The sequence below is a fragment of the Halomonas rhizosphaerae genome, from assembly GCF_030010555.1.
Taxonomy (GTDB): Bacteria; Pseudomonadota; Gammaproteobacteria; order Pseudomonadales; family Halomonadaceae; genus Halomonas; species Halomonas rhizosphaerae.
The window spans coordinates 1-111,661 of the sequence record NZ_JASCQP010000015.1 but is presented as its reverse complement, the minus strand read 5'-3'; the positions used below and the strand labels follow the sequence as shown (position 1 = coordinate 111,661).

The window sequence follows — 111,661 nt, the reverse complement described above, 5'->3', positions numbered from 1 at the left end:
TTCCGCGGCCGCGACTTCAGCATCACCGAGCCCCAGGGCAACGAGATCCGCTCGCTGTTCGCCGTGCACTTCCTCTCGCGGCGCTTCTCGCGCCTGGCCCATGACGCTCGCCTGATGGGCCGTGCCCGCCAGATCCTCGGCGGGGAGGCCTACGTCCACCAGTCGCGCATCAACTACAAGCCCGGCTTCGAGGGCAAGGGCTTCAGCTGGCACTCGGACTTCGAGACCTGGCACGCCGAGGACGGGATGCCGGCCATGCATGCGGTGAGCGCCTCCCTCGTGCTCACCGACAACCACCCCTTCAACGGGCCGCTGATGCTGGTGCCGGGTTCCCACAAGGTCTTCGTGCCCTGCCTGGGGGAGACCCCGGACGACAACCACAAGCAGTCGCTCAAGCAGCAGGAAGTCGGGGTGCCGGGCCGCGAGGCGCTGCGCGCGCTGATCGACCGGCACGGCATCGATGCGCCGACCGGCGCGGCGGGCGGCCTGTTGCTGTTCGACTGCAACGTGCTGCATGGCTCCAACGCCAACATGTCGCCTGATCCGCGCAGCAACGCCTTCTTCGTCTACAATCGCCTCGACAATCGCTGCGTCGCCCCCTTCGGGGCAGGCCGTCGTCGTCCGCGTTTCCTGGCCCACGAGCCGGGCGAGCGCTGGTCGCCCGAGACGCCATCGTGAGTGGCCGGCCACCGCCGTACGCTGGACCCATGATGTCGCTGGGGTAGACTGAAGGGCTTGTCGCCTGACCGCGGCGGCGACCACCAGAAGGAGAAGAATCGCCATGCGCTTCGTGCCCCGTTTCACCGATGGCCAGCCATTCCCCGAGCCATTGGGCAAGATCGTCTGCGTCGGTCGCAACTACGCCGACCATGCTCGAGAGCTGGACAACCCGGTGCCCAGCGAGCCCCTGCTGTTCATCAAGCCGGCAACCGCTGCCGTGCCCCTGGAGCAGCCGGTCGACGCGCCCTTCGCGCGGGGTGAGGTGCACTACGAGACGGAGCTGGCGCTGCTGATCGGCGAGGAACTCTCCCATGTCACGGCCGACGAGGCCGAGCGGGGCATCGTCGGCATTGGGCTGGCCCTGGACCTGACCCTGCGTGACGTCCAGTCGCGCCTCAAGGAGAAGGGGCACCCCTGGGAGATCGCCAAGGCCTTCGACGGCGCCTGCCCGCTCTCGTCCTTCCTGCCGCTCTCGCAGGTGCCCAACTGGAGCGGGCTCTCCTTCACCCTGGAGGTCGACGGCGAGCCGCGCCAGCACGGTGAAGGGGCAGACATGCTCTTCCCGGTGGCGACCCTGGTGGCGGAGATGAGCCGCCACTTCACGCTGCAGCCGGGCGACGTGGTGCTCACCGGCACCCCGGCCGGCGTGGGGCCGCTGGAGCGTGGCGCGACGCTGCACTTCACCCTCACCGGCGGGCTGGAGGTCACGACCCGCGTCGTGGAATAGGGTGACACCGCACTGGATCCCAGACGAAGACGCCCCGCAGTTCAAGGCTGCGGGGCGTCTTCGCGTTCCGGGCGGCGTGCTGCGCTCACTCCAGGTAGGTGTAGCCCTCCAGGCCATCCGAGAGGTCGTCGAGGAAGGCCTGCTGTTCGGCTCGCTCCAGGCCGCTGCGCGCGAGCTGCTCGGCCAGCCGCTCGCGCAGGGCAGCGACGTCGAAGTTGACGTAGCCGAGCACGTCGGCGACCCGGTCGCCTTGCTGGATCTGGCTGATCGACCAGCGGCCGTTGCCGTCCAGGGCGGCATCCGCCGAGTCGGTGTCGCCGAACAGGTTGTGCAGGTCGCCGAGGATCTCCTGGTAGGCGCCGACCATGAAGAAGCCCAGCAGCTTCTCGTCGCCCTCCTGCCACTCGGGCAGCGGCAGGGTGGTCTCCACCCCCTGGCCATCCACGTAGCCGTCGATGCGTCCGTCCGAGTCGCAGGTGATGTCCTGGATCACGCCGCGGCGCACCGGCTCGTGGTCCAGGCCGGTCAGCGGCAGCACCGGGAAGATCTGCTGGATGCCCCAGACGTCGGGCACCGACTGGAACAGCGAGAAGTTAACGAACAGCTTGTCGGCGAGCTTCTCGGCCAGCTCGTCGTCGATCTCGCGATGGGCGCGGTTGCGGGTATCGAGCCGCGCACGCAGCCGAGCACAGGCGGCGAAGTAGACGCCCTCGCCCTCGGCCCGGGCGGTGATGTCGGTCAGCCCCATCACGAAGCGCTCGTGGAGCTCGCCCATGGCCTGCACCAGGTCGTGCCAGGCCTCCACCAGGCCGCGCGGCTCGGCCTGGTCGTGCAGCAGCTCGTGGACGCGCCACAGCTCGTCGACCTGGGGGTCGCCCTCGACGCGGCGCGGGGGTGCCTCGTCACCGATGCGCTCCTCGCCGATCACGTTGGTGATCAGCACCGCATGGTGGGCGGTGAGTGCCCGGCCCGACTCGCTGATCAGGTGGGGCTGGGGCAGCTCGAATTCCTGGCAGGCCAGGCGGAAGGCGTACACCACGTTGCGGGCGTACTCCAGCATGGAGTAGTTGGCGGAGCAGAAGCTGCGCGAGCGGGTGCCCTCGTAGTCGACACCGAGGCCGCCGCCCACGTCCACGGTGTCCACTGGTGCGCCCAGCGCCACCAGGCTCTGGTAGAAGCGCGCGCACTCGCGCAGGCCACGCTGGATGTCGCGGATGTTGGCGATCTGCGAGCCGAGGTGGAAGTGCACCAGCTGCAGGCTGGCCAGGGCATCGGCCTCGCGAAGCTGATCCACTACCGCCAGCACCTGGCTGGCGGTGAGGCCAAACTTGGACTTCTCGCCGCCGGTGTTCTGCCAGCGGCCGCGTCCCACGGTGGCCAGGCGGGCGCGCAGGCCGATGCGCGGCGTGACGCCGATGCGCTCTGCCTCCTCGAGGATCAGCGGCAGCTCGGAGAGCTTCTCCACCACCAGGTAGACCCGATGGCCGAGCTTCTCGCCCATCAGCGCCAGGCGCACGTACTCGCGGTCCTTGTAGCCGTTGCAGACGATCAGCGAAGGGCCGTCGCCGGAGAGCGCCAGTACGGCGAGCAGCTCCGGCTTGCTGCCGGCCTCGAGTCCCACCCGGCCATGGCCGCGCTCCTGGGTGCCGAGGATCTCTTCCACCACCCGGCGCTGCTGGTTGACCTTGATCGGGTAGACCGCGGTGTAGCCGCCGCCGAACTCCTCCTCCTGCATGGCGGTATCGAAGGCGGCGCAGAGCTGCTCGACACGGTCGTGGAGGATGTCGGTGAAGCGCACCAGCACCGGCAGGCGCAGCCCGGCCTGGCGGAGCTCGGTCACCAGGTCGTCCAGCGGCAGGGCCGGGCCCTCGGCCTCGCTGCCCAGCGGGCGCACCAGGGCGTGGCCGCTATCGTCGACGTCGAAGTAGCCGCTGCCCCACTGGTCGATGTTCCAGGTGCGCCGCGCGCGCTGTGCCGGGCTGCCGGCAATGCTCTTGGACAGGCTCATTCGCTCACCTCGGGCAGCGGCAGTGCGCCATCTTCCAGGCGCGCCTTGAGGATGGTACGGAACTGGTCGGGATCGTGGGGCGTGAGGTCGTGGGCCGGCGGGTCCACGTAGACCACCAGCAGCCGCGACAGCCAGTAGCGCAGAGCGGTAAGGCGCAGCATCATCGGCCAGGCGTCGCGCTCGGCGGCGGTCAGCGGCCGGCGCGCCAGGTAGGCGGCGAGGATGGCATCGTGGCGTGCGGCATCCAGGCGGCCGTCGGGGCCGGTGGCCCAGTCGTTGATGACGATGGCCAGGTCGAACAACAGGTCACCGGTGCAGCCGTTGTAGAAGTCGATCAGCCCGCCCAGGCGGTCGCCGTCGAAGAGGGTGTTGTCGCGGAACAGGTCGCCGTGCAGCGCCCCCTGGGGCAGTGCCGGAGCGTCGCCGAAGAACCCCTGGTAGATCTCCACCTCGTCCTTCATCAGTGTCTGGTCCTGCGGCGAGATGTAGACCAGCACCTTGTGGTGCATGGGCAGCAGCCAGTGCAGATCCCGCGGGTTGGGACGGTGGCCAGGGAAGTGCCGTGAGACCACGTGCATGCGCCCGAGGGTGTCGCCGAGCTCGCGGCACTGCGCCAGGTTCGGGTTCTTCGGGTGCCGACCGGGCAGTTTCGGGAACAGCAGGGCCGGCTTGCCGGCGAGGGTGTGCAGGGCGACGCCGTCGCGGTCATGCAGCGGGCCCGGCACCGGCAGGCGGTGCTCGTCCAGGTAGTCGAGCAGCTCGACGAAGAACGGCAGCTCCTCGTGTTCGCCCTGCTCGAACAGGGTCAGCACCAGCTCGCGCCGGTCGGTGGTGACGAAGAAGGTGGTGTTCTCGGTGCCGGCGGGCACGCCCTCGAGGGAGACCAGCGAGCCTGCATCGAAGCGGCTGAGGAACTCGACGACCTGCGGTTCGGTAAGCGGTGTGAATACAGCCATGTGTCTCTCGCCCGGGAAATGCCAAGCCGCCTATTGTAGCGACTTGGCACACCGATGCACGTGACCCGGCTGCGGCGGTTTGCCTGCCAGGGCCGGGAGTCGGAAGCGGGGTGGCAGCGGGCTCAGAAGGTCTTCAGCACCCACTGGGGAACGGCGATGCGGTCGCCCTCCCGGCGCTCGAAGTCGCCGTCACCATCATGGTCGACGAGATAGTAGGAGGGGCCGGAGGAGGGGCGGATCTCGATGGCATAGAGCTCACCGTTGACGCGGTACTCGCGTATGGTGCGCTCCTCCTCCTGGCGGACGGTGATGTCCGGCTCGAGGTCGGCGGAGGACTGCGCCAGGGCACTGCCACCGGTGGCCAGGGCGAGGGCGAGCAGCAGGGCGGTGCTCAAGCGTCTCGGGAACTTCTTCATGGTGACCTCCAGGGCCGCACGGGGCGGGGATGCAGGGATACCCCCAGTGTAGGGGCTTGCGGCCGCCCGGCCTACCACCCGCGGCAAAAGGCGTCGGCAATGCGTATCATGGATGATCAGGATCACCTCACGCCACGCTTCAATGGATGCCCTACATGGCCGATACGCCCATCGTTCTCGTCGACGGTTCCTCCTATCTGTACCGCGCCTTCCATGCCCTGCCGCCACTGACTACCTCCGACGGCCAGCCCACCGGGGCGATCAAGGGCGTGCTCAACATGCTCAAGCGGCTGATCAAGGACTATCCCGACAGCCCCATGGCGGTGGTCTTCGACGCCCCGGGCAAGACCTTCCGCGACGAGCTCTTCGAGCAGTACAAGTCCCACCGGCCGCCGATGCCCGACGACCTGCGCTCCCAGGTGGCGCCGCTGCACGATTGCGTGAAGGCGCTGGGGCTGCCGCTGCTGTGCATCGAGGGAGTGGAGGCCGACGACGTCATCGGCACCCTGGCCCACCAGGCCACCGAGGCGGGTCGAGATGCGGTGATTTCCACCGGCGACAAGGACATGGCCCAGCTGGTCAACGCGCACATCACGCTGGTCAACACCATGAAGGACGAGACGCTGGACGTGGAAGGCGTGAAGGAAAAGTTCGGCCTGCCGCCGGAGCGGATCATCGATTTCCTGGCCCTGATGGGCGACAAGGTCGACAACATTCCCGGCGTGCCGGGGGTCGGCGAGAAGACCGCGCTGGGCCTGCTGCGGGGCATGGACGGCGGGCTCGAGACCCTCTATGCGGACCTGGAGAAGGTCAAGGAACTGGGCTTTCGCGGCGCCAAGACGCTGCCGAAGAAGCTCGAGGAGCACCGCGACCAGGCCTTCCTCTCCTACCAGCTCGCCACCATCAAGACCGACTGCGAGCTGCCGGTGGGGCTCGATGACCTGGACATCGCCCATCCCGACCGCGAGGCGCTGCTCGAGCTCTATCGCCGGCTGGAGTTCCGGGCCTGGCTCTCCGAGCTGCTCGAGGGCAAGGATGAAGGAGTCGACGACGCGGCGAACGGCACGCCGGTGCCGGCCCAGGACGAGGGGGCGACCGGCTCGGGCAGCCGTGGCGCGCGCGAGGACCATGTCATCCTCGCGCAGGCCGACCTCGAGGCCTGGCTCGAGCGGCTGACGGCGAGCGACACCTTCTGCTTCGACCTGGAGACCACCAGCCTGAACTACATGGAGGCGCAGGTGGTCGGCGTGGGGCTGTCGCTGGAAGCGGGCGAGGCGGCCTATATCCCGCTGGCCCATGACTACCTCGACGCCCCCGAGCAGCTTGACCGGGACGCAGTGCTCGCCGCCCTCAAGCCACTGCTGACGGATGGGCAAAGGACCAAGGTCGGCCAGAACCTCAAGTACGACATCTCAGTGCTGGCCAACCAGGGCATCGAGGTGGCCGGGCCCCTGGAGGACACCATGCTGGAGTCCTATGTGCTCGACTCCACGGCGACCCGCCACGACATGGACTCCCTGGCGCTCAAGTATCTGGGGGAGAAGACCATCTCCTTCGAGGAGATCGCCGGCAAGGGCGCCAAGCAGCTCACCTTCAACCAGGTGGCCCTGGAGCAGGCCGCGCCCTACGCTTGCGAGGACGTCGACATCACGCTGCGCCTGCACCGGGAGCTGCGTCCCCGCGTCGAGGCCGAGGGTCGGCTGGCCGAGGTGCTCGAGGAGATCGAGCTGCCGCTGATCCCGGTGCTCTCGCGCATGGAGCGCACCGGGGTGGCACTGGACCCCGAGCAGTTGCATGCCCAGAGCCGTGAGCTCGAGACGCGCATCCGCGAGCTGGAGGCCAGGGCCTTCGCGCTCGCCGGTCGCGAGTTCAACCTCGGCTCGCCCAAGCAGCTCGGCCAGATCCTGTTCGAGGAGCAGAAGATCCCGGTGATCAAGAAGACCCCCAAGGGGGCGCCCTCCACCGCGGAGGCGGTGCTAGAGGAGCTGGCGCTGGACTACCCGCTACCCAAGGTGATCATGGAGCACCGCGGTCTCGCCAAGCTGAAGTCCACCTACACCGACAAGCTGCCGCGGCTGGTCAACAAGGCCACCGGACGGCTGCACACCAGCTACCACCAGGCGGTCACCGCCACCGGCCGGCTGTCGTCATCGGATCCCAACCTGCAGAACATCCCCATTCGTACCGAGGAGGGGCGCAAGATCCGGCAGGCCTTTATTGCCCGGCCCGGCTACCGCATCGTCGCCGCCGACTACTCGCAGATCGAGCTGCGCATCATGGCCCACCTCTCCGGCGACAAGGGACTCCTCGAGGCCTTCGCCGAGGGCCGCGACATCCACGCCGCCACCGCCGCCGAGGTGTTCGGGGTGGCGCTGTCCAAGGTCTCGCCCGACCAGCGTCGCAGTGCCAAGGCGATCAACTTCGGGCTGATCTACGGCATGAGCGCCTGGGGCCTCGGCCGGCAGCTGCACATCGAGCGCGGCCAGGCGCAGACCTACATCGACCGCTACTTCGACCGCTACCCCGGCGTGGCCCGCTACATGGAACGCATCCGTGCCCAGGCGGCCGATGATGGCTACGTGGAGACGGTCTTCGGTCGGCGCCTTCACCTGCCGGAGATCCGCTCGCAGAACCGCGCGCGTCGCCAGGGCGCCGAGCGCACCGCCATCAATGCCCCCATGCAGGGCACTGCGGCCGACATCATCAAGCGCGCCATGATCGACGTCGATGCCTGGCTCGCGGGGGAGGCGTTCGATGCGGTGATGGTGATGCAGGTCCACGACGAGCTGGTCTTCGAGGTGGCCGAGGGCCAGGTCGAGGCCTTCATCGAGGAGGTGAAGGGGCGCATGGAAGGCGCCGCCCGGCTAGACGTGGCGCTGACCGTCGAGGCCGAGAGTGGGGCCAACTGGGACGAGGCCCACTGACCATGAAAAACGCCACCGCGGCTGCGGTGGCGTTTTCGTCCGGGGCTGGCCTGACGGCTTACCGCCAGCCGACGCGATCGAAGATACGAATCGCCTCCGGGTTGTTCTCGCCCAGCACGCTGACGTTCAGGTCATCCTTCTTGAAGTCGCCCCAGGAGGCGATGACGCCATCGGTCTCCGCGGATTCCACGGCGGGGAACTCGTAGTTGCCGGTGGCAAAGAGTGCCTGGGCCTCGTCGGAGGCGAGGAACTCGAGGAAGCGCACGGCGTTCTCCTCGTTGGGCGCGCCCTTCACCATGCCGGCACCGCCCACGTTGACGTGCGCGCCGCGACCGTCCTGGTTGGGGAAGACGATCTCGACCTTCTCGGCCGCCTCGCGGTCGGCTTCCTGGTCGGAGTTGACCAGGCGGACGTAGTAGTAATGGTTAGCCAGGGCGATGTTGCACTCGCCGCTGGCGACGCCGCGGATCTGGTCGGTGTCGCCGCCCTCGGGGTCACGCGCGAAATTGTCGACCACGCCCTTGGCCCAGGCTTCCGCCTCTTCCTCGCCGTGGTGGGCGATCAGCGAGGCCAGCAGGGACTGGTTGTAGATGTTGTTCGAGGAGCGGATGCAGACCTGGCCCTCGAACTTCGGGTCCGCGAGGTCCTCGTAGCTGGTGATCTCGTCGGCATCGACCTCGGTGGGGTCGATGAAGATCGCCCGGACGCGCTGGCTGAAGCCGAACCACTTGCCTTCCGGATGACGCATGTAGTCGGGCAGCCGCTCGTCGAGCACCTCCGAGTCCACGCTGGCGAAGATGTCCTCCTGCTCGCCGCGCCACAGGCGTCCGGCATCCACGGTGATCATCACGTCCGCGGGACTGGCCTCGCCCTCCAGCTTGAGGCGCTGGATCAGCTGGTCGGAGTCGCCCTCCAGGACGTTGACCTCGACACCCGTCTGCTCGGTGAAGGCGGCATAGAGCGCCTCGTCGGAATCGTAGTGGCGAGCCGAGTAGACATTGAGCTCCTCGGCGGCAGCGGCCTGGGAGGCCATGGCGGAGCCGGCCACCAAAGCGGCGAGGGGCACGGTGAGACGACGATTCAGCGGCATGGAGACACCTCGTGTTGCGGGGTTGCGGTTTCGAATGATAATGCTTTGCATTACACTTACGCTATTGAAGCGCCTCCCGCCACCGTCGTCAAGCCCCGCCGGCGGGCAATCTGATCCAGGTCAGGGATCGCCGTGCCTTGACAGTCGGCGGAGCGAAATGCGAGCGATAGTACAACGCATTCAGGAGGCTTTCGCGTTACCATGCAGGACACACCTTTCTCAATGGCCGCTCAGATCCCATGACTAGCCAACCGATGCTCCCGATCGACGAGAATGCTGCCGTGGCACCCGTTCTCGCCATGCACCAGATCCGCCATGCCTACCAGCAGCACCTGGCCGTGGAAGATGTCTCCCTCGAGGTCAAGCCCGGCGAGATCGTCTGCCTGCTGGGGCCTTCCGGCTGCGGCAAGTCCACCCTGTTGCGGATCGCCGCGGGACTCGAGGTGGTGCAGCAGGGGCGTGTGGAACTAGGTGGCGAGTCGATGGGGCGCGCCGGGCGTTCCCATGTGCCGCCGGAGAAGCGCAACGTCGGCCTGGCCTTCCAGGACTCGGCGCTCTTCCCGCACCTCTCGGTGCTCGACAACGTGGCCTTCGGGCTCGAGTCGCAGCCCGCCCAGCAGCGACGTCGCCGGGCCTATGAGCTTCTCGAGCTGCTGGGCATGGAGCGCTATGCCCGGGTCTTCCCGCATATGCTCTCGGGAGGGCAGCAGCAACGCATCGCCCTGGCCCGGGCGCTGGCGCCGGCGCCGCAGCTGATGCTGCTCGACGAGCCCTTCTCCAGTCTCGATGCCCGCCTGCGCGACCGCATCCGCGACGATACCCTGCACGTGCTGAAGAAGGTGGGCGCAGGAGTGCTGCTGGTGACCCACGACCCGGAGGAGGCCATGTTCATGGCCGATCGCATCGTGCTGATGCGCGAAGGGCGGGTGGTGCAGGCCGGAACGCCGCTGGACCTCTACTGCGCCCCCACCGACCCCTTCGTGGTCACCTTCTTCGGCGAGGTGAACGAACTCGAGGGGCGCGTGGTGGACGGCAAGGTGGCGACGCCGGTGGGCGACGTCTCAGGCGGGGGGCTGCCCGAAGGCAGCCGGGTGCAGGTAATGATCCGGCCCGAGGCCCTGCGAGTGGTACCACTGGACGAGCCGCCGGAACATCACCATAGCCATGTCATCATGGCCAAGCTGCTGGGCCGCACCAGCCTGCTGCACATCTGCGCCCATTCCCCCGACGGCGGGGAGAGCCACCTGCATGCCCGGGCGCCGGGTGTGTTCCTGCCCCGGGAGGGCCAGCCGGTCATGATCGGCCTGGATGCCTCTCAGGTCTTCGTCTTCCCCCTTGCACCCTCAGCGGCTGCCGGGGCGGGAGCGGCGCATGGCGATGCTGAGCAGTATCACCGGCAGGATGCCTACTGCCACGATGGCCAGTGACGAGGTCGAGGCCTCGGCCAGGCGCTCGTCCGCGGCCAGGCTGTGGGCGCGGATCGCCAGGGTGTCGAAGTTGAAGGGACGCAGGATCACCGTGGCCGGCAGCTCCTTCATAACGTCCACGAAGACCAGGATGCCGGCGGCGATCAGGCTGCCGCGCATGATCGGAGTATGCACCTTGCGCAGGGTGCCGCCCGCCGTCTGACCCAGGGTCCGCGAGGCCGCATCCATGCTCGGCGTCACCTTGCCCAGGCTCGCCTCGATGGCATTGAAGGAGACGGCGAGGAAGCGCACCAGGTAGGCATACACCAGGATGAAGGCCGACCCGCTGAGCAGCAGCCCCACCACGACCCCGAACTGGCCCTTCATGAAGTCGTTGATCTGGTGGTCCATCCACACGAAGGGGATCAGGATGCCCACCGCCACCACCGAACCGGGCACCGCATAGCCCATGGCGGCCACGCGCGTCGCGACCCGCGTCACCTTGCCGGGGTGCAGGCGGGCGCCGTAGCTGAGCAGCAGCGCCAGGCTCACGGCGACCACCGCGGCGAGCGACGCCAGCAGCAGGCTGTTGCCGGCAAAGCCCAGGAAGGCCGAGCCGAACAGCGCGTCCCCGCCCTGGACCGAGAGGTAGCCCAGCAGGCCGCTGGGGATCAGGAAGCCGAGCAGCACCGGCGCCAGGCAGGCCAGGGTGGCGGCCCAGGCCCGCCAGCCATGAAGCGCGAACTCCGGCAGGTGCTGGTAGCGACCGGTGGTGTGGAAATAGCGGCGCTTGCCGCGCGAGGCGCGCTCGAGCAGCACCAGGGCGATGACGAAGGCCAGCAGGCAGGCGGCGAGCTGGGCCGCAGCCACCTGCTCGCCCATCCCGAACCAGGTGCGATAGATGCCGGTGGTGAAGGTGTCGACCCCGAAGTACTGCACGGCCCCGAACTCGTTGAGCGTCTCCATCAGCGCCAGCGACACGCCGCCGACGATGGCCGGCCGCGCCAGCGGCAGGGCCACGCTGGTGAACAGCCGCCAGGGACCCCGCCCCAGGGTCCGCCCCACGTCCAGCACGCACACCGACTGCTCCAGGAAGGCCGCCCGCGCCAGCATGTAGACATAGGGATAGAGCACCAGGGTGATCAGGGTGGCCGCCCCCCACAGGGAGCGGATGTCGGGGAAGACGTAATCGCCGGCCGACCAGCCAAGGCTCTCCCGCAGCCAGGTCTGTACGGGGCCGGCGAACTGCAGGAAATCCGTGTAGGCATAGGCGATCACGTAGGTCGGTACCGCCAGCGGCAGCAGCAGTCCCCACTCGAACAGTCGACGCCCGGGGAAGCGGCACATCACCACCAGCCAGGCGGTCCCGGTGCCGATCACGAAGGTGCCGAGCCCCACCGTCACCACCAGGAAGAGGGTGTTGACGAGATACCTGGGCAGCACCGTGCTGCCCAGGTGCTGCCAGATGCCCTCGGTGGGCATGAACAGGTGGGCCAACACCACGATGACCGGCAGTGCCACGATCAGGGCGATCCCGAGGGTCAGGGCGTTCCAGACATTGAAGGGCAACGACAGACGGGACGGGGCGCGGGAACTGGCCGGACTGGTCAACGAGGTCTCCTTCCAGCGAGCTCTGGAGGCGGTGTGGATGCGAGGCATTTGCGCGTGAGAATTGTATCAGCTGGCCCCCGTGGCTGCAGCCATTGCGGTTGCCCCGGATCAAGGCAAACGCCCGCCGCTCGATGAGCGGCGGGCGTCAGGGGGGTGCCGGCAGGGGAGGCTCAGTAGCCGATCAACAGGGAGGGCAGGCCGGTGACGAGTGCCGGGAAGAAGGCCATCAGCACGCAGGCCAGCACGATCAGCGCGCAGAAGGGGATCACCGCCTTGTAGAGGTCGACGATCTCGACCCCGGGCGGCGCCACCCCCTTCAGGTAGAAGAGCGCATAGCCGAAGGGCGGGGTGAGGAAGGAGGTCTGCAGCACCACGGCGACCATCACCACGAACCACAGCACGTCGATACCCATGTTCTCGACGATCGGCAGCATGATCGGGAAGCTCAGCAGCACGATGCCGGTCCAGTCCAGGAACATGCCCAGGATGAACACCAGGAAGAGCATCAGGATCAGCGCCCCGGTGGTGCCGCCCGGCATCGCCATCACCAGCTCGTGGATCACCTGCATGCCGCCGCCGCGGGAGAACACCCCGGTGAAGGCGGTGGCGCCGACCAGCACCAGCATCACCATGGTGGTGGTCTTGCTGGCATCGATCAGGGTGCGGTAGCAGGTCGAGGCCTTGCGGTCGCCGAAGATCAGGAACAGCACGAAGGCGATGGTCACGCCGATCGCCGAGGCCTCGGTGGCCGTGGCGATGCCCGTGAACAGGGCGCCCAGCACGCCGAGGATCAGCGACATGGGCGGCAGCACGTACTTGGCCAGCATGACCAGCAGCTCGCGGGTGCTGGTCTCGGCGCGCTCCGCCGCCGGCACCAGCGGGCCGTAGGAGGGCTTCACGTGGCAGATGATCAGCACATAGAGGGCATACATCACGCCGAGCAGCAGGCCCGGCACCAGGGCGCCGGCGAACAGCGCGCCCACCGAGACCGGCGAGTAGCTGGCCATCAGGATCAGCATGATGCTCGGCGGGATCAGGATGCCCAGGCAGCCGCTGGCCATGATCACCCCGGTGCTGAGCTCCTTGTTGTAGCCGTACTTGAGCATCGGCACCAGGGCGATCATGCCCATCACCGCGATCGAGGCCCCGACGATGCCGGTGGTGGCGGCCAGCAGCACCGACACGATGACCACGGTGAGTGCCAGGCCGCCGCGCAGGTTGGCGAGCAACAGGCGCATCGCCTCGAACATCTTCTCGGTGACTCCCGAATCGTTGAGGAAACGCGCCATCAGGATGAACAGCGGGATGGCCACCAGGACATAGTTGTCCATGGCGTTGCCGTAGATGTTGTTGATCAGGGTGCCGAGGATCTTGGCGCCGGGGCCGAGCCAGGCGCCGAGCACGGCGATGCCGCCGAGCACGAAGGCCAGCGGATGGCCCATGAACAGGCCGACCAGCAGGCCGCCGAACATGAACAGGGTGAGCATTTCGGGGCTCATGCGGGCTCCTCCTCACGCAGCTGCTGGATGGCGCGGATGACGATGGCCACGGCCTGCAGCAGGATCAGGAAGGCGGCGATGACGATCACCGCCTTCACCGGGTAGACGGGGATGGCGACCATGCCATAGGTGGTCTCGCCGCGGCTGAAGGAGCGCAGGAAGAAGTCCCAGCCCAGGGTGAGCAGCATCCAGATGAAGGGCACGAAGAAGATCAGGTAGCCGAGTATCTCCAGGGCGGCCTGCTTGCGGCGCGACAGCAGCCGCTTGAGGACGTCGACCTCCACGTGGGCATGGTGGCGCAGCCCATAGGCGGCCATCAGCATGAAATGGACGCCGAACAGCATCTTGGTGGTATCGAAGGCCCAGTCACTGGGGCGTCCGATGAAGAAGCGCATGGCGATGTCGTAGATCACGATCAGGGTGATCACGGCGATCAGCGGAGCGATCAGGCGACCGAATGCCTCGTTGAGGGCATCGATGGCCTTGGCAATGGCGTTCATGAGCGGGGATCTCGTGAATCAGTGGGAACACGACGTTCGGCCGGCCGGCGACGATCAGCCGCCGGCCGGCCAGCGGGCCCTCCCGGGGGAGGACCCCGGCGGGGCCTTACATGCAGGCCTCGATCTCCTCGAGCGAGGGCAGGTCGTCGGTGACGCGGCTCATGTTGTAGGGCACCGAGACGTCACGCCAGTTGGCGTAGTGCTCCAGGTAGCTGATCATGGAGTGGTAGACCTTGGCGTGCATCGGGTCCTCGCAGGCCCCCTGGACGATCACGTCGTTGGTGATGCGCTGGATCTCGGCGAGGTCCTCCTCGGAGAGCTGGTTGATCTCTGTGCCGTCCTCGAGGAACTTCACCGTGCCCTCGGTGGACTCGCGCTCGGACCAGGCCAGTGACCAGGCCATGGTGGCCTCGGCGGCGATCTTCAGCTTCTCCTGGGTCTCCTCGGAGAGGGCGTCCCAGGCATCCTGGTTGATCATCACGCCGAACACGCTGGCGGACTGGTGCCAGCCCGGCACGGACCAGTAGTCGGCCACCTCGGAGAAGCCGGCCTTGTAGTCCACGCCCGGGGTGGAGAACTCGGCACCGTCGACCACGCCACGCTCGATGGCCTGGTAGATCTCGCCGCCGGCCAGGGTCACCTGGGAGCCGCCCAGTTCCTCGAGCACGCGGCCCTGGTCTCGGCCGGAGAGGCGCAGGCGCTTCCCATCCAGGTCGGCAATGCTCTCGATGGGCGTGCCGCCGCGGAAGCCGGACTCGTTGTTGGTGATGCCGTAGGGCAGGTAGACCATGTTGTACTGGCCGTAGACCTCCTGGTAGAGCTCCCAGCCGCCCCACTCCATGATCCAGTTCAGGTAGTCGACGCCATTGAACAGGCTGGTGGTGGTGGCCAGCGGCGAGAAGGCCGGACTGCGACCGGCCCAGTAGCCCGGCCAGTCGCCGGCGGCCTCGATGCTGCCGGTCTCGGTGGCATCGAAGACCTCGGTGCCGGGCATCAGGGTGCCGCCGGCACGGAACTCGATCTGCACCTCGTCACCGGCGAGCTTGTTGACCAGCTCCGCCCAGTGGCGGTCGATCTGGATCAAGTCCAGGTTGTCCGGCCAGGTGGTGGTCATGGTCCACTGTTCCTGGGCCTGGGCGGTGGAGCTCATGGCGGCGAGGGCGACGCCCGCTGCCAGCCCGGTGAGGGCGAACTTGCGCATCTTCTTCATTGAGGTGCTCCCTTGTGGGTTGTTCTGCTTGTCCAGAAGTCGATGGAACGGCCGTCGGTGCCGGGAAGCGGCCGCCTGCGGAGCGGGCCTGACCGTCCGGGCAACTCGGCAACAGGAAACAAGCTAGCATGGGACGACGGAGATGTTCGACCGGGCCCTGGCTGCCTCCGGGCCTGGGACGTGCCCCGCAAGGCCACCGCATGGATGGGGATAATATCTTTTCAATCAAAGGGTTGAAACGCACGTATGACAATCATGTTGCAATGCCGAAATGCCCGGCAACGTTGAAAGGCCGCGCACCCTTAGACCAAAGTTGAGCCGCAGGTGGAGCCCCGTATGATCCGCGACCATCTCGCCCCCCTGCAGGAGACCCGACGCCGGCTGGACCGGCAGCGCTGGCGCGGCCTGGTCTGGCTGACCGGCGCCGCCGATGCCTGCCGCCGGGAGGCCCTGGCGTTGTGGCAGCAGGGCGACTGGTCGTCGCCGCTGTGGGTCGCCGCCGAGCCGGTGGACGGCATCGAGGCTTCGTGCTGGCTGCCGGCGGCCAAGGCCCGCACACGACTGGGGGGCGAGCAGGACCTGGTGGTGATGGACGCCGTCTCGGCCGAGAGCGGCTTCGACCCCGAGGCCTTCGGCGCGCTGGCCGGCACCCTGCGCGCCGGTGGCCTGCTGGTGCTGATGACCCCGCCCGACTGGGGGGCACGCCCCGATGCGGACTATCGCCGCCTGGCCGAGTACCCCTGGCGGGCCGAGCAGCTCAGCGCCCGTTACCTGGCCCGGCTTGCTCGGCTGCTGCGCGCCGACGCGCGAGTGATCCACTGGACGGCGGGGGAGGCGCCGCAGCGACCCTCTCTGCCCGAGGCACCGCCGGCAGCGGCGTCGTCGCCTGACGCGGACGCGGACTGCCTGACCCGCGACCAGGCGGAAGCGGTGGCACGGCTCACCCGGCTGCGTCGCCGTCGACCACTGGTACTGACCGCCGACCGCGGTCGCGGCAAGACGGCGGCCCTGGGCATCGCCTGCGCGCGGCTGCTGGCGGCGGGGGAGGAGGAGATCCTGGTCACGGCGCCGCGCCCGTCGGCCGTGGCCGGGCTCTTCGAGCGCCTGGTGGTCCTCTGTCCCGAGGGACAGCGGCACGGCAACGCCTTCGAGGCGGGCCACGGCCGGGTCGCTTTCCTGCCCCCCGACGCGCTGGACCGGCTGGCCGAGCAGGGCGAGGTCGGTGGCCCCGGCCGGCTGCTGCTGGTCGACGAGGCGGCGGCGATTCCCGCGCCGCTGTTGGGACGCTGGCTCGCCGCCTTCCCGCGCATCGCCTTCGCCACCACGGTGCACGGCTACGAGGGGTCGGGGCGTGGCTTCGCGCTGCGCTTCCGCGAACGGCTCGCGCGCCAGACGCCCGACTGGCGGGCGTGCCACCTGGCCGAACCGATCCGCTGGGCCGAGGGCGACCCCCTGGAGGCGCTGACCTCGCGCCTGTTGCTGCTGGATGCCGAGCCGGCAGCGTGCCCGGACGCCGGGGACATCGCGACTCTGCGGCGCCTGGACCGTGCTGCCCTGGCCCGCGACGAGCCGCGGCTGCGGGCGCTCTTCGGCCTGCTGGTACAGGCCCACTACCGCACCACGCCCGCCGACCTGCGTCGCCTGCTGGATGGCCCGGGGGTCGCCCTCACCGTCCTCGAGGCCGAATCAGCCCTGCAGGGGGTCGTAGTGAGCGGCGGCGAGGGGGGCTTTCCGGCCGGGCTCGCCGAGCAGGTGGCACGGGGCGAGCGACGACCGCGTGGCCACCTGCTGGCCCAGTCGCTGGCCGCCCATGCCGGGGAGCGCGAGGCGCTGACGGCCCGCCTGCGGCGAATACTGCGCATCGCCGTCCCGGCCGAGCGGCGCCGTCACGGGACGGGGCGCCAACTGGTCGAGGCCGAGGTCATGCGGGCCCGTGACGACGGGATCGACCTGCTGGGGGCGAGTTTCGGCGCCGAGGCGGGGCTGCAGGCCTTCTGGCGGGCGGCGGGCTTCCGGGCGGTGCGCCTGGGGCTGACCCGGGAGACGGCCACCGGCGAGCACGCGCTGATGGTGGTGCGCCCCACCGGCCCGACGGGGGTGCGGCTCGCCGAGCGCCTCCAGGCGCGCTTCCATCGCCAGCTGCCGGGGCTGCTGGCCTTCGAGCTGGCCGAGCTGGCGCCGGCGGTGGTGATGTCCCTGCTCGGCGAGGCGCCTGCCGCCCCCCTGGGCGACGAGGACCACCGCGACCTCGATGACGTCGCCTTCGGTCATCGCGAGCCCGCCCTGGCCCGTCCGGCGATCCAGGCCCTGGTAAGGTGCCATGCGACACGCCTGGCGGGCCGCCAGGACGAGACGCTGGCCCTGCTCGCCGCCTGGGCCTTCCAGGGACGCGAGGTGGCCTGGCTGGCAGCGCGGCTGGGGGTGTCGGGCAAGCGAGGCGTGCAGGCCCGGCTGCGCGAGGTCGTGGCACGGCTCCATGACGGCGACCGCGGGCTTTCCCCCGGCGAGGCCGGCCGGTAGAGTGCCCGGGTCAACCGCGAGACAGAACCGTCATGAACGCACATCTCGAGCAGCTCTCCCCCCGGCCCCTGTGGCATCACTTCCGCACCCTGTGCAACACGCCGCGTCCCTCCGGCCACGAGGCCGCGCTGGTGGTGATCCTGGAGCGCTGGGCCGACACGCTGGGCCTGGCCCATGACCGCGACGCCTTCGGCAACCTGCGCATCCGCAAGGCCGCCACGCCGGGCTTCGAGTCGGCCCCGGGGGTGATCCTGCAGGGTCACCTGGACATGGTGGCCCAGGCCAATGCCGACCATCCCCACGACTTCACCCGGGATCCCATCGAGACCCGGGTGGGCGAGGATGGCTGGCTGCGCGCGTGCGATACGACCCTGGGCGCGGACAACGGCCTGGGGGTGGCGGCGGCGCTGGCGATCCTCGAGGACGAGACCCTGGTACACGGCCCGCTGGAGGCGCTCTTCACCCTGGAGGAGGAGTCCTCCATGGGCGGGGCCCTCAACCTGGCCGAGGGTTGGCTCGAGGGACACCTGCTGCTCAACCTCGACTCCGAGGACCGTGGCCAGGTCTACATCGGTTGCGCCGGCGGCGCCGACGTCATCGTCGAGGCCCAGCTGCCCACCGCGCCGCTGGTCGACCACGAGGTGGCGCTGCGGCTGTCGCTGACCGGGCTCTCGGGGGGGCACTCCGGCATCGACATCCACAACGGGCGCGGCAACGCCAACCGGCTGCTGGTGCGGGTGCTGCGTGCCCTCGAGCCCTTCGGTGCGCGGCTGGTCGACTACCATGGCGGCACGCTGCGCAATGCCCTGCCGCGGGAGGCCTTCGCCACCCTGGTCCTGCCCGGCGACGAGCAGGCCTCTGCCAGTGAGCGAGTGGCCGTGCTGCAGGAGGAGCTGCGCGCCGAGCTGGCCGGGGTCGACGAGGGGCTTACTCTGACGCTGTCGCCACTGGAGGTCCGGCCTACCGAGGCGCTGACGGAGCACGCCAGCCAGCTGCTGGTCCGTGCCCTGCACGTGGCCCCCTGCGGCGTCGAACGCATGAGCGTCGCGGTGCCGGGGGTGGTGGAGACCTCCAACAACCTGGGCGTGGTCAGCCTGGAGGGCGGGCGCTTCCACCTCTGCGCCCTGGTGCGTTCGCTGCGCGACAGTGCCACCGAGGACCTCGCCGACCGCTTCCGGGCGCTGTTCGAGCTGATCGGCGCCCGCACCCGGGTCGAGAACGCCTACCCGGGCTGGACGCCGAACCCGGATAGCCCGCTGCTCGCGCGCTTCTGTCGCCTGCACCGTGAGCGGCTGGGCAGTGACCCCGAGGTCAAGGTGATCCACGCCGGCCTCGAGTGCGGCATCCTCGGCGGCAAGTATCCGCAGCTGGACATGATCTCCTTCGGCCCGCTGATCCGCGGTGCCCACTCCCCCGACGAGCGGGTGGAGCTTACTTCCGTGGCGGAGTTCTGGGAACTGCTGCGCGCCCTGATCGAGGACCTGGCCAGGGGCTAGGGGCTGCTCCTCGGCAATCGCGGTCGACACCATGGTGCAAGGCTCAGGAGTGACCGAGATGAATGAACTGCTGCAGGAGGTCGTACCGGCCTGGCTGGCCTTGGGGCTGGCCGGGCTGCTGGTGGCGATGGCCTGGGCGGGACTGTCCTGGCGCAAGCGGCTGGTCGCCGTCGAGGCACGCCTCCTCGTCCGGGAGCAGGCGCTTGCCGAGGGCGAGGCCACCGTGCGGCGGCTGGAGCAGGAGCTGGCCCAGAGCGATGCGCAGCTGGATGGCAGCCGCGAGCGCCTGGCCGCCCTGGAGGCCGAGCTGGCCGCGACGCGCGACCGGCTGGCCGAGCGGCGCGAGCATGCCGCCCGGCTGGAGGTCGAGCGCGAGCAGATGGCGCTGCGTCATCGCGAGCAGCTGGACCTGCTGGAGGAGGCCCGGGAGCGGCTCAAGGAGGAGTTCCGCCAGCTCGCCGGGCGCATCTTCGAGGAGCGCCAGCAGGCCTTCTCGGTGCAGAGTCGCGACAGCCTGGAGGCCCTGCTGCGGCCCTTCCGCGAGCAGGTCGACCAGTTCCGTCGTCGGGTCGAGGAACTGCATGGCCAGCAGAGCCGCGACAGCGGCTCCCTCAAGGCCCAGCTGGAACAGCTTGCCGGGCTCAATGCACGCCTCGGCGACGAGGCCGCGGGCCTCGCCCGGGCCCTCAAGGGCGACCAGAAGGCACAGGGCCATTGGGGCGAGCTGATGCTCGAGACCGTACTGGAGCGCAGCGGCCTGCGTCGGGACATCGAGTACCGCCGAGAGGTCTCGCTGCAGGGCGACCAGGGTCGCCAGCGCCCCGATGCGGTGATCTACCTGCCCGACGACCGCCATCTGATCGTCGACGCCAAGGTGTCGCTGGTGGCCTGGACCCGCGTGGTCAATGCAGAGGACGAGCCCGAGCGCGAGGCGGCCATGAAGGCCCACCTGCAGTCGCTGCGCGGCCATGTCGCCGGGCTATCGGGCAAGGACTACCCCGCGCTGCCGGGGCTCAACTCGCCGGACTTCGTGTTCCTCTTCGTGCCGGTGGAGCCGGCCTTCGCCGCCGCCTTCGAGCGCGATCCCACGCTCTTCCAGGAGGCCTTCGACCGCCAGGTGGTGGTGGTCACCCCGACCACCCTGCTGGCCAGCCTGCGCACCGTGGCCGGCCTGTGGAGCCTGGAGCGCCAGAACGAGAACGCGCGCCTGATCGGCGACCGGGCCGAGAAGCTGCTGGCCAAGTTCTCCGGTTTCGTCGAGAGCCTCGAGGAGGTCGGCCGTCACCTGGAACGGGCGGGCGACAGCCATCGCCGGGCCATGGGGCGGCTCTCCAGCGGGCAGGGCAGCCTGGTGGCCCAGGCCACCGAGCTGCAGCGCCTGGGGGTGCGCATGAAGAAGCCGTTGCCGACGGAGCTGGTGCGCGCCGCCGGGGGAGGGGGCGAGCCGGACGACGAGGTGACGGGGCCCTCCTGAGCCCCGGGTCGGACGACGAGGCCAGCAACGACGACGCCGCCCCGAGGGGCGGCGTCGTGTGCGGTGGTCCTGCGGAGCCGGTGATCAGTCGAGGTAGGCGCCCAGCATCCACACGGTCTTCTCCTGCTCGCGGATATAGTCGCCGGCCTGGGCGGCGGTGCCCTCGTCGTCGGCATCCGAGGCCAGGGAGAGCAGCTCGCGCTGGAGCTCGATCAGGGTCTGGTAGCCCTCTAGCACGCCGCGCACGCAGGCCTCGCCGTCATGGACGTTCTTGTCCTCCTGGATCCTGGCGAGCTTCACGTAGTCGCTGTAGGCGTGAACCGGCTGGTGGCCCAGGGTGAGGATACGCTCGGCGACCTCGTCGACCTTGGTCAGCAGGTCGGTGTAGAACTCCTCGAACTTCTCGTGGAGCTGGAAGAACTGGCGGCCCTTCACGTTCCAGTGGTAGCCGCGCACGTTCATGTAGAAAATCTGGTAGTTGGCCAGCAGCTCGTTGAGCTTCTCGGCCAGCTGGCTGGCGCTGGCCTCGTGCAGGCCGATGGTATTGGTGTCGCTCATGCAATGCCTCCTTGATCGCGATGCAGGTAGGGTAATACGTGCGCCGGCGGTGGATAAGTCGATTGTCGCCATGGCCACCATAGCCGATGCCCATGACATGCGGGTGTCGGCCGCGCTCTTCAAGGCCGACGGCCGGCCAGGGCGACCCAGAAACGCACCAGGCCCTCGGTGCGATCGGCCAGCAGCTCGGCGCTGCGCGCGAGGGCCTCGTCCAGCGCCATGGGGCCATCGGCCAGGGCGAAGGCGGCGGTGACGCCCTCGTCGAAGGCGGCCTGCCAGCCCGGGGCCAGGCGCCCGGCCAGCACCACCACCGGCACGTCGTGACGATAGGCCAGCCGCGCCACGCCCACCGGCGTCTTGCCGGCCAGGCTCTGGCCGTCGAGCTGGCCTTCGCCGGTGATCACCAGGTCGGCGTTCGCCAGCAGGGCCTCGATACCGGCCTGCGCCATCACCAGCTCGATGCCGGGGCGCAGCTCGGCGCCGAGGAAGGCCCGGGCGGCGAAGCCCATGCCCCCGGCGGCGCCGGCCCCGGGCAGGTCACGGTGCTCCTCGCCCAGGGTCGCGGCGGTGACGTCGGCGAGGCGGGTCAAGGCGGCATCGAGGCGCGCCACCTCCTCCGGCGTGGCGCCCTTCTGGGGGCCGAAGACCGCACTGGCGCCGCGCTCCCCCAGCAGCGGGTTGTCCACGTCCACCGCGGTCTCGACCCGCAGGCCGGCCAGGCGCGGGTCGAGGCCCTCGAGGTCGAGCTCGGCCAGGTCGGCCAGGGCGGCGCCGCCCGGTGCCAGGTCGCGGCCCTCGGCGTCACGCAGTCGCGCCCCCAGGGCGGCCAGCATCCCCGCCCCGCCGTCATTGGTGGCACTGCCGCCGAGCGTGAGCAGCAGGCGTTCGGCACCGGCATCCAGCGCCTCGCGGATCAGCTCGCCGACACCGAGGGTGGTGCTGTGCAGGGCGGTGCGCTCGTCGGGCGCCAGCGCCTGCAGGCCACTGGCCTCGGCCAGTTCCACGTAGGCGGTGCGGCTCCCGGCGTGCCAGCCCCAGTCGGCCCGGGCAGGGCGTCCCAGGGCGTCGTGGACGTCAGCCGAGTGCCGCTCGGCCCCGGTGGCAGCCAGCAGGGCATCCAGGCTGCCCTCTCCACCATCGGCCAGCGGGCATTCCAGGGCCTCGATGTCGCCACCGGCACGTCGCGCCCCGACGGCGATGGCGCGCGCGGCGTCGGCGGCGGGCAGGGCATCCTTGAAGCTGTCCGGGCAGATGAGGATCTTCATGTCCGCTCTCGTCGTGTGGAAGGGGTTTCCAGCTTAGCGCCAGCCGGCGCGGGACAGAACCCCGGGGCGCTTCATCCCTGTCGGCTTCCGGCGTAGACTGCTTTTTACCCTTCGCGGAGATCATCCGATGCGTGCATGGTTGTTAATGCTGCTGCCGGCGGTGCTGGCCGGCTGCCAGGTGACGCCGACGACCCTGCCCGTGGCCGAGCCTGCCCCGGCCGCCGAGTGCCGCTGGCCCGCCGGGCCCGGTGACAGCCTGGCCAGGGCCGTCACGGCCCTGGAGACGGAGGGCTTCCTGGTGCGGCACACCGATGCCTCGCTGGGACTGGTCAGTGCCGAACGCGCCCGGAACACCATCTATCACGACCATGGCGTCGAGCGCCTGCCCCGATTCGGCGGCTTCGTGCTGGGCGGCAGTGGTGGCCATGTCGCCTCCGGCGTGATGATCGGCATCGGTAGCGGCATCGGATCGGCGACCGACGAGGCGACTCGAATCGAGCGGGTCTCGGTGGTGGTGGGGGCGCAGCAGGTGCAGGTGTCCCGGGATATCCGCATCTTCGACTGGCGAGGTGAGCTGCGCGAGTCACGCAGCGCCAGCGATGCCGCCTTCTGCCGCGATCTGCGTGCTGCCATCGAGGCCGTACCGGCACAGGAGGCCCCATGATGCGTGCCCCCCTCGTCATCCTGCTGGTCGCCTGGCTGGCCGGCTGTGCCACGCCGGCCCCGCCTGAGCCCCGCGAGATTTACCTGGCGGCGACGCCCGAGACCACCCTGCGCGAGGCCATGGACCTGCTGATGGAACGCGGCTACGTGATCCATCATGCCGACGCCGACCTGGGTCGCCTGGAGGCGGTGCTGGGCCGGATGCCGGGATACGGCGTGTCGCTGCGCGTGGCCGGCCAGGGGGACGGCAGCCGCGTCAGCTTCATCGCTACCCGCGGTGGTCGGCCCCTGCCGCCCACCGTCCTGGACCCGCTGCTGACCGACCTGCAGTCGCGGCTGGGGCTGTTGCCCTGACCTGCTCGAATGATGACAAGGCCTACGATGATTCCTTACGTACTCTTCCCTCGCGTGATCGGCGTGCTCTGCCTCGCCGCCGGCCTTCTTCTGCCGCTTACGGCCACGGCGCACCCCCACGGCTGGATTGACCTGCGCATGCGCCTGGTGCTCGACGATGAAGGCCGGCTGGAAGCGCTGCAGCAGTCATGGCGCCTGGACCCCTTCTACAGCTTGGTGCTGCTCGAGGAGCTCGAACGTGAGCAGGGGGACGGTGGGGTCGAGGCCGCTCTGGATCAGTTGGGCGGCGAGATGCGGAATACCCTGTCGCCGCAGGACTATTTCACCGAGCTGCAATGGGGCGACGACAGGCCAGGTTTCGGCGAGGTCGAGGAGTACACGGTGCTCGCACGGGAGGGGCGCATCGAATTCGTCTTCCTGCTGCCGCTGGCTGAACCGCTGGACCTGACGGGAGGGCCACTGCGTTACCGGGTGTTCGACCCCTCCTACTATATCGAGGTGGTGCACGAAGCGGAGGGTGATACGCCGCTTGACGATGCCCTGGTGGTGAGCGGCAAGCTCGATTGCGAGACGCGCATCCTGGCGGCAGAGCCCGATCCCGAGCGAGTCATGGAGGCCGCCATGCTGGATGTCGATGACACCGCCGAGTCGGGGCTGGGGCGTCACTTCGCCGAGACCGGGGAGGTGGTATGCCATTGACGGTGAGGCACCTGACCGTGGTACTGGTGGCCCTGCTGGTGGTTGCGGCCCTCCTCCAGTTCGTCATGCAGGGCGGCCTGAATGCCATCACCCTGCAGCTGGTGACCTGGCAGCGCGACTTCCATCGCGCGCTGACCATGGCCATCACGGGGATTTCCGGCACACCCTCGCCGGCGACCTGGACGACCCTGCTCGGCATCAGCTTCGGCTATGGCGTCTTCCATGCCGCCGGCCCCGGCCATGGCAAGGCGGTGTTGACCACGTATCTGGTCTCCCAGGGCGGGGCACGGCGGCGAGCGCTGGCGCTCTCCTGTGCCGCCTCCCTGCTGCAGGGACTGGTGGCCATCGCCCTGGTGGTAGTGCTGGTGCATGGCCTGGACTGGTTGACCCGCCAGGCCATGGGCAGTGTGGCCTGGGTCGAGCAGGCGAGCTTCATCATGGTGGCGCTGCTCGGCGCCTGGCTCTGCCTGCGTGCCATCCGCCAACTGCGCCGCCCGGTGGTGGCATCCGGCGATGGCTATGTCCATGACGGGCATCAACATCACCCGGGTCACGACTGTTGCGGGGGGCACCACCATGTGGATCCGCAGCGGGCCGGGGATTGGCGCACGGCCCTGGCCACGGTGGTCGCCATCGGCATACGCCCCTGCAGCGGGGCCGTTCTACTGCTGGGGGCGGCGACCCTGCTCGGCAATTTCATGGTCGGGGTGACGGCGGTACTGGTGATGTCGCTGGGTACCGCCCTCACCGTCTCGTCCCTGGCGCTGGCAAGCGTGTTCGCTCGAGGCTGGGCAGAGCAGCGGCTGGCGGCCCGGAGCACGGACCACCGCATCGGCAGGCTGCTGGGCTGGGCCGCCCTGGCGGGCGGGCTGGCCATCATGGTCCTGGGGGTGTCGCTGACCGTGACCGGCGTCGGCCAGCCGGCCAGCGCGCTGCTGCTGGGCGAGCCCCCGTCGCGCGGTGCGACGGCGCAGCCGGATACTGCGCCCCATCCCTTCGGCGGTTAACCTTCGTGCGATGCCAGGTCCAGCCCTTCCACCTCGGCCAGGATGCGGGCACGCATGTCGGCCAGCCGGTCAAGGTCATAGCCCTCGGCCTGACCATGGCCCCAGACCGGCGCCGGCCAGGCGGCATCCTCGCGACGCCGCACGATGACGTGCACATGCAGCTGGGCGACGACATTGCCGAGGCTGGCGATGTTGAGCTTGTCGCCACCGAGGGCATCGAGCATGGCCCTGCCGACCGCGCTGGCTTCCCGCCATAGCTGCTGCTGAGCTGGGGCATCGAGCTGGAACACCTCGCTGACCTCGAGGCGGCGCGGTATCAGCACCAGCCAGGGGAAGCGGGCATCGTCCATCAGCCGCAGCTGGCACAGCGGCAGTTCGGTGACGGGATAGCTGTCATCCACCAGACGGGGATCGGGTTCGAAATCCGACATCACGGGGCTCCTTTCGCGTCGGCTGTCCCTGTCCGTCATCATGGCACAACTACCCGATATCGGGGCAGATTCCCCCTACAGGGCTGCCCCGGTATGCTGGACGGCCTTTCTCCGACCCGCAAAAAACGGACGCTGTCATGACGCTGCTCGAGGCGCTTGCCCTGCTGGCCATCGGGACCCTGGCCGGGTTCATCAACGTGCTCTCCGCCGGGGGCTCGATGCTGACCCTGCCACTGCTGATGTTCCTGGGGTTGCCGCCTCAGGCGGCCAACGGCACCAACCGGGTCTCGATCGCGCTGCAGAGCATCTCCGCGGTGACCAGCTTCTTCCGTGCCGGTGCACGCTACCTGGGCCTCTCGTTGCGGCTCTCGGTGCCGGCAGTGGTCGGCTCGGTGCTCGGTGCCTGGCTCGCCCTGCAGACCGGGGATGGGCTCTTCGAGGCGATCCTGATCACGGTGATGGCGTGCTCGGCGGTGTTGATGCTGCTGCCCCAGCCGCGCCTGGAGACCCGGACCCTGACACCGGAGCGCCTCACGCCGGCGGTCTATCTGGCCATGTTCGCCATCGGCCTCTATGGCGGCTTTATCCAGGTTGGTGTCGGCATCCTGTTTATCGTGGTGCTCTACCGTATGCTGAAGATCGACCTGGCCCAGGTGAACGTCTTCAAGGTGCTGATCATACTGGTCTACACCCTGCCGGCTCTGGCCATCTTCCTGGCCAACGATCAGGTGCGCTGGGGCTACGGCCTGGTGCTGGCGGCCGGCAGCATGCTGGGGGCCTGGTTGGCGGTGAAAGTCAACATGAGCCCGCGTGGCGCCTTCGTCGTCAAGTGGCTGACCATCGCGGTGATCATCGCGATCATCCTGCGGCTGCTGCTGGGGTGAGCCCACTGGGCACTTTCGCCGTATCTGCTAGATTTAAGGGGACACCCCTTGTGTTCCACATCGGGAACGGCAACGAGGACGCCATCATGAAACGAATGATATCGCTGATAGTGGTCTCACTTTTCACCCTTTCCCTGCTCAGCGGCTGCAATACCATGCGCGGGGCCGGCGAGGACATCGAGGAGGGCGGCGAGGCGATCCAGCGCTCCAGCTCCTGACGTTGCTGTCCCGGAGCAGGTTGGCGAGTGGGCTGCTAGGCTGAAATTGCCATTGCTTCACGGCAAGGAATGGATCCCTGAACCCGTTAAGGAGGACATGCCATGAAGAAAGTGATCGCCATGGGCTTCATGCTGCTGATGACCGCCGGCCTGCTCGCCGGGTGTAATACCATGGAAGGCGCCGGTCGGGACGTCGAGCAGGGTGGCGAGGCCGTGCAGGATGCCGCCAGCTGAGCTCCCGCTCATCCGGCATAGCAAGCCTGCCTAGGTTGACACGGGCACGCCCTTCGGCGTGCCCGACTTGATTCATTTTTCGACAAGATCCCCGTTCACTAGCTGGAACTCCCGCATGTTGCTCGCCTGGAAACCCTGGCTGGCCACCGCTGGCCTGTCGCTGATGACCGCCTGCAGTGCCACGAACGATCCCCCGGTTCCCCGCGCGCCGGCACCCGAGCCTCCTCGCGTCACCGAGGTCGAGGATGCCTGTGGTGCCGGCCGCGTCCAGGACCGGGTGGGGCGCCACTTCGATGAGGCGCTGGGTGCGTCCCTTCGTGAAGAGAGCGGTACCGACACGCTGCGCGTGATGCGCCCCGGCGAGGCCCATACCCTCGATTACCGGGCCGAGCGCCTCAATGTTCGCCTGGACGACCGGGACCGGATCACCGCCCTGAATTGCGGCTGACGCACGCTTCTTCTCAGGGGTCGCCGTGCTCGGCCTGGGTGCGACGCTCTTCCTCCTCGGCCTGCTTGCGCAACTTCTTGCGCAGGGCCGCCTTCTCGAAACGCAGCTTCTGGAGCCGGGTCGCCAGCTTCAAAGGCGGGACCCGTGCCGGCTTGCCGGTGTCGTCCACGGCCACCATGGTCAGGTAGCAGCTGTTGGTGTGGCGGATCACCTTCTTGCGGATGTCCTCCGCCACCACCTTGATGCCGATCTCCATGGAAGAACTGCCGACATGGTTGACGCAGGCCAGGAAGGTGACCAGCTCGCCGACATGGATCGGCTGCTTGAACAGCACCTGGTCGACGGACAGCGTCACCACGTAGTGGCCGGCATAGCGGCTGGCACAGGCATAGGCCACCTCGTCGAGCTTCTTGAGGATGGCGCCGCCATGCACCTTGCCACTGAAGTTGGCCATGTCCGGTGTCATCAGCACGGTCATCGAGAGCTCGTGCTGCCCGTTCAGCGGTTGGTCGTCCATCGTCATGCTCCCTTGAGGTTTCCTACAGCATAACGCCTTGCCCCCGCGAGGGGAGCAAGGCGTTTGATGCGGGGCAGTCAGGCCCGGTGATCAGAACCAGGTCAGGCCCACCGCGATGATGATACCGGTGATGAACAGCTGGATCAGGCAGAAGCCCATGATGTCCTTGGCCTTGAGGCCGGCGATGCCGAGCACCGGCAGGGCCCAGAAGGGCTGCAGCAGGTTGGTCCAGGCGTCCCCCCAGGCCACGGCCATGGCCACCCGGGGAATGTCCACGCCCAGGGCCTGGGCGGCGGGCAGCATCACCGGCGCCTGCACGGCCCACTGGCCGCCACCTGAGGGCACGAAGATATTGACGATACCGGCGCTGATGAAGGACCAGAAGGGCAGGGTGGTCTCGGTGGCAAAGGAGATGAGGGTCTCCGACATGCTCTCGGCCAGCCCCGACTGCACCATGATCGCCATGATGCCGGCATAGAAGGGGAACTGGATGACGATGCCGGCACCGCCCTTGATCGCCTCCTGGAGGCTCTCGAGCAGGCTACGGGGCGTGCGGTGCAGCACGATGGCCAGCGACAGGAACAGGAAGTTGACCACGTTGAGGTTCAGGCCGCCGTCGCGGAAGATGAAGTGGTCGAGCAGGAACAGCACCCCGGGGATGCCTACCAGCCAGGCCAGGGTCGTGCTGTTTTCCAGGCGCTCGGCGGGACGGGTGATGCGCACGCGCCTTTCCTCGTCGTCACCCAGCAGCTTGGGGTCGATATAGACGCTCTCCTTCTCGTCGGGGAGCATCAGCCGGTTGACCAGCGGTACGGCGATGAACAGGCAGGCCACGATGGCCAGGTTGAACAGCGAGAAGATGGTATCGCCGGTACCGATCACGCCGATCTGCTCGGCGGTGAAATGGTCGTCGGTGGCGATGGTCAACGGGATCGAGCCGGCCAGGCCGCCGTGCCAGACGATGAAGCCGGAGTAGGCGCTGGCCACCAGCAGGCGGTAGTCGACGCGCACCAGGCGGGCCAGTTCCTTGGCGAACAGCGCCCCTACCACCAGGCCGAAGCCCCAGTTGATCCAGCTGGCGACCAGCGACACCAGGGTGACCAGGATGATGGCGCTGCCGGCATTCTTCGCCAGGCCGGCGAGCTTCTGCAGCAGGCGCTTGACGGGCGGGGAGCTGGCCAGCATGTAGCCGGTGACGAGGACCAGCAGCATCTGCATCGAGAAGGTCAGCAGGCCCCAGAAGCCGTCGCCCCAGAAGCGCATCACCGCCAGCGGGGTCTGGCGTTCCACTGCGATGGCCGCGGCGGCGGCGATGATCGTCAGCAGCAGGACGAAGATGTAGGGGTCGGGCAGGTAGCGTTCGACCAGCTTGACGGCTGGTCTCGATAGGGCCTTGAGCATGAGGGTTCCCTTCTTCTGTGGTCGAGTTGTCGCGTGTCTGAAAGAAAGTAGCGCAACCTCAGAGGGTTGCGCTACCCGGCGCGGGAGACTCCTTCAACGCCGTCGGCCGCGGTGTGGTGGCGCCAGCGGGAGCGGCGGTGGTGCCGGTAGTAGGCCGCCAGCACGCCCGAGCGCACCACGGCAAAGGCCAGGAAGGCCAGCCACAGACCGTGGTTGCCCAGGGGCGTGGTCAGCCACCAGAGTGGCAGGTAGACGGCGAGTCCTGCATAGATGCTGTTGCGCATCTCGCGGATCGCCGTGGCCCCGATGAAGACGCCATCCAGCAGGTAGCTCCACACCGCCACCAGCGGCATGACGACCATCCAGGGCAGATAGTCGCCGGCGGTGGACCGCACCTCCGGCAGGCCCGTCAGGAGCGCGATCAGCCACTTGCCCCCCAGGGCGAAGGCCAGCGCTGCCAGCCCCGCTGTGACCAGCGAGAAGCGCGCGGCACTGCGGACGACCTGGCCGAACTCGTCGAAGCGTCGGCGGCCCACGGCACGGCCGGCCAGCGCCTCGGCGGCATGGGCGAAGCCGTCCAGCGCGTAGCTGGTCAGCATGATGAACTGCAGCAGTACGGCGTTGGCCGCCAGCACCGTGTCGCCCTGGGCGGCGCCGCGGGAGGTGAAGAAGGCCATGGCGAACAACAGCCCCAGGGTGCGCACGAAGAGGTTGGCGTTGACCCGGAAGAGCTCGCCATAGGCGGCCAGGCGCAGCAGTCGTTCGCGCAGGAAGCGCCCTTCCAGCAGCTTGAGCTGGCGCGAGACCAGCCAGAGGCCGAAGGCCAGTGCCGTGTAGTCGGCGAGCACCGTGGCCCAGGCCACGCCGTCGCTGGCCATCCCCAGCCCCACCACAAACAGCAGGTCGAGGGCGATGTTGACGCCGTTGGTCAGCACCAGGATGGCCAGCGTTACCCGTGAGTTCTGCTGGCCGAGGAACCAGCCGAGGATGGCGTAGTTGGCCAGCACCGCCGGGGCGGAGAGCAGGCGGATGCGGGCGTACTCCGCGGCCAGCGCCGTGGCCACCTCGCTGCCGTCGAGCAGCCACAGTCCGAGGGTCACCAATGGGCCACCGGCGAGGATCAGCCCCATACCGATCACCAGGGCGAGCAGCAGCGACTGGCCGAGCAGGTTGCGCACCTCACCGTCCGCCTCGCGGCCCACCGCCTGGGAGGTGAGGCCGGTGGTGCCCATGCGCAGGAAGCCGAAACCCCAGTAGAGGAAGCTGAACAGCGTCGCGCCCAGGGTCACCCCGGCGAGATAGCGCGAGTCGGGCAGGTGGCCGACCACGGCAGTATCCACCAGCCCGAGCAGCGGCACGGTGATGTTGGAGAGGATGATCGGCCAGGCCAGCGATAGGATGCGCTGTCGCGTGCCCGCGCGGGCAGTGGTCTTGGGCGACGTCACGGCGGGGTCCTTGGCGGTGAAACGGGGCAGGGTGGCGTGTCCCGGCCCGGAACGCAACGGCCCCGCCGGTTGGCGGGGCCGTCGAGGGCGTGTGTCAGGGGCTAGAAGCGGTAGCCCAGGCTGGCGGAGAAGAGGTCGACCTCGAAATCCTCGCCGCTGTCGCTGATGTCGTAGCGCTCGTACTCGGCACGCATCATGACCTGGTCGATCTCATATTCGGCGCCGATGCCATAGAAGGGATCGGTGCCGTCTTCGCCGGCAGTTTCACGATAGTAGGTGCCATCGACCGTCGCATTCCCATCGATGTCGGCATCCCAAGCGATCATCCCCAGCTTGCCATGGACACTGAAACCATTTTGGATCGGTAGCTTGCCGACCAGAGCTGCTGTGAAGCCATCGATACCTAGCTCCAGATTGACGCTATCGCCCCCCTCAGCGCCACTGGCTGAGAAATCTCCAAGGTCTACATAGCTAGCTTCTACAGCAAAGTTGGGGTTGAACTGGTAACCGGCAAATAGCTTGTAACCGGTATCGCTGTCATCGGTGTTGAATCCGTTGCGATCAAGCCAGCTCAGTCCCTCATTGTCCAATGAAGCATGACCGATCCCGGCACCCAGGTAGGGCCCCTCGGCGGGGTTGTACTGATAGCTCTGGGCGAAGGCGGGCGAGGCGACCAGGCCGGCCAGGGCGGCGGTGGCGATCAGGCGTTTCATCATGCGCTCCTTTGCATGGGGCGGGCGGGGCCCGCGGGGTTGGGCATGCGGCGAAAGCCGGCTACCCTGATGTAAGATCCTGTGAAAGGATGTAACTTTGAAGATTCTAGGTGCTAATTCGAATGAATGCCATGGTCCGGCGGCGGCCGGCAGGGCGACAATCCAGGCGACAGGGTAGGGAGCGAGGATGATGAAGCGACTGGGCAAGAGCACGATGTTTGCCATGCTGGCGCTGGTGATGCTGCTGGGCAGCCTGCCGGCCGTGGCACAGGGAGAGCGCATGGAGGCCCAGCCCAGCGGCGGGGCGATGATTGCCGATGCGGTCGTCGCCCGGCCGCTGCTGGCGGCGGCCACGGTGGGCGGTGCGGCGATCTTCCTGGTGTCGCTGCCGTTCACCGCCCTGGGGGGGAACGTGGACGGGGCGGCTGAGACCCTGATCAAGACCCCGGCCGAGGCGGCCTTCCGGCGCTGCCTGGGGTGCAAGGTGAGCAGGCGCGCCGACGAGATGTAGGCCGGCTGCAGGCGACGGCCAGTCCCTCTGCGTTCTTGACAGGATAACCGGGCAAAAGGGGCTGAGTTTTTGCTGCTCCAGACAACGGCGCCCCGCTCATCGAGCGGGGCGCCGTCGGTTGTGCTGGCGTCGAACGGGGTCAGGCCGCGGTGATGAGGTGGTACTTCTCCATCAGCGCCTCACGGCTCTCCTTGTGCTCCGGGTCCAGCGGAATGCAATCCACCGGGCAGACCTGTTGGCACTGGGGCTCGTCGTAGTGGCCGACGCACTCGGTGCACAGGCCGGGGTCGATGACATAGATCTCTTCCCCCGGCGAGATGGCGCCGTTGGGGCATTCGGGTTCGCAGACGTCGCAGTTGATGCACTCATCGGTGATCATCAGGGCCATGGGGTACCTCACGGATGTCGCTGGCCGGCAAGCGGTCCCGGGAAGGGGGTAATCCCGAGTTTCCTGGTCAGGTATTGTAATGGCTCTTCAGCGTCTCGGCGACCCTGGGATGCACGTGCTTGGAGACATCGCCGCCGAGCCGGGCGATCTCGCGCACCAGCGTCGAGGAGATGTAGGAGTTCTCCACCTCCGGGGTCAGGAAGACCGTCTCCAGCTCCGGCATCTGGGCGCGGTTCATGTTGGCCAGCTGCAGCTCGTACTCGAAGTCCGACACCGCCCTCAGGCCGCGCAGCAGCACGCGTGCCTTCTGCTGCTTCATGAATTCGGTCATCAGCCCCGAGAAGCCGACCACCTCGACGTTGTCGAGGCCGGCCACCACCTCCTGGGCCAGGGCGATGCGGGTATCGAGGTCCAGGGCAGGCCCCTTGCCGGGGCTGGTGGCGATGGCCACTACCACCTTGTCAAACAGCCGGGCGGCGCGTTCGATCAGGTCGAGGTGGCCGTTGGTGATGGGGTCGAAGGTGCCCGGATAGATGGCGGTGTTCATCACGCGTCTCCCTCGTCGAGTCGTCCGAAGGGGTTGTCCACGGCCAGCGATACCTCCTGGGCATAGCCGGGAATGCGGATGGCGTCCCGGCCGACGTCGAGCTCGGGGCCCTCCAGCACGCCCTCGCCGAAGCGATAGCGGACCTCGAAATGGCCTCGGTCGGCGGCCCGATGAAAGGCCGCGGCGACCTCCCGGGTGGCCTCGCGGCGCTTCTGCCAGGCGGCCACGGCGGTCTCGCCGTGGCGCTCGGCCATCAGTCGCTCGGTCACCGCAGGAGAGAGCACCACGCCGGTGGCATTGTTGCCACCGAAGCCCTTGGCGTTGATGAAGGCGGCATCCGCGACGAAGGGCAGTGGGTCGCGGAACAGCTTCAGGCGTTCGGCATGGACGTCGTCGGCTACCGCATCCAGGGTGAAGATGCCCGGCAGCAGCCCGTGGGCGAAGCTGCCCAGGGCGCTGGTCAGCTGGTCGCCGGCGGCACTGCCCTGGGAGTGGCCGACGAAGGCCTTCACCGCCACCACCGGCCACGCCGTGATGCCGTGGGCGCGGGCCACCTGGTCGAAGACATGGGACTCGGTGACGCGGTTCTTGGGCGTGCTGGTGCCATGAGCATGGAGGAAGGTGCGCTCGCGCAGGGCCTTCTCGCCGAGCATGTCGCGCACCAGCGCGGCCCCCTTGGCCAGGGAAATATAGTTGCCGATGCCGGGGGCGGAGATCGAGCGCTTCCAGCCGTCGGCATTGACGAACACGCCCGGCACGCTGCCGAGGACCTCGGCACCGGTCTCCAGGGCCAGGACGTCGTCCATCAGCATGATGAACTGGCTGGACTCGCCCATGGTGAAGCCGCAGTTGCGGGCGAAGGGACGGCAGGCACGCTGATAGTCGGCGTCGGTGAGCAGCTCCAGGGCATCCAGGGCCTTGAGGCCGTCATCATCGGCGAGCGCGCCCATGGTGCGGAAGCCCTCGATGACCTCGGGCGTGATCGGGGCATCGGCGGTGCCCACCAGCACGACCCGGCGCCGCCCGGCACGGATGTCGTCCACCCCGAGGCGCAGGTTGTAGAGGAAGCTGGCGCAGGCGCCCAGGGCCGCCCCGGTGCCGCCGACGCTGCCCAGTACATAGGCATTGATGAAGTCGGCGGGCATCTGGCCGTAGCCCAGCGGCATCTGCTTGGAGGTGGCGCGCTTGCCGGAGACGAAGCTCTTGAGCAGGCCGCCCCAGCCCTCGTCGTCGAGCTGGCCGATGGAGTTGCCGGCGTAGACGGCAACCTCGTCGGGGTCCAGGCGGTCGCGCAGCCCATCCCACTCGAGTCCGCTGTCGCCCAGACAGTCGCTGGCGGCGAAGACGGTCATGGAGAGCCCGCGCGGGTGGTGCACGCTGCGGTAGAGTCGGCTGGGCTCGAACCCCGAGGGCAGCTGACCGGCGGCGCGCACCTGGGCCGGGCGCGTCTCGGGCAACATCACCTCCATGGTGCCGGCCGGGACGGTGACCTCGAGGCTCTGACGGTCCAGTTCCTTGACCTGCCAGGTGGGGGGCAGGTCGTCGGGCAACTGCCGGCGACGGATGCGGAAGGTCAGCGGAGTGTCCAGCGCCAGGCTCGCCTTGCGGTTGGCCGGCAGGCCCTCCTCGTTGAAGCGGGGATCCTCGATGCGCCGGATCAGGGTGTGGTCGAGCACCTGCTGGCGGGTCTGCTCGACGATCCCGGCGGCGTCCAGCGGCCGGCCCTCGGCGTCATGCCAGGCGCCATCCGCCTGGCAGTCGGCCAGGCGCATCATCGCCGCCAGGCCCAGCAGGGTGCGGGCCTGGTCGTCGTCGGGCAGGGCGTCGAGCACGGTACGGCGAAACGCCTGGTGGCCCGAGGTTCGGCCGGCGGGATTCACGCCGCCCATGCCGACGATCACCGGTAAGTGTGGCAAGCCGGGTTCCTCGTTGTGCGGTTGATATCGTGGCTGCATTTAGTCGCTGTCAGGCCATGGATCATAGCACCCGGCCCGTGGCGGCGTCATGCCGGCGCCCCCTGCGCGGTGGGCTTTCGGCTGGTAGAATGCTTCCCCTTTCCGTTTACGCCGAGCCCGCTGACATATGACTGCCCGTTCGCGATCCATCGTCAGCCGCCAGACCGCCCCCCACGAGGGCCTGGCCCGCCGCGTGGCGCGGGCCCTGGCGCATCCCCTGCGCAAGCCATTCGCCGAGCACACCCACGAGGCCTTTGCCCGGGCCCGCAACTGGCTCGAGCGCCGCGACGGAGCGTCATTGATCCTGGATGCGGGATGCGGCGTGGGACTCTCGACGCGCCGGCTGGCCGAGCAGTATCCGGCCGCCGCGGTGATTGGCGTCGACCGCAGCGCCGACCGCCTGTCCCGGGACCATGGCCGGCTGCCGGACAATGCCCTGCTGGTGCGTGCCGACCTGGTGGATTTCTGGCGGCTGGCACTGGCCGAGGGCTGGCGGCCGGTGCGTCACTACCTGCTCTATCCCAACCCCTACCCCAAGGCCGCCCACCTGAAGATGCGCTGGCAAGGGCATCCGGTGCTGCCGGTGATCCTGGCCCTGGGCGGCCGGCTGGAGCTGCGCTCCAACTGGCGGCTCTACGTGGAGGAGTTCGCCCTGGCGGTGACCCAGGCCACCGGAGTGGCAGCCGAGGCGGCACCCTTCGTGCCGGGGGAGGCCTGCCTGACGCCCTTCGAGCAGAAGTACCATGGCAGCGGACAGGCGCTCTGGCGGCTGGTGGTCGAGTTGCCCCACGCTCCCGGGCTGGTCCCCGGGGGCGCGCTGCCGGCCGCCGGGGAAGAAGGATGATGGCGTTCCTGTTCCTGGCCCTGGCGATTGTCGCCGAGGTGATCGCCACCAGTGCGCTGAAGGCCTCGGAGGGCTTCACCCGGCTGTGGCCCAGCGTCACGGTGGTGGTCGGCTATGGGCTGGCCTTCTACCTGCTCGCCCTGGTGCTGCGCACCATGCCCGTGGGCATCGCCTACGCCTTCTGGGCGGGGCTCGGCATCGTGTTGGTGACCCTGGTGGGTATCCTGGTCTATGGGGAGAAGCCGGACCTGCCGGCAATGCTGGGCCTCGCCATGATCGTTGGTGGCGTGGTGGTGATCCAGGTGTTCTCTTCCGTCTCATCCCATTAAGCTGAGGCCTCTCATGCTGCCTGGAGGTCCCATGCTCCGTCGCCCGCTGCTCTGCGTCCTGCTGACGCTGCTGCCGCTCTTCGCCCAGGCGAGCGGCTTCACCCGCCTGGCCGAACTCGCCGACAAGGGCTTCCTGCTCGGTGCCGAGGCCCGCTTGCTGAACAGCGGCGAGGTCCTGGGCGCCATCGGGCCCGAGCGCCAGCTGTCACCGGCTTCGGTGTCCAAGGTCTACCTGGCGGCGGCGGCACTGGAGCGCTGGGGGCCGCAGCACCGCTTCTCCACCCGGCTGGTAAGCCTGGCCGAGCCCGGTGCGGAGGGGGTGCTGCACGGTGACCTGGTGCTCGACGGCGGGGGCGACCCTATGCTGACCAGCGAGGACCTGTGGCGGCTGACGCAGCGGCTGCACCAGGCAGGCGTGCGCCGGGTCGAGGGGCGCCTGGTGGTCAGCCAGTGGCGCTATGGGCCGGTAGAGTGCATCACCACCGACCGCTGCCAGGCCCATTCCCGGGTGGCCAACGCCTACAGTGCGCTGCTCTCCTCGGCCGGGGTGAACCATGGCAGCTGGTGCGTCAGCGTGGCCCCCGCCGCCGTGCCCGGCGAGTCCGCCCGCATCACCAGCTGCGACAGCCAGGCGCCGATCGTCGGGATCGACAACCGCGTCGAGACCAAGCCCGACGACAGCGGCACCCGGCTCAATGCCGAGCGGGTGCTTCGCGACAGCGGCGACGTGATGGTGGTGAGCGGACAGATCTCCACCAATGCCCGCCCCCGGTCCATCTACCGGGCCAGTTCCGACCCGGCGCGCCAGAGTGCGGCCACCCTGCTGGCGATGCTGGAACAGGCCGGAATCGGCGTGCGTGACGGTGCCGGGGTGGCGTCCACCGAGCCGCCGGCCGAGGCCCGCTCCCTGGCCGAGGTGGAGAGCGAGCCGCTGCAGGAGCTGCTGCTGCGCACCCTCAACCACTCCAACAACTTCATGGCCGACCAGCTGGCGCTGAACCTGGTGGAATCCCCCCGCGCCGGCCTGGTGCAGGCCGGCGGGGCGCTGGAGGCCTTCGTGACCGGTCTGCCCGACCATGGTCCCGTGACCCTGCGCAGCGGCAGCGGTCTCACCCCCGAGAACCGCACCTCGGCGGCGGGCATCACCGCCCTGCTGGAGAGCATGTACCGTCGGCCGGCACTCTTCCCCAGTTTCGTCGCTGCCCTGCAGTCGCCGGCCAACGGCGTGATGCGCTTCCTGCGCCGCGGATCAACGACCTTCCAGCAGCATGTGATGCTCAAGACCGGCACCCTCAACCAGCCGGTGGCGGTGCGCGCCGTGGGCGGCTACTTCCGCACCCGCAGCGGGCAGTGGGGCGTGTTCGCGGCGATCGTCAACGGTACCTCGAACACCCCCTGGCTCAACTGGCAGCAGGTACTCGACCCATTGGCCGCCGACCTCGAGGAGATGATCGATGCCCACTGATACCCCGGACCTCGCGACATGAAGCCAGGATACACCGGCTGGCAGCACCTGGTGCACTCCACTCGCTACTCCCTCAAGGGACTCAGGGCTGCCTTTCGCAACGAGGCAGCCTTCCGCCAGGAGCTCGGGGTCTGCCTGGTCCTGCTGCCGCTGGCCTGGTGGATCGGCCAGGGGCCGGTAGAGTGGATCCTGCTGGTGGGTAGCTGCCTGCTGGTGCTGATCGTGGAACTGCTCAACAGCGCCATCGAGAACGTGGTGGATCGCATCGGCACCGAGCACCATGAGCTCTCTGGGCGCGCCAAGGACATCAGTTCGGCGGCCGTGATGCTCTCGCTGTTGATCGTCGGCCTGACCTGGGGCTTCTTGGTCTGGCAGAAATTCCTCGCCTAGGTTATGGAGCAGGGCTGGCTTCGCTATGCTGGAGGCATTCGAGAACCGGATGCGAGATGCCCATGGCCCTGCCCGATGACTTCCTGCCGCTGGATGACATTCCCGAGCCCCTGAGGGCTCCCCTGGCGCACGCTCGCGACAGGCTGGCGAGCTCGCTGGAGCAGGCCGACAACCTGGCCGACATGAACGGCAGCGACTCCCCGCTGGAGGACTGGCTGGCGCTGTCGGATGAGCGGCGCCGTCAGTTGTCGCGGGTGCTGGCCGTCTCGACCTTCGCCGCCGAGACCCTGGTGCGCTATCCAGAGTGGCTGTTGCACCTGGATGCCAGCGGCGAACTGGACGCAACGCCCTCCGCGGAGGCCCAACGCGACTGGCTCGACGAGAGGCTGGAGGTCGCCGAGGACGAGGAGGCCCTGCATGGCGCCATCCGCCGTTTTCGTCGCGCACGCATGCTGGGCATCGTCTGGCGTGACCTGACCCGCCCCCCGGGCATCGACATGTGGGAGACCAGTGGCGCGGTGTCGCGACTCGCCGAGACCTGCGTGGAGGCGGCTCTGGCCTGGCTCGAGGCGCATTTCGCGCCGCGCTGGGGGTGGCCCGCCCCGCGTCGCGACGGCAGCGAGCAGCGGCTGGTGGTGCTGGGCATGGGCAAGCTCGGTGCCGGCGAGCTGAACCTCTCTTCCGATATCGACCTGATCTTCGCCTTCCCCGAGAAGGGCGAGACCGAGGGCGGTCGCAAGTCCCTGGAGCACCAGGAATATTTCACCAAGCTTGGCCAGCGGCTGATCACCGCCCTGGATGTGGTGACCGCCGACGGCTTCGCCTTTCGCGTCGACATGCGCCTGCGCCCGCTGGGCGATGGCGGTCCCCTGGTGGGGAGCTTCTCCTCGCTTGCCGGCTACTACCAGGATCAGGGGCGCGAGTGGGAACGTTACGCCATGCTCAAGGCACGGCCGGTGGCCGGCGACCTGGGGGCGGGCGCCGAGCTGTTGTCGAGCCTGCGCCCCTTCGTGTACCGCAAGTACCTCGACTTCGGCGCCATCGAGTCGCTGCGCGAGCTCAAGTCGATGATCAACCGTGAGGTCCGGCGCAAGGGGATGCAGGGCAACATCAAGCTCGGCCCCGGGGGCATTCGCGAGGTGGAGTTCGTGGTCCAGGCCTTCCAGCTGATCCGCGGCGGCCGCGACACCGAACTGCAGGTCACCTCGCTCAAGACCGCCCTGGAGCGCCTGCCCGAGCTCGGCCTTTTGCCCCGGGAGGTCGTCGACGAGCTGATGCCCGACTATGCCTTCCTGCGCGACCTGGAGCATGTGCTGCAGGCCCTGGAGGATCGCCAGACCCAGACCCTGCCCGACGACGATAACGACCGCGAGCGCGTGGCCCTGGCGCTCGACATGGAGGACTGGCCGGCGGTGATGGCACGCCTCGACGAGGTCCGGGAGCGGGTGCGCCGGCACTTCGATGAGGTGATCGCCGAGCCCGAGGAGGAGGTGGACGAGGCCGATGACGCCGACCAGGCCTCCGGTGCCGTCGGCCTGGAGGAGTGGCGCGCACTGTGGCGCGACGAGCTGGAGGAGGACGAGGCCCGGGAGCTGCTGGAGGAGGCCGGCCTGGCGGAACCGGATGCCGCCCTGCGCCGGCTACGGGCGATGCGCCAGTCCCGCCAGGTGCAGGCCATGCAGCGTATCGGCTTCGAACGGCTGGAGGCCCTGATGCCGCTGCTGCTCGATGCCGTGGCCGGCAGCGAGACCCCGGACATCGCCCTGGAGAGGGTGCTGCCGCTGGTCGAGGCGGTGTTGCGACGCACCGCCTACCTGGCGCTGCTGCGCGAGAACCCGGATGCCCTGGGGCACCTGATGAAGCTGTGCAGCGCCAGCCCCTGGATCGCCGCCCAGCTCGCCCGCCATCCCATCCTGCTCGATGAGCTGTTGACCCCGGAGACCCTCTACACTCCGGCCGACAAGGAGCGCCTGGCCGACGAGCTGCGCCAGGCCCTGGGGCGGCTGCCTGAGGATGACGAGGAGGCCCAGCTCGAGGCCCTGCGGGTCTTCAAGCATGCCCAGGTGCTGCACGTGGCGGCCTCCGACATCGCCGGCACCCGCCACCTGATGAAGGTCAGCGACTATCTCACCTACATCGCCGAGGTGGTCCTGGAGGCGGTACTGGCCATGGCCTGGAAGCACCTGACCCGCAAGCATGGCTTCCCGGAACGTCGCGAGGAGGGGCGCTGCGGCAGCGAGCCCGAGTTCCTGGTGGTCGGCTACGGCAAGCTCGGCGGCATCGAAATGGGCTACAGCTCCGACCTGGACCTGGTGTTCCTCCATGATGGTGCCACCCAGGGGACCACCGATGGCAAGCGTCCCATCGACAATGCGGTCTTCTTCACCCGGCTGGGCCAGCGGATCATCCACCTGCTCACCGCGGTGACGCCGGCGGGCAGCCTCTATGAGGTGGACATGCGCCTCCGCCCCTCGGGCAACTCCGGGCTGCTGGTCTCGACGCTCGCGGCCTTCGCCGACTACCAGCGCGAGCAGGCCTGGACCTGGGAGCACCAGGCCCTGGTGCGGGCCCGGGTGGTGGCCGGCCATCCGCGGTTGGCCGAGCGTTTCGACGAGATTCGCGGCGAGATCCTCGGCCGCCAGCGGGATCTCGAGGCGCTGCGCAAGGAGGTGGTGAAGATGCGCCACAAGATGCGCGACCACCTGGGCAGCAAGGGCGAGGGCGACGATTTCGATCTCAAGCACGACCCCGGCGGGATGGTCGACATCGAGTTTCTCTGCCAGTACGCGGTGCTGGCCATGGGCCATGAGACGCCGGACCTCCTGGCCTACAGCGACAACATGCGCATCCTCGAGACCCTGGAGGCCACCGAGCGCCTGCCGGCCGAGACGTGCCAGCGACTGCGCGAGGCCTACCTGGCCTTGCGCACTGCCGCCCACCGGACGGCCCTGACCGGTGGGGCCGGGCGCGGGAGCAACGAGGACTTCCGGGCGCATCGCGAGGCCGTCATCGAGCTCTGGCAGCGCCTGCTCGAACCGCAAGGCCACTGAGCGCGCGGGTTCGACGTGGTGCGCGACAGCAGGCCATCGTTGCCAGCAGGCTGGCGCCGGTAGCCTAGTGGCCAGCCGAGCTGGCTCGGGAGCGTGATCAGACGCCCCGCCTGTCGACGACAGGCGGGGCGTCTTGCGTCTGCGCCATCGCTTTGCCGTTATCACGGAATTCCTCAGTAACAGTTGCCATGGGGCTTCCCCCCCTGTCATTACAGCGGGTTAACAGGCCGTAGCGCCGCCTTTTCCCAGACATTGCCCCTTCCTCGGGCGAAGCGGGACGGAAAAGTATCCAGATTGGTCATTTCGACAGGATGGTCGCGTTGCGGTGAATCAAGCCTCGGCCCTAAGCTCCCCCTGACCCTGACAAGCCCCTCCGGCGAGTCGGTGAGACCAACTAAAACAAAGCAGGTGACAACATGTTCTACAAAACAGCGCTAGCGACCAGTGTCATGATGCTCTCCGCGGGCCTCGCTCAGGCCGAGGAGTCCTACCGGATCGGCATCACCCAGAACAATGTCGGTGTCGACAGCTACCAGACGACCTATGAAAGCGCCTTCGAGGAGGCGGCCGAGAAGCAAGGCAATGTCGATATCGTGGTGCTCGATGCCGGCGGCGATGTGGCACGTCAGATCGGCCAGATGCAGGATCTCATCCAGCAGAATGTGGATGCCATCATCATTTGGCCGACCAATGGTCAGGCGGTGATTCCGGCCATCCGTCAGGCTCATAAAGCCGGTATCCCCGTCGTGGTGACCAACTCCAAGATCGCCGAGGCCGGCATGGAGTATATCGCCTCCTTCTCCGGCCCCGACAACGTCCAGCAGGGGGCTTCTTCTGCCGAGATGATGTGCGAGGCACTCGACGGCGAGGGTCAGATCGTGCAGATCGCCGGCCAGCCGGGGTACACCACGGCCATGGAGCGTTCCCAGGGCTTCGAGGAGCGACTGGCCGAGGCATGCCCCGGGATCGAACTCGTGGAGACCCAGCCCGCGGACTGGAACCGCGAGAAGGCCCAGCGGGTCATGGAAAACTTCCTCACCAAATACGATGACATCGACGGCGTCTACGCCGGAGATGACAACATGGGTGTCGGTGCCCTGAATGCCGCCAAGAGCGCCGACCGCGCCGATGAGATCGTGTTCATCGGCGCCACCAATTTCGCCGTGGGCTACGAGGCCATCGAACGTGGCGAGTACTACGGCTCCATCTACCAGTCACCGGTCGATGACGCGGAAGCGGCCCTCCAGACTGCCCTCGACGTGCTGTCGGGAGAGGATGTGCCGAAGATGAACTTCTTCGAGACGCCCAAGATCACCGCCGACAACCTGGCCGAGTTCGAAAAGCCCGTGTTCTGAATATCGTAACTCTCGGGGCACGAAGGGAACTCGTGCCTTCCCGCGTCTCCCCAGGCCAATGGCTCCGCAGCGGTCGATGAAGGCTCTCGCGGAATACCGAAAACCACACTCCGTTGGCCGTGACGAATGGTCAGAAGGTCACACGATTCGGTGGCATGCCCCGGGCATGCCAGCGGGGCGTCGACTGCAACGGAAACACCCTGGCCTTCAGTCCGTAGCGCCAACATAGGTGAGTATCATGGCTTCTGTAGAACAAGGTAAACAAGCCATCATGCTGAGCAAGAAGCATAAAGCGGGTCTCCTGAACTTTCTTTCCGCTCAGGGCATCCTGGTCTTCTTTCTTCTCTGCATGTTTGCTTTCTCGCTGTTCTCCGAACAGTTCCTCTCCCAGTCAAACATCATGACGGTGGTCCGCCAGGCTTCGATCATCGGTATCATTGCCGTGGGCGTCACTGTGGTCATCATCGGCGGTAACCTGGATCTCTCCGTCGGGTCGATGCTCTCCTTCTCGACGGTGCTGGTCGTCGATCTGCATGACAAGATCGGGCCGGCCGGTGCCATCATCCTGATGTTCGTCCTCACCCTGCTGATCGGAGCCGTCAACGGCTTCCTGATCGGCTTCATGAGGCTGAACTCGCTGATCGTCACCCTGGCGATGCTGTCGGCGATCCAGGGGCTGGTGCTGATCTACAGCGGCGGACAGAACGTCGATATCGCCAACTCGAGCGACACCTGGTTCGCCTTCTTCGGTCGTGGCTATGTGCTGGGTATCGCGGTACCGGTGATCCTCTTTGCCTTGCTGGCGATCATCGTGCAGGTCGTCATGTCCTACACCAGCTACGGTCGGCGCATCTTCGCCGTCGGCGGCAACCCGGCCGCCGCCGTCTACTCCGGCATCCGCAAGAACTGGTGCGTGTTCAGTACCTATCTGATCTCGGCCTTCTGCGTGGCCTGTGCCGCCCTGGTGCTGGGCTCGCGGGTCATGGGGTCCCAGAACAACGTCGGGCAGGGCTACGAGCTGCTGGTGCTGGCCGGGATCATCCTGGGGGGAACCAGCCTGCTGGGCGGCGCCGGCAGCATCTGGAAGACGGTCATCGGGGTATTGATCCTGGGCTTCATCCAGAACGGTCTGCTGCTGGTGGGCTACCCCTATTACACCCAATGGCTCGTCACCTGGGTGATCATCATCCTGGCGGTGTGGCTGGACCTTGCCAACAAGCGCAAGCGTCTGTTCACGACTCACTCCTGAACCTGGTGATCAACATGATTAACGTGAAGGATTTTCTCAAGGGCAGTGGCGTCATCCAGCCGATCTGGGTATTCGTCATCGTCATTACCGTCTTCTTCAGCTTCATGTCGGAGTACTTCCTCTCGGTCGGGAACCTGACCAACATCCTGGTCCAGACCTCGACGATCGGGCTGATCGCCCTGGGCATGACCTACGTGATGATCAACGGCAACATCGACCTCTCGGTGGGCGCCGTCCTGGGGCTGGCGGCATCGCTGTCGGTCGGCCTTCAGGATTATGGCATCACCATCGCGGTCATCGCCGCCCTGGCATCGGGCCTTGTCCTGGGCGCCATCAATGGCCTGATCGTCTGGAAGACCGGCGTCAACGCCTTCATCGTGACCCTGGGGGCGATGATCGGTGTCCGCGGCCTCATCTTCATCTACACCGAAGAGCAGTCCTTCTACGCCACCAACTTCGCCTTCTCCGACTTCGGGACCGCCTCGATCGGGCCGATCCCCGTGCTCGCCATCATCTTTCTCATCTGCACCCTGGTGATGCACCTGGTGCTGAAGAAGACCGGTCATGGGCGCAATACCTTTGCCGTGGGTGGCAACCCCGAGGCCGCCCTGGATGCGGGCATCCGCATCGGCCGTCACATGATGATCAACTTCATCATCGTGGGCTTCTTCGCCGCCCTCGCCGGGGTGCTCCTGGCGACCCAGATGGGGGCTGCCACGCCGAACCTGGGCCGTGACTACGAGCTCTGGACCATCACGGCCGTGGTGCTCGGCGGCACCAAGCTGACAGGTGGATACGGCAGCATCACCGGCACCCTGGGCGGCGTGCTGGCCATCGGGATCCTGCGTAACGGCATGAACCTGATGCAGGTGCCGGCCTTCTACGTGCTGGTCATTCTCGGCGCCATCCTGATCTCGGTGCTGATCATCGACCAGCGGCTCAATGTCCATGCCAGCAAGGGAGTCAGCATATGAGCACTGCAGCCATGAGTCGGAATCCCCGCCACGCTGCGGATTCCCCGAGCCCCGTACTGTCGTTGATCGACATCACCAAGAAGTTTCCCGGTGTGGTGGCCCTGAACAAGGTCAGCTTCGACGTCAGGGCGGGCGAGGTCCATGCCCTGCTGGGCGAGAACGGCGCCGGCAAGTCCACCCTGATGAAGGTGCTGGCCGGCAAGCATCAGCCCAACGGGGGGCAGATCATCCTCGCGGGCGAGGAGAAGTCCTTCGAGAACCCCAAGCAGGCCAAGAAGAGCGGCATCGTGCTAATTCACCAGGAGCAGTCGCTGGTCCCCGAGATGTCGGTGGCGGAGAACATCTTCCTGGGCAGCCTGCCGCTGAAATGGGGCAACCGCGTCGACTGGAAGAAGCTGCACGCCGACAGCACCGAGATACTCAAGCGTCTCAAGTGCACCTTCAGCTCGCGCGACATGGTCAGCAACCTCTCCATCGCCAAGAAGCAGATGGTGGAAATCGCCCGGGCCCTGGTCTTCACCCCCCGGATCGTGGTCTTCGACGAGCCGACGGCATCACTGACCGATCACGAGAAGCCGGTGCTCTACGACATCATCCGCAACCTCCAGGAGCAGGGGGTCGGGATCGTCTACATCTCGCATCGCATGGACGAGATCTTCCACCTCTCCCAGCGCATCTCGGTCCTGCGTGACGGCGAGTACAACGGGACCCTGAATACGGCCGACACCAGCGAGGATGAGGTCACCAAGCTGATGATCGGCAGGACCCTCGAACTCGATCATGCCAGCAAGCCCAGCGAGTTCGGCGAGAAGATGCTGGAACTGCGTCACCTCACCGTGAAAGGGGTGTTCGAGGACGTCAGCTTCAGTGTCCGCAAGGGCGAGATCGTCGGCATGTACGGGCTGGTCGGGGCGGGCCGCTCCGAGGTCGCCGAGACGATCTTCGGCCTGCGTCAGCCATCCGCCGGCGAGATCCTGCTCGAAGGCAAGGCCCAGACGATCCACTCCAGCCACGATGCGGTCGTCAAGGGCATCGCCCTGGTCCCGGAGGATCGCAAGGATCAGGGCCTGATCCTCGGCATGAACTGTCGCGACAACATGACGCTCTCGGCGCTTGGCAGTGTCTCCTCCATGGGCTTCATGAAGACCGGGGAAGAGAAGGTCGTCTACGACAAGTACCAGCAGGCGATGAAGATCAAGACGCCCAGCTGGCGCCAGAAGGTCGGCAACCTAAGTGGCGGCAACCAGCAGAAGATCGTCATCGGCAAGTGGCTGCATACCCATCCCAAGCTGCTGATCCTGGACGAGCCGACCCGCGGCATCGACGTGGGCTCCAAGGCCGAGATCCATGCGCTGATCAAGGAGCTGGCCCGGTCGGGCTATGCGGTGCTGGTGATCTCGTCGGAAATGCCCGAGGTGCTGGGCGTCAGCACCCGCATCATCGCGATGTATGACGGCCGGGTGACGGCGGAATTCGACGGCGATGCCGTATCCGAGGACAAGCTGGTTCAGGCCATCACCGGACAGTACGTCACGGACGCCGGTGGGCCCGAACCCGCGGCCTCGGCCTGATGTGGCCACGCGAGCCGCGCTTGAGCTTCCCACGCAATCACGAGGACACCACCATGATGCCCTTCATCTACAACGGCCTGCCGTCACGCGTCATCTTCGGCCAGGGAACCCTGTCCCGACTCGCCGACGAGGTCCGTGAGCTGGGCTGCCACCGGGCCCTCGTCCTGGCAACGCCCGAGCAGGCCGGCCAGGCCCGCGAGGTGCTCGCCCAGCTGGGCGAGCTCGGGGCCGGCCTCTTCGCCGAGGCCAGGATGCACACCCCGGTCGAGGTCACCGACGCGGCGATGCGCCACCTGGAGGAACTCGAGGCGGACTGCACCGTGGCCATCGGCGGCGGCTCCACCATCGGGCTCGGCAAGGCCATCGCCCTGCGGACCGGCCTGCCCCAGGTGGCGATTCCCACGACCTATGCCGGCTCCGAGATGACGCCGATCCTCGGCGAAACCCGGGACGGCCTCAAGACGACCCAGCGTACCCTCGAGGTACTGCCCGAGGTGGTGATCTACGACGTCGACCTGACCCTGGGCCTGCCGGTCGGCATGTCCGGCACCAGCGGCATCAATGCCATCGCCCATGCGGTGGAGGCGCTCTACGCCCGCGACCGCAACCCGGTGGTCTCGCTGATGGCGGAGGAGGGCATTGCGGCCCTGGCGCGCAGCCTGCCGCTGATCGCCAAGGAGCCGACCAACCAGGAGGCGCGTTCGGATGCCCTCTATGGTGCCTGGCTGTGCGGTGCCTGCCTGGGCTCCGTGGGGATGTCGCTGCACCACAAGCTCTGCCACACCCTGGGCGGCTCCTTCGACCTGCCCCATGCCGAGACCCATACCATCGTGTTGCCCCACGCTGTCGCCTACAACGCCGGGGCCGCCCCGGAGGCGATGTCCCGCATCGCCCGGGCGCTGGGCAGCGACGATGCGGCCGGGGGGCTCCATGACCTGGCGCGCGCCGTGGGGGCACCACTGGCCCTGGCCGATATCGGCCTGCAGGAAAGCGATATCGACCGGGCGACGCAGATCGCCACGAGCAATCCCTACTGGAATCCACGCGAGATCGAGGCCGACGGCATCCACCGCCTCTTGAGCGATGCCTATGCCGGCCGTCGCCCGACGTCAAGGGAGGTTACCGACGCATGAAGACCCTGCTGACCAATGCCACCGTGGTGACCATGGACCCCGAGATCGGCGATCTGGCCGATGGCCAGGTGCTGGTGGAGGACGACCGGATCCTGGCCGTGGGCCAGGACCTTCCCGCCGAGGGCGCCGAGGTCATCGACTGCCGCGGCGGCATCCTGATCCCCGGCCTGGTCAATGCCCATATGCATACCTGGCAGACGGCACTGCGCGGCGTCGCCGCCAACTGGACGCTGCTCGAGTACTTCGGCCATGTGCATCGCGGCCTGGCGACCCTGTTCACCCCGGATGACATCCACATCGCCACCCGCATGGGGGCGCTCAACCAGCTCAACTGCGGTACCACCACCCTGGGTGACTGGTGCCACAACAACCCCACGCCCGAGCATACCGATGCGGCGATTCGCGGGCTCGAGGCGTCCGGTATCCGGGCACTGTTCTTCCATGGCTCGCCCAAGCCGGATCCCAAGCCGGGCCAGCCGCACTTCAGCGAGATTCCCCATCCGCGCAGCGAGGTCGAGCGGCTGCTCGCCGGCCCGTTGGGCGACCGCGAGGGGCGCGTGACCCTGGGCCTGGCCATCCTCGGCCCCCACTACTCCACCCTCGATGTCACCCTGCACGATTTCGAACTGGCCAAGGAGTTCGGCCTGGTGGCCTCGATGCACCAGGGCGGCGGCAAGGCCGTCAGCCCCGGTGGCTGGGACGTGATCGAGGAGCAGGGGCTGCTGGGGCCGGACATCAACATCGTGCACGGGCAGAGCCTGGACGACGGACAGCTGGCTCGCTTCTGCGAGCAGGGCGTGACCTTCTCCATCGCCCCGGAGAACGAGATGACCCAGGGGCACGGCTTCCCGATCACCGGCCACGTTCGCCGACACGGTGGCGTCGTCTCCCTGGGGGTGGATCTCGAGTCGGTGATCTCCGGAGACATGTTCACGGTGGCCCGGATGGCGCTGGGCATGCAGCGCTCGCTGGACAATGATGCCTCGCGGCGCGAGCAGGGCAGCATTCCCGACACCTCGACCATCCGCACCCGCGAGGCGCTGGCGTGGATCACCCTCGACGGTGCCCGCGCCCTCGGGCTCGAGGCGCGGATCGGCAGCCTGACCCCGGGCAAGCAGGCCGACATCGTGCTGCTCGACAGCGGCCGGCTGAACATGCAGCCGGTCAGCGACCCGGTCTCGACCGTGGTCATGCAGGCGAGTCTCGCCAATGTCGACAGCGTCATGGTAGCGGGAGAGTTCCACAAGCGACACGGCAAGCTGCTGGCGGACGTCGAGGAGGGGATCAGCCACCTGGCAGCCTCCGGTCACCGCATCTACGCCGAGCTTCAGTCACGCCAACAAGAGGGGGCGTCACAATGACCACGACCACCAAGACAGCCTGGATCGGCCTGGGCAAGCTGGGCTTGCCCATGGCGACGCGCATCGCCGCAGCCGGCTATACCGTCCAGGGATTCGATCTCAGCGCCGAGCGGATGGCGCTGGCCGAACAGGTCGGCATCACGGCACACGATGACCTGGCCTCCGCCGTCGAGGAGTGCCGCCTGGTCTTCGTCTCTATCCCCGATGACCAGGCGCTGCTTGGCCTGACACTGGGGTCGGGTGGGCTGATCGAGGCGATGGCCCCGGGCAGCGTGCTGGTCGAGACCAGCACCGTCAGCATCGAGGCCTCCGCTCGCGTGGCCACGGCCGCCGAGGAGCGGGGCATTGCCTATCTGCGCAGCCCGGTGTCGGGCAACCCGGTCGCCGCCGAGTCCGGCACCCTGTCTGCCATGGTCTCCGGGCCGCGCGAGGCGCTGGATGGGGCCGTGCCGGTGATGGCCACCTTCACCAAGGCCCAGTACTGGCTCGGTGACGAGGAACAGGCTCGCTACGCCAAGCTGGCCATCAACCTGATGATCGCGGTGAGCGCCGGAATGATGGGCGAGGCCCTGGCGATGGCCCGCAAGGGCAACATCGGCTGGGAGGCGATGCTGGACCTGATGGCCGACAGTGCCGTGGGCTCGCCGATGGTCAAGTACAAGACCCAGCCGCTGAAGGACCGTGACTTCACCTCCACCTTCTCGGCCGCCCAGATGGCCAAGGACCTGGACCTGATCCTCGGCTGTGCCCATGGGGACGGTGTCGCCGTGCCCCTGGCCGCCCAGATGCGCGAGGCCTACAGCTCCCTGATCGGCACGGGGCATGGTGAGGATGACTACATCGCCGCGATCCACCACACCGAGCGCCTCTCCGGGCTGCCGGCCATCGAGAGGAAATGACCCCATGCGAAACCTGAATGCAGAGAACATCACGGATGCCGTGATCGAGCAGTTCGCCGGCTGCAGTGACGAGCGCCTGAAGCGCGTGCTGAACAGCCTGGTCACCCACCTGCACGCCTTCATCCGCGAGGTGGAGCCCACCGAGCAGGAGTGGACCCAGGCCATCGACTTCCTGACCCGCACCGGCCAGATGTGCGACGACAAGCGTCAGGAGTTCATCCTGCTCTCCGACACCCTGGGCGTGACGATGCTCGTTGATGCCATCAACCATCAGACATCGGACCCGATGGTGTCGGAAAGCACGGTGCTGGGTCCCTTCTACGTGGCTGACCCGCCCCAGGTCGCCCAGGGCGAGTCGATCGACTGGAACGTCGAGGGAGAGCCCTTCTTCGTGGAGGGGCGGGTGCATGACGGTCGCGGCGAGCCGCTGGCCAATGTCGTGGTCGATGTCTGGCAATCGGACAGCGAAGGGTTCTACGACGTCCAGAAGGAGCTCGAGAGTGCCTCGCTGCGGGCCAGGTTCACCACCGACGACCAGGGGCGCTATGCCTTCTGGACGGTGACCCCCTCACCCTATCCGATCCCCACCGACGGCCCGGTCGGCAAGATGCTGGAAATCACCGGTCGACACCCTTACCGCCCCGCGCATGTGCACTTCATGCTGATGGCCGAGGGCTACGAGACCCTGGTGACCCAGGTCTTCGCCGAGGACGACCCCTATCTCGACTCCGACGCCGTCTTCGGCGTCAAGGATTCCCTGGTCAGGGAGTACGCGTTGCTGCCGCCGGGAAGAGCACCGGATGGACGGTCGATGGAAGTCCCCTTCCGCCATCTGACATACGACTTCGGCCTGAAGGCGAGCCGCTAGTCGCATCGCAAGAGAAACCATCCAGCAACCACCATCCAGCAAGAGGAAAGCGACATGACTGCTATCGACAACACCGCGATCGAGACCCTGTTCACCGAGGCCCGTACCCATAACGTGTGGAAGGACCAGGATGTCAGCGAGGAGAAGCTGCGCGAGCTGTATCACCTGATGCATTTCGGTCCGACCTCCATGAACTGCCAGCCCCTTCGCGTGCTCTTCCTGAAGAGCCAGGAAGCCAAGGAGCGCCTCAAGCCGGCACTGCTTCCCGGTAACCAGGAGAAGACCATGCAGGCGCCCGTGGTGGCCTTGCTGGGCTACGACACCGAGTTCTACCAGCACCTTCCGCGAATGTTCTCCCACAACAAGGATGCCAAGTCGCTGTTCGAGGGCAAGACGGACTTCATCAATACGACGGCGTTCCGCAACAGCTCCATCCAGGGGGGCTACTTCATTCTTGCCGCCCGCGCACTGGGGCTGAATGCCGGGCCGATGTCCGGCTTCAACAATGCGGCTGTGGATGAGGAGTTCTTCCCGGATGGCCAGGTGAAGAGCAACTTCCTCTGCAATCTGGGGTACGGTGATGCCTCGGCGCTCTTCCCGCGACAGGACCGCTTCAAGTTCGAGGAGGTTTGCGAAGTACTGTGATCCGACCTTCCGGGAGGCGACTCCCGGATACCTCATGAGGCATGCCACTCAAGGGAGGCAATGACCTCCTCCGATTGGGCCGTGATCGCCACGGCCCCTTTTTATATCCGGTCAGAGAGCAGGGGCCTGCATGGTGTACGACTGGCAGTTCATTGTATTGATTATCATCGCCGTGCTGATTACCGGCATTTCGAAATCGGGGTTCGCCGGAGGCGTCGGGGTGGTGGCAGTGCCGCTGATCTCGCTGAAGGCCAGCCCGGCCTTCGCCGTGGCCGTCATGCTGCCGCTGCTGATCGTGATGGACCTGTTCAGCCTCAAGGCCTGGTGGCGCCATCATGTGGGGTCCGTTCTGTGGCTGATGTTTCCCCCGGCGGTGCTGGGTGTGGCGGTCGGCTACCTGACCTATGGCCGCTTCGATCAGGAGCTGCTGAAGGTGATGCTGGGGGTGTTCTCGATCCTGTTTGGCCTGTGGGGACTGCTCAAGCCCCTCCGAGGCCGCGTCATGCCGGTCTGGGTCGGCGGGCTGAGCGGCGGCATCGCAGGCTTCACCAGCTTCATCGCCCATGCCGGGGGGCCGCCGCTCAACTTCTACCTGCTGCAGTGCCGGCTCTCCAAGGAGCAGTTCCTGGGAACCGCCGTGGTCTTCCTGGCCGCCACCAACCTGGTCAAGCTGGTGCCCTACGGCATGCTTGGCCTGCTGAATGTCGCGAACCTCACCATCGCGCTGCTGCTGATCCCGGTGGCCTGGCTGGGGGTGCGCCTGGGGCTGGTCATACAGAAGCGGCTGAGCGGCGAGCTCTTCTTCCGGATCATCCTGGGCCTGCTGATCCTGCTGGGCATGCGGCTGATCGTTGACGGCTGGGGATAGCCGCGTTGGCGTCGCGTTTGCCGCCAGGCGTGAGGCGGCGCTATCTTGTGGCACTCCCTTCTCCCTGCCTCGAGGCGACCATGAGCGACCTCCCCGACGAGAGCCATCCTGAGGGGCCCTACGACAGGCTTTCCCAGACGCCGAGGCCGAAGCTCTCCAATACGGAGCTCTCGCGCTTCATCGACTTCATCGAGAAGTTCGAGGAGGAGACCGAGCACTCGCTCTCCCTGAGCCACGGCTACCGGGAGATGCGCATGATGCTCCATCTGATGCGCAACCACCTCGCCGGCCGACTGACGACGCCCACCTCCCTCGCGGATGCGTCCGGGCTCTCCTACGGCACCGCCAAGCGCGGGATCGAGAGCATCATCCAGCGCGGGCTGATCCTGTCACGCCCCAGGACGAAATCGGGCAAGACCGTCTCGCTGCACCCCTCGGCCATGATGATCGACGAGTGGGAGGCCTATGCACACCGGATCAAGGACCTCCTGGGTCCCCTGTTCGGCGTGGACCCGGCGTCGGACACCGGTCGCCGGATGTTCCTCGATGCGGACGCGACGGGTCGCGTGATCTCACCGCCGGCGGTGCTGTCGGCACGGCTCGAACTGAAGGGCGGGCTGCGTGGGCTGATCCACGCCGACCCGACCTTCATGGCGATGCATAACCTCAAGCAGCAGCTGGAGTCCATCTTCGGCCTCGAGATCCACAACTCCGCCCGCTCGATCGACGACCTGCTCGACGCGATCCTGGCCAATGCCGGCCGCGCGAAGTCTCGCTACGACCTCGTCGCCTGCGACCTCCCCTGGTTCGGCGAACTGGCGTCGAAGGGAATCCTGCTGCCCCTCGACCGCTTCATGCGTCGCGATGCCTATGACCTGTCTGACTTTCATCCGGTCGCCGTCCAGAGCTCGCGCTACGCCGGGCGGCAATACGGTATTCCCCTGCAGACCACGCCGGAGCTGCTCTGTTACCGGAAGGACATATTCGAGCAGGCACAGCTCGAGCCCCCGTCGACGACCGAGGAACTGGTCAAGGCGGCCAGGCGCTTGCACGAACCCGCCCGGGGGAGATACGGCATCGCCTGGAACGCCGCGCGAGGAACGCCGCTGGGCCACACCTTCAGCTTCCTGATGGCCAAGTTCGGCCAGCCGATCATCAATCTCCGCCGCCGCGAGGGGGGCTATGACTTCCAGCAGGCGTCCGGGGAGGAATTGCGGCCGATGTTCCAGTCGGATGCGGCCTACCGCGCCTGCGAGTACATGCTCGATATCCTCAAGTACTCACCGCCCAACATCCTCAACATGGCCTGGTATGAGCGAGCCCAGTCCTATGCGAGCGGCGAAGCCTGCATGGCCTACTGTTATACGCTGCTGGCCCCGCTCATCGAGTTCGATCAAGCGTCACCGGCCTGGGGACAGACCGGCTATCTGCCGCACCCCGTTGGTAACCATGGCCGTCCGATCACCCCGATCGGAGGCTATGCCCTGGCCATTCCGGCCAACCTTTCGGAGGAGCGGATCGAGAATGTCTGGACGGCTCTTCGTCACCTCACCTCGGCCAACATGTCCAAGCTCTACATCCTCAACGGCAGCCTGGTGACCCCGCGCTTCAGCGTCAGCCAGGACCCGGAGGTCTCGGCGCTGTCGCCGCTGATCGAGATCGTGGATGACATGGCGAGGAAGGACATCCTGCAGGCCTGGCCGCGGCCCCCGGTGCCGGGTATCACTGACGTGATCAGTATTGCCGGGCACGAGATCTTCGAGGTGCTGGACGGGCGGCGCTCCATCAAGAAGGCCCTGTCCTTGGCGCAGGACAGGGCCGATCGGGTGATGCGTAACAGGGGATATTACTGAGCCACCCGCCGAGTTGCCGGTGGCATCACTGCATGATCATGCCGCCGTCGATCATCAGCAGCTGGCCGGTCATGTAGTCCGACTCGGGGCTGGCCAGGAAGGAAGCGGTTCCGACCACGTCTTCCGGGTAGGAGTAGCGCTTCATCAGGATCATCTTCTCGGCGAGCTCGTCCATGGACTGGCCCTGCTTGTCGAACTTGCCGATGCTGACCAGGTCCTTGTCGAGCTGCTCCCACAGCTCGGTGCGCACGACACCGGGGCCATAGCCGTTGACGGTGATGTTGTGGTCGACCAGCGCCTTGGCGCCACCGTTGATCATCGCCAGCACGGCATGCTTGCTGCAGGCGTAGGGCACCACGTCATCGAAGGCCTGGCGCGACAGGATGGAGCCGACATTGAGGATCTTGTAGGGGCCGTTCTCCTTGCCCTGCTCGATCATCTGCTTGGCGGCTTCCTGCATGCCGAGCAGGCAGCCCAGCGCATTGACGTCCATGATCTGTTGCCAGTTCTCCTCGGTGATATCGAGGAACATCAGCGGCTTGTTGATGCCGGCGTTGTTGACCATGACATTGAGGCTGCCGAAGGCCTCGACGGTGGCCTGGACGGCCGCTTTCATCTGCTCACGCTCGGTCACGTTGAGCTTCACCGCGATGGCCTTGCCGCCGTCCCTTTCGTTGATGCGCTGGGCGACTTCTTCGCAGCCTTCGATGTTCAGATCCGCCACGCACACATTGGCGCCCTGTGCGGCATAGTGTTCGGCAACGGCGGCACCCATGCCACGCGCGGCACCGGTAATCAGGCAGTTCTTTCCTTCAAGACGGGTCTTGTCCATGGTGTCACCTCGGGGTCTTGTTGTGGGTCTCTCCATGCCACCACCGACCTGATGGCCTGTTGTCTGGGCGCATGGAGCCTGGATCGACAAGGAATCCTGTCACGCGTGCTTTTGCGTCAACGATGCGTCGTGTTTCCTTGTTGATCCGTATTGTCTTCAGGCCAGCCTGGCAATGACAGTTGCCACCGGGGCCAATCTGACCAGACTGGATGTTTTGTCATGGAGTGAGGGGAGACGGGTGGCGTTACAGCTTTGACAGGGCCATCTCCAGACCTGTCAGGTCGACGGTGGTGACAACGTCATCGGGAAAGGGCGAGGCGGTGGGGTCGGCGGTCACGCCGATGAAGGCGGTACCGTTGGAGCGTGCGGCGCGGTAGTCATTGTAGGAGTCGCCGATCATCACGGTATCCGCGGGAACATGACTACGTCGCGCCAGCAGGTTGCGCAGGCCGGAGACCTTGTCGGGCGGTGCGCCGACCACCTCCACGAAGAAGCGATCCAATCCACGCCGCGCGGTGATGGTCCTGAGCTCCTGCTCCGGCGTGGCAGAGAGCAGGTAGAGGGGACGCACACCGTGCCAGCGTTCCAGGAATTCGAGCGCACCGGGAATGGTCGGTGCTTCGAGCAGGCGCTGTTCGACATGGTCCTTGAAGCGCCGGCAGAGTTCCTGGATCCGCTGGGTGCTCGCATCGCGGCCCAGGATCTGGCCCTCGATGTGGCGGAACTTGACCTCTCGCGGCTGTCCTCCGCGACGGTTGAGATAGGCGACCACGGCCCGGCGGTTCTCCTCCGGTTCTTCGTCGTAGAGGTCGGCGAAGGCCTGGCGCTTCAGAATTGCCGAATCGAGGATCACGCCATCGAAATCGAAGACCAGTGCACATCCGGGGGTGGGAGAAATGTCGTTCACCGGCTCGCTCCACATCCGTACCAACAGGAACGCGGCCCGTTGGGCCGCGTCGTTGCCGTGGGGTGAGGCATCAGTTTCGCTGGAACCGGCTCTTCAGCCAAGTCTTGGCCGGCGTCTGGCCCAGCAGGACCAGCGCGATCACGGCGGTCAGCACCAACGAGAGGGGATTGGTCACCAGCGCCAGCAGGAACTGGCCACCGCTGTCTCCTACCGAAGACATCGCCTGGCGGTATGTCTCGTCGAGCAGTGGCCCGAGGATCACGCCGAGGATGACTGGGCCCATCTGGAAGCCGAATACCTTCAGCCAGTAGCCCAGGATGCCGAAGCCCAGCATCCAGTAGACTTCCGTCATATTGCTGTTGATAGAGTAGGTGCCCACCACGCAGAGCACTAGGATCAGTGGGATCAGCAGCGCCTTGGGGACTTCGACCACCTTCGAGAACACCTTGATGCCGGTGAGGCCGAAGATCAGCAGGAAGATGTTAGCCAGTGCCAGATTGCCGACGGTGAACCAGAAGATGTGCGGCGTCTCGATCATCAGCATGGGGCCGGGGTTGAGGCCGTGGATGACCAGGGCACCGATGATCACCGCAGTCACGGCATCGCCGGGCATGCCCAGCGTCAGCATCGGGACATAGGCGCCGCCCACGGCCGCGTTGTTAGCGGTCTCCGGGGCCACCAGCCCCTCGTACGCACCCTCGCCGAAGGGGCTGGAGGGGGTCTTGACGGTGCGCTTGGCATGGTCATAGGCGAACAGCGAGGCGATGTCGCCGCCGGTGCCGGGCAGGGCACCGACGATGACCCCGATGATCGAGGTGCGAATCGATAGCGGCAGGTATTTCAGCACCATGCTGAGCGGTGGGATGATCTTGTCGACCTTCTGCTTGACCGGCACCTTGGTGAGGTTGTGCAGCTGGTAGAAGGCCTCGGCCACGCCGAACAGCCCGATCATCACCACCACATAGTGGATACCCCCCATCAGTTCCATGCTGCCCATGGTCAGGCGGGGCTGGGCGGTGACCATGTCCATGCCCACCAGGCCAATGGTGGACCCAAGTGCCACCGAGAAGATGCCCCGGGCCAGCGACTTGCCGGAGAGGGTGCTGACCAGCAGCAGGCCGAGCACGGCGATCAGGAAGTAGTCACGAGGGGCGAACTCGAGCGCCATGTCGGCGAGGAAGGGGGCACTGCCGGCCAGCACCAGGGTTCCCAGCAGACCGCCGATCACCGACATCACGGTGCTCAGCCCGATGGCACGACCCGCCTCGCCGCGCTGGGCCAGAGGATAACCATCGAAGGCGGTGACCACCGCCGAGGGGGCGCCAGGGATGTTGAGCAGGATGGCGGTACGCGAGCCGCCATAGACGCCGCCCACATAGATGCCCACCATCAGGGCCAGGGCATTGTTGATGTCCCAGGAAAAGGTAAAGGAGATCAGGATCGAGGCGGCCATGGTCACGGAGAGACCGGGAATTGCGCCGACGTAGATCCCGGCCAGGGTGCCCAGTGCCGTCAGCAGCAGCAGCTGAGGATCCAGCCAGGCCATCAAAAGATAGGAAAATGTATCACTCATCGTGGACCTCGGGGGTCAGGGGAGGTAGACGCGGAACACCAGGGTGAACAGGGCATAGATCACCGCGATGGCCGCGGCCGAGATGATCAGCGAGCTCACTACCTTGCCCTGTCGGAAGTAGATGAAGGTCACCGCCAGGAAGATGTAGGTGCTGATGTAGAAGCTCGCCCAGACGATGGCGGCCAGATATGCCACGGCGAGGAAGGTGAACACCACGATATGCGGCTGGAAGTGCTCGTAGAGGAAGACCTGGGCCTCGTGAAACGCATTGCGGATCCGAGGATCACGGCGCTTGCGGCGATGACTGATCAGGATCACCACCGACGAGGCCAGCATCACCAGCGCCAGGCCGACCGGAAAGGAACCGGGCGAGTTGAGGCCGGGAATCCCGTCGATGCGATAGGCCTCGAACAGCACGCCGATGCTGAACAGCAGCAGCAGCCAGTCGAAGACCTTCTCCCCTGCCTGGACGCGCTCGAATTTCTGGCTCATGTCATGACTCCGGGGGAGGCCGGCCCGTAACCGACCTCCCCGTCAGGTAGGCATTGTGGGTCAGGGGCGCGGGATACCGAGCTCCTCGGGGGTGGCCTCGAGGGTTTCGGCATCGGCCTCGTACATGGCCCAGGCGGTCACCGACTGCCAGTTGTCCAGGTACTGCTCGGCCTCCTCGCCGTTGAGGTTGAGCACCTCTGCGCCGAAGTTCTGCATGAAGTCGCCAAACTCCTCATTGGCCACCGCCTGCTCGTAGGTCTCTTCCAGGGTCGCCTTGATGTCGTCCGGGGTGTCCTGATTGACGAAAACACCCCAGAACGGGCCCCAGGGGAGGAAGGACTCGATGTCCGGCAGCGCCTCGGTGATCGGAGGCACGCCCGGCAGCGCGTCGATCTCCTCCTTGGTCAGCACGGCCAGTCCCTTCATCTTGCCACTTCGGATCTGCTCACCGACGGCGGCCAGGCTCAGCGGCATGAAGTCAATGTGACCGCCCAGCATGGCGGTGATGCCGGGGCCATCGCCACCGAAGGTGACATTGCGCACATCGAGCTCGTCCACGGCATTGACCATGGCCAGCACGGTGCTCGGCAGGCCACCGGCGCCGGTGCCACCCATGCGCAGCTCACCCGGGTTTTCCTGGGCATGCTCGAGCAACTCGGCCAAGCTGTCGAAGGGGCTGTCGGCCGGTGCGGCGATCACGACCAGGCCCTGACCGATGATGTTGACGGTGTGCATGTCGTCGTAGCTGAAGTCGGCCAGGCCCATCAGCGGATAGAGCTGGGGGTTTTCGGCGCCGTACAGCAGGTTGTAGCCATCGGCACGCTGGCGCATGACGTGGTTCATGCCGATCACCCCGGTACCGCCCGGGCGGTTGGTCAGCACCATTGTGGTATCGAGGATATCCTCGACATGCGGGGTCAGGCTGCGGGCCACGTTGTCGGTGGCACCGCCGGCCCCCCACTGGATGGTGGCCTGGATGTTGCGTTCGGGATACTCGGCCAGGACGCTGCCGGCCATGGCCATGGAGCCGACGGCAATGGCTAGGCTGGTGAGAAGCGGTTTGAACATGGGGAATCCTCCGGGACTGGTGTTGTTGGTCTGCCCGTGGGCAGCGGTCCTCGTGTGTAGGGACCAGGTTGCTCAGTTGCGTTCGGCTGTCGAACGATATGCCTTGGATGCGAACACTAGAACTCCCTTCCAATACTGTCAATGCAGGATGTGGTCGCCTACGACCATGGTCGTAGGTGGGCGGTGCCTGCCGTCGCGGGGGATGTGTTCGAAAGAGGTGTAGAGGTATCGCAGGCCCCATCCCCTTTACGCCCCCTATAGTAGTAGCAGTAATCTTCGGCCACGGCGGAGAGGCCCGTACAGGAGGGGCTTGCCGAGCCATCCTATTCTTCGTGCATATTGCGAACTAAAGAACGCAATGCGAACATTGGAACTATGTTCTAGACTTTCCGAGTAGGGCGTATGATGACCACTCACCATGATTCGGCGAATACCGTGCCGTAACGCTGCTACGCTCACTCCCTCGATATCGCTCCCCTTGGAGGACAAGATGCGCGCCATTGCCACCGTCTGCCTGAGCGGCGACCTGAGAACCAAACTCGAGGCCAGTGCCCGTGCTGGCTTCGATGGCGTCGAGATCTTCGAGAACGACCTGCTCTCCTTCGACGGCACGCCGGGCGAGGTGCGCGAACTTTGTGAACGGCTGGGACTGGCGATCGTCGCCTTCCAGCCCTTCCGGGACTTCGAGGCCATGCCCGAACCCCAACGCGGCCGCAACCTGCAACGGGCCGAGCGCAAGTTCGACTTGATGGAACAGCTGGGAACCGATTTCCTGCTGGTCTGCAGCAACGTCTCGCCCCAGGCCATCGACGACATGGACCGGGTCGTGGAGGACCTTCGTGAACTGGCGGAGCGGGCGCACCGGCGAGGCATTCGCGTCGGGTTCGAGGCGCTCGCCTGGGGGAGGCATATCTCGGACTATCGCGATGCCTGGGAGGTGGTGCGCCGTGCCGACCACCCCGCACTGGGCGTGGTGCTCGACAGCTTCCATATCCTTTCCCGCGGCCACGACCTCTCGACCATCGGCAAGATCCCCCGGGACAAGATCTTCTTCGTCCAGGTCGCCGACGCGCCGCTGCTGGACATGGACGTCCTGCAGTGGAGCCGCCATTTCCGTTGCTTCCCCGGCCAGGGGCGGTTGCCGCTCGAGGCCTTCATGGCGGCCCTGGCGAAGACCGGCTATGCCGGCCCCCTGTCGCTGGAGATCTTCAGCGATGCCTTCCGAGCCGCCCCGACGGAGGCCACCGCCCTGGATGGCCTGCGCTCGCTGATCTGGCTGGAGAACCTGCTGCCGGAGGGGCCCTGGGCGAGCCCCATCCCGCCGGCACCCCACTACAACGGCATCCACTTCATCGAGTTCACCCTCGACGAGGAGAGCGCGGCGCCGCTGGGCGAGTTCATCGGTGCCCTGGGGTTCCGCCATGTCGGTCGCCATCGCTCCAAGAACGTCGAGCTCTGGAAGCAGGGCGAGATCCACCTGGTGCTCAACTTCGAGACCGACAGCTTCGCGCACACCTTCCGCCTGTTGCACGGCACCGCGGTATGCGCGGTGGGCTTCCGGGTCGATGACGTGGAGAAGGCCCTGGCACGGGCGCGAGCCTTTAAGGCCCAGACCTATCGCGGCCAGGTGGGCGAGGGGGAGATGGAGATCCCCGCCCTGCGCGGCATCGAGGGCAGCCTGGTCTACCTGGTGGACGACGAGGCCGCCGGTGACCTGCAGTGGCGCACCGACTTCGAGCTGTTCGACCAGGCGAGCCGCGACGAGGCGGGCCTGACGCGGGTCGATCACCTCTCCTATGTGCTGCCGGCCACCCAGCTGCTGGGCTGGCAGCTGTTCCATCGTACCGTCTTCGGCTTCGAAGCCGAGCCGGAGCACGAGATCGTCGACCCTCGCGGCATGATGATCAGCCAGGCAGTGAACAGTCCCGACCGGACCATCCGCCTGCCGCTGACCGTCTCCCAGGCCCAGGAGACCCAGCCGGGCCGCTTCCTCAGCGAGTTCCGTGGTGGCGTGCAGCAGATCGCCTTCGAGAGTCACGATATCTTCGCCACCGTGGATGAGCTCCAGGCCCGGGGGCTGCCGCTGCTGCGCATACCGCAGAACTACTATGATGATCTCGAGGCGCGCTTCGGGCTCGATGAGGACCTGCTGGAGGCCATGCGCTCGCGCAATATCCTCTACGACCGCAAGGACGAAGGCGACTTCTTCCACGCCTACACCGAGACCTTCTCGGGGCGCTTCTTCTTCGAGATCGTCGAGCGGCGTGGTGGCTACAACCAGTTCGGCGAGGCCAACGCGGGCATCCGCCTGGCAGCCCAGGCCGCACAGCGCTGAGCGGATCGAACCCTAATGACCAGGGAGCTTGCCGAGGGCCGCTCCCGCCAACGGAGGAACTCCATGAAACTCGGCCTGATCGGCAAGGCAATCATGAACTCCAGCTCGCCGGACCTGCACGTGCGGCTCGGCGAGCTGACCGGCATTCCGGTGATCTACGACCTGTTCGATGCCAACGAGCAACCCATCGAGTCCCTGGAGAGCCAGGTGCGGCAGGTGATCGCCGACGGCTACCGAGGCGTCAACGTGACCTTTCCCTGGAAGGAAGCGGCAGTGAAGCTGGCCACTCGCCCCTCCGAGGGGGCTCGCATGGTCGGGTCCGCCAATACCCTGGTGTTCGAGGGGAGCGAGATCATCGCCGAGAATACTGACTTCACCGGTTTCATGAGCGGCTTCCGGGCGACACTCGGCGACCGCCAGCCAGGCCGGGTGCTGCTGCTCGGCACCGGCGGCGTGGGCAAGGCGGTGGCCTTCGGCCTGGGCAAGCTGGGGGCCGAGGAGGTGATCCTGATGGACCTCGACGAGGCCAAGTCCCGCCAGCTGGTCGAGGAGCTCCAGAACCAGGGGTTCCGTGCGTCCTTCATCACTCGAGAGCAGGTCGACGAGACGATGCCGTCCTGTGACGGCCTGGTCAACTGTACCCCCATCGGTCACGAGAAAAGCCCCGGCTGCCCGCTGCCCAAGGAGCTAATCGCCAGCCATCACTGGATCTTCGACGCGGTCTACGTGCCGGCGGTCACCGAGTTCGTCGCCGCCGCCAAGGCGGCCGGTGCCGGTGTGATGAGCGGGGTCAGCCTGTTCGTCTTCCAGGGCGTGGATGCCTTCAAGCTGTTCTGCGAGGATGCCGACCGGCGCGCCGCCGCCGACGAGCAGGCGATGACCCTGTTCGCCCATTACAAGCGGGAGCTGCTCAAGGAGGACGAGGCATGAGTCAGGGCAAGGTACTGGTATTGCACGGCCCCAACCTCAACCTGCTGGGTACCCGCCAGCCGGAGATCTATGGCCGCGAGACGCTTGACGACGTCAACCACGCCCTGCGTGAGAAGGCAGAACTCGAGGGCTGGGAGCTGAACAGCTTCCAGAGCAACCACGAGGGGGAGCTGATCGACGCCATCCATGCCGCGCGCCTCGACGATACCTTGGCGATCATCATCAATCCGGCGGCCTATACCCACACCTCGGTGGCGATCCTCGATGCATTGAACGCCTTCGAGGGCGTCGTCTACGAGGTGCATATCTCCAACGTGCACCAGCGCGAGAGCTTCCGTCACCACTCCTATGTCTCGCTGCGCGCCGATGGCGTCATCGCGGGGCTCGGTACCCGGGGCTATCATGCCGCCTTGGACGCCGTAATCAAGGCCGCCGACAAGGCCTGAGCCGTCGCAGGCCCCCTCTTCCTACCATGCGCTTCGGCCCGCCTCATCACGGCGGGTCTTTTACATCGGGATAGCGCTTTCAACACTGCCTGGCTTCTCACGGCGGATTCGGCGACTACCCTAGAGACAGGTGCAGTTGCCGCGACCGATGACAGGTGTGCCTTGCCCCAAGCGACGAGCAACATAACAACCACGACGGAGGACTCCCGATGTTCAAGCCATCAGACGCCGGCATGACGGTTCCACTCGGAGCCCTGGTACTCGCTATCAGCCCCCTGGCACAGGCCGAGACCATCCGCTTCGCCCATGTCGACCCCGACAACTGGCAGAGCTCCAAGAAGGGGGCGGCCGCGCACATGTTCAAGAACGTGGTCGAGAGCGAAACCGAGCATACCGTGGATATCTACCCCGCGGCCTCGCTGGGCGACGAAGACCAGCTGATCCAGCAGGCCATGGACGGCACCACCCAGGTGGTCATGGTCTCGGGGGCCATGTCGAAGATCTGCCCTGCCGCGGGGGTGCTGGACATTCCCTACATGTTCGAGACGCCGCTGGTGGCCTGGGAAGTACTCGACGGCGACTTCGGCGACGCCCTGGCCGAGCACTGTCTCGAGCAGACCGGACTGCGCACGCTGGGCTATGGCGAGACCGGGGTACGCCACTTCACCAACAGCGAGCTCGAAATTCGTACCCCCGAGGACATGAACGGGCTCAAGTTCCGGGTCCAGGACATTCCCCTCTACGTGGAGATGGTCGAGGGGCTCGGCGCCCAGCCGACGCCGATCGCCTGGTCGGAGTTGCCGACCGCCCTGTCGACGGGCGTGGTGGATGGCCAGGAGAATCCGGTCGGGACCATCTACAACAACAACCTGCATGAGTTGCAGGACTACCTGACCCTCGACGGCCATATCTACGCGGCCGACTTCCTGGTAATCAACGATGCCTACTTCAGCGGCCTCTCCGAGGCGGACCGCGAGGTGATCCAGCGGGCCGGGGTGATGGCCGGCATGATGGGGCGCTCCATCCAGCAGTTCACCACCGCCCAGGGCCTCAAGGCCGTGCAGGATGAGGGCATGCAGGTCTACAGCCCGACACCCGAGGAGCTCGCGCAGTTCCGCGAACAGGCCCAGCCGCCGGTCATCGCCTGGCTGGAGGGCGACCTGGGTAGCGACGCCGAATGGATCCAGCGCCTTCAGGACGCGGTCGCCGAGGCCACCGAGTGATCGCTGGCCACCCCGTGCCGCCGGCGGCACGGCGTGGCCCTCTCCCAAGAGGCTCGAGACACATGGCAGCTATCTTCCAATCATTTCAGCGGCTGGTGGCGGGAGTCTTCGCCGCCGGCGCCGGCCTCTCCATGGCCCTGATCTTCCTGATTGTCTTCCTCAATGCTCTGGGGCGCTACACCCTGGGGAGATCCCTGGCCTGGGGCGATCAGGTGCCGGTCTTCCTGGGCATCTACGGGGTCATGTTCGGCATGGCGCTAGCCTACCTGCAGGATCGCCACGTGCGCCTGGGGGTGATCGTGGACTTCCTGTCGGTACGTCTCCGCGAGGCCCTGTTCCTGATTGTCGACCTGGCCGTGGTCGTGATCGGGGCGGTGCTGGCCTGGTCGGGCTATCTGTTCATGTCCAGCCGCGGCGGCATGCGAATCTCGGGGCTCAACAGCACCATTCGCAGCCTGCGGGAGGCGACGGGGCTGGAGGTCTTCAACGTGTTCGGCACCATGGCGCCCTACCAGTTCGCCATCGTGCTGGGCGGTGGCATGCTGGCCGTGGCCGCGACACTCAAGTTCATCGAGCGGCTCGGCGCGCTACGTGCGATGACAGACGAGGTTTCGTAAATGGTCTATCTCATCTTGCTGGTCGGCCTGGCCATCGGCGTACCGGTGGCCTTCGCCATCGTGGCGGCCCTGCTCTACTTCATGGCCGTGGGCGAGTTCCCCTATCAGCTCGCCGCTGTCGCCACTCAGATGTTTTCGGGAATCAACTCCTTCGCCCTGTTGGCGATACCGCTGTTCATCCTGGCCGGGGAGCTGATGAACGAGAGTGGGATCACGATGCGGATCATCGCCTTCTCCAAGATCCTGGTCGGAAGGCTCAGGGGCGGACTGGCCCACGTGAACATCTGGGCCTCGGTGATCTTCGCCGGGCTTTCCGGTTCGGCGGTGGCCGACACCTCGGCGCTGGGACGGGTGTTCATCCCCGAGATGGAGAAGGAGGGCTATCCCCGCGATTTCGCGGCGGCGCTCACCGCGGCCTCGTCGGTGATCGGCCCGATCATCCCGCCGAGCATCCCGGTGATCATCTACGCGCTGATCGTCACCGGCGTCTCGGTGCCGGCGCTCTTCTTGGCGGGTATCGTGCCGGGCCTCCTGCTGGCCATCTTCCTGTCCGGTTACGTGATGATCTTCGCAGGAAAGTACCAGAAACAGCCGACGGCACTGCCCTCCGGGGAAAAGCGCAAGATCCTGCTCGAAGGCGTTATCCCGTTGTTCATGCCGGTGTTCGTGGTCGGCTCCATCCTGCTGGGCATCGTCACCCCCACCGAGGCGGCCGCCTTTGCCGTGGCCTATGCGCTGTTCGTGGGTATGGTGGTCTTCCGCAAGATCCATGTTCGCGATCTGCCGAGCATCTTCACGCGCACCATGGTCGACACGGCGGTTATCATGATCATCATCGCGGCGGTGGCAGCGGCCAACTGGCTGCTCACCTTCAACCGCGTGCCCAACATGCTCACCGATCTGACGATCACCTATATCACATCGCAGTGGACCTTCCTGCTGGCGGTGATCGTGCTGTTCCTGGTCGCGGGACTCTTCCTGGAAGGGATCGCCGCCATGCTGGTGCTGGTGCCGATCCTGCACCCCATCGCGGTGGGCATGGGGGTGGATCCGGTGCACTTCGGCATCATCGTCATCTTCAACCTGATGATCGGCCTGATCACCCCGCCCATGGGGCTGTGTCTGTTCGTGGCCGACTCCGTGGCCAATGTGGGGCTGTCCCGGCTGTCGCGGCGGATCCTGCCGCTGTTCCTGGTGGAGCTGCTGGTATTGCTGCTCATCACCTTCGTGCCGGTTATCGTGACCGGCCTGCCCAGGCTGCTGGGTTACTGATGGAGCGTGAAGTGGTCAAGGCGGTCGGCAAGGCGGCGGCCCGCGAGGTCAGGCTGTCGGCGGCGGCCAAGCCCGGCATTAGCCGCGCCGGGTTGCGAGGAAGAGGCCGGCGCCGATGATCAGGATGGCCCCCAGGTAGGTCTGCAGTAGCGGTACGTCCCCGAAGACCAGATATCCTGCGGCCGAAGCCCAGACGATCTGCAGGTAGAGGAAGGGCGAGACCAGGGAAGCAGGTGCACAGCGCATGGCCATGATCAACATCAGCTGGCTGACGGCGCCGAGGATGCCGACGGCCAGGAACAGCGGAAGGTCGCCGAGTGCGATGGGCGACCAGAACAGGGGAACGATGGCGCTGCTCACCAGAGCACCGGCCAGGCCGGCATAGAACAGCGAGGTCAGGGGGTGGTCATGGCGGCCAAAGCGTCGGGTGGTGAGCTGGTAGAGCGCAAAACAGAAGGCCATGCCGAAGGGCAACAGCGCCGCCGGCTGTGATTGCCAGTCCACCGGTCCCACGGCGATCACCACGCCGACAAACCCCACCGCGACGGCCAGGCCCCGTGCCGGGGTCACCCGCTCCCTCAGCAGCGGGATGGCCAGCAGGGTGACCAGCAGCGGGGAGCTGAAGTTGATGACATAAACTTGCAGGATGGGCAGCTCGCGCAGCGCCAGGTAGGCGAAGGTACTGGCGCCGAACAGCAACAGGCCACGCAGTATCTGGCCGAAGAGCGACTCGGTCCGCATCAGTTCACGGCAGCGCGGAAGCCCCAGCCAGCCGAGGTAGGCCGCCAGCACCAGCATATGGCCCGCATAACGCGCCCAGACCACTTGTACCGGCGAGTAGTCCTGGCCGAGCCACTTGACGCCCGTGTCCAACAACACGAACAGCAGGCCCGCAAGGAGAATGAAGCCGATGCCTAGCAGTGGGCGGTCGGCGGGCAGGGTAGGGACGAGAGGCGAATCGGTGGCCATGAAGTTCCCGAGGGGTGAAGGAAGGCTAATGCTAGCTGGCTAATGACGTGCCGCTAAGGTATCTGGGTCTCGACCAGCTGTCGTGACGTTTCCAGCGCCAGTCTGGCGCGCGCCAGGGCGCTTACGCCCTGACGTCGAAGCCTTTCGGTCGGGACCTCCAGGCTCAATGGCAGATCGCGGGGTAACGTCGCCAGCAGGGACGGCAGGTCGATATCACCGTCACCCGGGAAGCAGCGCTCCTGGCGTGCTTCGCGAAGGATCTCAGCCATGTCGTCTGGGATCGGGCCAGCCACGTCGCATAGCTGCGAATAGCGCATCCACTCCCGGGGAACCCGTGACAGTTCATCCAGGCGGCTGGCCGACCGGTTGAAGTGGAAGGCATCCACCAGCAGGCAGGCATTGTCAAGACCGGCCTTGCGCACGGTCCCGACGATATGATGTGCCTCGATGAGGTTCTTCACACCCGTCCAGGGCATGAACTCGAGGTGCGGATTTAGGCCCAGCGGACTGGCCAGTTCGCATAGCGCCGCGAAGTTGTCGATGGTCCTAGTCGTATCCTCATCGTTGCCGGCCACCAGCACTTCGCTGGCACCCAGCTGCGCCCCTATCTCCAGGATGCGGGCAAAGTCCTCGCGGACTCGGGTCTCAGGCTTGAGACGCAGGATCTCGATATCCAAGACTCTCAGGCCGGTATCGCGTAGACGCTCCCGAGTTTGGCGCTGCAGAGCCGCATCGTGGGCGAGCGGGAAATGGTGCTCCTCTGAGGTGGCGGGAATCAGGCGCAGGCCGACGCCATCGTAGCCTGCTCGTGCTGCCACTTCGACCATCGCGGGGGGAGACAGCTCCAGTACGGTCAGGGCGGCCAGGGAGAAGGGGCGCTCAGGCATCGGCGTGCTCGTTACGTATCTTGGGTGAGTCGTTCTCGCGCTGAACGGCGGCGTGCAGGCCGGCGATATGGCCGAAGGTCATGGCCGGGCCAAGGTTGATGCCACCGGCCGGGTAGTAGCCGCCCATGATGTTGGCCATGTCGCTGCCTGCCGCATAGAGGCCGTCGATCGGGAGGCCCCGGGCATCCAGGACCTGGGCGTGCTCGTTTGTCTTGAGGCCGGCGAAGGTGCCGAAACATCCCGGCATTACCTTCACTGCATAGAATGGACCCTGGTCCAGGGGCGCCACGCAGGGGTTGGGGCCGTGGGCGGGATCGCCATTCTTGCAATTGTAGAGGGTGGAGCCGCGGCCGAACTCCGGGTCCTCGCCCCGGGCGGCGTTGCGATTGTAATCGGCCATCGTGGCCGCGAGTCCATCCGGGTCGATACCGCAGTTCCGGGCCAGTTCCTCTAGAGTCCTGCCGGCCTTGAGATAGCCCTTGCGAATCCAGTGCTTGAAGGGTACCGGCGCCGGGCGAGTGATGCCGACCCCATAGCGGCGCTGGAAGCGGTGGGTGCAGATCAGCCAGGAGCAGAGCTCCTCGTCGGCCGGTACCGCCTTGACCATGGCATCCACGTAGTCGTAGTAGCCCGCAGCTTCGTTGACGAAGCGCTTGCCGTTCCTGAGCACGCCGATGATGCCCGGCTTGCCGCGGTCGATGATGTGCGGGAAGTGACCGACATGGCCGTCCTGGTAGGGGACCACCGAGACCGGCGCCCAGGCCACCGGCGAGTAGAGGCTGGTGTCGACCTCGCCACCCACTGACTCGCCGAGGCGCAGGCCATCGCCATTGGCGGAAGGCGGCGGCAGCGGCCAGTGCTCCTCGCCGGTCGGGGTGTGCGGAAAGAGTTCCTTGCGCCGCGCGATATCCCAAGGGAAGCCGCCGGCGGCCAGCACCACGCCGCGCCGGGCGGTCAGGGTCACCTGGCCGTCCGGTGTTTGCACCACCACGCCGGTGACGCGGGCGTCTTCCTTGATCAGGCGCTGGGCAGGCGACGACACCCAAGTCTCCACTCCGAGTTCATCGGCGGACTTGGCCAGCCGGCCGGTCAGGGCCACGCCGTTGACCAGCTGCATGGCCCGGCCGTAGCGGGCCAGGTCATGGAGATGACGACTGAGGCGCCGTGTGACGTGGATGAAGGATTTGATGGAGCGAGTGGCCGTCAGGAAGGCCGTCAGATCCGGCCCGGCCTGGATTGGCATGCCCAGGAAGGCGGTCTCCGGCATGGTCTTGCGCAGTTTCTTCAGCGTCTTCCTGTCGAGCTTGCGGCCATCGAAGGGCGCGGCGATCACCGAGCGGCCGCCGGTACCGGCGCCAGGCGTGTCGCCATGGATGTCAGCAATGGCGTTGCCGCTGGCGAACTGAAGCGCCGTCTTCTGGTGGAAGAACTCCACCATCTTCGGGGCGGCATCGAGGAAGGCATCGATCTTCGCCGGGTCGTAGCGATCGCCCAGCTCATGGCGCAGGTAGGTGCGCACCGTCTCCGGGTCTTCGTTGATCCCGGCGGCCTTGGCCAGGGGGGTGAGCGGGGTCCACAGCCAGCCGCCCGACCAGGCGGTGGCACCGCCCAGCCCCTCGGCCTTCTCGACCACCACCACCTTGAGGCCATGCCAGGCGGCGGTGACAGCGGCGGAGAGGCCGGCCGCGCCGGAGCCCACCACCACCAGATCGACGTCATGCTGTCTGTCGGCCATTGCCGGTCCTCTGGAATGCTGTTCTCGAATAATCTAGAACAATGTTCCATTTAATGCAATGGACAGAAAGCATCGACCCCGGGTGTGGCCCAGGTGAAGTAAGGAAGGGAACGGTGATTTAGGTGACAGGCAGCAGGCCGACGCGGGTCAACAGCCAGATCAGCAGGCTGATAGTGACGAAGGAGGCCAGGGTGCCGACCATCAGGGCGGCGGCACTAACACCGCCCAGACCATAGCGCTGGCCGAACAGTGGAAAGACGCTGATCATCGGGGCGCAGGCGAAGAGCAGGGCACCGGTCAGCAGCATGGGGTCCGACTCTGGAAGCAGCAGGAAGACCCCGAGCACGGCAAGCGGATGCAGCAGCAGCTTGCCAACGACGATCTGGCCCACGTCGGTGGCCATGCCGCGGACCTGGAGCCCATACAGGGAGCCGCCGATCACGAACAGCGCAGCGGGGCCGGCGGCATCGGCCAGCATGTCGATGGCTTTGGCCAGCGGGGCCGGCAGGGCGAGACCCGAGACGGCGAGCAGCACGCCCACCACCAGGCCGATCAGGATGGGATTACGAGCCAGGCGAAGGACCGTCTGGCGCAGGGTGGCACCGAGGCCGGCGCCGCTCTGGTTCGCCATCTCGGCCAGGATCAGTGCCGCAGGAATGATCAGCAGGTTCTCGATCAGCATGTTCAGTGCCAGGAACACTGCGGCGGGCGAGCCCAGTACCATGGCGGCCACCGGGTAACCGATGAAGCCGCTGTTGGAGGCGGCCATCCCCAAGGCATGCATGGCCCCGATGCCGAGCGGCTTGCACTGGAGCCTCAGCGTCAGCAGCAGGGCGAAGCCGAATACCGCCAGGGAGCCCAGACCATAGGCCAGCAGGTAGTGGGGATTGAAGACCTCGCCTAGCGGGTTCTGGTTGAGGGCGCGAATCACCAGTGAGGGCAGTGCGCAGTACATGACAAAGGTGCCCACGCCCTGGAGCTGCTCGCTGGTGATGATGCCGCTGGCCATGATCACGTAGCCGACCCCGATCAACAGGAAGATCGGGGTGGTGATGGCGAGGATCTCGAGCACTACGGCCTCCTTGCCGGAGTGGGTATCGGACGCACGGCGCCGGGCATCAGCTGAAGAGTCGTGACGAGCTGCTGGCCTGGGAGAGCTCCGCCGCCGCGGCCATCAGGCGCGGGCCAAGGGCCTCGACGCGATCGGCATCGAGCCGCACGCTCGGCCCGGCGATACTCAGTGCCCCGATGGGGTGACCGTCGAGCGGATGGCGTACCAGGGCCGCCATGGCCGTGGTGCCGGGGCCCATGCTGTCGCTGACCCAGCTGTAGCCACGTTCACGGGTCTGACGTAGGTGTTCGAATACGGCCTCACGGGTGCGGGGCGCCCCGGGGCCTACCGGGTGGTCGGTCTCCAGGCCATGGGCGTCGATCAGGGCCGTCGCCGCCTCATCGCTGAGGTCGGCCAGCCAGGCATGGCCACTGGCGGTGCAAAACAGCGGCGCCTCTCGGCCCATGTCCGGATCGTAGCGCAGCCCGGTGCGAGCGCCCTGGGCCTTGGCGATCCAGGTGAGGTGCTGCCCCTCAATGACCGAGAGGCGCACCAGTTCGCCGCTCTCCTCGGCCAGGCGGTCGAGGATCGGCTGGATGACGTCGCTGGCTCCCGTGCTCGCCAGGTAGCTCAGTCCCATGGCCATCAGTCGCGTGGTGAGCCGGTAGCGCTGGGAATTCGGATCCTGGCGAACATGGCCCAGCCGGATCAGCTCGTTGCAGATGCGGTGGGCCGCGCTCTTGGGAATGTGCAGCCGGTCGGCGATGACCAGCAATGGCATGCCCTCGGCGTCCTCCGAGAGGATTTCCAGCACCCCCAGGGTGCGTTCGATCAGGCTACCCGCCATGGTGGCTATCCATTCGTCGCGAAAACCTTGATTCTAGAATCGTGTTTTGGAAATTGCACCCGTCAGCTGACGCTGGCGCGGATCTGTCGGGCCTTCTCCTGCAGCAGCGGCAGGTAATGGCGCATCAGGGTGTCGTAGTCGACCCGGGCGGCATTGGTGCTGATGTTGATCGCACCGAGCAGCCGGCCGTTGGCATCGAAGGCCGGAACGGCCACAGAGCGCAACCCGGAGTCCAGCTCCTGGTCGGCGATGGCGTAGCCCTGCTGGCGCACCTCGAGGATGCAGCGCTTGAGCTCGGCCTTGTCGGTGATGGTCTTGTCGGTATGCGGCTCGAGGACCACCCGCGACAGGAAGGCGTCGAGCTCGGCCTCCGGCAGCTGGGCCAGCAGCACCCGTCCCATGGAGGTGTGGGCCGCCGGCAGGCGCGTGCCAACCGAGAGGGTAATGGCCATCAGTCGGTGGCGTGAGGAGGAGCGAGCCACATAGGTGACGTCGTCGCCGTCCAGCACGCCCAGCGACGAGGACTCGCCACATTCGCTGGTGATGTCCTCGAGGATCTGCTGGATCACGCTGCGGTAGTTGTTGGCGGAGAGAAACGCATAGCCGAGGTTCAGCACCTTGGGGGCCAGCTCGAAGTGGCGCTGCTGCTTGCGGACATAGCCCAGGGCATGGAGGGTCAGCAGGAAGCGTCGCGCCCGGGCACGGTTCATGCCGGTGCGCGCCGCCACCTCGCTGAGCGTCATGCGCGGGTGGGCCTCGTCGAAGGCCAGGATGACCTCGAGGCCACTGGCCAGTGCCGTGACGAAGTCGCGATCATTGGGGCTCAGGGCCTCGTCCTGCAGGGACGTTTCCATCCGTCGTTATCCTTGGTCGTGTTGCCGGAGAACCATGGTCTAATCTAGCATATTTGTTCGAACTGCGAACAGTTGTGCGACCATAGGGGGAGCCTGTCCCGCCATCGGCCGAGGCCCCACGAAACCATCGGAGAGACCGTCATGCCTGCCGACCTGATCCAGCACCCCTTCATGAGCCAACAGGCGCTGGCCGAGTGCAATGCCCGGGCCATGGTCGATGCCATGCTGGCCTTCGAGCTGGCCCTGGCCGAGGTCCAGGAGGCCCGCGGGGCGGTACCCGACGGCGCCAGCCTGGCCATGTGCAAGACGCTCGAGGCGCATGCCTTCGACCTGGACGCCATCGCCGCCGGCGTCGCCAGCGGCGGCAATGCGGCCATCCCCTTCGTCAAGCAGGGGCGCGCTGCCTTACAGGAAGACCTCAAACGCTATTGGCACCAGGGCGCCACCAGCCAGGACGTGGTCGACACGGCCCTGATGCTGCTGCTGAAACCTCGCCTGGCCGCCCTCGATGCCCTGCTGGTGCGCTGTCGCTCCGCGGCCCTCAGCCTGATGCAGGCGCATGACGAGACCGTGATGGTGGGGCGCACCCTGATGCAGCAGGCGCTGCCGATCACCTTCGGCGTCAAGGTGGCCCACTGGGCCATCGGCCTGGAGCAGGCCCGCCGTCGCCTGGCCGGGCTCGAGTTGCCGGTGCAGTTCGGCGGCGCCGTGGCGGTGCACTCTGGTTTAGACGGGCCGGGCTGGGACAACCTGGGCCTTGCCTTCATGGACGCCCTGGCCGAGCGGCTGGGCCTCGCGGCTGCCGTGCTGCCCTGGCACACCGATCGCCAGCCGATCCATGCCCTGGCCACGGGGCTGGATGCCGCCGCCGGCGCCGCCGAGAAGCTGGCCCTGGACGTGGCGCTGCTGACCCAGACCGAGCTCGGCGAGGTGGCCGAGCCGGCGGCCCCCGGCATGGGGGAGTCCTCGTCGATGCCGCACAAGCGCAATCCGGTGCGCTGCGCGCTGATCCGCGGCGCCGCCCGCCAGGTGCACGGCCACACCACGGTGATCCTCAACGCCGCGGCCCAGCCCCTGGAGCGGGGGCTGGGGGAGTGGCACGCCGAGTGGGCGCCGCTGCTCGACAGTGCCCTGCTGCTGGAAGGCGCTCTGGAACAGGCCGCGGTGCTGCTCGAGGGCCTGGAGGTGCACCCCGAGGCGATGCGGCGCAACCTGGCGGCGACGGGCGGCGGCATCATGGCCGAGCCGGTCTCGCGCCTGCTGGCCCCGGTCGTGGGCCAGGACGCCGCCAAGCGCATCAGTGCCGAGGCCGCCGAGACCGCGCGCCTGACGGGGCGCCCCTATGCCGAAGTGCTGGCGGGGCACGAGGAGGTGGCGGGGCGCGTCGAGCATACCGACCTCGAGCGGGCCAGTGATCCGGCCTTATACCTTGGTAGTAGTCGAGCCCAGGTGCAGCGTGCCACTGCCTGGCTGGAGGGCAAGTAATCGACTGAAAGTTCAACATTTACGCGGGGTGATCGTGAGGGGAGGCCAGGCCTCCCCTTTTTCGTGCGCGCACGGCGGGATTTGACGGCTGAATTCGACGGGAGTAGTTTGTTCGTCATGCAAACCTATGTTCACTTTGCGAACTTCTGCGGGTCTGCCGGCTTCCAGCCGCTGGCCTTCGGAACGCAACAGCAAGAGGCGAACCATCATGGCCGAGTTCCTGAGCCTGCATGACGCGGTGGCGCGCTACGTCGAGGACGGCGCCACCGTGGCCATGGAAGGCTTTACACACCTGATTCCCTTCGCCGCGGGTCATGAGGTGATTCGCCAGAAGAAGCGCGACCTGACCCTGATCCGCATGACCCCCGACCTGATCTACGATCAGCTGATCGGCGCGGGCTGTGCGAAGAAGGTGATCTTCTCCTGGGGCGGCAACCCCGGCGTGGGCTCCCTGCACCGCCTGCGTGACGCCGTGGAGAAGGGCTGGCCGCGCAGGATCGAGATCCTGGAGCACAGCCACGCCGCCATGGCCTGCGCCTTCGAGGCCGGGGCCGCCGGCCTGCCGCTGGCGGTGCTGCGCGGCTACGTGGGCAGCGAGCTGCCCAACGTCAACGACCAGATCAAGTTCATCGAGTGCCCCTTCACCGGCGAGCGCCTGGCCGCGGTGCCGGCGGTGCGACCCGATGTCTCCATCGTCCACGCCCAGAAGGCGGACCGTAAGGGCAACGTGCTGGTGGAAGGGATCGTCGGCGTGCAGAAGGAGGCCGTGCTGGCGGCGGCCAGGAGCATCGTCACCGTCGAGGAGATCGTCGAGGACATGACCGCCGAGCCGGACTACCACCCCAACGCCTGCATCATCCCAGGCTGGGCCATCGATGCCATCGCCGTGGCCGAGAAGGGTGCCTTGCCCTCCTATGCCCATGGCTACTACCCGCGCAACAACCGCTTCTACAAGGAGTGGGATGCCATCGCCCGGGATCGCGACGCCTTCACGGCCTGGATCGAAGAGAATGTCATGAACGCAGGGGGTAACGCCTGATGAGTATCGAGTACACGTCCTCGGAGATGATGACCGTCACCGCCGCCCGTGCCCTGGAAAACGGCATGACCTGCTTCGTCGGCATCGGCCTGCCCTCCGAGGCCGCCAACCTGGCGCGCCTGACCCATGCCCCCGACGTGGTGCTGATCTACGAGTCCGGCACCCTGCAGACCAAGCCGGACGTGCTGCCGCTCTCCATCGGCGACGGCGAACTCGCCGAGTCGGCCCTGACCACCGTCGCGGTGCCGGAGATGTTCCGCTACTGGCTGCAGGGCGGCAAGATCAGCGTGGGCTTCCTGGGCACCGCTCAGATCGACCGCTACGCCAACCTCAACACCACCCTGATCGGCGACTACCATGATCCCAAGGTGCGCCTGCCGGGCGGTGGTGGTGCTCCCGAAATTGCGACGAATGCGGGAGAGGTCTTCATTACCCTGAAGCACTCCAAGCGCGCCTTCGTGAAGGACGTCGACTTCGTCACCACCCTGGGCTTCGGCCGCGACGGCAAGGGCCGCGACGGCGTGCCGAACATCGGCAAGGGGCCCACGCGCGTCATCACCGACCTCTGCGTGATGAAGCCCGACCCCGAGACCAAGGAGCTCACGGTGGTCTCCCTGCATCCGGGCGTGAGCCGCGAGGACGTGATCGAGGCCACCGGCTGGGAGATCCGCTTCGCCGGTGAGCTCGAGAGCACCCCCGAGCCCAGTGCGAAGGAGCTCGATATCCTTCGCGAGCTGAAGGCCCGCACCGAACGCCAGCACGCCGGCGAGTAACAGGAGACCCCCATGAGCGACGTATTCCTCTGTCATCCGCGGCGCAGCGCCGTGGGCCGCTTCGGCGGGACCCTTTCCAGCGTGCGCCCCGACGATCTCGCCGCCAGCATCTTCAAGGCGGTGCTGGCCGAGGCCCCGGGGCTCGACCCGGCGGCCATCGACGATGTCTTCATGGGCTGCGCCAATCAGGCCGGCGAGGACAATCGCAGCGTGGCGCGCATGTCGGCGCTGCTCGCCGGCCTGCCGACCTCCGTGCCCGGCACCACCCTGAACCGCCTGTGTGGCTCCGGGATGGACGCGGTGGGCACCGCCTTCCGTGCCATCAAGGCCGGCGAGATGGACCTTGCCCTGGCCGGTGGCGTGGAGTCCATGTCCCGTGCGCCCTACGTGATGGGCAAGGCCGACAGCGCCTTCTCCCGCGGCCAGAAGATCGAGGACACCACCATCGGCTGGCGCTTCATCAACCCGCTGATGAAGAAGGCCTACGGCGTGGAGTCCATGCCCGAGACCGCCGAGAACGTGGCCGAGCAGTTCAATATCTCCCGCGAGGACCAGGACGCCTTCGCCCTGCGCTCGCAGCAGAAGGCCGCCGCCGCCCAGGAGGCCGGCCGCTTTGCGCTGGAGATCACCGCCATCGAGATCCCGCGTCGCAAGCAGGCGCCGTTGCTCTTCGACCGGGACGAGCACCCGCGCGAGACCACCCTCGAGAAGCTCGCCGGCCTGCCCACGCCGTTCCGCGAGGGCGGCAGCGTCACCGCCGGCAATGCCTCGGGGGTCAACGACGGTGCCGCGGCGATGCTGGTGGCAAGCCGAGCGGCCGTCGAGGCGCACGGCCTGACACCCATGGCCAGGATCCTCGGCATGGCCACCGCCGGCGTCGAGCCGCGCATCATGGGCTATGGCCCGGTGCCCGCGGTCAACCGCCTGCTCGAGCGTACCGGCGTGTCGCTGGACGAGATCGACGTCATCGAGCTCAACGAGGCCTTCGCCGCCCAGGCCCTGGCCTGCATGCGCGACCTCGGCCTCGAGGATGACGACCAGCGGGTCAATCCCAACGGCGGCGCCATCGCCCTGGGCCACCCGCTGGGCATGTCCGGGGCGCGCCTGCTGCTGACCGCCGCCCACGAGCTGCAGAAGAGCGGCAAGCGCTATGCCCTGTGCACCATGTGCGTGGGCGTGGGGCAGGGCATCGCCACCCTGATCGAACGGGCGTAAACACCCGTGGCACCAGCCTCGAGATTCCTCCTTACCCTCCACACCAGCCCCTGGGCATAACGTGAGGTTCCCATGTCAAATCCCTGTATTATCTGCGTTGCCATCACCGGCAGCCTGCCACGCAAAGAGAACAACCCGGCGGTTCCGATCACCATCGAGGAGCAGATCGAGAGCACCCAGGCGGCCTTCGAGGCCGGGGCGACCATTGCGCACTGCCATGTCCGCAACGAGGATCAGACCCCGACCTCGGACCCCGAGAAGTTTGCTCGCCTGCTGGAAGGACTGCGCAAGCACTGCCCGGGCATGATCGTCCAGCTCTCCACCGGCGGCCGCTCCGGTGCCGACCGTGAGCGCGGCGGCATGCTACCCCTGAAGCCCGACATGGCCAGCCTGTCGGTGGGATCCAACAACTTCCCCACGCGCGTCTACGAGAATTCCCCCGACCTGGTGGACTGGCTCGCCTCCGAGATGCTGACTTATGACATCAAGCCCGAGATCGAGGCCTTTGACCTGTCGCACATCCATCAGGCGGTGAACCTGATGAAGCAGGGCAAGATCAAGGCGCCGCTGTACGTCCAGTTCGTGATGGGCGTGAAGAACGCCATGCCGGCCGACAAGCCGACCTTCGACTTCTACATCGAGACCCTCGAGCGACTGGCGCCGGGTTCCCAGTGGTGCGGGGCCGGGGTCGGTGCCAACCAGCTGCTGCTCAACGAGTGGTCGATCGCCGCCGGAGGCCACACGCGTACCGGCCTCGAGGACAATGTCCGCTGGGACAAGGAGAGCCTGGCCCCCTCGAATGCCGCCCTGGTCGAGCGGGTGGCGGCGCTTTGCGAGAAGTACGAGCGCCCGGTGGCTACCTGGCAACAGGCTCGCGAGATCCTGGGACTCAAGGCCGTCTGACGACTCGCCACCGGGTCCATGTCGGGGACCACTGACGGGCGGTCCGGACCGCCGTCGAGGGGAAACATTGAATTTTGACGTAAGGCGTCAGGAGAGACTTCCATGGCATTTCTGAACATCAACGGCCGCAGCGTGGCCTATCGCCTGCTCGGCGCCGAGGCCAATCCCCTGGTGATGCTGGCCCATCCGCTGGGCATGAGCCAGGCGGTGTGGGACGACGTGCTGCCGGCGCTGCTGCCGCGCTACCGTGTGCTGACCTGGGACCTGCCCGGCCACGGCGCCAGCCAGGCCTGGGGCGAGGGGGCGATCGTCCCGGCCGACCTGGCCGCCGAGGCCCTGGCACTGGCCGACCACGCCGGCGTCGGCCGCTTCCACTTTGCCGGCACCTCCATCGGCGGCGTGGTGGGCCAGCAGCTGGTCAGCGAGCACGGCGAGCGGCTGCTCTCCGCCACCCTGACCAACACCGGGGCGGTGATCGGCAATGCCGAGTTGTGGAACACCCGCGCCGGCCGCGTGCGTCAGGAAGGCCTGGCGGCGATGTCCGAGGAGATCGTGCCGCGCTGGTTCGCCCCGGCCTGCTTCGAGGCCGAGCCGGCCCTTAAGGCGGGTTGGTGCACCCAGATGGGCCGCGGCGACGATGACTCCTATGCGCTGCTGTGCGAGATGCTGGGGCGCGACGTCTTCACGGGGAAGCTTTCCGGCAAGGGCGTCAAGGTGCAGCTCTTCGGCGGCAGCGAGGACCTGGCGACCCCGCCGGCGACCCTGGAGGCCCTGGCGGCCGAGTGCGACGGCGCGCCCCTCGAGATCCTCGAGGGCGTCGGCCATGTGCCCTCCGTGGAGGTGCCGGCCCTGTTCGCCGAGAAGCTTCAGGCAGTGATGTCCGTGGACCTGGGCGACGTGGCCAACCAGGGCGTGGCCTACGCCACCGGCCTTGCGACCCGCAAGCAGGTGCTGGGCGAGGAACACGTGGCGCGCTCCACCGCGAACGCCACCCGCCTGGACGCGCCCTTCCAGCAGATGATCACCCGCCTGGCCTGGGGCGAGCTGTGGAGCAACGACGACCTGACCCGTCGCGAGCGCAGCATGATCACCACCGGCATCCTCGCCGCCCTGGGTCGCGAGGAGCTGACCCTGCACCTCAAGACCGCCAAGCGCATCGGCCTCTCCGAGGCGGAGCTGCGCCAGGTGCTGATGCATGTGGCCATCTATGGCGGCGTGCCGGCGGCCAATCATGCCTTCTCGCTGGCCAAGCAGCTGGGCTGGGGCGGGGAGAAGGACTGATACGCCACGCCACTATCTGTTAGGGCGCTAACATGGTGCCCGATATGGCAAGATGCGAAGCCGGCACGAGTGCCGGCTTCGTCCTTTTCACGGCGGGCCGAGGGGCCATCAGCATCGAGGGCAGGCAAGGAGGATCCGGATGAGCGGTGAGACGGCGACGATGGACGTGTCGGGCCAGTGGCGGCAGGCCCTGCTGGCCTATGGCCTGCTGTGGTGCCTCGGGCTCTACCTGCGCCTGACGGTGCTGGTGGTGCCGCCGCTGATCCCGCAGCTCAAGGCGGTGCTGGGCTTCACCAGCGGCGAGGTCGCCATCGCCACCAGCCTGCCGCTGGTCACCCTGGCCCTGGGCGGGCTGGCCGCCGGCTGGCTGCTGGCGCGAGTCGGGGTGCTTCCCGGCATGCTGCTGGGGCTGGCGGTGATGGCGGGGGGCAGTGCGCTGCGCAGCCTGCCGGAGGGCTTCCTGGCGATGATGGTGGCCACCGTGATCATGGGGGTGGGCATCGCCTTCATGCAGGCGGCCATACCGGTGCTGGCCAAGCTCTGGTCGCCGGGGCGCGTGGGCCGCGCCTCGGCGATCTATACCAATGGCCTGCTGGTGGGCGAACTGCTGGCCGCCGGGGCCACCGCTCCCCTGGTGGCCATCTGGCTGGGCGAGCAGTGGCAGTGGGCCTTCGCCCTCTGGGTGGCGCCGGTCCCGCTGCTGATGCTGGCCCTGGCCGCCGGCAGTCGCCGACTGCCGGCCACCGGGCGGGGCTCCTCCAGCGCCGAGCTGGTGCTCCCGGATCGCCGTGATGCCCGCATGTGGCGCCTGGTGACGCTGCTCGGCGCCGCCGCGGCGCTCTACTTCACCGGCAATGTCTTCCTGCCGCCGCTGCTCGAGGAGAGCGGGCGCCTGGCGCTGCTCACGCCCAGCCTGACGGCCCTCAACGGTGCCCAGATGCTCTCCTCGACGCTGCTGGTCCTCTATGCCGACCGGCTGATGGGGCGGCACCGTCCGCTGGTCGCCATCACGGCCCTGGCCCTGCTGGCGCTGCCGCTGATGCTCTGGCTGCCGGGGCAGCACGTGGTCTGGGCCGCGGGGCTGTTCGGCTTCTTCACCAGCGCGCTGTTCATCTTCGTGCTGGCGCTGCCCGCCTGGCTGGTGCGCGTCGAGGCGCTGCCGAGGCTGATGGGCGGCATGCTCTTCTTCGGCTATCTTCTGGTCTTCGTCATCACCGTGGTAGGGGGCGGGCTCTATGACCTCTCGGGGGTCGTGGCGCTGGCCTTCCTGCCGACCCTGGCGATCAGCCTGGCGGCCATGGCCAGCATCCGCCGGCTGCTCGCTTCCCGCCAAGCGGAGGCCTGAATGCTCAATGCCCGCATCAAGCTGCGCCACCTCCAGGCCTTCCTGGAGGTGGCGCGCCAGCGCAGCTTCGCGCGTGCCGCCGAGCGCCTGGCGATCACCCAGCCGGGCATGTCCAAGACCATCAAGGAGCTCGAGGAGATCCTCGACACCGCGCTCTTCGAGCGGACCGCCCGGGGGGTGGCCCTGACCCAGGCCGGCCTGACCCTGCTGCGCCACGCCGGCCCGGCGATCCGCGCCCTGGAGGAGGGCGTCAGCGCGCTGGGCGAGGCACATGCCGCGCTGCGCTGGCTGCGGGTGGGGGCGCTCTCCACGGTGGAAAGCCGCCTGCTGCCCGAGGCGATCCGGCGCTGGCAGCAGGCCGAGGCCGGCGAGGCCGGTGTCAACGTGGTGACCGGGCCCAGCGCCTTCCTGCTCTCTCGGCTGCGCCGGGGGGAGCTGGACCTGGTGGTTGGACGCATGACCGAGGCCCGCGAGATCCGCGACCTCGCCTTCGAGCACCTCTACTACGAGCGCCTTCTCCTGGTGGTGCGGGCAGGGCACCCGCTGGCCGGGGTCGAGCCCCTCGAGCCTCACCGGCTGGGGGGCTACCCCTGGGTGCTGCCACCGCCCCGTACTACCCTGCGCCAGCAGGTCGACAGCTTCTGCGTGCGCCACTCGCTGCGCCTGCCGGGGCGTCAGTTGGAGACCCTGTCGCTGCCCTTGAGCCACCGCTACACCCTGGAGAGCGACGCCCTCTGGGTGGCGCCGGAAGAGGCGGTGCGCGACGCCCTGCACGAGGGCCGGCTGGTCGAGCTGGCCCTGGCGCTGGAGCAGCAGGGCGGCTCGGTAGGTCTCTGCACCAACGCCAGCCTCGAGCCGTCGCTGGCCCTGGAGGGGTTCTGCGAGACCCTCCGCGAGGTGGCGGCGAGCCTGGTGGGTGGCAGGTAAGGCATAACCCCTGGGTTATGCGAGGCGATGAAGACGTCAATTGGCAGGCCTGCGACAGGGCGCCACACTGGCCGAGATCCATGACCTCTGGAGACGAATCGATATGCAGGACGACAGCGAGCGCTTCGTGGAGCGCGACCGCAACTGGCATCCGCCGGCCTATGCGCCCGGCTACAAGACCTCCGTGGCCCGTTCCCCGCGCCAGGCGCTGGTCAGCATGCAGCATGCCACCGCCTCCGAGCTCACCGGCCCGGATTTCCGTGGCTTGCGCGTGGGCCCCCACGACAACGACCTGCTGCTCAACTTTCGCCAGGATCCGAGCCAGGAGCAGGGGCTGCCGGTGGGGGAGCGCATCATCATGTTCGGCCGCGTGGTGGACCAGTTCGGCAAGCCGGTGCCGCATACCCTGGTGGAAATGTGGCAGGCAAACGCCGGCGGCCGCTATCGTCACCGCAACGACAACTACCTCGCCCCGCTGGACCCCAACTTCGGCGGCGTGGGCCGCTGCCTGACCGATGAGGCAGGCTGGTACCGCTTCCGCACCATCAAGCCGGGCCCCTATCCCTGGCCCAACGACGTGAACAGCTGGCGTCCCTCCCACATCCACGTCTCGGTGATGGGCCCGGCGATCTCCACCCGCCTGATCACCCAGATGTACTTCGAGGGCGACCCGCTGATCCCGCTTTGCCCCATCGTCAACACCATCAAGGACCCCGACGCCGTCGAGACCATGGTCGGTCGCCTGGACATGGCCCGCAGCCGGCCCATGGACTGCCTGGCCTACCGCTTCGACCTGGTCGTGCGCGGTGAGCTGCAGACCTATTTTGAAAACCAGTGATCGGTTCGAGAACCAGTGACAGGACGGGGTAACCAGACCATGAAACAGCCCAACTCCCAGCCCACCAGCGAGCTGATGCTGCGCGAGACCGCCTCCCAGACCGCCGGGCCCTACGTCCACATCGGCCTGGCCCTGGCCGCGGCCGGCAACCCGACCCGCGACGAGGAGATCTGGAACGGGATGGCCCGTCCCGAGGCCGAGGGTGAGCATATCGAGATCGTCGGTACCGTGATCGACGGCAACGGCGACCTGGTGCGCGATGCCTTCCTCGAGGCGTGGCAGGCGGACAGCAAGGGCGTCTATCAGCGCGAGTATGACCTGGAGAAGCCGTTCAACAGCTTCGGGCGCACCGCCACCACCTTCGAGCACGGCAGCGAGTGGACCCTCAGGACCGTCAAGCCGGGTCGCGTGCGGGTGGATGGCATCGACGAGGCGCACGGTGCCATCGACGACAAGGAGAACGACCTGGCGAGTGCCCGCAGCGCCCTGCTGATGGCCCCGCATATCAACCTGACCCTCTTCGCCCGCGGCATCAATATCCACCTCCAGACCCGCCTCTACTTCGAGGATGAGGCCGAGGCGAATGCCGAATGTCCGGTGCTCTCGCGCATCGAGTCGCCGGCTCGCCGCCAGACCCTGATCGCCCGGCGCGAGGAGGTCGACGGCAAGGTGCGCTATCGCTTCGACATTCGCCTGCAGGGCGAGGGCGAGACGGTCTTCTTTGATTTCTAGACGCTTCGAGGTCTGACCGGCCCTCACTCCAGCGCGAGGCCCCGCCATCCCCCTCGGGATGGCGGGGCCTTCTGCGTTGCCGGGGGTGATCCCCTAGCTGCCATACGGCCTGGCCCTACCGCATGCCGTGTTTCTTGAGCCGGTAGGCATAGGCGGCGCGGGTCATGCCCAGCCGGCGGGCGGCAGCGGTGATGTTGCCGTCGCTGTCGGCCTGGGCGGTCTCGAGCATGGTGCGCTCGACCTCCTCCAGGGTCATGCCGGCCTCGATCAGCGCACGGACACGCTCCCGCGGTGACGCCTCGTCGGGTGCGCCACCCGGCGAGGCGGTGAGCATGCCCGAGGCATCGAGGCCCTGGCCCTTCTCGCGCGCCAGGGTGGGGACCCGATAGTCGCCGAACAGTGCCTTCTCGGTGATGCGCTTGTGGTCGGCGGTGAGGATGACCCCCCGCTCGACGCTGTTCTTGAGCTCGCGGATGTTGCCCGGCCAGCGGTACTGGCTCAAGGCCGAGCGGGCCTGGTCGGAGAAGCCCAGGGTGCGGCGCTGGTAGTGGTGCTCGAAGCGTGACAGGAAGTGCTCCGCCAGGGTGGCGATGTCCTCGCGTCGCTCGCGAAGGGGCGGCACGGTCAGGGTGAAGGCGTTCAGGCGGTAGAAGAGGTCCTGGCGAAAGCTGCCCTCCTCGACGCGTCGCAGCAGGTCGGTATGGGTGGCGGCCACGATGCGCACGTCCACGTCCTGCACCGCCTGGGCGCCGACCCGCTCGATCTGCTGCTCCTGCAGCACCCGCAGCAGGGCGGCCTGGGCACGCGGCGAGAGCTCCGCGAGCTCGTCCAGGAACAGGGTGCCGCCGTCGGCCCGCTCGAAGCGTCCCATCCGCGACTGCACGGCGCCCGTGTAGGCCCCCTTCTCGACGCCGAACAGTTCCGACTCGATCAGCTCCGGCGGGATGGCCGCACAGTTGACGGCGATGAAGGGGCCCTCGGCGCGATGGCTCTGGTCGTGCAGGCGCCGGGCCAGGATCTCCTTGCCGGTGCCGGTCTCTCCCAGCAGCAGCACGGGGACCTCGGAGGGCGCTGCGCTGTCGAGCATGGCGAGCATCTCCTGGAAGGCCGGCGTCGAGCCGATGGGCGCCCAGTCCTCCTGGCCGCGGGTGCGGGCCAGGTCCCCCTCCAGGGTGGCGATGCGCGCCTGCAGCTCGTAGAGCTCATCGATCAGCGGCTCCTCACGGAAGTGCTCGGCGAAGGCCTCATGGTCGGGCCACTCCTCGGCCAGCTTGCCGACGATACGGCACTCGGCATCCCCGCAGCCGCGGCAGCTGACCTCGCGGAACTGCACCTCGCGGCCCAGCAGGTGGCTGGCATAGGCGCAGGCGTAACCCAGCAGGGTCCAGCAGACGGGCTCGGCCTGGGGCCCCCGCGGGCGCCAGACATCGACCTCGAAGGAGCCCTTCCAGATGAACTCGCTATAGAACCAGTCATTCTCCAGATCCATCTCCAGGTGCACCGGTACCGCCTGGACATGGCCCTGCAGGGCGTGCAGTTGGGGGCCTGCCAGGTAGCTCTCTTCCAGTGCCTGGTCGTCTCCCCTGAGTGACCTGCCGAGCTCCGCATCCATCAGTCCCGAATGGTAGCCCAGCCGCATGAAGAGCCCGCGGGCGCGCTCCATGCCCAGGGTGGTCACCAGCTCGTTGCGGAAGAAGGACGAGGCCGCCAGCGGCATCAGCAGCATGCGTTGCTCGCCGAGCCATATCTGGCCCTCCTCCGGCAGGAAGCGCAGGGCATCCATGAGGTCGCGGGCACTGGGGTAGTCGGGGGGTGAGGCGGACATGACGTCTTCCAGCTGTCGCGGATCAAGGCAAGAGGATATCACCCCCCGCCCCGAGGCGAGGGGGAGCGGGCTATTCTGATGAGGTGAAGCCTTCATCATTTGCGCAGGGGCTCACCAAATGGTTGAGCCATAGTATCGAACAGGTGTCCGCAATCCGGACAATTCGGTGCCTGGAGACTCGCCTAGTGCCCTGATGACAAGGTTTTTTCCGATAACGGCACGGTTCTTGACAGCTAATTGGCGTGGAGCCCGATGCTAACCTCTTGATTTATACCAAAGTCTAAGACGCTGGTGTCGGTGTGCTCCGAAGGCGACATGCCCTTGACGAACAGACGGGTGACACTGACATGCACAACACAACAACGGTGCCCTGCCGGCACCTCCCCTCGCTCAGACTCATGCCCCTTTCCCTGCTCGCGGCCCTGCTGCTGCCGGTGGCAGCCTCGGCAGCCCCCGACAGCGAGTCGGACGTTCGCGACCCCGCCGAGGTCTACCGCCAGGTCTGTGCCCACTGCCACGCCCCGGACAAGGCCGTCGGCCCCGAGATCACCATGGCCTTTCCCGAGGCGGCCCATGAGGCGCGGGGCAACTACATCCGCATGACCGTGCGCAATGGCCGGGCCGCCATGCCCGCCTTCCGCCAGGCCAAGATCAGCGACCCCGAGCTGGAGGCCCTGATCCAGGCCCTGGTGCGCGGTGACCTGGCGGCCGGCGCCGCGAACGAGGAGTGAGGCCATGAACCTGACACGTCGACAGTTGCTGAAGAACGGCCTGCTGCTGGGCTCCGCGGTGCCGCTCTCCCTGGGAGCCGCCTGGGCCGCCGAGCGCGGGCTCGCCGATGCACCGGTGCATGGCCCGATCCGCCTCTACGGCGCCGACCGCTCGACCACCGAGCTGGGGCTGGGGCTGCGCCAGCAGGGCTGGGCACCGCGCTACGAGGGCCGTCTCGACCCGCTGGCACTCAATGCCCTGCCTGCCGGCACCCTGGCGACCGGCTTCACCGACGAGCCGGGCCTGGTGCTGCTGACCAGCCTGCTGGCCGGGCGTGGTCGCGTGCTGGCGCTTGGCCGCCACGAGGCGGGACGCCACCAGCTGCTGAGCCATCGCGGCCCCGTCGCGGCGCCGCTGGCGGTCGAGGCCGGCAGCTGGCAGGCCGCCCTGGGGCGCGAATATGCCCGCCTGGCCCTGGCCGGCAGCACCGCACGCCATGCCCAGCAGTTCACGCGCGCCGCCAGCGAGGCCGTGAATGCCCGTGAGCTGAGCTTCCTGGTTCGGCTCTGAGCCCCCATCACAACAATCGAGAGACCCATTCATGAGCACGACACAGCGCATTCTTCCCAAGGGCGTGAGTGAAGCAGACTTCGATGCCGCCCTGGCCCGTTTCCGCGAGATCCTCGGCGCCGACAGCGTCCTGACCGAGAGCGACCAGCTCGCGCCCTATACCAAGATCATGATGGCCGGCGACGACGCGGACTACATCCCCTCGGCGGCCCTGCTGCCCACCACCACCGAGCAGGTGCAGGGGATCGTGCGCACCTGCAACGAGTACAAGGTGCCGATCTGGACCATCTCCACCGGCAAGAACCTGGGCTACGGCTCCGCCGCCCCGGGGGAGACCGGCCAGGTGATGCTCGACATGCACCGCATGAACCGGATCCTCGACGTGGATGCCGAGGTCTACACGGCGCTGCTCGAGCCCGGCGTGACCTACCAGCAGCTCTACGACCACATCAAGGAGCACGACCTCAAGCTGTGGCTCGACCCGCCGGCGCCCTCGGCGATCGCCGGACCGGTGGGCAACACCCTGGACCGCGGCGTGGGCTATACCCCCTACGGCGAGCACTTCATGTTCCAGTGCGGCATGGAGGTGGTGCTGGCCAACGGCGAGGTGGTGCGCACCGGCATGGGGGGCATCGAGAACTCCAGCTCCTGGCAGGTCTTCAAGTGGGGCTATGGCCCCTACATCGATGGCCTCTTCACCCAGTCCAACTACGGCATCGTCACCAAGATGGGCCTGTGGCTGATGCCGGAGCCGCCCGCCTATCGTCCCTTCCTGATCCAGTACCAGGATCCTGAGGACATCGAGGAGATCGTCGACGTGCTGCGCCCGCTGCGCATCGCCCAGATCATCCCCAACGCGGTGGTCATCGTGCACACCCTCTGGGATGCGGGCACCCATGTGGTGCGCAAGCACTACTACGAGGGCAGCGACTCCATCCCGCGGGAGGCCATCGAGCGCATCAAGGCCGATGAGGGCATCGGCGAGTGGAACGTCTATGCGGCGCTCTACGGCACGCCGGAGCAGATCGAGGTCAACTGGAAGATCGTCGAGCAGGCCTTCGGGGCGAGCGGCAAGGCGAAGATCATGTATGGCGAGGAGGCCGAGAAGCGCGGCGGCGGCTTCGAGTATCGCTCGGCGCTGATGAAGGGCGACATGAACCTGCAGGAGTTCGGCCTCTACAACTGGCGCGGGGGCGGCGGCTCCATGTGGTTCGCGCCGGTCTCCCAGGCCAAGGGCAGCGAGACGAAGGACCAGACCGAACTGGCCCAGCGGATCCTCGGCAAGTACGGCTTCGACTATGTGGCGGAGTACATCGTCGGCTGGCGCGACATGCACCACGTCATCGACCTGCTCTACAACCGCCAGGACCCGGAAGAGACCCAGCGGGCCCACGACTGTTTCGCCGAGTTGATCGACGAGTTTGCCAAGCGCGGCTACGGGCTCTACCGCACCAACACCGAGTTCATGGAGCAGGTCGCCGGCACCTTCGGCGAGCCGCTGCGCGAGGTGCATCGCACCCTGAAGAATGCCCTGGACCCCAACGGCATCCTGTCGCCCGGCAAGTCCGGCATTCGCTCGTGAGCCTCGGCCCGCGATATCCCAGAGGAGAGTGACCCATGAGTACTGCATACCGCGATTTCCATCTCCAGCCCATCGCCGGCGAGTGGCGCGAGGGCGGTAGCGAGCGCCGCACCACGGTGACCAACCCCTATGACGGCAGCGTGCTGCTCGATATTCGCCTGGCGGATCGCAGCGACCTGGACGCCGCCTTCTTGGCGGCCGAGAAGGCCCAGGCCGAGTGGGCAGCGACCCCGCCGGCCGAGCGCAGCGCCCTGCTGCAGCGGGTGGTGGAGATCTTCGATGCCCGCAAGGAGGAGATCATCGACTGGCTGATCCGCGAGGCGGGCAGCACCCGCCTCAAGGCCAACGTCGAGTGGGGCGCGGCCCGCGGCATTACCCAGGAGGCCGCCAGCATGCCGGGACGCGTCCACGGCATGACCCTGGCCTCCAACGTGCCGGGCAAGGAGAACCGCGTCTATCGCAAGCCGCTGGGCGTGGTGGGGGTGATCAGCCCCTGGAACTTCCCCCTGCACCTCTCCCAGCGCTCCATCGCGCCGGCGCTGGCGCTGGGCAATGCCGTGGTGGTCAAGCCGGCCAGCGATACCCCGGTCACCGGCGGCCTGCTGCTGGCTAAGATCTTCGAGGAGGCCGGCCTGCCCGCGGGGCTGCTCAGCGTGGTGGTGGGCGCCGGCAGCGAGATCGGCGACGCCTTCGTCGAGCACCGAGTGCCGCGGCTGATCTCCTTCACCGGCTCCACCCAGGTGGGGCGCGGAATCGGCCGCATCGCCAGCGGCGGCGAGCATATCAAGAAGGTCTCGCTCGAACTGGGCGGCAACAGCCCCTTCGTGGTGCTGGACGACGCCGACCTCGACCAGGCGGTGAATGCCGCGGCCATGGGCAAGTTCCTGCACCAGGGCCAGATCTGCATGGCCATCAACCGCATCATCGTCGACGAGAGCCGCTATGACGCCTTCGTCGAGCGCTTCGTGGAGAAGGTCAAGGGGCTCCGGGTCGGCGACCCGGACGAGATGGAAACGGTGGTCGGGCCGATCATCAACGCCAGGCAGCGTGAGGGCCTGGAGGAGAAGATCGCCACGGCCAGGCGGGAAGGCGCCAGCGTGCTGCTGGAGGGCGAGATCCAGGGGCAGCTGGTGCCGCCCCATGTCTTCGGCGATGTCACCCCGGACATGGAGATCAGCCGCGAGGAGATCTTCGGCCCGCTGGTCGGCATCCAGAAGGCCCGCGACGAGGCCCATGCCCTGGAACTGGCCAACGGCACCGAGTACGGCCTCTCCAGTGCTGTGTTCAGCGGCGACCTAGCGCGCGGCCTGCGCTTCGCACAGGGCATCAAGGCGGGCATGACCCATGTGAACGACATGCCGGTCAACGACGAGGCCCACGTGCCCTTCGGCGGCGAGAAGAACTCCGGCCTCGGCCGCTTCAACGGCGACTGGGCCATCGAGGAGTTCACCACCGACCAGTGGATCAGCGTCCAGCATTCGCCGCGCCCCTACCCGTTCTAAGCCCGACCGACGGCCTTGTCATCCCTCCCCAAGGGGTGGCAGGGCGAGCCAACAAGAGAGACAACACGCGATGAAGTATCCGACAACTGCCTGGCTGGCCGCCCTGGGCGCCAGCCTCGCCGCCACGCCCGCACTGGCCGTGAATGGCCATTACGTTCCGGGTATCGAGGGGCTGAGCGCGGCGGCCGCGCCGCCGGAAGGCCTCTACTACCGGGGCTATCTGATGCACTACGACATCGACAGCTTCCGCGATGCCAGCGGTGATGCCGCACCCGGGCGTAACACGGGGTCGGTCAATGCCTGGGCCCATCGCGTCATCTGGATGACCGGTCAGCAGTTCCTGGGGGCCGACTACGGGGTCGAGGCGATCGTGCCCATGCTCGATACCGAGCTCGACCTCGATGTCGCCGGCGGCCGGCGCTTCGAGGACGACGGCCTCGGCGACGTCTTCGTCGGCCCGGTGATCCTGGGCTGGCACGGCGAGCAGTGGGATGCCACCTTCGCCGCCGGCCACTGGTTCGACACCGCCGACTTCGATGCCGATAACCCGGCCTCGGTGGGCAAGGGCTACGGCACCACCATGCTCACCCTGGGCGGCGTCTGGCACCTCGATGCCGAGCGGCGCTGGAACATCTCGGCCCTGTCGCGCTACGAGGTCAAGACCGAGCAGGACGAGACCGGTGTGACGCCGGGGGACAGCTGGCTGGTGGAGTGGGGCCTCGGCCATCGCCTGGACAGCGGTCTGGAGCTGGGCCTGGTGGGCTACGACGCCTGGCAGCTGGAGGCCGATGCCGGCGCGCCGACCACCGCCAAGGCCGAGCGTCACGCCATCGGTGCCGAGGCGGGCTACCTCTGGCCCACGGCCGGGGTGATGCTCAAGGGCGCCGTCTACCACGAGTACGATGCCGAGGCGGGAGGACTGAAGGGGCTCGAGAGCGAGGGCGATACCTTCCGCCTGCAGTTCACCAAGTTCCTGTGACCGCTCCCGGAGGCTGCGGGTTGGCCTGCCGGAAGGAAAACAGGCGTTCTACCGTCCCTGCTCGGCCGTCGGCCGGGCGGGGCCTTCGAGGAAGGAGAGTATCCATGCAGATTCAAGCGGCCGTGACCCCGGCGCAGGGGAGTGACTTCGCGTGGCAGGCGGTGGAGCTGGCCGAGCCCGCCCTGGGCGAGGTTCGCGTGCGCATCGTGGCGACCGGTGTCTGCCATACCGATGCCGTGGCCAGGGATCTGGGCATCGCCCCCTTTCCCATCGTGCTGGGTCACGAGGGCGCCGGGGTGGTCGAGGCCCTCGGTGAGGGCGTGACGGGGCTCGAGGTGGGCGACCATGTGGTACTGTCGTTTGCCCACTGCGGCAGCTGTGGCCACTGCCTGACCGGCCATCCCACCGTCTGCGACACCTTCAACGAGCTCAACTTCGGCGGCGCCATGGACGACGGCGGCCACCGCCTGGCACGTGACGGCGAGGCGCTGGCCACCTTCTTTGGCCAGTCGTCGTTTGCCACCCACGCCGTGGTCAGCGCGCGCAACGCGGTAAAGGTGGACCCCGAGGTGGACCTGGCGCTGCTCGGCCCGCTGGGCTGTGGCATCCAGACCGGTGCCGGCACGGTGCTCAACCGGCTCAAGCCCGACTTCGGCACGAGCCTCGTGGTCTATGGCTGCGGCGCGGTGGGGCTCTCCGCCATCATGGCGGCAAGCATCACCGGTTGCCGGCACATCATCGCCGTGGATGTCCATGACAGCCGCCTCGAGCTGGCCCGGGAACTGGGCGCCACCCATGCCCTCAACGGCAAGCGCGAAGAGGTGGTCGAACGTATCCGGGAGATCACCGGCGGCGGCAGCGAGTTCGCGGTGGAGACCACCGGGGTGCCGGCGGTGGTGCGCCAGTCGCTGCAGGCGCTGCGCCCGCTGGGTGTCTCGGCGATCGTCGGCGTGACGCCCGAGGTGACCCTGGACGTGCACCAGGACCTGATGGCCGAGGGCAAGTCGATGATCGGGGTGATCGAGGGCGACTCCGTGCCGCGGGTCTTCATCCCACAACTGGTGGCCTACTACAAGGCGGGGCGCTTTCCCTTCGACAGGCTGGTGAAGTTCTATGCGCCCGAGCAGATCAACCAGGCCTTCGAGGACTCGAAGAACGGCACCACCGTCAAGCCGGTGCTGAAGATCGACTGACCCGCCGAGACCTGGTGGCAGGCGCCGCGCGACCGCCACGGCCAGCGCCCGACAGCCCACCAGCAACGAAGGGGGCGGCATCCAGGGATGCCGCCCCCTTTCCATTCTGCAGGGCGTCGCTGTCCGAGCGAGGCTACCCCAGGTAGGCGAGCGCCCCGGCGGCCATGGCCTCGATGCCGGTGCGCAGCGTTACCTCGTTGCCCGGGAAGTAGTAGGGCGAGTGGGGCATCTCCAGGTGGCGCATCTTCTCCACCATGCTGTTGCCTGGCGTGGCCTGCCAGCGCTCCTCGGGGGTCGCCCCGATGAACCAGTAGACGTAGGGGATATCCTCGCCACCGAAGCCCCCCGCCTGGGCATTGCCGAAGTAGGGAAAGTCCTCGCTGCCGTTGAGGCGCGGCATGGCGTAGAGGTTGGCCTCGCCGAAGTGTTCGCCGTGGGCCTGGCGCACCCGCTCGACCGCGGCGGGATCGTTGTGCAGGGCGAGGGTCTCGTTGAGCACGCGAAATTCCGGCGGCGTCGGGGAGCGGCCCGCCTCGCACTCGGCACGGATGATGCGCTCGATGGCCTCCACCACCTGGCGGTGCAGGGCGTTGTCGAAGCTGCGGATATTGATCTCGAGCTCCGCCGAGTGGGGAATGATGTTGGCCTGGGTGCCGGCATGCAGCTTGCCGACGGTGACCACCACGGTCTCCTCCGGTGGCACCTCGCGGGAGACGATGGTCTGCAGGCGCGTGACCACATGGGCGGCGATCACCACCGGATCCACCGTCTGGGCCGGCATGGAACCGTGACCGCCGGCGCCGTGGATGGTGACGGCCAGGTTGGTACAGGCGGCCATGGCGCCGCCGGCACGATGCCCCACGGTGCCCGCCAGGGCCGGCATGTTGTGCTGGCCGAGGATCACGTCCGGCCGAGCGAAGCGTTCGTAGAGGCCGTCCTCCAGCATGGCCCTGGCACCGCCGAAGATCTCCTCGGCCGGCTGGCAGATCAGCATCAGGGTGCCGGACCACTGGTCCTTGAGCCCGGCCATCACGGCGGCGGCCCCCACCACGCAGCTGCTGTGCAGGTCGTGGCCGCAGGCATGCATCAGCGGGACCGTGCCGCTCTCTGTCTCCGCCGTCCGCGTGCTGGCATAGTCCAGGCCGGTCTCCTCCTTGATCGGCAGGGCGTCCATGTCGCCGCGCAGCATCACCGTGGGGCCCTCGCCGTTGCGCAGCAGGGCCACCACACCGGTGCCGCCCACGCCACGGGTCACCTCGAGGCCGAGATGTTCCAGCGCCTCGGCGAGCCGGGCACTGGTGGCGTGCTCCTGGAAAGGCAGCTCGGGATACTGATGGAGCTGGCGATAGAGCGCCTGGACCGTCGCGAAGGCCGCGTCGGCCTGGGCGCCGATCGCCTCTTTCAGGTCGGGATCTTGGGCGTGCATGGTCATGAGAATCTCCCGTATCGATCAGTGATGTCGGCTGGCCAGGGACGGACCCTGGGCGGCGGGCTGGCTGAAGTGCTGACTGACGGCAACGACGAGGAGGTTGAGCAGGATCGCCCAGACCCCGGCATGCCAGCCCAGCGGAGAGCTCCAGACGAATTCCATCAGCAGATAGGCCACGCTGCCGACCAGGGCACCGAGCATCACGCTGGCGCGGCGCAGGCGCGGGAAGAACAGCGCGCCGATCACCATCGGGAACAGCTGGACGAGCAGGCCATAGGCCCCGAGCAGCAGCATGACCAGCGAGGCGGGGTTGATCAGCGCAAAGAGATAGGCAATCAGCGACAGCCCGAGCACGCTCCAGCGGGTGGCAGATACCGAGGCCTTCTCGCTGGCCCCCTTCATCACCGTGGGGCCGAAGACATCGCGTACGAGCACCACGGCCGCGGTATGGGCCAGGTTGGCCCCGGTGGACATGGCGGCCGCCAGCGCGCCGGAGAGCATCAGGCCGATGACCCAGGGCGAGAAGTTGGCCACATCCATCACCATGCGCAGCAGCACGGTATCGGCACGCGCCAGGGGCTCATCGGCGAACACCAGGATGCCGGCGAAGCCGATGAACAGCAGCGGGACCAGCAGGTAGGCATAGAGCGGATAGAAGACACTGACCTTGCGCAGGGACTCGCCGCTGTCCGCGGAGTAGAACTTCATGAACAGGTGCGGCCACATGGCGCCGCCGAAGGCGCTGACCAGCACGGCGGTACTGAAGTAGCCCCAGCTCATGTCGGTGGCGCCCGGCATGGTCAGGTACTCCGGCGCCGCCTGCTGGAGCTGGGCGAACATCTCGCCGACGCCGCCATAGAGGCGTTCGGGAATGGTAAGGCCGAGGAACCAGGCGATGGCGATCATCATGATGCCCTGCATCAGGTTGGTCCAGCCGATGCCGCTCAGGCCGCTGGCGAACACATAGGCGGCCACCACGAGGAAGGCCAGCAGGGCCCCCAGCCAGAAGGGTACCAGGCCATCGGTGGCCGCCTGGAACAGCAGGCCGGCCCCGGCGATCTGGATGGTCAGGTAGGGCACCAATGCCAGCACGCCGATGACCCCGGCCAGGATACCGAGCGGCTTGCTGCGGTAGTGGTCGGCGATCATGTCGCCCTGGGTGAGATAGCCGCGCTCGCGTCCCAGCTTCGCCACCCGCGGACCCAGGGCCCAGATGGTGATCGGCACCAGCGAGAGATACGCCAGGATATAGAAGCCCGGCGAGCCATGCTGGTAGGCCCAGCCCGGAGCGCCGAGGAAGGCGAAGGCGGAGAAGATCTCGGCACCGAGGATGAAGAAGAGGATCACCACGCCCACGTGCCGGCCGCCGGCGACATAGCCTTCCAGGCTGGAGCTTTCCTGGTTGCGCGCCCGCAGGCCGACCCACAGCACCGCGGCGAGATAGACCAGCGTGATGCCGACCACGATCACTGAATCACTCATGGCGGCCACCCCCGTGACGTACGACGAAGGCGATCCACATGCCGACGAAGAGCACCAGCATCCACAGGATGTACCAGAAGAACAGGAAGGGCAGGCCCAGCACGGTGGGCTCGATGCGGTTGGCGATCAGGGCACCGGGCCAGATCATGGCCAGGGTGCACACCGCAAAGTGCAACCCCGTCAGCAGGTGATAGGTCTTGTTCATGGGGATCGTCCAGCTCGCCGAGGGCGAGTCTTGTTATGGGTTGTCCCGAGACTATGAAACCCCTAGTGCGATAGAAAAAATATAGGTTTAGTATTGCTGACATGCCGTATTGTTATGGATAGAGTCGTAAGCACCCTGTATCTGTCGGCGAGGCAACCATGGAATTCCGCCAACTCCGCTATTTCATTGCCGTTGCGGAGACCGGTTCCATCTCCGCGGCCAGCCGCCAGGTGAACGTCGCCCAGCCGGCGCTGACCCGCCAGGTTAGACTATTGGAGGAGGACCTGGGCACCCGACTGCTGGAGCGTCATGCTCGTGGGGTCAGCCTGACGGTGGCCGGCCAGGCGCTCTATGACGAGGCCGTCCAACTTCTCGACACCCGGACCCGGATCCGTACGCGACTCGCCTCGCTGGGCCAGGGGCTGATCGGCAAGGTCAGCCTGGGGGTGACGGTGACCCACCTGTGGGTACCGGAAGTGGCCAGCCTGCTGAGGCGCTATCGCGACCGCTATCCACAGGTCGCCTTCGAGGTCTTCCCGCTGCTCTCGGGGCCGCAGCTGGAGCGACTGCGCGAAGGCAGCCTGGATGCCGGCATCCTCTACCTGGACGGTGGCGAATAGCCCGGCCTCGAGACTCGCCTGCTGCAGCGCGACCACCTGATGCTCGCCGTACCCGAGGCCTCGCCCTGGGCAGCAGCACCGCCGGCGAGCCTGAGCGAGCTGACGGAGGCCGACTTCGTGTGGGGCTTTCGCAGCGTCTCACCGGTCTACTACGACAGGGTGATGGCCCACTTCGCCCGCCTCGAGTTCGAGCCGCGGGTGGTGCAGTACGGCGCCGACAACATCACCATCCTCAGCATGGTGGCCGCCGAGCTGGGGATCGCCATCGTGCCCTCGGCCAGCAGCGCCCACTCCATGCCCGGCGTGCGCTTCCTGCATCTGGAGGAACTCACCGCCTGCGACATGCCGCTGTGGCTGGCCTGGCGGTCGAGCAACGACTCACCGGCCCTCCACAACCTGGTCGGCCTGGTCGATGAGGTGTTCGGATCAGGGGCCGTTTCTTCCACCGGCCAGCCCCGCTAGGCTGGCTTGTCCGGCCTAGTGACGAGAGGGACGATGCGATGCGCCTGCAGTGCCTGCTCTACCTGTTGCCCCTGATACTGCTGGCCGGTTGCGAGGAGACGCCCACCGGACGCTCCCAGCTGGCCCTGGTGCCGGACACCCTGATGGCCCAGATGGGCGGGGATGCCTTCGACCAGCTGCGTCGCGGCCAGTCGGTGTCCCACGACGCGGCCGTCAATCGCCGGGTGCAGTGCGTGGCCCGGGAGGTAGTGGCGGCCGCCGAGCTGCGCTACCCGACCGCCGAGCTGCCCGAGGCCTGGCAGGTCGTGGTCTTCGAGGATCCCTCGCCCAATGCCTTCGCCCTGCCGGGGGGACGCATCGGCGTGCACACCGGGCTGCTGCGGGTGGCCGAGACCCCGGCCCAGCTGGCGGCGGTGATCGGGCACGAGGTGGGTCATGTGCTGGCCGATCACGGCAACGAGCGTCTCACCCAGCAACTCGGCATCAAGGCCGTGCTGCTGCTGGTGGGGTTTTTCGGGGAGGGGGATCTGGGACAGCAGCAGCTGATGCAGGCCCTGGGCCTCGGCGCCCAGCTCGGCATCAGCCTGCCGTTCAGTCGCGCCCACGAGGAGGAGGCCGACCTGATGGGCCTGGTGATCATGGCGCGGGCGGGCTTCGACCCGCAAGAGAGCGTGGCGCTATGGCGCAACATGGCGGAAGCCGGCGGTGGCCAGCCGCCCGAGTTCCTCTCCACCCATCCGGCCCACGGCTCGCGAATCGAGGCACTTCAAGACGCCATGGAGGAGGCCGATGAGACCTATCGCCCCACCACCCCCGCCGACTGCGCCGGCTAATCGTGGCGGGCCTGCTCGGGACGTCGGCAAGGCCGGCACGCGGCGACGAAGTCGTCCAGGCCGGAGTTCCCCATGGCCAGGGGGTGGTCGCGACGCATCAGGCAGACATAGCGCTGCACGAAGAGCCCCTGCTGGTAGAAGCCGGCGCCGAGCTGGGGGATCAGGCCGATCGCCAGGTCGATCCGGCCATCCTCCATCTCCCGCTTCAGGTCCTCGTTCTGGCTGCGTACGGTGCTCAGCCGGATGCCGGGCGCCTGCTCGACTTCCTACTGGAATATATGCACAACACCCCCAGCCGCCTGCGGGTCAACTACCTCCACGAGACGCTCAAGGTGACGGTGCCCGAAGACCCCGGCGAGCGCGTCACGGTGAGGCTCAAGACACCGGAGGGCGAGAAGAGCGTTCGCGCCAGGTACGTGGTCGGCTGTGACGGTGCGCACAGCGTGGTGCGCGAGTCCATCGGCCGTGTGCCCCAGGGCCTCGGCGGACTGGACGTGCTGGCGGTGACCGACTTCCCGGACATCCGCTTCAAGTGCACGATCCAGTCCGCCGAGGCGGGCAACATCCTGCTGAACCCCGAAAGGGGCCGATCCCGACGCGATCTTCGACGTCCACGGCATCATCCAGCAGTCTCACCTGGAGGTGGACTGGGCCGACATGCATGCGCTGCTCAAGCCTCACAAGGGAGCCCTCGGGCTCCAGGACTACCAGAAGGCCCACGCGCCGGTACTGGGGACCGACCAGGACATCTTCGACCTGCGGGGCATCGACCGAGGCGCTGGCGCGCTGGTGGTGGTGCGCCCGGACCAGTACGTCTCGCTGGTGCTGCCGCTCGACGGTGTCGACGAACTCGACGCCTTCTTCTCCCGTTTCATGGTGGAGCCGAGCTGAGACTGAGGTAATCGCGCTTCACCCGCGATAGGAAGGGATGGGCCGGCATGTGACGATTCCGGTCTACCCCGTCTTGCTCTCGGAGCATCCAGTAAGACCAAAGTCGCTTTTCGCCTTAGAGGAGGGTGGTTTACCTTCGAGTCAGTGAAGCGAACTGATGTTCACTCTGCGAACGGACGCGCGAACACGATAACGATACCCGGAGGATGACCATGAAGACCAAGTTCACCGCCTGCCTGCTGGCCGCGTCCATCGCCGGCCTAGGAGCCGTTTCTGCCCAGTCGGCCACCACTTTGCGCATGGCCCACTTCTGGCCGGGCGCCTCGGGCGTCAACCAGGAGATCTTCGAGGAGTGGGCGGCTACCCTCGAGGAGGAGTCCGACGGTGAGCTCAGCGTCGAGATGTTCCCCTCCGGGACCCTGGCCAAGCCCGATTCCATCTACGAGGCGGTAGGCAACGGCATCGCCGATATCGGGGCCACCGCCCAGGGCTATACCGCCGGGCGTTTTCCGCTGTCGCAGATCGTCGAACTACCTGGAGTCGCGACCACCGCGACCCAGGGCGCCTGCGTGCTGCAGACCCTCTATGACGAGGGGCATTTGGACAGCGAATATGAGGACACCCGTCCGCTATTCTTCTTCACCACCGGCCCGGGCGGTATCCACACCATCGATACCGACGTCCAGGAGCCCTCCGATCTCGAGGGGCTGCGCATTCGTCGCCCCACCGCGGTGGCCGGCGAGATGCTCGAGAACATGGGGGCGAGCCCGGTGGGCATGCCGGCCCCGGACATCTACACCTCCATGCAGCGTGGCGTCATCGACGGCCTGAGTTTCCCCTGGGAAGGGCTGAAGGGGTTCCGGATCAACGAGCTTGTCGAGTACCACACCGAGGTGCCGTTCTACACCCTGATCTTCGTGGCCACCATGAATCAGCGCACCTATGACGGCCTGAGCCCCGAGCAGCAGGAAGTCATCGACGCCAACTCCGGCATGCGGTGGGCCGAGAATGCCGGCGAGGTCTTCGACCGTCTCGACGTGGAAGGCAAGCAGGAGGCCAAGGACGCCGGCCACACCATCCGCGAGATCGAGAATCCTCTGGAGGATCCGGACTGGCAGAAGCCGCTCCAGGACGGCATCGACAACTACCTGGCCGAACTCGAGGAGCGCGACCTGCCGGCCCGCGAGGTCTACGAGGCCGCCCTGGCGGCCAGCGAGTCCTGCGCCGCCGAACAGGGGTAAGGGGCATGCAGTTCACCCTGGAACGGGCCAGCCAGTGGCTGGCCCTCCTGTACTCCGAGGCGACTAATTTGTAGGTATCTGCAGTGAATTAAAGGACCAGATTACTCAACAGGCACCCAAAAGCGACGGACCTTTTGGGTCCGCCGCTTTCCAGTAGGGGGGCAGCTGTCAGGCTTCGCACTCTTCCTTCAACTGCATTGCTCGCGCATAGACGTCCTCGGCGTCGCCGCCGACTTCCTCCAGATAGCGGTCGATGGTCTCCTGAAGCACGGGACCCCAATCGTCATGCTCGAGCGGGTCGTCGATAACCAGAAACTCGTGGCCAGCGTCCTTGGCATCCTGACGGCCCTGGGTGATCAGCTCGTCATAGACCGCGGCAGCCTTCAGCGACCACTCCATGCCACTGTGGTCATCGATGACCTGTTTCAGATCATCAGGCAGGCTATCGTAGGTACGGCTGCTCATGGTAGCGATCAGAGACAAGTCGTAGAGCGGGATTTCGGTGTGGTACTCGGCCAATTCGTTGAGTCGGAAGGTCTTCATGCCTTCCCAGTTGAAGCTCAGCCCATCAACCACTCCACGCTGCATGGAGGTGAAGACATCCGGTGCGGGCATGCCCACCGCCTGGGCACCGAGACGCTCGAGCATATCGCCGACCACCGAGGTGGGACGACGAATGCGCATTCCCTCTAGATCAGCCGGCGACTCGATGAGCTTCTCCTTGGTATGCAGGTAGCCGGGCCCCGTGGTGAACATGAACAGCGGTCGCGTGTCGTCGTACTCACCGCCAATGTGGCTCTCATCGTAAAGTGATTGCAGGATGCACGAGCCTTGGCGACTGCTATCGGAAACACCAGGCAACTCGATGATCTGCGTTTTCGGGAAGCGGCCGGACGTATAGCCTTGGGCCGTGGCGCCCACGTCGGCGATGCCGGTAACCACGCTATGGTAGGTCTGGTCTGACTTGGCCAGCGTCTGGCTGGGATAGATTTCCACCTCGAGCTGGCCATCGGAGGCCGCCTCCACGCTCTCTCCCCAAGCTTGGAACAATTCCTTGTCGATCAGCGAGCCACCAGGCCAGACATGCGCGATCCGAAGGGTCGTGCTCGCCTCGGCTAGGGTAGTAGCGGTCAGGGTGAGAGCAATTGCACTGCTTACTGCGGTCTTGGTGAGATTCATAGGGGATCTCTCTCGTTGTGATTGTCGTATTGTTGGTTGCCATTGATGGCATGTTTGGGGCGGTATCTCAGAGATCCAGCACCAGGGTCTTGCTCTTGGCTCGTGAGCAGCAGGGAGTGAACTGGTCGTTCGCCGCATGCTCGTCATCGTCCAGGTAGAGGTCGCGGTGGTCCGGTTCGCCCTCGAGGACCCGCGTCAGGCAGGTGCCGCACACCCCCTGTTCGCAGGACACCATGACCTCGATGCCGTTGTCCGCCAGTACTTGGTGCACGGTCTTGTCGGCGGGCACCGTGAAGCTGGCACCACTGCTGGCGATCTTGACCTCGAAGCTGTCGTCCTCGCTGGTATCGGCCTCGGCGCCGGCGAAGTACTCTATATGCAGCTGGTGGCTGTCCCAGCCATGGGCCTTGCAGGTCGACAGTACGAAATCGATAAAGCCCTTCGGGCCGCAGATATAGACCAGGGTCTCGGGGTCGGGTGTGCCGATCAGCGGCTCCAGGTCGAGCTTCTGATCGGGATCACCGTCATCGAAGTGAAAGTGCACGCGGTCGGCGAATTCCCCCTGGCGAATGCGCCCGAGAAAAGCCGTGCGGTCGGGCGATCGATTGCAGTAGTGCATCTCGAAGTCGGCGTCGGTATGCGCCAGGCGTTCGGCCATGCACAGGATCGGTGTCACGCCGATACCCCCAGCGAACAGCAGGGTGCGCTTGGCGTGTTCCAGCGGGAAGTGGTTCTTGGGTGCGCTGATCTGGATCAGGTCGCCTTCCTGGATCTCGTCGTGCATGGCGATCGAGCCGCCGCGCGAGATGGGGTCGCGCAGCACGCCGATCTGATAACGATCGCGTTCCTCGGGGTGGTTGCACAGCGAGTACTGGCGAACCACCCCCGGCTTGACTTGCACATCGATATGCGCACCGGCGCCGAAGGCCGGCAGCGGCCGCCCGTGGGGGTCGGCCAGTTCGAAGGTGACGATATCCTCGGCCTCCTGGCGCTTGCTCTTGACCTCAACGATCAACGAGAGGGAGCTGGGAATGCTCATTTTGCAGCCTCCCGTGATCCGCTCGGCGTGTCGGCTTCCTCGGCCAGGATGCGGTCGATGATCCGCCGGGCCTGGACGCCGCCCCCGTCGATATTGAGCTTGAGCAACTGACGGTCGGGGTACTTGAGCAGGTTACGCTGCTGGGACTCGAGCATCTCCAGGTCCTCGGCAAAGATCTGGCCCTGCCCCTCGCGGATCTTGTCCGTGAGCGCCTCGTCCTCGGGCTTGAAGTGGCGAGCCATTCCCCAGAAGTACCAGATCGAGGTGTCGGTCTCGGGGGTGATGAAGTCGACCACGATGCTCGAGGCCTTGAGCTCGGCCGGGGCCTCGTAGCCGCCATGACCGGCATGCGCCACGCCGACGTCGATGTGCACGTGGCTGGGCGGGGTGAAGCGGCATACCTGCCAGCGGTCTACCGGCACGTCGTCGGCCAGGCCCATGCCGCGCAACGCGGCCTGCCAGAAGGGCGGTGCCGGGATTGCCTCCATGGTGCGGCTGGTGATCACCTCGTCGTCGTTGACAGTGGTCTCGGGAGCGGCTTCCTCGATCTCCGGCTGGCCGATGCTCGAGGCATGCACGTAGGTCTCGTGGGTCAGGTCCATGAGATTGTCGATCATCAGCCGATACTCACAGTTGACGTGGTAGAGACCGCCGCCATAGGCCCATTCCGGGTCGTGAGCCCAGCGCAGTTCCGGGATCAGTTCGGGATCGGCCTTGGTCGCGTTGCCGGGCCACACCCAGACAAAGCCATGGCGTTCCTCCGTGGGGTAGGCCCGAATGCTGGGGAAGCCGCGTACCCGCTGGCCGGGCATGCTGGAACACTTGCCATTGCAGGCCATCTCCAGGCCGTGGTAGCCGCACACCAGCTTGCCGTCGCGCACGAAGCCCAGCGACAGCGGGGCGCCACGGTGGGGGCAGAAGTCCTCGACGGCGGCGACCTTGCCTTCGTCCCCGCGGAAGAAGACCATCGGTTCGTTGCAGATGGTGCGGCCCAGCGGCTTGTCGTCGAACTCGTCGGGGGTGCAGGCGACATACCAAGTATTCTTGGGGAACATGAGCTTTCTCCTCTTTGTCACGGCGTTGCTGGCGTCGTTGCGTTTGGATCCAAATTAGAGACCTTTCGGGGTTTTGTGGTCAAGTTATACCTTTGTTGGATCCATTCAGGCGTGCTGATGGATCTTCAACCTCGGTATGGGGAGGTCAAGTGAGCAGTAGCGGTGGGGACAGCGTGATCAGCCGGCTTCGCAAGTTGATCAGCGACGGCGAGTATCAGCCGGGTGATCGAATCGGCGAAGTGCGCGTGGCCCAACAGCTCGGCGTGTCGCGGACGCCGGTACGACTGGCTTTTCGCACCCTGGAACAGGAGGGCTTGCTGGAGCGAGCCGGTAAGCGTGGCTTCAGGGTGCGAGAGTTCAGTGCAGCAGATGTGCTCTGTGCTGTTGAGGTGAGGGGGGTGCTTGAGGGCTTGGCCGTGCGACGCCTGGCCGAGCGAGGGTTAGACGACAGTCTGGACGAGCTCTTGAGTTTTTGGATCCAGAAAGGCCGGGAGCTGCTGGCCAAGGGACATCTGGAGGAAGTCGATGTTGGCCGATGGGGCGACATCAACCACAGTTTCCACGAGGCGCTTGTGGCCGCGGCGGGGAGTCCGGTGATCGGTGATGCCATTGCCCGCAATAACCACCTGCCATTCGCCGCCGCAGACTCCATCATCATCGATACGGAGGCGCTGGATCGCGAATATCGCAAGTTGCTTCAGGCGCAGCTGCAACACGAGCTGGTACTCCAGGCGCTTCGCTGTGGGGAGGGTGCTAGGGCCGAGATGCTGATGCGTGAGCATGCCTTCATCGGGTTGCGCTATGTTGACCTTCTCGGGATGGAGCCGGTGTCGTTATCCGGTACGGATGAGTGATCGATTGGATCCCTTACGACCAAAGTCTCTCTGCACGACGGCATAGTCTGAGTTAGTCTTCCGCTTGGTACGAACTTGTGTTCACTATGCGAACTGATGCATGCAGAATGCCGGAGGATCCTTATGCAGACGCAGTTGGAACGGGCCAGCCAGTGGCTGGCCCTCTTGTGCAAGCTGGTCGCCGGCATTGCCCTGGTGGGGCTGCTAGGGGTGACCATCGCTGATGTTGGCACCCGCTATCTGTCTCGGCTCACCGAGGGGGCCATCGCCCTGCGCGTCTCCGGCAGCGTGGAACTGGTCAGCTACCTGATGCTCTTCTCCCTGCTGGCGGCCATGGCCGCCAACGTGGAGAAGAGCCAGGTGGTGGTGGAGGCCTTCTCCCATGGCCTGTCGCCCACCATCAAGAACCGCCTGCATGGCGTCTACCTGCTTGGGTTCACGGCCCTGGGGCTGGTGCTGTTCCTGGGGCTGCTCGAGTCGGCGGCGTCGGCCACCCGGCATGGCGAGGTGACCCAGGACCTGCGAATTCCCATGGGCCCCATCTACTACGCGGCCGCCGTGCTCAGCCTGCTGCTGGGGCTGCGCAGCCTGATCCATGCCGTGCTGAATGCCGTCTTCGGTGCCGAAGGGGAGGTCTCCCATGGGGAGTGAGATGATTGGCGCCATCGGCCTGGGCCTGCTGCTGGTGTTGATGGCGCTGCGGGTACCGGTGGCGCTGACCATGCTGATCGTCGGGGTAGTGGGCTTCGCCCAGGTGATCAGCTGGAGTGCGGCCATCTCCCAGCTCAAGACCGTGCCGGTGGAGGTGCTCTCCAACTACAGCTTCAGCGCCGTACCCATGTTCATCCTGATGGGCGTGCTGGCGGCGCATTCCGGCATGGCCGGCAAGCTCTTCAACTCCGCCCGGGTGATCTGCGGCGGCTGGAAGGGGGGGCTGGCCATCGCGGCCGTAGGCTCCTGCGGCATCTTCTCGGCGATCTCCGGCTCTTCGCTGGCCACCGCCAGCACCATGACCCGGGTCGCCCTGCCGGAGATGGAGCGCTACGGCTACAACCGCGGCCTGGCCACCGGGGCACTGGCCGCCGGCGGTACCCTGGGGATCATGATTCCGCCCTCCATTGCGCTGCTGATCTACGCCATCCTCACCGAGCAGTCGGTGGGCGACATGTTCATGGCCGGCCTGGTGCCAGGGCTGATGGGGCTGGTGATGTACGCCCTGACAGTCACCGTGATGATGCACCTCAAACCCTCGCTGGCGGTGGCCGGCGAGCCCACCGCCTGGCGGGAGAAGCTGGTGTCGATGACCGGCCTGGTGCCCTTCTTCGCGGTCTTTCTGGTGATGATCCTGGGGATCTACTTCGGCGCCTTCACCCCCACCGAGGGGGCCAGCGTCGGCGCCTTCGCCACCCTGCTCTATGCACTCGCCAAGGGCATGCGCGGAGCCGAGCTGTGGCGCAGCGTGCAGGAGACCCTGGCGCTTTCCTCCGTGGTGTTCTTCATGCTGGTGGGGGCCGAGACCCTGGGCTACTTCATCTCGGTGTCGCGGATCTCCTTCTCGATCACCGACATCCTCTACGGCATGGAACTGGCGCCGATCGTGGTGGTGCTGTGCATCCTGCTGCTCTACTTCGTGCTGGGGATGTTCATGGACTCGATCGCCATGCTGGTTATCACCGTGCCGGTGGTGTTCCCGATCATCCAGTCGCTGGGCATCGACCCGGTGTGGTTCGGCATCATCACCGTGCTCACCGTGGAACTGGGCCTGATGACGCCGCCGGTGGGCATGAACGTCTTCGTGATCAAGGCCATGGCCCCCCACGTGGGGCTGGGGGAGATATTCAGGGGCGTGGCACCTTTCGTGGTCTCCGACCTGCTGCGGCTCACCCTCTTGATCCTCTTCCCGGTGCTCTCCACGATGTTTCTGATCTGATTGACTGCGTTTGGCGGTTCACCGCGCCCTCGGTACAGCAAGCCTGGCCGAGGGCGCTTTTGTATCGGGACTAAGCCTCCGGCTGGCGCCGGCGGAAGTCCCGGGGCGAGAGGCCAGTGAGTCGCTTGAAGAAGCGGGTGAAGTAGGCTGGCTCCGAGAAGCCCAGGGAGTCGGCGACCTGGCCGATGGTCATGTTGGTGTAGGTGAGCTGGCGCTTGGCCTCGAGCAGCAGGCGCTCATGGAGCAGCTGCAGGGCACTGCGGTTGGCAAGGCGCCGGCACAGCAGGTTGAGGTGGGCGCTGGTCATGCCCATCTGCTCGGCGAACCGCTCGATGCTGGGCTGCTGGCGGAACTGTCTCTCGATCAGCGCCTGGTAGTTCTGCAGGTGGGCCAGCCCTCGGTGCTGGGGTTGCGGGCGTTTCGTTGTGCCGGCAGCAGCGCGCTTGTCGACGAGGCGCGAGATCTCGATGAACAGTGCCTCGGTGAACGCCTCAAGCAGCCGCTCGCGGCCGGGTGCCGGGTGGCGATACTCCTCTCCGAGCTGGTCCACCAGGGTGGCGATGCGCCCGGCCTGCCGGGTTCCCTCGAGAGGGTATGCGGTGGCCCGGGACAGCACCTCGGCCTGGCCACCCAGGCGCTCTTCCAGCCGCTTGGCCAGGGGGCTGGCCAGTGTGATGATATGGCCCTGGGTATCCGACGAGAAATGGAAGCCATGAATGCTCATGGCTGGCACCACGATGACCAGGGGGGCGTCATGGGCGTGCAGGCTCCCCTCCAGCTCCAGGCTGACTCGGCCGGAAGACAGGTGAAGCAGGTGCAGGAGGTCGGTATGGCGATGCGGGCGGATTCTCCAGTCGTGCAGCCGGCTGCGTTCGGGAATCGATTCCCAGTGGAGCAGGTCCGGCGTCGGCCAGTGGCGTGTCTCGCCATACAGCTTGAAGACGGGGACAGCGGCGTTGGACATCGGGCCTCCGGTCAGCGCTTTACGACTAAAGTCGGCCATGCGTATTGGGATTGTCCAATTAACTCTGCCAATATTGCCTTATATGGGCGTGGGTTTCAGTGAAAAATACAATCCACATAGCGAACAGATGTTCACCACTGCCTAACAACGGAGCCTCCCCATGAAGACACAGGTCGCGATCATCGGCGCCGGTCCCTCGGGCCTGCTGCTCGGCCAGCTGCTCAGCCGCCAGGGCATCGACAACGTCATCCTCGAGCGCAAGTCCGGCGAGTACGTGCTGAGCCGTATCCGTGCCGGCGTGCTGGAGCAGGGCATGGTCGACCTGCTGCGCGAGGCGGGTGTCGACAAGCGCATGGACGAGGAGGGCGAAGTCCACGACGGCGTCGAGCTGGCCCTGGACAATCGCCGCGTGCGCGTCGACCTGGCCGGGCTCACCGGCGGCAAGACGGTGATGGTCTACGGCCAGACCGAGGTGACCCGGGACCTGATGGAGGCTCGCGAGACTACGGGCGGCACGACCCTCTACGAGGCGGACAACGTCCAGCCCCATGATCTCGAGACCGACCGCCCCTATGTCACCTTCGAGAAGGATGGCGAGACCCATCGCCTGGAGTGCGACTACGTGGCCGGCTGTGACGGCTTCCACGGCATCTCGCGCAAGTCGATCCCCGAGGGTCGCATCAAGGAGTTCGAGAAGGTCTACCCCTTCGGCTGGCTGGGCCTGCTCTCCGACACCCCGCCGGTCGCCGAGGAGCTGATCTACGCCCGCCACGAGCGTGGCTTCGCCCTGTGCAGCATGCGCTCGTCGACCCGCAGCCGTTACTACATCCAGGTGGGTCTGGACGAGAAGGTCGAGGAGTGGTCCGACGAGCGCTTCTGGGAGGAACTCAAGCGGCGGATTCCCGACGAGGTGGCCGAGAAGCTGGTCACCGGGCCTTCCATCGAGAAGAGCATCGCGCCGCTGCGCAGCTTCGTGGTCGAGCCCATGCAGTTCGGGCGCCTCTTCCTGGTGGGCGATGCCGCCCATATCGTGCCGCCCACCGGCGCCAAGGGCCTCAACCTGGCGGCCAGCGACGTCAACACCCTCTATCGGCTGATGGTGAAGGTCTACCAGGAGGGTCGCACCGACCTGATCCCCAACTACTCCGAGACCTGCCTCAAGCGCATCTGGAAGGCCGAGCGCTTCTCCTGGTGGATGACCTCCATGCTGCACAAGTTCTCCGAGGAGGAGGACTTCAATACCCGCATGCAGCAGGCCGAACTGGACTACGTGACCAACTCCGAGGCCGGACTGACCACCATCGCCGAGAACTACGTGGGCTTGCCCTACGAGTCCCTCGAGTAGCGCGACCGCTCGCGCGCATTACTTCGAGACCCGGGCCCAAGGGCCCGGGTCCTGTCGTGGGCGGTCACCGGCGGCCGGACAGACGGCATGGCGCCGGTGCCTCAGGGATAGCGCCCGCTGCGGCGGTTCTCCACCAGCACCTCGAGGATGGCGTTGGCCTCCTGCATCACGGGGGAGGGGGCCTCCCCGCGGCGGCGGCTGCAGATGACGGGGGTGGTGATGCTCCTGTCGGCGAGATAGACATAGCTGATGCCGTCGCGCTGTACGCGCTTGACCTGTTCGGGCACCAGGCTGATGCCGATCTCCGAGGCCACCAGGCCCAGCGCCGTCTGCAACTCGTTGGCTTCCTGCACCACCTCTACCTTCAGCCCCTGGCGGCGGAAGAGCCCGAGCACCATGTCGGCCATGCTGGGGCGTGGCTTGGCGGGAAACAGGATCAGCGGGTAGCGGGCGAGTTGCTCGAGGGTCGGGGTGGAGCCCTCCAGCGGATGGCCGGTCGGTAACACCGCCATCAGCGGCTCGTCGAACAGCACCTCCTGCTCCACGTCCGGGTCGTCGATCCTGAGACGACCGAAGCCCATGTCGATACGACCCGCCTTCAGGGCCTGGATCTGCTGCACCGTGGTCAGCTCGGCCAGGCTCAGCTCGATATTATCCTTTTGTCGTAAGTCGCGGACCAGCAGCGGTAGCTGGCCATAGAACACCGACGGCACGAAGCCGATGCCGAACATGACGCGCTTGCTGCGGGCCATGCGCCTTGTGGCCTCCAGGGTGGCGTCCACCTTCTCGAGTATCTGGATGGCGTGCTGCCGGAAGAACTGCCCGGTGGTGGTCAGGCGCAGGCCGCGGGAGCCTCGCTCGAACAGCTCCGCCCCGACTTCGTTCTCCAACTGCTTGATCTGTCGGGATAAAGGCGGCTGCGACATGTGCAGCCGCTCGGCGGCACAGGTCAGGTTGAGCTCCTCGGCGACCACGCAGAAGTACCTGAGATGGCGCAGTTCCATGATACCTCCTGGGTATGGCAGGGCACCCAAACAATATTGGTTCGGTCTTCCCGCTGCAATCAGACTGCCATGCAATCACCAGATTCCCGGACTTCGGAGCCCCCCATGTCATCCGTGATCGAAAGCATCGAGACGCTGCTGGTCGACCTGCCGACCATCCGCCCCCACAAGCTCTCCATGACCACCATGGCCTGCCAGACCATGGTCATCGTTCGGATGCGTCACAGCGATGGCATCGAGGGCCTCGGCGAGGGCACCACCATCGGCGGCCTGACCTATGGCCCCGAGAGTCCCGAGAGCATCAAGACCAATATCGATGCCTACCTGGCGCCGCTGCTGATCGGCCAGCCCTCGGGCAACGTCCATGCATTGCGTGCCCGGTTGAATCGCCAGGCCCGCGGCAACGCCATCGCCAAGTCAGCGCTGGAGACCGCGCTGCTCGACGCCCAGGGCAAGCGCCTGGGCCTCTCCGTGGCCGATCTGCTGGGCGGCGCCCGCCAGACCCACCTGCCGGTGCTCTGGACCCTGGCCAGCGGCGATACCCAAAAGGACATCGACGAGGCCCTGCTGCGCCTCGAGCAGCGTCGCCACTGCGACTTCAAGCTGAAGATCGGCGCCAACCCGGTGGACCAGGACGTGCGCCACGTGGCCGCCATCAAGGAGGCCCTGGGCGACCGGGCAAGCGTGCGGGTCGACGTCAACCAGGCCTGGGACGAGTCCACCGCGGTGCGCGGCATCCAGGCGCTGCAGGACGCCGGCATCGAGCTGATCGAGCAGGCCATTCCCGCCCGCGAGCATGCCGGCCTGATCCGCCTGGCCAACCGCTTCAACGTGCCGATGCTGGCCGACGAGGCGGTGCAGGACGCCCGCGACGGGCTCGACCTGGTGGCCGGCGGCTTCAGCGGGGCCTTCGCCCTCAAGATCGCCAAGTCCGGCGGGCTGCACGGCGTGCTGGAGCTGGCCCATGTGGCCCAGGCCGCCGGTATCGGCCTCTACGGCGGCACCCTGCTCGAGGGCAGCATCGGCACCACCGCCTCGCTGCACGCCTGGGCGACGCTTCCCGAGATGGCCTGGGGCACCGAGATGTTCGGCCCGCTGCTGCTCAAGGACGACATCGTCGCCGAGCCGCTCAACTACCGCGAGTTCGGTGTCGACCTGCCCCAGGGCGCGGGGCTCGGCATCACCCTGGACGAAGACAAGCTGGCCCACTACGCGCGCCGGTAAGGCCCGCTCGAAAGCGGCCGCCATCAATCGTTATCGGGCCAGTCCCGAAGAGAGGAGGAGGACATCATGCTGTTTCAGGTGGAAATGACCGTCAAGCTGCCGCCGTCCATGCCGGCGGAACAGGCCGCCGAGATCAAGGCGACCGAGAAGGCCTACTCCCAGGAGCTGCAGCGCTCCGGCAAGTGGCGCCACCTGTGGCGCGTGGCTGGCAGCTACTCGAACGTCAGCATCTTCGACGTCGAGGACAACGCCGAGCTTCAGGAGCTGGTCAGCAACCTGCCGCTCTTTCCCTACATGGAGATCAGCGTCAAGCCGCTGTGTCGCCACCCGTCCTCCATCCGCGAGGACGACGCCTGAGTCACGGATGAAGCACGCCAGTCCGCTGCGGGACTGCACCAGATAACGATCGAGGATAACCGACCATGACCGTGAAGATTTTCGACACCCCCGAGGTCCAGGACTTCCTGACCACCGTCGCCGGCTTCGACCAGGACGGCGGCAGCGAGCGCGCCAAGCAGATCATGCACCGCCTGCTCTCCGACCTGTTCCGGCTGATGGACGACTACGACGTCAGCGCCGAGGAGTTCTGGTCCGCCGTCAGCGTGCTCAACGCGCTGGGCAACGGCACCCAGTTCGGCCTGCTGGCCCCGGGACTGGGCTTCGACCACTACCTGGACATGCGCATGGACGCCGCCGACCGCGAGCGCGGCCTGCTGGGCGGTACCCCGCGCACCATCGAGGGCCCGCTCTACGTGGCCGGCGCCCCGGAGGCCGAGGGCTTCGCGCGCATGGACGACGGCAAGGACCAGGACGGCGAGACCATGTGGCTGACCGGCCAGGTGCGTGACGTCGACGGCCACCCCGTCGCCGGCGCCAAGGTCGAGATCTGGCACGCCAACTCCAAGGGCGGCTACTCCTTCTTCGACCCGACCCAGTCCGAGTACAACCTGCGCCGCAGCATCTTTACCGATGCCGAGGGCCGCTACACCGCGCGCAGCATCATCCCCTCCGGCTACGGCTGCCCGCCGGACAGCCCGACCCAGCAGGTGCTCGACCTGCTCGGCCGTCACGGCCAGCGCCCGGCGCACATCCACTACTTCATCTCCGCCCCGGGCCACAAGCACCTGACCACCCAGATCAACCTGGCCGGCGACCCCTACACCTTCGACGACTTCGCCTTCGCCACCCGCGAGGAGCTGGTGGTGCCGGCCAACCGCATCGAGGACCCGGCCGAGATCGCCCGGCGCGAGCTGGACGGCCCCTTCTCCGAGGTGGTGTTCGACATCGAGTTGGCGAAGACCGACGCCCCCGAGCTGCAGGTGCGCCACGCCCGCCCGCGGGCCAAGGAAGACGAGCAGGACCGCCACAGCCAGCTTGCCGGCACCGCCAAGGTCTGATCGGCACCCCTGACGACCTGAGAGGCCCGCCAAGAGCGGGCCCCGATAACAAACGAGGAGATGGATCATGACCACTCAGCTTGACCAACTCGAGGAACGTGTCCGCGGCGCCGTCGTCGACGACGCCGACAACGGCATCTTCCGCTGCCACCGCAGCATGTTCACCGACCCGGCCTTCTTCGACCTGGAGATGAAGCACATCTTCGAGGGCAACTGGCTGTTCCTGGCCCACGAGAGCCAGATCAGCGAGCCGGGCGACTACTACACCGTGACCATGGGCCGCCAGCCGGTGGTCATCACCCGCGACAAGCAGGGCGAGCTGCACGGCCTGATCAACGCCTGCGCCCACCGCGGCGCCACCCTGTGCCGCCGCAAGCAGGGCAACAAGGGCACTTTCACCTGCCCCTTCCACGGCTGGACCTTCAAGAACGACGGCAAGCTGCTCAAGGCCAAGAACGAGAAGAACGGCGCCTACCCGGAGGGCTTCAAGCAGGAAGGCTCCCACGACCTCAAGCGCCTGCCGCGCTTCGCCAACTACAAGGGCTTTTTGTTCGGCAGCCTGAGCGATGACGTCCCGCCGCTCGAGGAGTACCTGGGCGAGACCACCAAGGTCATCGACAACATCGTCGACCAGGCGCCGGAAGGCCTGGAGATCCTGCGTGGCACCTCGTCGTACACCTACAACGGCAACTGGAAGCTGCAGGCCGAGAACGGCGCCGACGGCTACCACGTCAGCTCGGTGCACTGGAACTACGCCTCGACCATGGAACGCCGCAACTACGACGCCGGCGGCACCAAGGCGGTGGACGCCGACGGCTGGTCGAAGAGCCAGGGCGGCTTCTACTCCTACGAGAACGGCCACATGATGCTGTGGACCCGGCTGCTCAACCCCGAGGTGCGCCCGGTCTACACCCGCAAGGACGAGATCGAGGCCGAGCTCGGCGCGGCGCGGGCCGACTCCATCGTCAACCAGACCCGCAACCTCTGCCTCTACCCCAACGTCTACCTGATGGACCAGTTCTCCACGCAGATCCGCGTGCTGCGCCCACTGTCCGTGGACAAGACCGAGGTCACCATCTACTGCTTCGCGCCCAAGGGCGAGTCCGCGGAGAACCGCCGGGTGCGCATCCGCCAGTACGAGGACTTCTTCAACGTCTCGGGCATGGGCACGCCGGACGACCTGGAGGAGTTCCGCGCCTGCCAGGACGGCTACCACGGCGCGCTGGCCGAGTGGAACGACCTCTCGCGCGGCGCCAGGCAGTGGATCGAGGGGGCCGACGAGAACGCCCAGGCGATCGACATGAAGCCGCTGCTCAGCGGGGCCTCCCCGGAAGACGAGGGCCTCTACGTGCTGCACCACAAGCACTGGGTCGAGGAGATGCTGCGCGCCATCGACAAGGAACGCAGCCAGTTTATCGCCACCGCGTCCGCCTGAGGAGAGAGACCATGAGCATCAGCTACCACGATATCCAGGCCTTCCTGTACCGCGAGGCGCGCCTGCTCGACGACCGCCAGTGGGACGCGTGGCTGGAGTGCTACCGCCAGGACGCCGAGTTCTGGATGCCGGCCTGGGACGACGACGACCAGCTGACCCGGGACCCCGAGGCCGAGATCTCGCTGATCTACTACCCGAACCGCGAGGGGCTCGAGGACCGGGTCTACCGGATCAAGACCGAGCGCAGCGGGGCGAGCACGCCGGAGCCGCGCACCACCCACCAGATCACCAACCTCGAGGTGCTGAAGGAGGAAGGCGACACGGTGGAGCTGCGCTTCAACTGGCACACCCTGAGCCACCGCTACAAGAAGACCGACAGCTACTTCGGCAGCGCCTTCTACACCCTGGACGTGTCGGGGGAGACGCCGCTGATCACCAGAAAAGTCGTGCAACTCAACAACGACTATATCCACCAGGTCATCGAC

At 66.9% G+C, this 111,661-nt stretch carries 105 protein-coding genes and 2 pseudogenes (1 of these 107 cut by a window edge); 68 read left to right on the top strand and 39 right to left on the bottom strand.

Going from position 1 to position 111,661, the window contains the following annotated elements; genetic code table 11:
- A protein-coding gene (gene thpD, locus QLQ83_RS04755) for an ectoine hydroxylase (protein WP_282734405.1) crosses the window boundary here: on the top strand, positions 1-678 show its 3' portion. The gene continues 327 nt to the left of window position 1, outside the view; the window shows 678 of its 1,005 coding nt (coding positions 328-1,005); its start codon lies beyond the left edge, outside the window; the stop codon is at positions 676-678.
- A gap of 103 nt (positions 679-781) precedes the next feature.
- Complete coding sequence (locus tag QLQ83_RS04750) at positions 782-1,447, top strand: fumarylacetoacetate hydrolase family protein (RefSeq protein ID WP_282734404.1); 666 nt, start codon at positions 782-784, stop codon at positions 1,445-1,447.
- An 85-nt stretch (positions 1,448-1,532) separates the two neighbouring features.
- Here QLQ83_RS04750 and speA read toward each other — a convergent pair whose 3' ends face one another.
- The 3 genes from speA to QLQ83_RS04735 form a co-directional block, all read right to left on the bottom strand.
- A complete protein-coding gene (speA, locus tag QLQ83_RS04745; RefSeq protein ID WP_282734403.1) occupies positions 1,533-3,455 on the bottom strand; it encodes a biosynthetic arginine decarboxylase in 1,923 nt (640 codons plus the stop codon).
- Entirely contained in the window at positions 3,452-4,411 is a 960-nt protein-coding gene (locus QLQ83_RS04740; protein ID WP_282734402.1) for a homoserine kinase, read from the bottom strand. The genes speA and QLQ83_RS04740 overlap by 4 nt, the downstream gene beginning before the upstream one ends.
- 122 nt (positions 4,412-4,533) lie before the next feature.
- The gene (locus tag QLQ83_RS04735) at positions 4,534-4,827 is read right to left on the bottom strand and encodes a DUF2782 domain-containing protein (RefSeq protein WP_282734401.1); all 294 of its coding nucleotides are present in this window, start codon (positions 4,825-4,827) and stop codon (positions 4,534-4,536) included.
- Positions 4,828-4,982: 155 nt separating this feature from the next.
- On the opposite strand from QLQ83_RS04735, the gene polA reads away from it, so the two are divergent.
- Positions 4,983-7,751, top strand: a complete 2,769-nt coding sequence (polA, locus tag QLQ83_RS04730) for a DNA polymerase I (RefSeq protein ID WP_282734400.1) — start codon at positions 4,983-4,985, stop codon at positions 7,749-7,751.
- 58 nt (positions 7,752-7,809) lie between these two features.
- On the opposite strand, the gene QLQ83_RS04725 is transcribed toward polA, so the two are convergent.
- Positions 7,810-8,841: a Fe(3+) ABC transporter substrate-binding protein gene (locus QLQ83_RS04725; RefSeq protein WP_282734399.1), complete on the bottom strand. Its 1,032-nt coding sequence runs from the start codon at positions 8,839-8,841 to the stop codon at positions 7,810-7,812.
- A gap of 299 nt (positions 8,842-9,140) precedes the next feature.
- Here QLQ83_RS04725 and QLQ83_RS04720 point away from each other — a divergent pair, with 299 nt between their 5' ends.
- Positions 9,141-10,268 (top strand): ABC transporter ATP-binding protein, encoded by a 1,128-nt coding sequence (locus QLQ83_RS04720; protein ID WP_407650122.1) that lies wholly within the window; start codon positions 9,141-9,143, stop codon positions 10,266-10,268.
- Here QLQ83_RS04720 and QLQ83_RS04715 read toward each other — a convergent pair.
- The 4 genes from QLQ83_RS04715 to dctP form a co-directional block, all read right to left on the bottom strand.
- Positions 10,185-11,792: an ABC transporter permease gene (locus QLQ83_RS04715; RefSeq protein WP_282734429.1), complete on the bottom strand. Its 1,608-nt coding sequence runs from the start codon at positions 11,790-11,792 to the stop codon at positions 10,185-10,187. The two genes, QLQ83_RS04720 and QLQ83_RS04715, sit on opposite strands and share 84 nt — an antisense overlap.
- Before the next feature lie 236 nt (positions 11,793-12,028).
- Positions 12,029-13,357 carry a TRAP transporter large permease gene (locus QLQ83_RS04710; protein ID WP_282734397.1) on the bottom strand — a complete coding sequence of 443 codons (1,329 nt, stop codon included), beginning with the start codon at positions 13,355-13,357 and terminating at the stop codon, positions 12,029-12,031.
- Positions 13,354-13,857 carry a TRAP transporter small permease subunit gene (locus QLQ83_RS04705; RefSeq protein WP_282734396.1) on the bottom strand — a complete coding sequence of 168 codons (504 nt, stop codon included), beginning with the start codon at positions 13,855-13,857 and terminating at the stop codon, positions 13,354-13,356. The genes QLQ83_RS04710 and QLQ83_RS04705 overlap by 4 nt, the downstream gene beginning before the upstream one ends.
- Positions 13,858-13,963: 106 nt before the next feature.
- Complete coding sequence (gene dctP / locus QLQ83_RS04700) at positions 13,964-15,067, bottom strand: TRAP transporter substrate-binding protein DctP (RefSeq protein ID WP_282734395.1); 1,104 nt, start codon at positions 15,065-15,067, stop codon at positions 13,964-13,966.
- Between the two features lie 336 nt (positions 15,068-15,403).
- Here dctP and QLQ83_RS04695 point away from each other — a divergent pair, with 336 nt between their 5' ends.
- Genes QLQ83_RS04695 through QLQ83_RS04685 form a run of 3 tightly spaced genes read left to right on the top strand, consistent with a single transcriptional unit; the run spans position 15,404 to position 20,557 of the window.
- The gene (locus QLQ83_RS04695; RefSeq protein ID WP_282734394.1) at positions 15,404-17,587 is read left to right on the top strand and encodes a tRNA(Met) cytidine acetyltransferase TmcA; all 2,184 of its coding nucleotides are present in this window, start codon (positions 15,404-15,406) and stop codon (positions 17,585-17,587) included.
- Positions 17,588-17,619: 32 nt separating this feature from the next.
- Positions 17,620-19,083 (top strand): aminoacyl-histidine dipeptidase, encoded by a 1,464-nt coding sequence (locus tag QLQ83_RS04690; protein WP_282734393.1) that lies wholly within the window; start codon positions 17,620-17,622, stop codon positions 19,081-19,083.
- A 58-nt stretch (positions 19,084-19,141) separates the two neighbouring features.
- Positions 19,142-20,557 (top strand): DNA recombination protein RmuC, encoded by a 1,416-nt coding sequence (locus QLQ83_RS04685; RefSeq protein WP_282734392.1) that lies wholly within the window; start codon positions 19,142-19,144, stop codon positions 20,555-20,557.
- 84 nt (positions 20,558-20,641) lie between these two features.
- On the opposite strand, the gene QLQ83_RS04680 is transcribed toward QLQ83_RS04685, so the two are convergent.
- Both QLQ83_RS04680 and QLQ83_RS04675 read right to left on the bottom strand, forming a co-directional pair.
- Entirely contained in the window at positions 20,642-21,115 is a 474-nt protein-coding gene (locus QLQ83_RS04680) for a Dps family protein (protein WP_282734391.1), read from the bottom strand.
- Positions 21,116-21,234: 119 nt separating this feature from the next.
- On the bottom strand, positions 21,235-22,380 hold the full coding sequence (locus QLQ83_RS04675) for a glycerate kinase (RefSeq protein ID WP_282734390.1): 1,146 nt from the start codon (positions 22,378-22,380) through the stop codon (positions 21,235-21,237).
- 127 nt (positions 22,381-22,507) lie between these two features.
- Here QLQ83_RS04675 and QLQ83_RS04670 point away from each other — a divergent pair, with 127 nt between their 5' ends.
- The 4 genes from QLQ83_RS04670 to QLQ83_RS04655 are packed head-to-tail and all read left to right on the top strand — an operon-like array spanning position 22,508 to position 25,103.
- Positions 22,508-23,044 (top strand): hypothetical protein, encoded by a 537-nt coding sequence (locus tag QLQ83_RS04670; RefSeq protein WP_282734389.1) that lies wholly within the window; start codon positions 22,508-22,510, stop codon positions 23,042-23,044.
- Complete coding sequence (locus QLQ83_RS04665) at positions 23,041-23,397, top strand: Slp family lipoprotein (protein ID WP_282734388.1); 357 nt, start codon at positions 23,041-23,043, stop codon at positions 23,395-23,397. The genes QLQ83_RS04670 and QLQ83_RS04665 overlap by 4 nt, the downstream gene beginning before the upstream one ends.
- A gap of 27 nt (positions 23,398-23,424) precedes the next feature.
- Positions 23,425-24,096 carry a DUF1007 family protein gene (locus QLQ83_RS04660; protein ID WP_282734387.1) on the top strand — a complete coding sequence of 224 codons (672 nt, stop codon included), beginning with the start codon at positions 23,425-23,427 and terminating at the stop codon, positions 24,094-24,096.
- Positions 24,087-25,103 (top strand): nickel/cobalt transporter, encoded by a 1,017-nt coding sequence (locus QLQ83_RS04655; RefSeq protein ID WP_282734386.1) that lies wholly within the window; start codon positions 24,087-24,089, stop codon positions 25,101-25,103. The genes QLQ83_RS04660 and QLQ83_RS04655 overlap by 10 nt, the downstream gene beginning before the upstream one ends.
- On the opposite strand, the gene QLQ83_RS04650 is transcribed toward QLQ83_RS04655, so the two are convergent.
- Complete coding sequence (locus tag QLQ83_RS04650) at positions 25,100-25,534, bottom strand: HIT domain-containing protein (protein WP_282734385.1); 435 nt, start codon at positions 25,532-25,534, stop codon at positions 25,100-25,102. The genes QLQ83_RS04655 and QLQ83_RS04650 overlap by 4 nt on opposite strands.
- Before the next feature lie 137 nt (positions 25,535-25,671).
- On the opposite strand from QLQ83_RS04650, the gene QLQ83_RS04645 reads away from it, so the two are divergent.
- The 4 genes from QLQ83_RS04645 (at position 25,672) to QLQ83_RS04630 (ending at position 27,318) form a co-directional block, all read left to right on the top strand.
- Complete coding sequence (locus QLQ83_RS04645; protein ID WP_282734384.1) at positions 25,672-26,418, top strand: sulfite exporter TauE/SafE family protein; 747 nt, start codon at positions 25,672-25,674, stop codon at positions 26,416-26,418.
- An 86-nt stretch (positions 26,419-26,504) separates the two neighbouring features.
- The gene (locus tag QLQ83_RS04640; protein ID WP_282734383.1) at positions 26,505-26,636 is read left to right on the top strand and encodes an entericidin A/B family lipoprotein; all 132 of its coding nucleotides are present in this window, start codon (positions 26,505-26,507) and stop codon (positions 26,634-26,636) included.
- Positions 26,637-26,738: 102 nt separating this feature from the next.
- The gene (locus QLQ83_RS04635; RefSeq protein WP_282734382.1) at positions 26,739-26,870 is read left to right on the top strand and encodes an entericidin A/B family lipoprotein; all 132 of its coding nucleotides are present in this window, start codon (positions 26,739-26,741) and stop codon (positions 26,868-26,870) included.
- Positions 26,871-26,985: 115 nt separating this feature from the next.
- Positions 26,986-27,318 (top strand): I78 family peptidase inhibitor, encoded by a 333-nt coding sequence (locus QLQ83_RS04630; RefSeq protein ID WP_282734381.1) that lies wholly within the window; start codon positions 26,986-26,988, stop codon positions 27,316-27,318.
- 13 nt (positions 27,319-27,331) lie between these two features.
- On the opposite strand, the gene QLQ83_RS04625 is transcribed toward QLQ83_RS04630, so the two are convergent.
- From QLQ83_RS04625 to QLQ83_RS04610, 4 genes are all read right to left on the bottom strand, one after another.
- Complete coding sequence (locus QLQ83_RS04625) at positions 27,332-27,841, bottom strand: acyl-CoA thioesterase (protein ID WP_282734380.1); 510 nt, start codon at positions 27,839-27,841, stop codon at positions 27,332-27,334.
- A gap of 84 nt (positions 27,842-27,925) precedes the next feature.
- Entirely contained in the window at positions 27,926-29,236 is a 1,311-nt protein-coding gene (locus QLQ83_RS04620) for a short-chain fatty acid transporter (protein ID WP_282734379.1), read from the bottom strand.
- A 71-nt stretch (positions 29,237-29,307) separates the two neighbouring features.
- Positions 29,308-30,681, bottom strand: a complete 1,374-nt coding sequence (locus QLQ83_RS04615; protein WP_282734378.1) for an MATE family efflux transporter — start codon at positions 30,679-30,681, stop codon at positions 29,308-29,310.
- Positions 30,682-30,782: 101 nt separating this feature from the next.
- Positions 30,783-31,394 carry a porin family protein gene (locus tag QLQ83_RS04610; protein ID WP_282734377.1) on the bottom strand — a complete coding sequence of 204 codons (612 nt, stop codon included), beginning with the start codon at positions 31,392-31,394 and terminating at the stop codon, positions 30,783-30,785.
- A gap of 187 nt (positions 31,395-31,581) precedes the next feature.
- Between QLQ83_RS04610 and QLQ83_RS04605 the strand changes: the two genes are divergently transcribed.
- The gene (locus QLQ83_RS04605; protein ID WP_250063600.1) at positions 31,582-31,905 is read left to right on the top strand and encodes a hypothetical protein; all 324 of its coding nucleotides are present in this window, start codon (positions 31,582-31,584) and stop codon (positions 31,903-31,905) included.
- Positions 31,906-32,044: 139 nt separating this feature from the next.
- Here the strand turns inward: QLQ83_RS04605 and QLQ83_RS04600 are convergent, their stop codons facing one another.
- From QLQ83_RS04600 to QLQ83_RS04590, 3 genes are all read right to left on the bottom strand, one after another.
- Positions 32,045-32,293, bottom strand: coding sequence for a YfhL family 4Fe-4S dicluster ferredoxin (locus tag QLQ83_RS04600; protein ID WP_282734376.1), 249 nt, complete (start codon positions 32,291-32,293; stop codon positions 32,045-32,047).
- Positions 32,294-32,360: 67 nt separating this feature from the next.
- Positions 32,361-32,840 (bottom strand): pantetheine-phosphate adenylyltransferase, encoded by a 480-nt coding sequence (coaD, locus tag QLQ83_RS04595; RefSeq protein WP_282734375.1) that lies wholly within the window; start codon positions 32,838-32,840, stop codon positions 32,361-32,363.
- Complete coding sequence (locus tag QLQ83_RS04590; protein WP_282734428.1) at positions 32,840-34,729, bottom strand: beta-ketoacyl synthase; 1,890 nt, start codon at positions 34,727-34,729, stop codon at positions 32,840-32,842. Before QLQ83_RS04590 ends, coaD begins: the two co-directional genes overlap by 1 nt.
- Positions 34,730-34,922: 193 nt before the next feature.
- Between QLQ83_RS04590 and trmB the strand changes: the two genes are divergently transcribed.
- From trmB to QLQ83_RS04510, 16 genes are all read left to right on the top strand, one after another.
- Entirely contained in the window at positions 34,923-35,639 is a 717-nt protein-coding gene (gene trmB / locus QLQ83_RS04585; RefSeq protein ID WP_282734374.1) for a tRNA (guanine(46)-N(7))-methyltransferase TrmB, read from the top strand.
- Entirely contained in the window at positions 35,636-35,968 is a 333-nt protein-coding gene (locus QLQ83_RS04580) for a DMT family transporter (protein ID WP_411971114.1), read from the top strand. Before trmB ends, QLQ83_RS04580 begins: the two co-directional genes overlap by 4 nt.
- Before the next feature lie 31 nt (positions 35,969-35,999).
- Positions 36,000-37,433 carry a D-alanyl-D-alanine carboxypeptidase/D-alanyl-D-alanine endopeptidase gene (gene dacB / locus QLQ83_RS04575; RefSeq protein ID WP_282734373.1) on the top strand — a complete coding sequence of 478 codons (1,434 nt, stop codon included), beginning with the start codon at positions 36,000-36,002 and terminating at the stop codon, positions 37,431-37,433.
- 18 nt (positions 37,434-37,451) lie between these two features.
- Positions 37,452-37,823 carry a diacylglycerol kinase gene (locus tag QLQ83_RS04570; RefSeq protein ID WP_282734372.1) on the top strand — a complete coding sequence of 124 codons (372 nt, stop codon included), beginning with the start codon at positions 37,452-37,454 and terminating at the stop codon, positions 37,821-37,823.
- Positions 37,824-37,885: 62 nt separating this feature from the next.
- Positions 37,886-40,873, top strand: coding sequence for a bifunctional [glutamate--ammonia ligase]-adenylyl-L-tyrosine phosphorylase/[glutamate--ammonia-ligase] adenylyltransferase (gene glnE, locus QLQ83_RS04565; protein WP_282734371.1), 2,988 nt, complete (start codon positions 37,886-37,888; stop codon positions 40,871-40,873).
- A 416-nt stretch (positions 40,874-41,289) separates the two neighbouring features.
- On the top strand, positions 41,290-42,228 hold the full coding sequence (locus QLQ83_RS04560) for a sugar ABC transporter substrate-binding protein (RefSeq protein WP_282734370.1): 939 nt from the start codon (positions 41,290-41,292) through the stop codon (positions 42,226-42,228).
- Between the two features lie 271 nt (positions 42,229-42,499).
- Entirely contained in the window at positions 42,500-43,477 is a 978-nt protein-coding gene (locus QLQ83_RS04555; RefSeq protein ID WP_282734369.1) for an ABC transporter permease, read from the top strand.
- Positions 43,478-43,491: 14 nt separating this feature from the next.
- On the top strand, positions 43,492-44,451 hold the full coding sequence (locus QLQ83_RS04550; RefSeq protein ID WP_282734368.1) for an ABC transporter permease: 960 nt from the start codon (positions 43,492-43,494) through the stop codon (positions 44,449-44,451).
- Between the two features lie 11 nt (positions 44,452-44,462).
- Positions 44,463-46,022, top strand: coding sequence for a sugar ABC transporter ATP-binding protein (locus QLQ83_RS04545; protein ID WP_282734367.1), 1,560 nt, complete (start codon positions 44,463-44,465; stop codon positions 46,020-46,022).
- A 20-nt stretch (positions 46,023-46,042) separates the two neighbouring features.
- On the top strand, positions 46,043-47,155 hold the full coding sequence (locus QLQ83_RS04540) for a maleylacetate reductase (RefSeq protein ID WP_459382596.1): 1,113 nt from the start codon (positions 46,043-46,045) through the stop codon (positions 47,153-47,155).
- Positions 47,152-48,516: an amidohydrolase family protein gene (locus tag QLQ83_RS04535; RefSeq protein WP_282734366.1), complete on the top strand. Its 1,365-nt coding sequence runs from the start codon at positions 47,152-47,154 to the stop codon at positions 48,514-48,516. Before QLQ83_RS04540 ends, QLQ83_RS04535 begins: the two co-directional genes overlap by 4 nt.
- Entirely contained in the window at positions 48,513-49,415 is a 903-nt protein-coding gene (locus QLQ83_RS04530) for an NAD(P)-dependent oxidoreductase (RefSeq protein WP_282734365.1), read from the top strand. Before QLQ83_RS04535 ends, QLQ83_RS04530 begins: the two co-directional genes overlap by 4 nt.
- A gap of 4 nt (positions 49,416-49,419) precedes the next feature.
- Positions 49,420-50,283: an intradiol ring-cleavage dioxygenase gene (locus QLQ83_RS04525; RefSeq protein WP_282734364.1), complete on the top strand. Its 864-nt coding sequence runs from the start codon at positions 49,420-49,422 to the stop codon at positions 50,281-50,283.
- Between the two features lie 54 nt (positions 50,284-50,337).
- A complete protein-coding gene (locus QLQ83_RS04520; protein ID WP_282734363.1) occupies positions 50,338-50,928 on the top strand; it encodes a malonic semialdehyde reductase in 591 nt (196 codons plus the stop codon).
- A 130-nt stretch (positions 50,929-51,058) separates the two neighbouring features.
- Complete coding sequence (locus QLQ83_RS04515) at positions 51,059-51,796, top strand: sulfite exporter TauE/SafE family protein (protein WP_282734362.1); 738 nt, start codon at positions 51,059-51,061, stop codon at positions 51,794-51,796.
- Positions 51,797-51,876: 80 nt separating this feature from the next.
- Complete coding sequence (locus QLQ83_RS04510) at positions 51,877-53,649, top strand: ABC transporter substrate-binding protein (protein ID WP_282734361.1); 1,773 nt, start codon at positions 51,877-51,879, stop codon at positions 53,647-53,649.
- A gap of 25 nt (positions 53,650-53,674) precedes the next feature.
- On the opposite strand, the gene QLQ83_RS04505 is transcribed toward QLQ83_RS04510, so the two are convergent.
- From QLQ83_RS04505 to QLQ83_RS04485, 5 genes are all read right to left on the bottom strand, one after another.
- The gene (locus QLQ83_RS04505; RefSeq protein ID WP_282734360.1) at positions 53,675-54,481 is read right to left on the bottom strand and encodes an SDR family NAD(P)-dependent oxidoreductase; all 807 of its coding nucleotides are present in this window, start codon (positions 54,479-54,481) and stop codon (positions 53,675-53,677) included.
- 244 nt (positions 54,482-54,725) lie between these two features.
- Positions 54,726-55,388, bottom strand: coding sequence for an HAD family hydrolase (locus tag QLQ83_RS04500; protein WP_282734359.1), 663 nt, complete (start codon positions 55,386-55,388; stop codon positions 54,726-54,728).
- 70 nt (positions 55,389-55,458) lie between these two features.
- A complete protein-coding gene (locus QLQ83_RS04495) occupies positions 55,459-56,961 on the bottom strand; it encodes a tripartite tricarboxylate transporter permease (protein WP_282734358.1) in 1,503 nt (500 codons plus the stop codon).
- Positions 56,962-56,976: 15 nt separating this feature from the next.
- The gene (locus QLQ83_RS04490) at positions 56,977-57,453 is read right to left on the bottom strand and encodes a tripartite tricarboxylate transporter TctB family protein (RefSeq protein WP_282734357.1); all 477 of its coding nucleotides are present in this window, start codon (positions 57,451-57,453) and stop codon (positions 56,977-56,979) included.
- Between the two features lie 60 nt (positions 57,454-57,513).
- Positions 57,514-58,521, bottom strand: a complete 1,008-nt coding sequence (locus tag QLQ83_RS04485) for a tripartite tricarboxylate transporter substrate binding protein (RefSeq protein ID WP_282734356.1) — start codon at positions 58,519-58,521, stop codon at positions 57,514-57,516.
- A gap of 490 nt (positions 58,522-59,011) precedes the next feature.
- Here QLQ83_RS04485 and QLQ83_RS04480 point away from each other — a divergent pair, with 490 nt between their 5' ends.
- The 6 genes from QLQ83_RS04480 to QLQ83_RS04455 all read left to right on the top strand — a co-directional run bounded on the left by QLQ83_RS04480 (position 59,012) and on the right by QLQ83_RS04455 (position 65,344).
- Positions 59,012-60,856, top strand: a complete 1,845-nt coding sequence (locus QLQ83_RS04480; RefSeq protein ID WP_282734355.1) for a bifunctional sugar phosphate isomerase/epimerase/4-hydroxyphenylpyruvate dioxygenase family protein — start codon at positions 59,012-59,014, stop codon at positions 60,854-60,856.
- A 15-nt stretch (positions 60,857-60,871) separates the two neighbouring features.
- Positions 60,872-61,786, top strand: a complete 915-nt coding sequence (locus QLQ83_RS04475) for a shikimate dehydrogenase family protein (RefSeq protein WP_282734354.1) — start codon at positions 60,872-60,874, stop codon at positions 61,784-61,786.
- Positions 61,783-62,232: a type II 3-dehydroquinate dehydratase gene (aroQ, locus tag QLQ83_RS04470; RefSeq protein ID WP_282734353.1), complete on the top strand. Its 450-nt coding sequence runs from the start codon at positions 61,783-61,785 to the stop codon at positions 62,230-62,232. Before QLQ83_RS04475 ends, aroQ begins: the two co-directional genes overlap by 4 nt.
- Positions 62,233-62,441: 209 nt before the next feature.
- On the top strand, positions 62,442-63,455 hold the full coding sequence (locus QLQ83_RS04465; RefSeq protein WP_282734352.1) for a DctP family TRAP transporter solute-binding subunit: 1,014 nt from the start codon (positions 62,442-62,444) through the stop codon (positions 63,453-63,455).
- 62 nt (positions 63,456-63,517) lie between these two features.
- The gene (locus QLQ83_RS04460; RefSeq protein WP_282734351.1) at positions 63,518-64,072 is read left to right on the top strand and encodes a TRAP transporter small permease; all 555 of its coding nucleotides are present in this window, start codon (positions 63,518-63,520) and stop codon (positions 64,070-64,072) included.
- Entirely contained in the window at positions 64,073-65,344 is a 1,272-nt protein-coding gene (locus tag QLQ83_RS04455; RefSeq protein WP_282734350.1) for a TRAP transporter large permease, read from the top strand.
- 78 nt (positions 65,345-65,422) lie between these two features.
- Here the strand turns inward: QLQ83_RS04455 and QLQ83_RS04450 are convergent, their stop codons facing one another.
- The 6 genes from QLQ83_RS04450 to QLQ83_RS04425 all read right to left on the bottom strand — a co-directional run bounded on the left by QLQ83_RS04450 (position 65,423) and on the right by QLQ83_RS04425 (position 71,687).
- Positions 65,423-66,313, bottom strand: a complete 891-nt coding sequence (locus tag QLQ83_RS04450) for a DMT family transporter (protein ID WP_282734349.1) — start codon at positions 66,311-66,313, stop codon at positions 65,423-65,425.
- 53 nt (positions 66,314-66,366) lie between these two features.
- The gene (locus QLQ83_RS04445) at positions 66,367-67,200 is read right to left on the bottom strand and encodes a sugar phosphate isomerase/epimerase family protein (RefSeq protein WP_282734348.1); all 834 of its coding nucleotides are present in this window, start codon (positions 67,198-67,200) and stop codon (positions 66,367-66,369) included.
- On the bottom strand, positions 67,193-68,935 hold the full coding sequence (locus tag QLQ83_RS04440; RefSeq protein ID WP_282734347.1) for an FAD-dependent oxidoreductase: 1,743 nt from the start codon (positions 68,933-68,935) through the stop codon (positions 67,193-67,195). The genes QLQ83_RS04445 and QLQ83_RS04440 overlap by 8 nt, the downstream gene beginning before the upstream one ends.
- Before the next feature lie 118 nt (positions 68,936-69,053).
- Complete coding sequence (locus QLQ83_RS04435) at positions 69,054-70,007, bottom strand: AEC family transporter (RefSeq protein WP_282734346.1); 954 nt, start codon at positions 70,005-70,007, stop codon at positions 69,054-69,056.
- Between the two features lie 46 nt (positions 70,008-70,053).
- Complete coding sequence (locus tag QLQ83_RS04430; RefSeq protein WP_282734345.1) at positions 70,054-70,833, bottom strand: IclR family transcriptional regulator; 780 nt, start codon at positions 70,831-70,833, stop codon at positions 70,054-70,056.
- A 62-nt stretch (positions 70,834-70,895) separates the two neighbouring features.
- Positions 70,896-71,687 (bottom strand): IclR family transcriptional regulator domain-containing protein, encoded by a 792-nt coding sequence (locus QLQ83_RS04425; protein WP_282734344.1) that lies wholly within the window; start codon positions 71,685-71,687, stop codon positions 70,896-70,898.
- Positions 71,688-71,828: 141 nt separating this feature from the next.
- On the opposite strand from QLQ83_RS04425, the gene QLQ83_RS04420 reads away from it, so the two are divergent.
- From QLQ83_RS04420 to QLQ83_RS04375, 10 genes are all read left to right on the top strand, one after another.
- Entirely contained in the window at positions 71,829-73,172 is a 1,344-nt protein-coding gene (locus tag QLQ83_RS04420) for a class-II fumarase/aspartase family protein (RefSeq protein WP_282734343.1), read from the top strand.
- A gap of 208 nt (positions 73,173-73,380) precedes the next feature.
- Entirely contained in the window at positions 73,381-74,211 is an 831-nt protein-coding gene (locus tag QLQ83_RS04415) for a CoA transferase subunit A (RefSeq protein WP_282734342.1), read from the top strand.
- Complete coding sequence (locus tag QLQ83_RS04410) at positions 74,211-74,984, top strand: CoA-transferase subunit beta (RefSeq protein WP_282734341.1); 774 nt, start codon at positions 74,211-74,213, stop codon at positions 74,982-74,984. Before QLQ83_RS04415 ends, QLQ83_RS04410 begins: the two co-directional genes overlap by 1 nt.
- Positions 74,985-74,996: 12 nt before the next feature.
- Positions 74,997-76,199 carry a 3-oxoadipyl-CoA thiolase gene (pcaF, locus tag QLQ83_RS04405; protein ID WP_282734340.1) on the top strand — a complete coding sequence of 401 codons (1,203 nt, stop codon included), beginning with the start codon at positions 74,997-74,999 and terminating at the stop codon, positions 76,197-76,199.
- Positions 76,200-76,271: 72 nt separating this feature from the next.
- Positions 76,272-77,102, top strand: a complete 831-nt coding sequence (locus tag QLQ83_RS04400) for a beta-keto acid cleavage family enzyme (RefSeq protein ID WP_282734339.1) — start codon at positions 76,272-76,274, stop codon at positions 77,100-77,102.
- Positions 77,103-77,204: 102 nt separating this feature from the next.
- Positions 77,205-78,383, top strand: coding sequence for an alpha/beta fold hydrolase (locus QLQ83_RS04395; protein ID WP_282734338.1), 1,179 nt, complete (start codon positions 77,205-77,207; stop codon positions 78,381-78,383).
- 139 nt (positions 78,384-78,522) lie between these two features.
- Positions 78,523-79,728, top strand: coding sequence for an MFS transporter (locus QLQ83_RS04390; RefSeq protein WP_282734337.1), 1,206 nt, complete (start codon positions 78,523-78,525; stop codon positions 79,726-79,728).
- The gene (gene pcaQ / locus QLQ83_RS04385; RefSeq protein ID WP_282734336.1) at positions 79,729-80,655 is read left to right on the top strand and encodes a pca operon transcription factor PcaQ; all 927 of its coding nucleotides are present in this window, start codon (positions 79,729-79,731) and stop codon (positions 80,653-80,655) included.
- Positions 80,656-80,758: 103 nt separating this feature from the next.
- Positions 80,759-81,493 (top strand): protocatechuate 3,4-dioxygenase subunit beta, encoded by a 735-nt coding sequence (pcaH, locus tag QLQ83_RS04380; RefSeq protein WP_411971113.1) that lies wholly within the window; start codon positions 80,759-80,761, stop codon positions 81,491-81,493.
- A 39-nt stretch (positions 81,494-81,532) separates the two neighbouring features.
- On the top strand, positions 81,533-82,225 hold the full coding sequence (locus QLQ83_RS04375; RefSeq protein WP_282734335.1) for a protocatechuate 3,4-dioxygenase subunit alpha: 693 nt from the start codon (positions 81,533-81,535) through the stop codon (positions 82,223-82,225).
- A 115-nt stretch (positions 82,226-82,340) separates the two neighbouring features.
- Here QLQ83_RS04375 and QLQ83_RS04370 read toward each other — a convergent pair whose 3' ends face one another.
- Positions 82,341-84,050: a sigma-54-dependent Fis family transcriptional regulator gene (locus QLQ83_RS04370; protein WP_282734334.1), complete on the bottom strand. Its 1,710-nt coding sequence runs from the start codon at positions 84,048-84,050 to the stop codon at positions 82,341-82,343.
- Positions 84,051-84,397: 347 nt separating this feature from the next.
- On the opposite strand from QLQ83_RS04370, the gene QLQ83_RS04365 reads away from it, so the two are divergent.
- The 6 genes from QLQ83_RS04365 (at position 84,398) to QLQ83_RS04340 (ending at position 90,587) form a co-directional block, all read left to right on the top strand.
- A complete protein-coding gene (locus QLQ83_RS04365; RefSeq protein WP_282734333.1) occupies positions 84,398-84,781 on the top strand; it encodes a c-type cytochrome in 384 nt (127 codons plus the stop codon).
- Positions 84,782-84,785: 4 nt separating this feature from the next.
- Positions 84,786-85,331 carry a hypothetical protein gene (locus QLQ83_RS04360; protein ID WP_282734332.1) on the top strand — a complete coding sequence of 182 codons (546 nt, stop codon included), beginning with the start codon at positions 84,786-84,788 and terminating at the stop codon, positions 85,329-85,331.
- Positions 85,332-85,362: 31 nt separating this feature from the next.
- Positions 85,363-86,913, top strand: coding sequence for an FAD-binding oxidoreductase (locus QLQ83_RS04355; RefSeq protein WP_282734331.1), 1,551 nt, complete (start codon positions 85,363-85,365; stop codon positions 86,911-86,913).
- Between the two features lie 35 nt (positions 86,914-86,948).
- Entirely contained in the window at positions 86,949-88,415 is a 1,467-nt protein-coding gene (locus tag QLQ83_RS04350; RefSeq protein WP_282734330.1) for an aldehyde dehydrogenase family protein, read from the top strand.
- Between the two features lie 70 nt (positions 88,416-88,485).
- Positions 88,486-89,394, top strand: a complete 909-nt coding sequence (locus QLQ83_RS04345; protein WP_282734329.1) for a SphA family protein — start codon at positions 88,486-88,488, stop codon at positions 89,392-89,394.
- Between the two features lie 104 nt (positions 89,395-89,498).
- A complete protein-coding gene (locus QLQ83_RS04340; protein ID WP_282734328.1) occupies positions 89,499-90,587 on the top strand; it encodes an NAD(P)-dependent alcohol dehydrogenase in 1,089 nt (362 codons plus the stop codon).
- Positions 90,588-90,720: 133 nt separating this feature from the next.
- On the opposite strand, the gene QLQ83_RS04335 is transcribed toward QLQ83_RS04340, so the two are convergent.
- From QLQ83_RS04335 to QLQ83_RS04325, 3 genes are read right to left on the bottom strand one after another with little or no spacing between them, the layout of a single operon-like run.
- Positions 90,721-92,019, bottom strand: a complete 1,299-nt coding sequence (locus QLQ83_RS04335) for an amidohydrolase (RefSeq protein ID WP_282734327.1) — start codon at positions 92,017-92,019, stop codon at positions 90,721-90,723.
- An 18-nt stretch (positions 92,020-92,037) separates the two neighbouring features.
- Positions 92,038-93,498, bottom strand: coding sequence for a sodium:solute symporter family protein (locus QLQ83_RS04330; protein ID WP_282734326.1), 1,461 nt, complete (start codon positions 93,496-93,498; stop codon positions 92,038-92,040).
- Complete coding sequence (locus QLQ83_RS04325; protein ID WP_282734325.1) at positions 93,491-93,703, bottom strand: hypothetical protein; 213 nt, start codon at positions 93,701-93,703, stop codon at positions 93,491-93,493. The genes QLQ83_RS04330 and QLQ83_RS04325 overlap by 8 nt, the downstream gene beginning before the upstream one ends.
- Before the next feature lie 158 nt (positions 93,704-93,861).
- Here QLQ83_RS04325 and QLQ83_RS19485 point away from each other — a divergent pair.
- Positions 93,862-94,785 (top strand): annotated as a pseudogene (locus QLQ83_RS19485) (LysR family transcriptional regulator).
- A gap of 38 nt (positions 94,786-94,823) precedes the next feature.
- Positions 94,824-95,618 carry a M48 family metallopeptidase gene (locus QLQ83_RS04310; RefSeq protein WP_282734323.1) on the top strand — a complete coding sequence of 265 codons (795 nt, stop codon included), beginning with the start codon at positions 94,824-94,826 and terminating at the stop codon, positions 95,616-95,618.
- Here the strand turns inward: QLQ83_RS04310 and QLQ83_RS04305 are convergent.
- Entirely contained in the window at positions 95,615-95,827 is a 213-nt protein-coding gene (locus tag QLQ83_RS04305) for a type 2 periplasmic-binding domain-containing protein (protein ID WP_282734424.1), read from the bottom strand. The genes QLQ83_RS04310 and QLQ83_RS04305 overlap by 4 nt on opposite strands.
- A 69-nt stretch (positions 95,828-95,896) precedes the next feature.
- On the opposite strand from QLQ83_RS04305, the pseudogene QLQ83_RS04300 reads away from it, so the two are divergent.
- The 3 genes and pseudogenes from QLQ83_RS04300 to QLQ83_RS04290 form a co-directional block, all read left to right on the top strand.
- Positions 95,897-96,145, top strand: a pseudogene (locus QLQ83_RS04300) (FAD-dependent monooxygenase); the annotation flags it as partial.
- A gap of 73 nt (positions 96,146-96,218) precedes the next feature.
- Positions 96,219-96,509, top strand: coding sequence for a hypothetical protein (locus QLQ83_RS04295; RefSeq protein ID WP_326521291.1), 291 nt, complete (start codon positions 96,219-96,221; stop codon positions 96,507-96,509).
- Between the two features lie 212 nt (positions 96,510-96,721).
- Entirely contained in the window at positions 96,722-97,750 is a 1,029-nt protein-coding gene (locus QLQ83_RS04290) for a TRAP transporter substrate-binding protein (protein WP_282734322.1), read from the top strand.
- Between the two features lie 168 nt (positions 97,751-97,918).
- Here the strand turns inward: QLQ83_RS04290 and QLQ83_RS04285 are convergent, their stop codons facing one another.
- From QLQ83_RS04285 to QLQ83_RS04275, 3 genes are all read right to left on the bottom strand, one after another.
- Positions 97,919-98,929 (bottom strand): TRAP transporter substrate-binding protein, encoded by a 1,011-nt coding sequence (locus QLQ83_RS04285; protein ID WP_282734321.1) that lies wholly within the window; start codon positions 98,927-98,929, stop codon positions 97,919-97,921.
- A gap of 67 nt (positions 98,930-98,996) precedes the next feature.
- Complete coding sequence (locus QLQ83_RS04280) at positions 98,997-99,968, bottom strand: PDR/VanB family oxidoreductase (RefSeq protein ID WP_282734320.1); 972 nt, start codon at positions 99,966-99,968, stop codon at positions 98,997-98,999.
- Positions 99,965-101,023, bottom strand: a complete 1,059-nt coding sequence (locus tag QLQ83_RS04275) for an aromatic ring-hydroxylating dioxygenase subunit alpha (protein WP_282734319.1) — start codon at positions 101,021-101,023, stop codon at positions 99,965-99,967. The genes QLQ83_RS04280 and QLQ83_RS04275 overlap by 4 nt, the downstream gene beginning before the upstream one ends.
- A 149-nt stretch (positions 101,024-101,172) precedes the next feature.
- Here QLQ83_RS04275 and QLQ83_RS04270 point away from each other — a divergent pair, with 149 nt between their 5' ends.
- The 3 genes from QLQ83_RS04270 to QLQ83_RS04260 all read left to right on the top strand — a co-directional run bounded on the left by QLQ83_RS04270 (position 101,173) and on the right by QLQ83_RS04260 (position 103,807).
- Positions 101,173-101,877, top strand: coding sequence for a GntR family transcriptional regulator (locus QLQ83_RS04270; protein WP_282734318.1), 705 nt, complete (start codon positions 101,173-101,175; stop codon positions 101,875-101,877).
- Between the two features lie 123 nt (positions 101,878-102,000).
- A complete protein-coding gene (locus QLQ83_RS04265) occupies positions 102,001-102,528 on the top strand; it encodes a TRAP transporter small permease (RefSeq protein WP_282734317.1) in 528 nt (175 codons plus the stop codon).
- Positions 102,518-103,807, top strand: a complete 1,290-nt coding sequence (locus QLQ83_RS04260) for a TRAP transporter large permease (RefSeq protein WP_282734316.1) — start codon at positions 102,518-102,520, stop codon at positions 103,805-103,807. Before QLQ83_RS04265 ends, QLQ83_RS04260 begins: the two co-directional genes overlap by 11 nt.
- 70 nt (positions 103,808-103,877) lie before the next feature.
- Here QLQ83_RS04260 and QLQ83_RS04255 read toward each other — a convergent pair whose 3' ends face one another.
- Positions 103,878-104,771 (bottom strand): helix-turn-helix domain-containing protein, encoded by an 894-nt coding sequence (locus QLQ83_RS04255; protein WP_282734315.1) that lies wholly within the window; start codon positions 104,769-104,771, stop codon positions 103,878-103,880.
- A 160-nt stretch (positions 104,772-104,931) separates the two neighbouring features.
- Here QLQ83_RS04255 and pobA point away from each other — a divergent pair, with 160 nt between their 5' ends.
- Positions 104,932-106,116 (top strand): 4-hydroxybenzoate 3-monooxygenase, encoded by a 1,185-nt coding sequence (gene pobA, locus QLQ83_RS04250; RefSeq protein ID WP_282734314.1) that lies wholly within the window; start codon positions 104,932-104,934, stop codon positions 106,114-106,116.
- A gap of 101 nt (positions 106,117-106,217) precedes the next feature.
- Here the strand turns inward: pobA and QLQ83_RS04245 are convergent, their stop codons facing one another.
- A complete protein-coding gene (locus tag QLQ83_RS04245) occupies positions 106,218-107,120 on the bottom strand; it encodes a LysR family transcriptional regulator (RefSeq protein ID WP_282734313.1) in 903 nt (300 codons plus the stop codon).
- 105 nt (positions 107,121-107,225) lie between these two features.
- Here QLQ83_RS04245 and QLQ83_RS04240 point away from each other — a divergent pair, with 105 nt between their 5' ends.
- From QLQ83_RS04240 to benB, 5 genes are all read left to right on the top strand, one after another.
- Positions 107,226-108,344: a muconate/chloromuconate family cycloisomerase gene (locus QLQ83_RS04240; protein ID WP_282734312.1), complete on the top strand. Its 1,119-nt coding sequence runs from the start codon at positions 107,226-107,228 to the stop codon at positions 108,342-108,344.
- Between the two features lie 66 nt (positions 108,345-108,410).
- On the top strand, positions 108,411-108,701 hold the full coding sequence (gene catC / locus QLQ83_RS04235; protein ID WP_106232437.1) for a muconolactone Delta-isomerase: 291 nt from the start codon (positions 108,411-108,413) through the stop codon (positions 108,699-108,701).
- A 65-nt stretch (positions 108,702-108,766) separates the two neighbouring features.
- On the top strand, positions 108,767-109,741 hold the full coding sequence (gene catA / locus QLQ83_RS04230) for a catechol 1,2-dioxygenase (protein ID WP_282734310.1): 975 nt from the start codon (positions 108,767-108,769) through the stop codon (positions 109,739-109,741).
- A 67-nt stretch (positions 109,742-109,808) separates the two neighbouring features.
- Complete coding sequence (locus tag QLQ83_RS04225; RefSeq protein WP_282734305.1) at positions 109,809-111,176, top strand: Rieske 2Fe-2S domain-containing protein; 1,368 nt, start codon at positions 109,809-109,811, stop codon at positions 111,174-111,176.
- An 11-nt stretch (positions 111,177-111,187) separates the two neighbouring features.
- Positions 111,188-111,661: benzoate 1,2-dioxygenase small subunit (gene benB / locus QLQ83_RS04220; RefSeq protein ID WP_282734311.1), on the top strand; the 474-nt coding region annotated here is incomplete at its 3' end.

Excerpts from the sequence above, each read along its gene's own strand:
- QLQ83_RS04310 (WP_282734323.1), top strand. The coding sequence starts at position 94,824 with ATGCGCCTGCAGTGCCTGCTCTACCTGTTGCCCCTGATACTGCTGGCC.
- QLQ83_RS04510 (WP_282734361.1), top strand. The coding sequence starts at position 51,877 with ATGAGCGACCTCCCCGACGAGAGCCATCCTGAGGGGCCCTACGACAGG.
- QLQ83_RS04440 (WP_282734347.1), bottom strand. The coding sequence starts at position 68,935 with ATGGCCGACAGACAGCATGACGTCGATCTGGTGGTGGTGGGCTCCGGC.
- speA (WP_282734403.1), bottom strand. The coding sequence starts at position 3,455 with ATGAGCCTGTCCAAGAGCATTGCCGGCAGCCCGGCACAGCGCGCGCGG.
- QLQ83_RS04355 (WP_282734331.1), top strand. The coding sequence starts at position 85,363 with ATGAGCACGACACAGCGCATTCTTCCCAAGGGCGTGAGTGAAGCAGAC.
- QLQ83_RS04570 (WP_282734372.1), top strand. The coding sequence starts at position 37,452 with ATGAAGCCAGGATACACCGGCTGGCAGCACCTGGTGCACTCCACTCGC.
- QLQ83_RS04630 (WP_282734381.1), top strand. The coding sequence starts at position 26,986 with ATGTTGCTCGCCTGGAAACCCTGGCTGGCCACCGCTGGCCTGTCGCTG.
- QLQ83_RS04720 (WP_407650122.1), top strand. The coding sequence starts at position 9,141 with ATGCACCAGATCCGCCATGCCTACCAGCAGCACCTGGCCGTGGAAGAT.
- QLQ83_RS04485 (WP_282734356.1), bottom strand. The coding sequence starts at position 58,521 with ATGTTCAAACCGCTTCTCACCAGCCTAGCCATTGCCGTCGGCTCCATG.
- QLQ83_RS04290 (WP_282734322.1), top strand. The coding sequence starts at position 96,722 with ATGAAGACCAAGTTCACCGCCTGCCTGCTGGCCGCGTCCATCGCCGGC.
- QLQ83_RS04265 (WP_282734317.1), top strand. The coding sequence starts at position 102,001 with ATGCAGACGCAGTTGGAACGGGCCAGCCAGTGGCTGGCCCTCTTGTGC.
- QLQ83_RS04665 (WP_282734388.1), top strand. The coding sequence starts at position 23,041 with ATGATGCGTGCCCCCCTCGTCATCCTGCTGGTCGCCTGGCTGGCCGGC.
- QLQ83_RS04365 (WP_282734333.1), top strand. The coding sequence starts at position 84,398 with ATGCACAACACAACAACGGTGCCCTGCCGGCACCTCCCCTCGCTCAGA.
- QLQ83_RS04330 (WP_282734326.1), bottom strand. The coding sequence starts at position 93,498 with ATGAGTGATTCAGTGATCGTGGTCGGCATCACGCTGGTCTATCTCGCC.
- QLQ83_RS04740 (WP_282734402.1), bottom strand. The coding sequence starts at position 4,411 with ATGGCTGTATTCACACCGCTTACCGAACCGCAGGTCGTCGAGTTCCTC.
- QLQ83_RS04225 (WP_282734305.1), top strand. The coding sequence starts at position 109,809 with ATGACCACTCAGCTTGACCAACTCGAGGAACGTGTCCGCGGCGCCGTC.
- QLQ83_RS04520 (WP_282734363.1), top strand. The coding sequence starts at position 50,338 with ATGACTGCTATCGACAACACCGCGATCGAGACCCTGTTCACCGAGGCC.
- QLQ83_RS04545 (WP_282734367.1), top strand. The coding sequence starts at position 44,463 with ATGAGTCGGAATCCCCGCCACGCTGCGGATTCCCCGAGCCCCGTACTG.
- trmB (WP_282734374.1), top strand. The coding sequence starts at position 34,923 with ATGACTGCCCGTTCGCGATCCATCGTCAGCCGCCAGACCGCCCCCCAC.
- QLQ83_RS04420 (WP_282734343.1), top strand. The coding sequence starts at position 71,829 with ATGCCTGCCGACCTGATCCAGCACCCCTTCATGAGCCAACAGGCGCTG.
- catA (WP_282734310.1), top strand. The coding sequence starts at position 108,767 with ATGACCGTGAAGATTTTCGACACCCCCGAGGTCCAGGACTTCCTGACC.
- QLQ83_RS04400 (WP_282734339.1), top strand. The coding sequence starts at position 76,272 with ATGTCAAATCCCTGTATTATCTGCGTTGCCATCACCGGCAGCCTGCCA.
- QLQ83_RS04255 (WP_282734315.1), bottom strand. The coding sequence starts at position 104,771 with ATGTCCAACGCCGCTGTCCCCGTCTTCAAGCTGTATGGCGAGACACGC.
- QLQ83_RS04750 (WP_282734404.1), top strand. The coding sequence starts at position 782 with ATGCGCTTCGTGCCCCGTTTCACCGATGGCCAGCCATTCCCCGAGCCA.
- coaD (WP_282734375.1), bottom strand. The coding sequence starts at position 32,840 with ATGAACACCGCCATCTATCCGGGCACCTTCGACCCCATCACCAACGGC.
- QLQ83_RS04610 (WP_282734377.1), bottom strand. The coding sequence starts at position 31,394 with ATGAAACGCCTGATCGCCACCGCCGCCCTGGCCGGCCTGGTCGCCTCG.
- QLQ83_RS04490 (WP_282734357.1), bottom strand. The coding sequence starts at position 57,453 with ATGAGCCAGAAATTCGAGCGCGTCCAGGCAGGGGAGAAGGTCTTCGAC.
- QLQ83_RS04590 (WP_282734428.1), bottom strand. The coding sequence starts at position 34,729 with ATGGGCGGCGTGAATCCCGCCGGCCGAACCTCGGGCCACCAGGCGTTT.
- QLQ83_RS04410 (WP_282734341.1), top strand. The coding sequence starts at position 74,211 with ATGAGTATCGAGTACACGTCCTCGGAGATGATGACCGTCACCGCCGCC.
- QLQ83_RS04335 (WP_282734327.1), bottom strand. The coding sequence starts at position 92,019 with ATGACCATGCACGCCCAAGATCCCGACCTGAAAGAGGCGATCGGCGCC.
- QLQ83_RS04645 (WP_282734384.1), top strand. The coding sequence starts at position 25,672 with ATGACGCTGCTCGAGGCGCTTGCCCTGCTGGCCATCGGGACCCTGGCC.
- QLQ83_RS04705 (WP_282734396.1), bottom strand. The coding sequence starts at position 13,857 with ATGAACGCCATTGCCAAGGCCATCGATGCCCTCAACGAGGCATTCGGT.
- QLQ83_RS04605 (WP_250063600.1), top strand. The coding sequence starts at position 31,582 with ATGATGAAGCGACTGGGCAAGAGCACGATGTTTGCCATGCTGGCGCTG.
- QLQ83_RS04375 (WP_282734335.1), top strand. The coding sequence starts at position 81,533 with ATGAAACAGCCCAACTCCCAGCCCACCAGCGAGCTGATGCTGCGCGAG.
- QLQ83_RS04580 (WP_411971114.1), top strand. The coding sequence starts at position 35,636 with ATGATGGCGTTCCTGTTCCTGGCCCTGGCGATTGTCGCCGAGGTGATC.
- glnE (WP_282734371.1), top strand. The coding sequence starts at position 37,886 with ATGGCCCTGCCCGATGACTTCCTGCCGCTGGATGACATTCCCGAGCCC.
- QLQ83_RS04690 (WP_282734393.1), top strand. The coding sequence starts at position 17,620 with ATGAACGCACATCTCGAGCAGCTCTCCCCCCGGCCCCTGTGGCATCAC.
- QLQ83_RS04480 (WP_282734355.1), top strand. The coding sequence starts at position 59,012 with ATGCGCGCCATTGCCACCGTCTGCCTGAGCGGCGACCTGAGAACCAAA.
- QLQ83_RS04430 (WP_282734345.1), bottom strand. The coding sequence starts at position 70,833 with ATGGCGGGTAGCCTGATCGAACGCACCCTGGGGGTGCTGGAAATCCTC.
- QLQ83_RS04635 (WP_282734382.1), top strand. The coding sequence starts at position 26,739 with ATGAAGAAAGTGATCGCCATGGGCTTCATGCTGCTGATGACCGCCGGC.
- pobA (WP_282734314.1), top strand. The coding sequence starts at position 104,932 with ATGAAGACACAGGTCGCGATCATCGGCGCCGGTCCCTCGGGCCTGCTG.
- QLQ83_RS04670 (WP_282734389.1), top strand. The coding sequence starts at position 22,508 with ATGCGTGCATGGTTGTTAATGCTGCTGCCGGCGGTGCTGGCCGGCTGC.
- QLQ83_RS04660 (WP_282734387.1), top strand. The coding sequence starts at position 23,425 with ATGATTCCTTACGTACTCTTCCCTCGCGTGATCGGCGTGCTCTGCCTC.
- QLQ83_RS04680 (WP_282734391.1), bottom strand. The coding sequence starts at position 21,115 with ATGAGCGACACCAATACCATCGGCCTGCACGAGGCCAGCGCCAGCCAG.
- QLQ83_RS04620 (WP_282734379.1), bottom strand. The coding sequence starts at position 29,236 with ATGCTCAAGGCCCTATCGAGACCAGCCGTCAAGCTGGTCGAACGCTAC.
- QLQ83_RS04360 (WP_282734332.1), top strand. The coding sequence starts at position 84,786 with ATGAACCTGACACGTCGACAGTTGCTGAAGAACGGCCTGCTGCTGGGC.
- QLQ83_RS04675 (WP_282734390.1), bottom strand. The coding sequence starts at position 22,380 with ATGAAGATCCTCATCTGCCCGGACAGCTTCAAGGATGCCCTGCCCGCC.
- QLQ83_RS04260 (WP_282734316.1), top strand. The coding sequence starts at position 102,518 with ATGGGGAGTGAGATGATTGGCGCCATCGGCCTGGGCCTGCTGCTGGTG.
- dacB (WP_282734373.1), top strand. The coding sequence starts at position 36,000 with ATGCTCCGTCGCCCGCTGCTCTGCGTCCTGCTGACGCTGCTGCCGCTC.
- QLQ83_RS04285 (WP_282734321.1), bottom strand. The coding sequence starts at position 98,929 with ATGAATCTCACCAAGACCGCAGTAAGCAGTGCAATTGCTCTCACCCTG.
- QLQ83_RS04460 (WP_282734351.1), top strand. The coding sequence starts at position 63,518 with ATGGCAGCTATCTTCCAATCATTTCAGCGGCTGGTGGCGGGAGTCTTC.
- QLQ83_RS04655 (WP_282734386.1), top strand. The coding sequence starts at position 24,087 with ATGCCATTGACGGTGAGGCACCTGACCGTGGTACTGGTGGCCCTGCTG.
- pcaH (WP_411971113.1), top strand. The coding sequence starts at position 80,759 with ATGCAGGACGACAGCGAGCGCTTCGTGGAGCGCGACCGCAACTGGCAT.
- QLQ83_RS04370 (WP_282734334.1), bottom strand. The coding sequence starts at position 84,050 with ATGTCCGCCTCACCCCCCGACTACCCCAGTGCCCGCGACCTCATGGAT.
- QLQ83_RS04640 (WP_282734383.1), top strand. The coding sequence starts at position 26,505 with ATGAAACGAATGATATCGCTGATAGTGGTCTCACTTTTCACCCTTTCC.
- QLQ83_RS04495 (WP_282734358.1), bottom strand. The coding sequence starts at position 56,961 with ATGAGTGATACATTTTCCTATCTTTTGATGGCCTGGCTGGATCCTCAG.
- catC (WP_106232437.1), top strand. The coding sequence starts at position 108,411 with ATGCTGTTTCAGGTGGAAATGACCGTCAAGCTGCCGCCGTCCATGCCG.
- QLQ83_RS04685 (WP_282734392.1), top strand. The coding sequence starts at position 19,142 with ATGAATGAACTGCTGCAGGAGGTCGTACCGGCCTGGCTGGCCTTGGGG.
- aroQ (WP_282734353.1), top strand. The coding sequence starts at position 61,783 with ATGAGTCAGGGCAAGGTACTGGTATTGCACGGCCCCAACCTCAACCTG.
- QLQ83_RS04455 (WP_282734350.1), top strand. The coding sequence starts at position 64,073 with ATGGTCTATCTCATCTTGCTGGTCGGCCTGGCCATCGGCGTACCGGTG.
- QLQ83_RS04390 (WP_282734337.1), top strand. The coding sequence starts at position 78,523 with ATGAGCGGTGAGACGGCGACGATGGACGTGTCGGGCCAGTGGCGGCAG.
- QLQ83_RS04560 (WP_282734370.1), top strand. The coding sequence starts at position 41,290 with ATGTTCTACAAAACAGCGCTAGCGACCAGTGTCATGATGCTCTCCGCG.
- QLQ83_RS04325 (WP_282734325.1), bottom strand. The coding sequence starts at position 93,703 with ATGAACAAGACCTATCACCTGCTGACGGGGTTGCACTTTGCGGTGTGC.
- QLQ83_RS04465 (WP_282734352.1), top strand. The coding sequence starts at position 62,442 with ATGTTCAAGCCATCAGACGCCGGCATGACGGTTCCACTCGGAGCCCTG.
- QLQ83_RS04725 (WP_282734399.1), bottom strand. The coding sequence starts at position 8,841 with ATGCCGCTGAATCGTCGTCTCACCGTGCCCCTCGCCGCTTTGGTGGCC.
- QLQ83_RS04650 (WP_282734385.1), bottom strand. The coding sequence starts at position 25,534 with ATGTCGGATTTCGAACCCGATCCCCGTCTGGTGGATGACAGCTATCCC.
- QLQ83_RS04395 (WP_282734338.1), top strand. The coding sequence starts at position 77,205 with ATGGCATTTCTGAACATCAACGGCCGCAGCGTGGCCTATCGCCTGCTC.
- QLQ83_RS04525 (WP_282734364.1), top strand. The coding sequence starts at position 49,420 with ATGCGAAACCTGAATGCAGAGAACATCACGGATGCCGTGATCGAGCAG.
- pcaQ (WP_282734336.1), top strand. The coding sequence starts at position 79,729 with ATGCTCAATGCCCGCATCAAGCTGCGCCACCTCCAGGCCTTCCTGGAG.
- QLQ83_RS04425 (WP_282734344.1), bottom strand. The coding sequence starts at position 71,687 with ATGGAAACGTCCCTGCAGGACGAGGCCCTGAGCCCCAATGATCGCGAC.
- QLQ83_RS04450 (WP_282734349.1), bottom strand. The coding sequence starts at position 66,313 with ATGGCCACCGATTCGCCTCTCGTCCCTACCCTGCCCGCCGACCGCCCA.
- QLQ83_RS04475 (WP_282734354.1), top strand. The coding sequence starts at position 60,872 with ATGACCAGGGAGCTTGCCGAGGGCCGCTCCCGCCAACGGAGGAACTCC.
- QLQ83_RS04275 (WP_282734319.1), bottom strand. The coding sequence starts at position 101,023 with ATGTTCCCCAAGAATACTTGGTATGTCGCCTGCACCCCCGACGAGTTC.
- QLQ83_RS04735 (WP_282734401.1), bottom strand. The coding sequence starts at position 4,827 with ATGAAGAAGTTCCCGAGACGCTTGAGCACCGCCCTGCTGCTCGCCCTC.
- QLQ83_RS04710 (WP_282734397.1), bottom strand. The coding sequence starts at position 13,357 with ATGAGCCCCGAAATGCTCACCCTGTTCATGTTCGGCGGCCTGCTGGTC.
- dctP (WP_282734395.1), bottom strand. The coding sequence starts at position 15,067 with ATGAAGAAGATGCGCAAGTTCGCCCTCACCGGGCTGGCAGCGGGCGTC.
- QLQ83_RS04245 (WP_282734313.1), bottom strand. The coding sequence starts at position 107,120 with ATGGAACTGCGCCATCTCAGGTACTTCTGCGTGGTCGCCGAGGAGCTC.
- QLQ83_RS04415 (WP_282734342.1), top strand. The coding sequence starts at position 73,381 with ATGGCCGAGTTCCTGAGCCTGCATGACGCGGTGGCGCGCTACGTCGAG.
- QLQ83_RS04240 (WP_282734312.1), top strand. The coding sequence starts at position 107,226 with ATGTCATCCGTGATCGAAAGCATCGAGACGCTGCTGGTCGACCTGCCG.
- QLQ83_RS04505 (WP_282734360.1), bottom strand. The coding sequence starts at position 54,481 with ATGGACAAGACCCGTCTTGAAGGAAAGAACTGCCTGATTACCGGTGCC.
- QLQ83_RS04445 (WP_282734348.1), bottom strand. The coding sequence starts at position 67,200 with ATGCCTGAGCGCCCCTTCTCCCTGGCCGCCCTGACCGTACTGGAGCTG.
- QLQ83_RS04625 (WP_282734380.1), bottom strand. The coding sequence starts at position 27,841 with ATGACGATGGACGACCAACCGCTGAACGGGCAGCACGAGCTCTCGATG.
- polA (WP_282734400.1), top strand. The coding sequence starts at position 4,983 with ATGGCCGATACGCCCATCGTTCTCGTCGACGGTTCCTCCTATCTGTAC.
- QLQ83_RS04530 (WP_282734365.1), top strand. The coding sequence starts at position 48,513 with ATGACCACGACCACCAAGACAGCCTGGATCGGCCTGGGCAAGCTGGGC.
- QLQ83_RS04600 (WP_282734376.1), bottom strand. The coding sequence starts at position 32,293 with ATGGCCCTGATGATCACCGATGAGTGCATCAACTGCGACGTCTGCGAA.
- QLQ83_RS04550 (WP_282734368.1), top strand. The coding sequence starts at position 43,492 with ATGATTAACGTGAAGGATTTTCTCAAGGGCAGTGGCGTCATCCAGCCG.
- QLQ83_RS04555 (WP_282734369.1), top strand. The coding sequence starts at position 42,500 with ATGCTGAGCAAGAAGCATAAAGCGGGTCTCCTGAACTTTCTTTCCGCT.
- QLQ83_RS04340 (WP_282734328.1), top strand. The coding sequence starts at position 89,499 with ATGCAGATTCAAGCGGCCGTGACCCCGGCGCAGGGGAGTGACTTCGCG.
- QLQ83_RS04280 (WP_282734320.1), bottom strand. The coding sequence starts at position 99,968 with ATGAGCATTCCCAGCTCCCTCTCGTTGATCGTTGAGGTCAAGAGCAAG.
- pcaF (WP_282734340.1), top strand. The coding sequence starts at position 74,997 with ATGAGCGACGTATTCCTCTGTCATCCGCGGCGCAGCGCCGTGGGCCGC.
- QLQ83_RS04350 (WP_282734330.1), top strand. The coding sequence starts at position 86,949 with ATGAGTACTGCATACCGCGATTTCCATCTCCAGCCCATCGCCGGCGAG.
- QLQ83_RS04515 (WP_282734362.1), top strand. The coding sequence starts at position 51,059 with ATGGTGTACGACTGGCAGTTCATTGTATTGATTATCATCGCCGTGCTG.
- QLQ83_RS04345 (WP_282734329.1), top strand. The coding sequence starts at position 88,486 with ATGAAGTATCCGACAACTGCCTGGCTGGCCGCCCTGGGCGCCAGCCTC.
- QLQ83_RS04695 (WP_282734394.1), top strand. The coding sequence starts at position 15,404 with ATGATCCGCGACCATCTCGCCCCCCTGCAGGAGACCCGACGCCGGCTG.
- QLQ83_RS04535 (WP_282734366.1), top strand. The coding sequence starts at position 47,152 with ATGAAGACCCTGCTGACCAATGCCACCGTGGTGACCATGGACCCCGAG.